A 91,078-nucleotide genomic window follows, 5' to 3' on the forward strand; every position below is an offset into this window, starting at 1 on the left:
TCAGACACCCGCACCGGAGCTGCGTCGCATCCGCTCCGGGTCAGACACCCGCACCGGAGCTGCGTCGCATCCGCTCCGGGTCAGACACCCGCACCGGAGCTGCGTCGCATCCGCTCCGGGTCAGACACCCGCACCGAGCACGGCACTGATCCGCTGCGGATCGCCACAGACGATCAGCAGGGCTCCGGCACGATGCTGCGCCGCCGTGAGGGCAGGTTCGGCGGTGTCGCCGTCGGCACCGTTGACCGCGACGATCACCACCGGCCGCGGCTTCAACCGGTCCAGCGCCGCGGCACCGGCGAAGAACACGTCCTCGCCCGCTTCCTGCTGGGCCCAGTAGGCGGCCTCGCCGAAGGAGAGCTCGTGCGTCGCCCACGGATGCTGCTCACCGGTGGTGAGCACCAGGATGTCGCCGGGTGCGCGACCGGAGTCGAGCAGCAGGTCCACCGCCTCGTCGGCGGCATCCAGCGCACCGTCGGCCGCGGCGGGGATCACCTGGAGCTGGGGTGCGGAACGATTCTCCGGACGGGCCGCCTGGGGCTGGCCGGAGGTGGAGTGCGGGCGCGGCGCCGGGGGCGCGGGCCTCGCGGGGCCGGGACCCGGGCGACCGGGGCGCGGCATGGCCGCGGAACGCGGACCGGGTACGGGACGAGGGGTCGACGCGGTACGGCCTGTGGCCGTGGTGGCGCGGGGACCCTGGACGCTCTCGTGAATCTGAGGCTCCTCGGGGATGAGAGGCATGGGTGGTTGTCTATCAAACGCCGGCGCACGAAGCATCGGCGGGTGGGTACATGTGCGCGATCAGAAGTCGAAGCCGAGCTGGCCCCCGCTTTCCAGTGCGGCCGCCTCGGCGGAGAAGCGGACCTTCTTGAGGTGCTGCCACCTGGGCAGCGCGTCGAGGTAGGACCACGAGAGGCGGTGATGGGCCGTGGGGCCCCGCTCCTCCAGCGCGGCCCTGTGCACAGGGGACGGGTAGCCGGCGTTGGCCTCGAAGGCGAAGTCCGCGTACTCATCGGATTCCGCGCCCAGTTCGGCCATCACGGCGTCCCTGCGGACCTTCGCGATCACCGAGGCCGCGGCAACCGCGATGCAGGACTGATCGCCCTTGATGACCGTGCGCACCTGCCAGGGCAGGCCCAGGTAGTCGTGTTTACCGTCCAGGATCACCGCGTCGGGCCGCACCGGCAGCGCTTCCAGGGCCCGCACGGCGGCGAGCCGGAGCGCTGCGGTCATTCCGAGCTCGTCGATCTCCTGAGGTGTGGCGTCGCCGAGGGCGTACGCCGTGACCCAGCGCTCCAGCAGCGGCGCGAGCTCCGCGCGGCGCTTCGGGCTGATCAGCTTGGAGTCGGTGAGTCCGGGAGGAGGCTTACGGAGGCCGGTGACCGCGGCACACACGGTGACCGGTCCCGCCCACGCTCCGCGTCCGACCTCGTCGACACCGGCGACGGTCTTGGCACCGGTGGTGGCGCGCAGTGAGCGCTCGACGGTGTGCGTGGGTGGTTCGTACGGCATGGCGCCAGCCAGCGTACGCCGCTGGGGGCGCCGAGAACACCCCGGGGCGTACCTGGACCACACATGGACCGGCTTCGTCCGGCGCCCGGCCATCGGACGGAGACGGAATCGGCTCTCACCGGCAGGCGCCGCGAGGCCCGGCCGGACAGGTACCGCGACGCTCGTCCGAGCAGGCGCCGTGAGGCCCGGCCGGAGAGGTACCGCGGGGCCCGCACCCCGGGCACCCGACGCAAGGCTCGGCACGAACGCTCAGCGAGGCCGGGACGCAGCCGCGCAACAGGGGCCGAGCACGGACGCTCAACGGTGCCGCACACGGACGCTCGGCGAGGCGCCGGGACGCAGCCGCTCAACAGGGCCTCAACGAGGCCGGGCACGGACGCTCGGCGAGGCCGGAACGCGGCCGTTCAACGGGGGCCGACGCTGAAGAACGGGACCGCGACCTGATCGATCAGGTCGGCGATGTCTCCGTCCGTCCATTCACTTCCGCACACCTTGCTGCGATACATCATCATCGCGGGAATCACGTCGAAGGCGAGCCCACGCAGCGCGTCGGCGCGCACCTCACCGCGGTCGACCCCCCTGCTCACGACTTCTCGGATGAGGGCGGTCGTCGGCCCGATCACGCCGCTCAGAATCACCGACTGGAACCGTTCCGCCGTATCCGCGTCACATTCGTGAAGGACAGCACGCAGCGCCGAGCCCGACTTGGAGAGCATGGCGTCACGGAGCTCGCAGCACAGTTGGTAGAGATCCTCGCGGATGTTCCCGTGGTCCGGCGCGTCACCGATCGCCGGAAGGGCGCTGCGCAGCGCTTCGGCGACCAGGTCCTCCTTGGAGGACCAGCGCCGGTAGATCGCGGCCTTGCCGGTCTGGGCGCAGGCCGCGACGCCCTCCATCGTCAGCCCGCTCCAGCCGACCGTGCCCAGCCGCTCCAGCGCGGCATCGAGGATCGCGCGTTCCAGCACGGGCCCACGGCGCCTCAGGGACACCACCGGCTGCCGGGCGGCGGCTGCCGATCGCGAAGTAGCCATCAGTTTCTCTCCATCGGAACAGGTCGGCACGCCCGCGCCGGCCGGCCGGTGCTCGGGACCGGACGGTCAGTGGCAGAGCGGGCGTCGCAACGGATCGGCGCGGAACTGAGCAGATCCCGGCCGGGACGGTGGATACGGACACGGCACACCAACGAAGGATTCAGTGAACGCTTGCGTTCACTGAAGGGGACTCACTAACGTTGACGCGACAGTGAACGGATCCGTTCACTAATTCACTTGTGGGGGACCCATAGTGACAACCTCTCAGTTAGAAGCACAGAACGCACCGGGCGCGGCGCGAAGGCAGGGCCGCCCGGGGATCGCCCTGGCCGTCATCGCCGCCTGTCAGTTGATGGTTGTGCTCGATTCCACGATCGTCAACATCGCCCTCCCGCACATCCAGGATGCGCTCAGCTTCTCGACCACCGATCTCTCCTGGGTCCTCAGCGCCTACACGCTCACCTTCGGCGGTCTGCTGCTGCTCGGTGGACGGGCCGGGGACATCCTCGGCCGCCGCCGCGTCTTCATGGCGGGCATCCTGGTCTTCACGCTGGCCTCGCTGCTGGGCGGATTCGCCCAGGAGCCCTGGCAGTTGCTCGCGGCGCGTGCGCTCCAGGGCATCGGTGGCGCCATCGCCTCACCGACCTCACTGGCCCTGATCACCACCACGTTCCCGGAAGGGCCGGAGCGCAACCGCGCGTTCGGCGTCTTCGCCGCGGTGTCCGCAGGAGGCGGGGCGATAGGCCTGCTGGCGGGCGGGCTGCTCACCGAATGGCTCGACTGGCGCTGGGTCTTCTTCGTCAACGTGCCGATCGGCGTACTGATCGCCGTCCTGGCGCCGCTGTACATCAACGAGTCCGAAAGGCATCCGGGCCGCTTCGACATCTCGGGGGCGCTGACCTCGACCCTCGGCATGGCCTCGCTCGTGTACGGATTCATCCGGGCTTCCGAGGAGGGCTGGCGGGATTCCCTGACCCTGGCTTCGTTCGGCGCCGCGGTGATCCTGCTCGCCTCGTTCGTCCTCATCGAGATGCGCGCGAAGGAACCGATCACTCCGCTGCGGATGTTCGCCGACCGCAACCGTTCCGGAACGTACGTCAGTCTGGCCGCGGCCATGTTCGGCATGTTCTTCTTCATCGTGCTGTTCGTGCAGAACGTGCTGGCGTACAGCCCTATCGAGTCGGGCCTGGCGTTCCTGCCCGTGACCGTCGCGATCATCGTGGGAGCGGGGCTCTCGCAACGGTTCCTTCCGGTGCTCGGGCCCAAACCGTTCATGGTCACGGGCTCGGCGCTCACCGGCGTGGGCCTGCTCTGGCTCACGTTCATCTCTCCTGACAGCAGCTACCTCTCCGGCGTCCTGGGCCCGATGCTCATCTTCGGCTTCGGCATGGGACTGAACTTCGTGACCCTCACGCTGACGGCGGTCTCCGGCGTCGCCCAGCACGAGGCCGGGGCCGCCTCCAGCCTGCTCAACGCGAGCCAGCAGGTGGGCGGTTCGCTGGGGCTCTCCATCCTGGTCACGGTCTTCGGTACGGCGAGCCGCAACGAAGCGGAAAAGCAGGTTCCGCAGTTCCTGGCGCAGGCGTCACCGGAGCAGAAGGCGGAGTTCGCCAAGACGCGGGAACTGCCCGGAAGCTGGGGTCACGCGGTGCTCTCCCAAGGCATATCGACCGCGTTCCTCGCTGCGGTGGCCATGGCAGGACTCGCCCTGCTGACCGCACTGGTGGTGATCCGGGTGCGGAAGAGCGATCTGGAGGCGCTGAGCGGAAAGGCGGCGGCAGGAGGACCGGCGGCCTGAGGGCTGTCCCGGCCGGCAGAGGCTCAGGTGTGCAGACGGCCGCCCGGGCAGGCTCAGATGTACGAACGGCCGCCCGGGCAGGCTCAGGTGTGCGGACGGCCGCCCGGGCAGGCTCGGATGTACGGACGAGGTCCGGCAGGCTCGGATGTACGGACGAGGTCCGGCGCGACCGGGAACGGCATCGTCGGAAGCCGTACGGACCACCGGAGACGGACCGCCCCGAGGGACGGCGGCCCGCTTCCGGTGCGTTGCGCTACGGCGATCAGTACGGGTCGTAGGGGTCGTACGGGTCGTCCCCGTCGCCGCGTTCGCTCCCGTTGTCCCCCGAGCCGAGACCGCTGCACTCCCCCGTGCGGTATCCGGGATCCCAGTCCCCGAGGATGTCCCGGGCCCTCGCCTCGCCCCAGCTCGTGGCGTACCAGGGTTCGTCCGAACTGCGCAGCGACCGCTGGATCTTCTCCAGCGCGCAGGAGCGCAGGGGCTCCGGGAGGGTGTCGAGCGCCGGCACGGCATCGGCCGAGAGACCGCGGAGGTACTCGATGTCGATCGAGTGATGGCGGTCGTAGCGCGCGACGTTCTGCTCCGCGATCAGGCCGTCGGGAGAGATGAGCCCGAACGCCAGGACGCCTACGGCCGCGCTCGCCGCGACGGCGCGCGGCAGCATCTTCGCGCCGAAGGCCCCGGCCGCCATGATCAGCACGAGGACCACACCGAGCCACAGCTCGACCGCCGCCACGGAGATCCGCAGCCTGGTCAGGCCGTAGGCGTCGACGTAGAGGTCCATGCGTCGCAGCGCGGAGGCGACCACGACGAGCGTGAGCAGGCACAGCGTGCCGAGCACTGCGCGTACGAGCGTACGGTCGCGTGCTCCGCCGCGCGGCGCCCAGCGCAGCGCGAGCGCGATGACCAGCAGGGTGAGGAGCGTGGCCCAGAGCAGCTGCCAGAAGCCTTCGCGTGCGTACTGGGAGTAGCTGAGATCGGTCTCGGCCATCACCTTGTCGTACCCGCCGAGCAGCACGGTGAGCTGGATGGCGAGGAAGGCGGCGAAGAGCAGGTTCAGAACGACGAGCGGCAGGGCCCACTCCAGCCGCCCGCGCGCCTTGCCCGGGCGCACCGTCAGACCGTCCCAGCGCACGGGTGCGGCCGCGGTGTACGCGGCCGCGAGCGCGCCGACGAGGCCGAGCAGGCCGAGGAAGAACCGCCACGGACTGTCACCGATGGACACATCGGGCATCAGGCTGCCGAGTACATCGGCGAACGCCGCGTCGGCGCTGGCGAAGAGCGCCCCGAACACGATCAGCAGGACGACCGCCACGACCGTGGACCGGAAGACCACGCCCCAGCGCCCCCGGGAGCCCGCCATCCGGTCGCGGACACCGCGGGCGCCCCAGCCCAGCGACTCGGCGACGGACGTGAGCAGCCCCAGCGAACCGAGGAACATCCCGAGCCAGCTCCGGCTGCCGTGCAGCGCGAGCGACCCGAGCGCGAACGCGGACACGAGGGCGAGGAAGCTCGGCCAGCCGGCGTCGCGGAGCGCCGGAACGACGAGCAGGGCCAGCCCGCCGATCGCCCATACGGCAGTCCAGGGGCGCAGCCGGCGGGCAGCCGCGCGGGCGGCGAAGTACGCCGCGAGCGCTGCGGGGACCGCCACGACGAGCAGGTTCAGGCCGATGCCCTCGCCGAGCAGCAGGGCGCTGAGCAGTCCGGTGGCGAGCACGGCCCAGAGCGTGGCGCCCGGTACGGCTCCCGGCTTGACCGGGCGGAGCTTCGAAAGCTCCGAGGGCTTCGGCCGGGGATGCCCCCACGGGTTGGGCTGCGGCGGCCGCGGGTGCTGCGCGTAGGCCGGGACCTTCGGAGGCTGCGGCCCGATGTCGCGCGGCTGCGGGACCGCGGGGACCTCGGGCTGCTGCGCGTGATGAGGCGGCTGCGGTGCTGTGGCGGGCCCACGTGCCGTACCTCCCGACACCGCCCCGGTGGCGTTCTCGGGCCGGGACGAAGCGGCCGGCTCGGCCGGCGTCCCCGCCGGACCGGCCTCCCCGGATGCCGGAGCCTCGGCAGGTATCGGCTCCGCCTCCGCTGCCTCCGGTGTCCGGGGCGCAGGCTCCGGCCGGGGTGATTCTGGCGTGTGATCTGACACGGGACCCCTCCCCACCGGGATCCGCTCGCGCGAGCCCTGGGCAGCGCGGCCCCCCGGCGTCTCATTCGGTGCGCACCCGTCGTGATGATCACCGCGGGCGGCGTGGCCGAAAGAGTAACCCCCCGTGACGGCTGTCAGCCGTACGGGGCAACGCTGTGGCAGTTCCGTGACAGTCGGACGCGCAAGACGGCACGCCGCGACACCCGGTAGGCGTGTGACGCTGCGGCACCCGGTGGGCATGTGGCGCGCCGCGACACCCGGCAGGCCGTGAAAGGCGGCCCGGCCTACCCGTCACCCGGCCGAGCTCGGAAACCGGCCTGCAACACCCGGCCACGGCCGGAACGCAGCCCGCATCTCACCCCGCCGAACCCGGCAAGCCGCTTACACCACCCGGCCCCGCCCGGAACGCACCCCACGCGTCATCCCGCCTGGCACGAAAGGCCCGCCCACCGCGTCACCCCGCCAGGCACGAAAGGCCGCCCACCGCGGCATCTCTCCAGGCACGCGAGGCCGCCTACCGCGGCATCCAGTCGGGCAGCTCCTCCGTCTGCGCCGTCCACTCCGCCGGCGGGGCACCCGCCGCGCCCGACGCGACCACTCCGCCGACGATCGCGCACGTCGTGTCGACGTCTCCGCCGGCCTGGGCGGTCACCCAGAAGGCCTGCTCGAAATCTCCGAGACTGCGTGCCGCGGACCAGAGGGCGAAGGGAACCGTGTCGTGCGCGCTCGTACGGCGTCCATTGCCGAGGACCGCGGCGACCGTGCCCGCGTCCTTGTAGTCCAGCATGTCGCGGGCCCTGCGCAGCCCGGCGCCGACCGCGCTGCGCGGCACGAGCGCGATCACGCCGTCCAGGAGATCCGCCGGCGTCGGCGGGCCGGTGGGCGCGGCGGCGAGCGAGGCGGCCGCCGCGACCGCCATGGCGCCGACGACGGCTTCCCGGTGCTGGTGCGTGGTGTACGAGGAGATCTCGGCCTGGTGCGTGGCCTGCTCGGGGTCGTCCGCGTACCAGGCGCCGAGCGGTGCGATGCGCATCGACGAGCCGTTGCCCCACGACCCCTGGCCCTGGAAGAGCGCGGAGGCCAGCTCGCGCCAGTCCCCGCCTTCCCGGACCAGCCTGAGCAGGCGGTTCACCGCGGGGCCGTACCCCCGGTCGAAGTCGTGGTGCACCGCGAAGGAGCGGGCGAGTGCGTCCTGGTCGATACGGCCGTGCTTCCGCAGCACGGCCAGCACCGAGGCGGCCATCTCGGTGTCGTCGGTCCACTGCCAGGGCCCGGGGGGCAGGGCGCGGTCCTTGAGGAGCGGATAGTTGGCGGGCACGAAGAACTGGGAGCCCAGCGCGTCCCCCACGGAGAGGCCACGCAGGCTGGCAAGGGCGCGTTCGAAGCGCTGGTCGGAAGCGGATTCGGTCATCGCTTCCACTCTATCCGGTGATGCCGTACGGCTCAGGAGTGCGCCAGCGCTCGAACGGCCTGTCCAGCGTGTAGCGGCCGTCCCTGCCGAGGACCAGCGTCCGGGATTCCCCGTTGTCGGGATTGGACAGCGATTCGAATTCGGCCACGGACCAGTGGAACCAGCGCATGCAGAACAGCCGCATGGTCAGTCCGTGCGTGACCAGCAGGACGTTCGGGGGGTGGTCGGGGTCCTCGAAGCTCCGGTAAAGGCTTTCCAGGAAGGAACCGACCCGGTCGTACACGTCCGCGCCCGATTCGCCCTGCGCGAAGCGGTAGAAGAAGTGCCCGTAGGCGTCCCGGTACGCCTTCTGGAGGCGCACGTCGTCCCGGTCCTGCCAGTTCCCCCAGTCCTGCTCACGCAGCCGGGGCTCCTCGCGCACCCGGACGCGCTCCGGATCCAGCTCCAGGGACCTGAACGTCTCGTGCGTCCGGCGATAGGGCGAGACGTACACGCTGACCCGCTCCCCGCCGAAGAGCTCGCGCAGCCGCACCCCGGTCTCGTGGGACTGCCGCAGTCCGGTCGGGGTAAGCCTCAGCGCGTGATCGGGCTCGCGCTCGTACACGGTGTCGTCGGCGTTGCCTTCGGACTCACCGTGCCTGACGAGGACAATGCGTTGCGGTCTTGCCATGTACCGACCCTAGATCGAGTCGCGGCCGTTCGAGCAATTGTCCGGAACTCGACGGTGCATGTCGCGCACGAACCCGTGGCCGCAGGCCGCCTCGGCCGGTCGCACGGTCCACGCCGGCCGGTCGCACGGTCCATGCCTCGGCCGGTCACACGGTCCATGCCGTTTCGAGCTGCACGACATCACCGGCGAGCGAGATGACGTCGTCCTCGGTCTGTGCCCGTTGCGAGAGCCGTTCGGCACTCGACGGCCGGTACTTGCCACGCTCCGCGCTCGACTGCCACATCGACAGGGTCAGGAACTCGTGCCCGGGCGCCTCCCCGAACACTCCGCGCAGCATCCCGGGCGATCCGGCCATCGCCGGATTCCACACCCGCTGCTGCATCAGCGCGAAGTGCTCGACACGGTCCTCGTGCACCCTGCTGTGCGCCACCCTGACCACGTCCGCGTCCGTGAAGTGCGGCTCGAAGCCGGTCTTCACGTCGAAGCGGTACTCGAACAGTTTGACCTGGATGTCGTTGCACGTACCGACCTGGGCCGCGGCCAGTGCGTCGTGCCCGCGCGCCATGAACGAGTCGTAGAACACCCTGTTCTCCCAGAACGCGAAGACATGGGCCACCTCCGGCCGGCTGCGGCTCCAGCCGCCGCCCTGCCCCCTGAACCCCGGCTCACCCAGCAGCCCCGCCCACTTCCGCTGCCCCCGCTCGAAACCGCGACGGTCTCCCACACTGCAGCGAATCCACTTGACCAGCACCGCATCATCGTACGGGTGATGGACGTGGCGTGGGTCACGCTCCGACGGAGTACATCAGAACCGGTCACCGGTGATCACACAATGATCTCCATGACCTCGCTGCACACCAACCCGCTGTTCGACCGCCTCGATGGGGCGGAGCGGATCCTCGTCGCCGGCGCGGGCGGCGGCTTCGACATCTACGCCGGTCTTCCCCTCGCGCTCTCCCTGATCCACCGGAACAAGCAGGTGCAGTTCGCCAATCTGTCCTTCAGCGCCCTCGAAGGCCTCCCCCTCGACTCCTGGCTCGCCCCCGACCTCGCCGTCATCACCCCCGAAACCTCCCTCCACCAGGCGTACTTCCCGGAACGGACCCTCGCGCAGTGGCTCACCCTGCACGGCTACCCGGGCCGCGTCCACGCCCTGTCCCGTACGGGCGTCCAGCCGCTGCGCGACGCCTACCGCGCGCTGATCGAGCGGTACGACATCGACGCCGTCGTTCTCGTCGACGGCGGTACGGACATCCTGATGCGGGGCGACGAATCCGGCCTGGGCACTCCGGAGGAGGACCTGACCAGCGTCGCGGCGCTCGCCGCTGTCGAGGGGCCGGACCGGCTGGTCGTCTCCATCGGGTTCGGCGTCGACGCCTACCACGGCGTGAGCCACGGTCTCGTCCTGGAGAACATCGCCGCACTCGACCGTGACGGCGCGTATCTGGGCGCGTTCTCCGTGCCCCGCACGACCCGCGAGGGCGCGCTGTTCGTCGACGCGGTCGCCCACGCCCAGGAACACACACCCGATCATCCGAGCATCGTCAACGGATCCATCGCCGCGGCGGTCAGGGGAGAGTTCGGAGATGTCCGGTTCACCTCACGCACCAGCAACAGCGAGCTCTTCATCAATCCTCTGATGTCGCTGTACTTCGCCTTCGAGCTGGAGGGAGTGGCCCGCAACTGCCTCTATCTCGACCGCATCGAGCACACCCACCTCATACGTCAGGTCAGCAGCGCGATCGAGGCCTTCCGCGACGAGGTGCGCACCCGTCCACCACGGCGGATCCCGCACTGAGACCCGTGGCCCCACCATGGCCCGATTGCACCCCTCACCCCCAAGCCGGTTGGTTCCGGGGGCCGTTGCGGACATGATCGGGTGATAGAACCGGAGCGACGGCCCCCAGCGACGGCCCCGCGTGAAGGAGCGAAGTCGGATGAGCACTCCCAACAAGGACATCGAGAAGGTCGAGGTCAGAGTCAAGTGGGATCCCAGCCCGCACGGCGAGCCCGCCAACGATCTCGACATCATCGCGGCGACCTATCCGGCCGAGGAGCCGTACGGCGACCCCGCGTACCTCGTGCACTTCGACAGCCGCGCGCCCGACGGCACCATCACGCTCAACCGTGACAGCAGGACCGGTCAGGGCCTGGGGTTCGACGAGGTCATGACGCTGGAGCTGGACCGGCTCTCGGAGGCGTACTCCCGGGTCGTCGTCGGCGTCGCCATACAGCAGCGCGACGGCCACAAGACGTTCGGGGCCATAGAGAACACCGGCGTGCAGATCCGTGAGGGGTACACCAGCCTCGCCGAGGACGACTTCTCGACGGTGCCCACGGCCACGGCGGCCGTCGTCGGCGAGTTCGTGCGGGACTCCTCGGGGGTCTGGCTGTTCCACGACACGGTACGGGGATTCGACGGGGACGCCGACTCGTTCGCCGCCGCCATGGGAACCCGTCCGTCCGGGACCTGACCCAGCGGTTCGGGCCGGGGCACAGCGAAGGGGCGGGCAGGAACTCCGCGATCGGAGTCCTGCCCGCCCCTTTCGGTGAAGCGGCGGCCCCTTCCGGGGCATCCGGTTCGGTCAGCTGCAGCCGCTGGTCGAGCCGCAGCCCTCGCAGATGTAGCAGGAACCGGCGCGCTGCATCTTCGTACCGCACGAGAAGCAGAGCGGGGCGTCGGCGCTGATGCCGAGCTGCATCTCGACGAGCTCCGCCGAGGTGTGCGCCGTCTTCGGGGCCGGCGTGCCGGCCTCCTCGACGGTGGTGACCACCTTCAGCGGCTCCGGCCGCTCGGCCGGAGCGGCCTGGACCAGGTTCTCGGCCTCCAGCTGCTCCTCCTCGAACGACGGCTCGTAGGAGCCGGTGTCCAGGTGACGCTGACGCTCCTCGGCGGAGTGGATGCCGAGGGCCGAGCGGGTCTCGAACGGCAGGAAGTCCAGCGCCAGGCGACGGAAGATGTAGTCGACGATCGACTGCGCCATCCGCACGTCCGGGTCGTCCGTCATGCCGGCCGGCTCGAAGCGCATGTTGGTGAACTTCGAGACGTACGTCTCCAGCGGAACGCCGTACTGCAGACCGACCGAGACGGCGATGGAGAAGGCGTCCATCATGCCCGCGAGGGTCGAACCCTGCTTGGACATCTTCAGGAAGACCTCGCCCAGACCGTCGTCCGGGTAGGAGTTGGCGGTCATGTAACCCTCGGCGCCACCCACCGTGAAGGAGGTGGTGATGCCGGGACGGCCCTTGGGCAGACGCTTGCGGACCGGGCGGTACTCGACGACCTTCTCGACCGCGGTACGGATGGTGTCCTCGGCCTTGGCGGTGACCGCCTCCTTCTCCTTCTCCTTGGTCTTCGCGGAGAGGGGCTGGCCGACCTTGCAGTTGTCGCGGTAGATCGCGAGCGCCTTGACGCCCAGCTTCCACGCCTCGAAGTAGACCTCTTCGACGTCCTCGACGGTGGCCGTCTCCGGCAGGTTCACCGTCTTGGAGAGCGCGCCGGAGATCCACGGCTGGATGGCCGCCATCATCCGGACGTGGCCCATCGCGGAGATGGAACGCTCGCCCATCGCGCAGTCGAAGACCTCGTAGTGCTCGGTCTTCAGGCCGGGGGCGTCGATCACGTTGCCGTGCTCGGCGATGTGGGCGACGACCGCCTCGATCTGCTCCTCCTGGTAACCCAGGCGGCGCAGGGCCTGCGGCACGGTGCCGTTGACGATCTGCATCGAGCCGCCGCCGACCAGCTTCTTGAACTTGACCAGGGCGAGGTCGGGCTCGAGACCGGTGGTGTCGCAGGACATCGCGAGACCGATGGTGCCGGTGGGAGCGATGACCGACGCCTGCGCGTTACGGAAACCGTTCTTGGCGCCGAGCCGGATGACGTCCTGCCAGGCCTCCGTCGCGGCGGCCCAGATCGGGTTGTCGAGATCGTCGGCGTGCACGGCCACGGCGTTGGCGTCGGCGTGCTGCTTCATGACGCGCTGGTGCGGCTCGGCGTTGCGGGCGTAGCCGTCGTACGGGCCGACGACCGCGGCCAGTTCCGCGGAGCGCTTGTACGAGGTGCCGGTCATCAGCGAGGTGATGGCGCCGGCGAGCGCGCGGCCGCCGTCGCTGTCGTACGCGTGGCCGGTCGCCATCAGCAGCGCGCCGAGGTTGGCGTAGCCGATGCCCAGCTGGCGGAAGGCGCGGGTGTTCTCACCGATCTTCTCGGTGGGGAAGTCCGCGAAGCAGATGGAGATGTCCATCGCGGTGATGACCAGCTCGACGACCTTGGCGAAGCGCTCGGACTCGAAGGACTGGCGGCCCAGGCCGTCGTCCTTGAGGAACTTCATCAGGTTCAGCGAGGCGAGGTTGCACGAGGTGTTGTCCAGGTGCATGTACTCGCTGCACGGGTTCGAGCCGTTGATCCGGCCGGACTCCGGGCAGGTGTGCCAGGCGTTGATGGTGTCGTCGTACTGGATGCCCGGGTCGGCGCAGGCCCAGGCGGCCTCGGCCATCTTGCGGAAGAGGGACTTGGCCTCGACCTCTTCGATGACGTCCCCGGTCATCCGGGCGCGCAGCCCGAACTTGCCGCCGGACTCGACGGCCTTCATGAACTCGTCGTTCACGCGGACCGAGTTGTTGGCGTTCTGGTACTGGACGGACGTGATGTCGTCGCCGCCCAGGTCCATGTCGAAGCCCGCGTCACGCAGGGCGCGGATCTTCTCCTCCTCCTTCACCTTGGTCTCGATGAAGTTCTCGATGTCGGGGTGGTCGACGTCGAGAATGACCATCTTGGCCGCACGACGGGTGGCGCCACCGGACTTGATCGTTCCGGCGGACGCGTCTGCGCCCCGCATGAAGGAGACCGGGCCGGAGGCGTTGCCGCCCGAGGAGAGGAGCTCCTTGGAGGAGCGGATACGGGAGAGGTTCAGGCCGGCGCCGGAGCCGCCCTTGAAGATCATTCCCTCTTCCTTGTACCAGTCGAGGATCGACTCCATGGAGTCGTCGACGGCCAGGATGAAGCAGGCGGAGACCTGCTGCGGCTGGGGCGTGCCGACGTTGAACCAGACCGGCGAGTTGAAGCTGAAGATCTGGTGCAGGAGGGCGTACGCCAGCTCGTGCTCGAAGATCTCGGCGTCCGCGGGAGAGGCGAAGTAGTTGTAGTCCTCGCCGGCCTTCCGGTACGTCTTCACGATCCGGTCGATCAGCTGCCGCAGACCGGTCTCGCGCTGAGGGGTGCCGACAGCTCCGCGGAAGTACTTGCTGGTGACGATGTTGACCGCGTTCACCGACCAGAAGTCGGGGAACTCGACGCCACGCTGCTCGAAGTTGATCGAGCCGTCGCGCCAGTTGGTCATGACGACGTCACGGCGCTCCCACGCCACCTCGTCGTACGGATGCACGCCGGGAGTGGTGTGGATGCGCTCGATACGCAGGCCCTGCTTGGTCGCAGTCGACTTGGCTCCCTTGGTGCGGGAACCTCGTGCCGGGCCGCTCGCCGTCTCTGTCATGCCGCCTCCCATATGTGGGCAAAAACGCCCTGAAGTGCCGAGAACTTCCCCGGGCACAGTGTGTGTCTGATGCTTCGGACGCCGCGCTCCTCGTGCGCCGCCCGGAACAGGTCCAGGTGCCGGGCCGCAGCCGATCCTCGGATCAGCGGCGCCGGCGGGTGCCGCTCAGTCGGCGGCGACGGCGGGTGCGGGGACCTCGATGGTCTCGCCGCTCCCGCATCCTTGTACGGGAGGCCGCCGCTCGCGGAGTTCCACGATGGCGGCCTCGAAGTCTTCGAGGCTGTCGAACGCCCGGTAGACGGACGCGAACCGCAGGTACGCGACGAGGTCGAGTTCCTGCAGGGGGCCGAGAATGGCCAGACCCACGTCGTGAGTGGTCAGCTCGGCGCTGCCGGTGGCGCGCACCGCCTCCTCGACCCGCTGGCCGAGCTTGGCGAGGGCGTCCTCGGTGACCGGCCGCCCCTGGCACGCCTTGCGCACGCCGGAGATGACCTTGGTGCGGCTGAAGGGCTCGGTGACACCGCTGCGCTTGACCACCATGAGCGAGCACGTCTCCACCGTCGTGAAACGGCGGGAGCAGTCGGGGCACTGGCGACGCCTGCGGATCGAGGTCCCGTCGTCGGTGGTGCGACTGTCGACGACCCGGCTGTCGGGGTGCCTGCAGAAGGGGCAGTGCATGGCTCCCAACCCTCCTTCACAGCACGACTGAATAGCCTCTTCAGGCCCGGTGAGGGGCCCTCGAAGCGGTCTCAAGCATAGGCGATGACCACACCCCCGACGGACGGGGACCACAACCTCTGGGTGGCTGCAGCAATCCAACCACTAGATCTTGGGTTTGGTCGCGCATTTGGCCCTGGCGCGTGTCGTGCGTCCGACATGGCCGGAAGGCAGCGTACGACCGACCACGAGGGTACGGGAAGCGCGCGGCACGACCGAGTGCGGGGCGACCCGTCCCGCGCCGTGCGGGCGAGGGTCCGGACACGCCCGCGCCCGCCGCGGGAGACCCGGACCGCGACCCCGCGCGCCGCCGCCGCGAGCACGGAGGGTAACGTCGTGTCCGAATTGCCGGAACGTCCGCGACCGCGGTTTCCCGCCCGGCACAAGGACGGGAGACCGTCCCTCCCTGCAGCGCAGCACCTCTCCCGGCTTCGCTCATACACCCGGAACTGAACACTCGGCAGACTTTTTTTCGTTTTTCACTCGAACGTGTGTTTGGCGCAACCTTTCGAAAGCTACTACCGTTGTCCAGCTAGGGAGACCATTCGAGAGGGGCCGACGTGACCACCACCGCAGACAGTGCCATCATCACTGCCCAGGACCGCTCCCAGAGCCGACTCGAGCCGGTGCATGCCATGAATGACTCAGTCACGAACACGGAGGGGCCGGAGCCCACGCGTCCAGCGCGCTCGCTGCCCGGACGACCTCCCGGAATCCGGGCAGACAGCTCGGGGCTCACGGACCGGCAGCGGCGAGTGATCGAAGTCATCCGGGACTCCGTGCAGCGGCGGGGTTACCCCCCGTCGATGCGGGAGATCGGTCAGGCGGTGGGCCTTTCCAGCACGTCCTCCGTCGCACATCAGCTGATGGCTCTGGAGCGCAAGGGCTTCCTGCGCCGCGACCCCCACCGCCCGCGGGCGTACGAGGTGCGCGGCTCCGACCAGCCGAGCACACAGCCCACGGACACCACCGGGAAGCCCGCCGCGTCGTACGTGCCGCTGGTCGGCCGGATCGCGGCCGGCGGGCCCATCCTCGCCGAGGAGTCGGTGGAGGACGTGTTCCCTCTCCCCCGCCAGCTCGTCGGGGACGGAGAGCTCTTCGTGCTGAAGGTCGTCGGTGACTCGATGATCGAAGCGGCGATCTGCGACGGGGACTGGGTCACCGTACGACGCCAGCCCGTGGCGGAGAACGGCGACATCGTGGCCGCCATGCTGGACGGCGAGGCCACGGTCAAGCGCTTCAAGCGCGAGGACGGCCATGTGTGGCTGCTCCCGCACAACTCCGCGTACCAGCCGATTCCCGGCGACGAGGCGACGATCCTCGGCAAGGTCGTGGCGGTGCTGCGGCGGGTGTGAAGCCCCGCCGCCACCCGTGAGGGCCCCTGGTATCCGCTGTACGGATCCCAGGGGCCCTGGCCATGTCCCCCGGCGCTGCGTGGGCTACTTCGCCTCGGCCTTGGCCGCCGCGTCGATCGCGGCGAGCGAGCGGCGTGCCTGGTTCGGGTCGGTCGTGTACCAGAAGTCGGGGAGCGAGGCGCGCAGATAGCTGCCGTACCTGGCATTGGCCAGGCGCGGGTCGAGCACGGCGACGACGCCCTTGTCCCCGGTGGCCCGGACCAGCCGGCCGGCACCCTGGGCCATCAGCAACGCCGCGTGCGTGGCGGCCACGGCCATGAAGCCGTTGCCCCCGGCCTCCTCGACGGCCTTCTGTCGCGCGCTCATCAGCGGATCGTCCGGCCGGGGGAACGGGATCCGGTCCATGACCACCAGCTGACAGCTCGCACCGGGGACGTCGACACCCTGCCAGAGCGAGAGCGTGCCGAAGAGACAGGTCTCGGGGTCGGCCGCGAAGTTCTTGATCAGCTCCCCCAGGGTCTCCTCGCCCTGGAGCAGGATCGGCTTCTCCAGTCGGCCCCGCAGCTCCTCGGCGGCGGCCTGGGCCGCCCGCATCGAGGAGAACAGCCCGAGCGTGCGCCCGCCCGCGGCTTCCACCAGCTCGGCGAGTTCATCCAGCATGTCGGTGCGGGATCCCTCCCGGCCGGGGGTCGCCAGATGCCGGGCGACGTACAGGATCCCCTGCTTCGGGTAGTCGAAGGGCGAGCCGACGTCGAGGCCCTTCCACTGCGGGATGTCGTCGCCCGCGGTGCCCTCCGGGGAGAGCCCGAGGGACGCGCCCACGCCGTTGAAGTCCCCGCCGAGCTTGAGGGTCGCCGAGGTGAGGACCACGGAGCGGTCGGCGAAGAGCTTCTCGCGCAGCAGACCGGAGACGGAGAGCGGGGCGACCCGCACGGACGCGCCGAAGCGGTCGTGACGCTCGAACCAGACGACGTCGTACTCGGAGCCCTGCGTGATGCGCTCGGCCACGCCATGGATGGTCTCCACCGAGGCGAGCGCCTGCTTGCGGACCGCGTCCTCGTCCGCGACGGACTTGTCGCGGGTGGAGCCGAGCGCGGTGATCACCGTGCGAGCGGCGTCCCGCAGCGCCATCAGCGCGTATCCGAGGTCCTCGGGCACTTCCTCCAGCCGGCCGGGCAGGGCCAGCTCCATGACCCGCTCGAACCCCTCCGAAGCCGTCTGCAGCGCGTCGGCGGCCTTCTCGTTGACCAGCTTCGCCGCCCGGCGCACCGCGCGGTTGACCTGGCCGGGCGTGAGCTCGCCGGTGGCCACTCCGGTGACCCGGGAGACCAGCTCATGGGCCTCGTCGACGATCAGTACCTCGTGGCTCGGAAGCACCGGCGCGCCCTCGATGGCGTCGATGGCCAGAAGCGCGTGGTTCGTCACCACCACGTCGGCGAGCTTGGCGCGCTCGCGAGCCTGCTCCGCGAAGCACTCGGCCCCGTACGCACACTTGGTGGCGCCCAGGCACTCCCGGGAGGAGACGGAGATCTGCGCCCAGGCCCGGTCCGAGACGCCGGGGGTGAGGTCGTCCCGGTCGCCCGTCTCCGTCTCGTCCGCCCAGTCCCGCATGCGCAGCAGGTCCTGGCCGAGCTTGCTCGACGGCGCGGCCGCCTCGAACTGGTCGAAGAGCCCTTCTTCCTCCTCCTGCGGCACGCCCTCGTGGAGGCGGTGCAGGCAGAGGTAGTTCGACCGGCCCTTGAGCATGGCGAACTGCGGGCGGCGGCGCAGCAGCGGATGCAGGGCGTCGACCGTACGCGGAAGGTCGCGCTCCACGAGCTGGCGCTGCAGGGCCAGCGTGGCCGTGGCCACCACGACGCGCTCGCCGTGCGCCAGGGCGGGCACCAGATAGCCGAGCGACTTGCCCGTGCCGGTGCCCGCCTGGACGAGCAGGTGGGATTGGTCGTCCACGGCCTCGGCGACGGCACCGGCCATGGCGGCCTGGCCGGGTCGCTCCGTACCGCCGACGGCGGTCACGGCGGCGTGCAGGAGCTCGGGGAGAGATGGCTTCGTCATAGCCCGGCCAGCCTACGGGGCGCCGCTGACAACGACGGTCACTCCCGGACTCACGCGGAGGGATGCAGCGGGTTGGGGACCGTGCCGTGGACCGCCGCGTGCGGGCGCTCGGGCCGGTCGCGGTAGCCGTCCAGGTGCAGGCGGTTGCGGTTCAGACAGAGGCGTTCGATGCGTGGCGTCAGCATGTCGAACATCTCGAACCTCTCCTTCAGCTCGGGGAAGCGGGCCTGGTGGCGCAGGATCTCCGCCCGGACGAGTGACCAGAACACGCTCTCCGGAACCCCGAGCTGTTCCTCGCAGAGCGGGGACAGGAAGCGGAAGACGCCGGTGAAGAGGCCGGAGTGGATGAACTGGGTGAGGAAGGCGGGTTCCTCGGTGAGCAGGACGCGGCGCACGTCGGGCGGCATCGTGTCGTGCTCGGGCAGCGGCCGGGCGCTGACGTTCACGTCGTCGACGAAGTCCTTGATCGCCAGGCGCACCGGGACGTCCTGGTCGTCGAAGACGACGATGGCGTTCTCGCCGTGCGGGGAGAAGACGGTGCCGTAGCGGTACAGGAAGTGCAGCAGGGGCGGAAGCAGCGCGGCGAAGAGCCGGGTCAGCCAGGCGGTGGGGGTCAGACCGGAGCGGGCGACCAGCTCGGCGGTGAAGGCGCGGCCCCGCGGGTCGGTGTGGAGGAGCGAGGCGAGGGTGCGGGCCCGCTCGCCGGGCGCGAGGCGCGGCAGGAGCGGTTCGCGCCAGATCGCACCGAGGATCTCCTTGAACTGGTACGGAGTCTCGGGGAGGTGGTCGTAGAGCGGATGCTCGACGGTGACCGAGGCGACCTCGCCGAGGAGGATGACACCGCAGGTGTCGCGGAGGAACGGGTCGTGGTCGCGCAGCCCCTGCACCCAGCCGGTGACGGCGGGCGCGGCGAGGGTGCGTTCGGTCGGCAGGCCGCGCCAGACGAGGGTGTTGAGGATGGACAGCGGGAGCTTGACCGTGTGCCGGTCGGGCCGGTCCAGGTTGGCGAAGGTGCGGATCGACTGCTGCGGCAGCCGCAGGTCCGGGTCGGCGTGCAGCGGGACGATGTCACCGGCGGCGATGGCGGGGGCGAACAGGGGCACGATCCACTCGTCCCACTGCCAGGGGTGGACGGGCAGACAGTGGTAGCCGTCCGGGTCGAGACCGCGGCCGCGCAGGACTGCGGAGAAGGACTCGCGGACGGCGGGGTCCAGCTCCTGCGCGTAGAGCCGCCCGGGGTCGGCGAGTTCGCCCACACCGCGGTAGGCGGCGATCCGGGAGGAGACCGCGACCCAGGGCAGGGTGACCGGGGTGCGGGCCTCGGGGGTGAAGCGGGCCGCGTCCGTGGCGGAGAAGCCGAGCCGCCCCTTGTTGGCGACGATCCAGGGGTGGCCCGTCTGGTGGCCTTCGAGCTCGGCGTAGCCGAGGTCGGCCAGCTCGGCGGCGCTGAGTGCGCCGTGATCGAGGCGGGCGTCGGCGGTGAGCGTGGCGGTGAGCTCGCGCACGAGGTGGCCGAGGGTGGCACCGTCCAGATCGAGGAGCCGGCGGGCGCGGGCGAGGAACAGCAGCGGATCGCGGAAAGGGACACTGCCCGCGACCCGGTCCCGGCCCGGCGCCCCGGCCCCTGCCCCGTCGCCCGCCCCGGCGGCGGCGTCGGCCTCCGTCGCCTCGCTGCCCGCCTCCCGGATCGAGTCGGGGGCGACGCGCCAGCTGCCGTAGACCCCCCGCCGGGCGGTGAAGCTCAGGCTGCCGCCGTCGTCGAGGACGAGGGTGTACGTATCGCCGCCGGCGGATCGTGGGACGGGCCGGACCACCTCCTCGTAGGCGAATTCGCCGAGCATCTTGGCGAGCAGGCGAGCGGCGGCCCGGTCCCAGACCGCGCGGTTCAGTTCCGGGGTGCTGAGCAGCGCGGGCGAACGGACTGTGTCACGGCTCGCGGGATATTTCTGCACGGGGACTCCTCGGGTGGGAACCGACGGGGTTCGAGCGGCGGGGACAGGGCAGCGGATCGTTCACAGCCGGGCACGGTGGGCTCGGTCACGGACCATCAGCGCGGCCCGCTTCTCCGGGAGTTCGACCTCGGCGGAGTAGCGGAATCCGGCACTCAGGAAGGCGGAGACGGACGGGGTGTTGCGGACGTCGGGCTCGGCGACGACGCGTGTGCACCGTGGACGGTTGTCGAGTACGAGGTCGGCGACGGCCCGCAGCAGGGTGCTCCCGGTCCCGTGGCCACGCCGGTCCACCTCGCCGATGAGGAGGTGGATCCCGGTGTCGTGCGGCCGGACCGGGCAGTACCTGGCCAGCGGGTCGAGGTCGGCCCGGTAGATCTCCCAGTAGCTCATGGGGACGCCCGAGAGCACGCCCAGACAGGGAACGCTGCGTCCGTCACCGTCGAGTTGGGGCATCAGATGTCCGGCGGTGACGGTCTCGGGTCCGGCGAGTTCCCAGAAGGCCGCGACGGCGGGATCGTTCATCCAGCGGCTGATCACCGCGAGGTCCCGTTCCAGCCGCACGGGGACGAGCTGGAACACGCCGGCCGGCGTCGTGACGGGCTTCCACTGCCCCGGGCGGTCCAGCAGACCGGAGCCCTCCGGTCCGGCTCCGTCCTCGGGGAGCTCATCCCCGAGGAACGCGAGCAGTTCGTCGGTGAAGTGCAGGTCCAGCGTGTCCTCGGCGCCCGGGCCGGCCTGGGGCCCGGTGGGCGCATCAGCGGGAGGCACGGTGACGCTCTCCTCTCTCGACGGTTGGCGTCCGTCTCTCGATGGTCGGCGTCCCGGCGGGGACGGGCCGGCTTCCTCAGCCGCACAGGGGGTTGGCGATGGTGACGTAGACGGACTGGGTGTCCACGGGTCCGACCAGTTCGTCGAGGCCCCGGAGGCGCGTGAGCATGTTGGCCTTGCAGCGCAGGCGGGGGGTTTCCAGCAGGTGCCGGGGCAGCGGGGATCCCAGTGCGGCGGCCGCTGCCAGGAACCGCCGGAAGGCGGCGAGGAGCACCTGTTCGTCGGCGAGCTGCTGGGCGCCGAACGCGCCGATCAGTCCGAACACGTTGTTGATGCCCAGGTAGTAGGCGAAGCGTTCGTCGGTGACGGCGTCGGAGACGAAGGTGTCGCTCACCGCTCCGATGCCGGGGAGCCTGCGGTCGAGCGCGGCGCGGTGGGACTCACGGAAGTAGTAGCCCTGATTGTCGCGGTAGCGGCCCCCGACCGGCCAGCCCTCGGCGTCGAGCAGGACGAGGGTGTTCTGCTGGTGTGCTTCGAGGGCGACTCCGGCGTTGCCGTCGAGCCAGAGGACCGGCTGCACCACGCGGTCCAGGTAGCGCAGGAACCATTCGGCGGCGACGGCGGTCGTGGCCCTGCCCGTGGCGGCGGCGAGGCGGCGGACGATGTCGGCGAGGCGGGAGCGCATCTCCGGCCGGTCCGGCCAGGGGCGCGGGGCGGTGAGCCCGGCGATGCACACGGCGTCGTCGTACCGGTCGAACGGGTTGTGGCGCAGCATGACGTCGAGGCCGGGGACGGGTTCGCCCCCAGGGGTGTCGGCTGCCAGCCAGGCGGGGTCGCGGACGATGTCGAAGCCCGGGTGGAGGCTGTGCCACTGCCGGGCGAGCCCGGTGCGCAGCAGCCGGTGGACCTCCACGCCGCGGTGGAGTTCCTTGCGGAGGTTCTCCCGGCGGGAGTTGGTGATGCGTACGCCGAGGGACAGCTTCAGCATGAGGTCGACGCCGGGCCGCCCGACGGTACGTACCGAGGAGGTGGGGTGCCATCGCTCGCCGTACGGGCCGAGGTCGTGCAGCAGGCCGGCGTCGGCGAGGGCGGCTGCTTCGGGCCGCATCGCCAGTTCGCGGGCCTGCCAGGGGTGGAGCGGGATCGGCGTGGTGTGTGCGGGGATGCGCAGGCCCTCGGCGTGGCGGGCCACGAGTTCCGCGGCCGGGACCGGTCGGCCCTGGTCGGTCCAGGCCGAGTCGGTGGCCAGGACGGAGCGGTCGACGGCCATCCAGTGGAGCGGGAAGGAGCCGTGCGCCTCGGGTGAGTAGAGGCGGGACTCGGAGTCGGAGAGGCCTTCCCGGCTCTTGGGCGAGGGGTGGAGCGGATGGCCGAGAAGGAGGGACTGCTCCGCGGTGAGGAAGAGGTCCGCTTCGGCGGGTGCCGTGGGGTGGCGCCGTTGTTCGTCGATGAATCCGGCGGTCCGCCGTACCGAGTCGGCCACCCTGGCCACCATGTCCGCGCCCTCGTTGTGGTCGGCCTCCCTGCCCAGGAGTGCGGCGACGGTGACGGCGTCGGCGGCGGGCGCGCCCTCGGGGGCCTGTTCCAGGAGGGGCGGGCCGAAGCGGTGCCAGCCGGTGGCGGACCAGTGGCGGACGGGGACGAGCAGCGCGGTGCCGCTGGCGGGAAGCGGGATGCGGAGGGTCTCCCCCTCGGGGCGGGGCAGGTCGCATTCACGGACCCAGCAGCGCAGGAGGTTCTCGATGCCCGCCGCGTCGGCGGCGCGCAGCGGGTCCGGGTGGTCCAGGGGGTCCGTCGACGGTGCGTTGCGGGCGGCCGTCGTCCGGTGGCTCTGCCACTGACCGTGCGGCACCTCCTTCTGGCGCGGCACGGTCGACGTCTCGAGGGCGAGGTGGCCGGAGGTCCCGGCCTCTTCCCGGTGGTGGCTGGAGGGAGGGCCGTCGGCCTCGGGCGTGGGGGTGGGGTTCACGGCGGTCTTTCCTGTGATGGTTTCCGGGGTCAGCGGATCGACGCGGTCGTGGTCCGTCGATACGGTGAGCGTTCGGCGGCTGCCAGGGCGTCGGCGAGGCGGTCGACGACCGCTGTCGCCTGTTCGTCGGTGAGCGTGAGGGGCGGGAGCAGGCGTACGACGGTGGAGTGACGGCCGCCGAGCTCGACGATGAGCCCGCGGCGCAGACACTCCTGCTGGACGGCCGTGGCGAGCACCGGGTCCGGTGGTGCCTGGCCGCCCGTGCGCACCGGCGCGGCTTCGGGGTCGACGAGTTCCACGCCGATCATCAGGCCCCGTCCGCGGACGTCGCCGATGCAGGGGTGGCGGGAGGCCAGGGTCCGCAGGCTCGCGAGCATCCGGGCGCCGAGTTCGGCGGCCCGCTCGGCGAGCCGGTTCTCCCGCACGTACGCGAGGGTGGCGGCGCCGGCGGCCATGGCGAGCTGGTTGCCGCGGAAGGTGCCGGCGTGCGCGCCCGGCTGCCAGGTGTCGAGTTCGGAGCGGTAGACGATGACGGCGAGCGGCAGGGAGCCTCCGATGGCCTTGGACAGCACCATCACGTCGGGCACGATGCCGCTGTGCTCGACGGCCCAGAAGGCCCCGGTCCGGCCGACGCCGGTCTGGACCTCGTCGGCGATCAGGGGGATGGACCGGGCCGCGGTGATCTCGCGCATCCGGCGCGTCCAGGCATCGGGGGCGGGGTTGACGCCGCCTTCGCCCTGGACGGGTTCGAGGATCATGCCGGCCGGTGCGGGTGTTCCGCTCTTGGGGTCGTCCAGCACGCTCTCGGTCCACCGCGCGGCGAGTTCCGCACCGTGTTCGCCTCCGGCGCCGAAGGGGCAGCGGTAGTCCTGCGGGAACGGAAGCCGGGTCACCCGTACGTCCTCGGCGCCACCGGATGCCGCGAGCGCTCCCGCCGTCATGCCGTGGTACGCACCGGTGAAGGCGAGCAGACCGCTGCGGCCGGTGGCGGCACGGACCAGGGTGAACGCGGCCTCGACCGCGTCGGTGCCGGCCGGTCCGCAGAACTGGATGCGGGCGTTGTCGGCGAACTCCCTCGGCAGCGTGGCGAAAAGCTCCGTGGTGAAGGCGTCCTTGACCGGCGTGGCCAGATCGAGCACGTGCAGCGGCGCACCGGAGTCGAGGACCTTCTTGATCGCCTCCAGGACGACCGGGTGGTTGTGCCCGAGGGCCAGGGTCCCCGCTCCGGACAGGCAGTCGAGGTAGCGTCGCCCGTCCGCGCCCTCGATGGTGAGTCCCCGTGCCCGTACCGGCACGATCGGGAGTGAGCGCGCGTAGGTACGGGCGGCCGATTCACGCAGCGACTGACGGCGCAGGATGCCCTCGTGCGGCGCGAGTGGTGGTGCCGGAGCTGGTTCGGTCACGGCCACGGCTGTTGATCCTCCCGCTGTAACAGTTGCGTTGCACGTCAGCACGATTCCGCAAGGACGGACTGCGGGGGTGAACGCTGTCTCCGTGTCCCCCGTACGTACCAACGACGCCGGGCGCGGCGGATCACGGGTAAATCCGAAGATCCTTGCGGACCTCAACCAGGGCCCTGCCGCACGCCGTCCACAACCGCACCGGCATAGTGGGGGACCGTGCCGTGACTCCGGGACGATCTCCCGGCTGCTGCGGCCTGCCCGGTCAGGCGCCCGGGCCGCAGTCCGGCGGGGCCCGCCCGCGCGGGGTCGAGCAGTACCGAAGTGCCGTACAGAAGTGTTGAGTTACGAAGTCCCAGGGGGATCACGAGATGCGACTCATTCGACCAGGATTCACCGCACGCCGTGGGGGAAGCGCTCGCCGCGCTCCTTCCGCCGTGCTCGCGACGGCGGCGGTCACCGCCGTTCTCGCCCTCACCGCGACGGCCTGCGGGCCGGGCGAGGACGACGCGAGCACCGAGCCGAGCAGCAGTTCCGCGGGCCAGACGTCGGACAACAAGATCACCGTTCCGGACGATCTGAAGGACCGGCTCAAGGAACACGGGATCGACCTCGACCAGTGGAAGGGCGGCGACTGGAAGAACTGGGACAAGGACAAGTGGCTGCGTGAGGCCAAGGACTACATCAATCCCATCATCGAGGGCCTCTGGGACCCGGACCGCATGCGGGACGCCGACAAGGCCCCCGAGCAGCCGGTCGAGAACGACATCTCCGGCGACGCGGGCGTGACGGACCCGACGCCCGCCCCGGTCCGCGCCGTTGGTGCGCAGACGCCGTACCACGACAGCGCCGCCGAGTCCGGGAAGCTGTTCTTCGACGGCCCCGAGGGTTCGATGGTCTGCTCGGCGACCGTGGTGAAGGACCCCGCGCACCCGGGGAAGTCCAACATGGTGTGGACGGCGGGCCACTGTGTGCACGCGGGCAAGAAGGGCGGCTGGTACCGCAACATCGCCTTCGTGCCGTCGTACAACGACAGCGGGCTGTCGACCGATGAGCTCCGGAACAAGCCGCCCAAGGAGAAGGTCGCCCCGTACGGCGTGTGGTGGGGCTCGTGGGCACAGACCTCCGAGCAGTGGATCGACCAGGGCGCTTCGGTCGGAGGCCTGGGCGCACCGTACGACTTCGCCGTGCTGCACGTGACGCCGGAGAAGGGTTCCACGGGCAAGTCCCTGGAGGAGACGGTCGGTTCGGCGCTGCCGGTCGAGTTCAACGCTCCGGCGGTGCCCAAGATCGCCGCCATGACGGCCACCGGCTTCCCGGCAGCTCCCCCGTACGACGGCCAGAAGCTCTACCAGTGCCAGGACAAGCCGGGCCGGCTGTCGCTCACCGAGAACGACCCGACGATGTACCGCATCGGCTGCACGATGACCGGCGGTTCCTCCGGCGGCGGCTGGGTCGCGGCCGGCCAGGACGGCAAGCCTGCCCTGGTCTCCAACACCTCCATCGGCCCGGTGACGGCCGGCTGGCTCGCAGGTCCGCGCCTCGGCAAGGAAGCCAAGGGCGTCTACGACTCGGTCAGCAAGAAGTACGCGGGCCAGTAGGCGGATCGGAGCGCCGTCCGCCCGCGTGCGGATGACGCCCCGGCAGGGGCCTTCGGCGGGACATCTCGCACCGAAGGCCCCTGATCCGCCTCACGGCGCCACCCGGGGCCGGAGGCCGTGCGGCCCCGCAGCGGCAAGAGCCGCCTGCAGGGCCGTCATAGGGTGGTCCCCGCACATCACCGACAGCCGGTCAGTCCGGCGTGCAGCATGACACGCTCATGCCATTTTCGAAGTTTTCAGGGGGAATTTTCCATGCGATTCATACGTCCGCTGCTGAGCGCGACCGGCCTCGTCGCCGCCCTCGCGCTGACGGCGACGGCCTGCGGTCCGAGCGAGGACGCCGCCGCCGACAAGCCCGCGGCCACCACGTCCGCCGAAGGCCAGGACTCCGGCGGCATATCCGCCGATCTGGCCGACACCCTGAAGAAGCACGGGGTCGACCTGGACAAGTGGAAGGGCGGCGACTGGAAGAACTGGGACAAGGACAAGTGGCTGCACGAGGCCAAGGACTTCGTCAACCCGGTCATCGACGGGCTGTGGAAGCCCGACCGGATGAAGGCGGCGAAGGACCCGGCCAAGACGATGTCCGCGGGGGACCTCTCGGGTGACCAGGGTGTCAGCGACCCGGAGCCGAGGCCGGTCACGGCCGAGCGCGAGAAGACGCCGTACCACAACTACGCGGCTCCGGTCGGCAAGGTGTTCTTCGACTCCCCCGAGGGCTCCATGGTCTGCTCGGGCACCGTCGTCAAGGACCCGAAGAACCCGGGCAGGTCCAACCTGGTGTGGACGGCGGGCCACTGCGTCCACGCCGGCGCGAAGGGCGGCTGGTACCGCAACATCGTCTTCGTGCCCGCCTACAACGACAAGGGCAAGGACCCCGCTTCGCTGAAGAACGCGCAGCCGCAGGAGATCGCACCGTACGGCGCCTACTGGGCGGACTGGGCCAGCACCTCCGGCGAGTGGCTGGCCGACGGCGGGCCCACCGGCGGCGAGGGCGCCCCGTACGACTACGCGGTCCTGCACGTGAAGCCCGAGCAGGGCACCAAGTCCCTGGAGGAGACCGTGGGCAACGCGCTGCCGGTCGACTTCGACGCACCGGAGGTCGCCCAGATCAGCGCGATGGGAGCGTGGGGCTATCCCGCGGCCCCGCCGTACGACGGTCTGATCATGCACAAGTGCGTCGACCGTCCCGGCCGGCTCTCCATCAGCCCCGCCACCCCCACGATGTACCGCATCGGCTGCACGATGACCGGCGGTTCGTCCGGCGGCGGCTGGTTCCGCGAGACCTCCGACGGCAAACTCGCCCTGGTCTCCAACACGTCCATCGGACCGGTGACCGCCGGCTGGCTCGCCGGGCCTCACCTCGGTGAGGGCGCCCAGCAGATCTTCACGATGATGAGCGACAAGTTCGGAGCCCGGTAGCAACCCGCCCGGAAACGGACGGAGGGCCCGTACCCCATGGGGTACGGGCCCTCCGTCGTGCTTCCCGCGGTCAGTGCGCCGCGGGTACGAACGCTGCCAGGTCCGAAGCGAGCTCCGCGTGCACCCGTGCCTTGAGCAGGGTGCCCTCCGACGTGTGCTCCTCGGAGACCACCTCACCCTCGGCGTGCACCCGGGAGACGAGTCCGCCCTGGGTGTACGGCACGAGTGCCTCGATCTCGACCGAGGGCCTCGGCAGCTCGCTGTCGACGAGGGCGAGCAGCTCGTCGATACCGGCACCGGTCCGTGCCGACACGGCGATCGCATGCTTCTCGTTGCGCAGCAGCCGCTGGAGGACCAGCGGGTCGGCCGCATCCGCCTTGTTGACCACCACGATCTCCGGCACGTCGACCGCGCCCACTTCGCGGATCACCTCGCGCACCGCGGCGAGCTGCTCCTCCGGCACCGGGTGCGAGCCGTCCACCACGTGCAGGATGAGATCGGACTCGCCGACCTCCTCCATGGTGGAGCGGAACGCCTCGACCAGGTGGTGCGGCAGGTGCCGTACGAACCCGACGGTGTCGGCGAGGGTGTAGATCCGCCCGCTCGGTGTCTCGGCCCGGCGCACGGTGGGGTCGAGGGTGGCGAACAGTGCGTTCTCCACCAGCACACCCGCACCGGTCAGCCGGTTGAGCAGCGAGGACTTGCCCGCGTTGGTGTAGCCCGCGATGGCGACCGAGGGCACCTTGTTGCGCTTGCGTTCCTGGCGCTTGATCTCGCGGCCGGTCTTCATCTCCGCGATCTCCCGGCGCATCTTCGCCATCTTCTCGCGGATCCGTCGCCGGTCCGTCTCGATCTTGGTCTCACCGGGGCCACGGGTGGCCATACCGCCACCGCCGCTGGAACCGCCGCCGCCCATCTGACGGGAGAGCGACTGACCCCAGCCGCGCAGGCGCGGCAGCATGTACTGCATCTGTGCCAGCGAGACCTGCGCCTTGCCCTCACGGGACTTGGCGTGCTGGGCGAAGATGTCGAGGATCAGAGCGGTCCGGTCGACCACCTTGACCTTGACGACGTCTTCCAGGTGGATGAGCTGGCCGGGGCTGAGCTCACCGTCGCAGACGACGGTGTCGGCCCCGGTTTCGAGAACGATGTCGCGCAGTTCGAGCGCCTTGCCGGAACCGATGTAGGTGGCCGGGTCGGGCTTGTCGCGCCGCTGGAAGACCGCGTCGAGCACCTGGGCTCCGGCCGTCTCGGCCAGGGCCGCCAGCTCGGCGAGCGAGATCTCCGCATCGTGCACCGTGCCCGAGGTCCAGACGCCGACAAGCACCACGCGCTCCAGGCGCAGCTGCCGGTACTCGACCTCGGTGACGTCCTCGAGCTCGGTGGAGAGGCCCGCCACGCGCCGCAGGGCGGCGCGGTCGGAACGGTCCAGCTGGTCGCCGTCCCGTGCTCCGTCGATCTCGTGGCTCCAGGCGACGTCCTCTTCCATCAGGGCGTCGGCCCGAAGGCTTTCGGTGAGGCTCTCGGTGACGTTCTCCGTGGCACTCTGCGCGTCCTGCGCGTCCTGGGGAAGGGAAGAAGAGGAGGTCATTGGATCCTTACGTCGAGAGAGGAGTGGGATACATCAGTCACAACGCGTGACCTCCCGGGATGATTCCCGCTGGGGGATTTCTCCGGTGCGGCCGCTGCGGCGACTCGTCGATAGTGGCACGGCGGGCCCGGCTCGTCACGCGGGTTTACCGCTCCTCGCGGGTGTCGCGCTCGTCCAGTCCGGGTGCCCCGGCATGGGCGGGGTCTTCCTCCCGTACAGCCAGCCGTCGAAGAACGCGGTCAGGTCGCGTCCGGCCACCCGGGACGCCAGGGCGGTGAAGTCGTCCGTGGCGGCGTTGGAGTCGCGGTGCTTGCGCACCCAGAGCCGCTCCAGCCGGTCGAAGGCACCCTCACCGATCTCCTGGCGGAGCGCGTACAGCACCAGGGCGCTTCCGTCGTACACCACCGGCCGGAACAGGCTGATCTTCTCACCGGGTGCCGGCGGGGCGGGGCGGGCCGGTGGGCCGCCCGCGGCACGCCAGCCGTCCGAGCGGGTGTAGGCCTCGCGCATCCGGCGCTCCAGCGGCCTGTCGGCGTGCTCCTCGGCGTAGCGCGCCTCGTACCAGCTGGCATGTCCCTCGTTGAGCCACAGGTCGGACCAGGTCCGCGGGGAGACGCTGTCGCCGAACCACTGGTGGGCCAGCTCGTGGACCATGACCGAGTCGACGTACCACTCGGGGTAGCCGCCGTCGGTGAACAGACGGCGCTCGAAGAGGGAGAGGGTCTGGGTCTCCAGCTCGAAGCCGGTCTCGGTGTCGGCGACCAGCACGCCGTAGTTCTCGAACGGGTAGCGGCCGACCTGCTTTTCCATCCACTCCAGCTGGCCGGGCGTCTTCCTCAGCCAGGGCTCCAGCTTCTCCCGGTCGGCCGCAGGCACGACATCACGCACGGGCAGCCCGTGCGGGCCGGTGCGTTCGACGACGGCGGACCGGCCGATGCTGACCTGGGCCAGTTCGGTGGCCATGGGGTGACCGGTGCGGTAGGTCCAGGTGGTGCGGCCGCCGTGCCGGACCTGCCCGGTCCGCTCCCCGTTGGCCACCACGGTGAGCTCCTTGGGGGCGGTGACGCGGAAGGTGAAGTACGCCTTGTCCGCGGGGTGGTCGTTGCCCGGGAAGACCCGGTGTCCGGCGTCGGCCTGGTTGGCCATCGCGAGCCCGTCGGCGGTCCGCACCCAGCCGCCGCTGTCCCGGTCGCCCGAGGGATCACTGGTGTGACGGACGGTGATGCGCAGCGGGACTCCGGCCGGGAGGCGGCCGGGCGCCTCGATGACCAGGTCCTCGTCCACGGTCGCGAAGTCCGCGCGCAGCCCGTTGATGTCGACGGAGCGTACGGTTCCGCGGGTGAAGTCGAGGTTGATGCGGTCCAGCGGCTCGGTCGTCCGCGCGTCGATCGTGGTGACGGCGTCGAGGGGTTCGCTGTTGCGCCCCCGGTAGCTGAGGCCGATGTCGTAGGCGAGTACGTCGTATCCGGGGTTGCCGAGATGCGGGAAGAGCGGGTCCCCGATGCCGAGGGGCAACGGTGCGGGCAGGGTGGCGGCGACGAGGGTGGCCGATGCGGTGGCCAGCAGGGCGGCCCGCAGACGGCGGGAGAGGAACGGCATGGACTACGGCTACCAGCGCCGCACCCGCCATACAGGGACGGCGCGCACCGCGCCACCCGAACGAGATGCGCCATGGCGGAGGTGGGCGGGCGGGCCGGGCGGCCGGTCAGACCGCGGCGGCCGGGTGCTGGGCGCGGCTCACGTCGTACACCCCCGGCACGTCACGCATGGCGCGCATCAGCGCGGGCAGTCCCGCGGCGTCGGGGAGCTGCAGGGTGTAGGTGTGGCGTACGCGCTGTTCGCTGGGGGGTTCGACGGTGGCCGAGACGACCGCCGCGTCCGCCCCGGCGATCGCCTCCGTGAGGTCGGCCAGGAGCCGGGGCCGTCCGAAGGACTCCGCGACCAGGGTCACCCGGCATTCGGCCGCGTCGCCCCAGTTCACGACGACGGGCACCCGGCCGACGGCCTCCATCCTGGTCACGACCGGACACTCCAGCCGGTGCACCGTGACGGCGCCGCCGCGCACCGTGAAGCCGGTGACCTCGTCGGGAGGCACGGGGGTGCAGCAGCCCGCGAGACGCACGGTGGTGTCGGGCCGCTCGACCACGGCGCTCACGGTGCGGCCCGCCGTTCCGGTGGATCCGGACCACGCGGACCGGGCGGCCCGGTCCGGCTGCGGCCCCGGCCCGGTGGCGTCGGCCGGACTGCCGGCGACGGTCTCCGCGTCCTGGGGGTGGGTGTCGAGCCAGCCAGTGATGGCGATGCGGGCGACGGGCGTCCGGACGTGGTCCAGCCAGTCGGGCGAGGGCCCGGACGCGGCGTCCTCGGCGAGGAGCGGCTGGACCGTGTCCCCGTCGCCGAGCACGGTGCTGAGGGTGGCCAGCCGGCCGTTCACCCGGGCTCCGATGCAGCTGTGGGCGGCGTCGCCGTACTGCGCGTAGGCGGCGTCCACGCAGCTGGCGCCCGCGGGCAGCCCGAGCGTGCCGCCGTCGGTGCGGAAGACGGTGATCTCACGGTCCTGGGCGAGGTCGGCACGCAGGGTGGTCCAGAACGTGTCGGGATCGGGCGCGGACTGCTGCCACTGGAGCAGCCGGGAGAGCCAGCCGGGACGGGTCGGGTCGGCCCGTTCGCCGTCGGCGGGTTCGGCGGCGTGTGCCGTGCCGTCCGCGGGTTCGGCGCTCGTTGCCGTGCCGTCCGCGGCGTACGGATTGCCGAGCGCGATGACGCCGGCCTCGGCGACCTTGTGCATGCGGTGGGTGCGGATGAGGACTTCGGCGACCTCGCCCTCGGGGCCCACCACCGCGGTGTGGAGCGACTGGTACAGGTTGAACTTGGGTGAGGCGATGAAGTCCTTGAACTCGGAGATCACCGGGGTGAAACAGGTGTGGAGCTCACCGAGGACGGCGTAGCAGTCGGCGTCCTCGCCGACGAGCACCAGCAGGCGCCCGAAGTCGCTGCCGCGCAGTTCACCGCGTTTGATCCGGACGCGGTGCACGGAGACGAAGTGGCGTGGCCTGACGGCTACTTCGGCGGTGATGCCGGCCTCCCGCAGCACCGAGGCCACGTTGTCCGCGAGGGCGGTGAGCGGGTCGGCCGTGGCCGTCGCGGCGGTCGCGGCGGAGATCACGGCATGGGTGTGCGCGTACTCCTCGGGATGGAGAATGGCGAAGACGAGGTCCTCCAGCTCGGTCTTGAGCGCCTGGACACCGAGTCGTTCCGCGAGAGGGATCAGGACGTCACGGGTGACGTGGGCGATCCTGGCCTGCTTCTCGGGGCGCATCACGCCGAGGGTGCGCATGTTGTGCAGCCGGTCGGCGAGCTTGATCGACATCACGCGGACGTCGTCGCCGGTGGCGACGAGCATCTTGCGGAAGGTCTCCGGCTCGGCGGCGGCACCGTAGTCGACCTTCTCCAGCTTGGTCACACCGTCGACGAGGTAGCAGACCTCCTCGCCGAACTGCTCCCGCACCTGGTCGAGGGTCACCTCGGTGTCCTCGACGGTGTCGTGGAGGAGCGAGGCGGTCAGGGTGGTGGTCTCGGCGCCGAGCTCGGCGAGGATGAGCGTGACCGCGAGCGGGTGCGTGATGTACGGCTCGCCGCTCTTGCGCATCTGTCCGCGGTGCGAGCTCTCCGCGAGGACGTAGGCGCGGTGCAGGACGGAGAGGTCGGCGTCGGGATGGTGGGCCCGGTGCGTCTCGGCGACATGGGCGAGGGCGTCCGGCAGCCGGTCCCGGGAGACCGGGCCGAGCAGGGCGACCCGGCCGAGCCTGCGGAGATCGATCCGGGGACGGCCCCGCCTGCGGATGGGAGCACCTGGGTTGGTGGCCTCTGCGCTCATGGGGCACCTCCGGCAACGTCGACCGGCGGTGGGGAGGCGCGGTCGCGCCTCCGGGCCGGTGCTTGATGCTACCGACCCCACCACGCGGCGGAGTCCGGCTCTCGCCCAGCGTGAAACGGATCACCCATTCGAGCGAAGCTCTGTCCGCTCAGCGTTTCGATCTTTGCCGGCTCAGCGCCTCACACGATGTGGGTGCGACGTTTCGCTCCTTGCCGGCTCGGTGCTTCGCGCCCGGTGGGTTCATCGCTTCCGCGCGCTCTCCGTCCACCGCGTCGAGCGCCCGGTGCGTTCAACGCTTCGCGCGCTCTCCGTCCACCGTGTCGAGCCAGGCCGGATCGATGACGCCCTCGGCGACGATCACGGCGGCTCCGGTCATCTCGATCTCACCGTCCGGGTGCTCGGTGATCACCAGGGTGCCGCCGGGCAGATCGACGGTGTACGTGACCGGGACGCCGGTCTCCGCCGGGTCCGCCGCGTCCCGGCGGGCCGCGGCGACGGCCACGGCGCAGGCGCCGGTGCCGCAGGAGCGGGTCTCCCCCGAGCCTCGCTCGTGGACCCGCATCGCTACGTGCCGGGGCCCGCGGTCCACCACGAATTCGATGTTGACCCCGTCGGGATAGACGGCGGCGGGCGCGAAGGACGGCTCGCGGAACAGGTCGCCGGCGTGCGCCAGGTCGTCGACGAACGCGATGGCGTGCGGGTTGCCCATGTTCACGTTGCGGGTGCCCCAGCTGCGGCCGTCGACGGTGACGGTGACGCCGTCGCCGGGAAGCAGGGCGCGGCCCATCGAGACGGTGACGTCGCCGTTCTTGGCGAGGTGCACCTTCTTCACTCCGCCGCGGGTGGCCACCGCGAGGTCGCCCTCCACCACCGCGCCGACGTGCTGCAGGTAGCGGGCGAAGACCCGCACGCCGTTGCCGCACATCTCCGCGACCGAGCCGTCCGCGTTGCGGTAGTCCATGAACCACTCGGCCTCGTCCGCCATGGCCTGCGCCTCGGGGTGGGCGGCGGACCGCACGACGTGCAGCAGGCCGTCGCCGCCGATACCGGCGCGCCGGTCGCAGAGCACGGCGACGAGGGACGCGGGCAGGTCGATGGCGTTGTCGGGGTCGGGAACGATCACGAAGTCGTTCTCGGTGCCGTGGCCCTTGAGGAAGGCGATCTGCGAGATGGTCACAGGACAACTGTACGAGTCCGCACCGACAGCGCGGCGAACCGGCCCGCCGGGCGGCAGAGGCGCCGAGCCGCTCTCTCAGCCCCGCAGCCGGGCGACGCGCCAGACGGCCAGCGCGACCAGGACGGCGCACACCGCCACGTACAGCGCGATCACCCGCCAGTCGGCCCGCTCCCCGGAACCCCGGGACGGCAGGCCCGGCCAGGTGTGCCCGACGCGGCGGGCGGCCATCATGCCCCAGCCCGCGGCGCAGCAGCTGATCAGCAGCCCCAGCATGGCGACCACCGGCCCGCCGTCGCCCACCTCGAACGCGAGCGGGAAGGCGAACATCAGCGATCCCAGCGCGGCCAGCATGACGATCGGCGCGAGCTGCCAGATGCGCATCCGGCGGGCCGGACGCAGCTCCACCTCGACCTCGGGGGTCACGGCGAGCTCATCGGGCCCGTCGGGGCTCAGACGTCCTGCTTCGTGCCGCGTGTCCGGTGCGTCCTGCTCGGTGTCGCGAGGGCCGGCCTCCATCGCCACGCGCCCTCCCAACTCGGACTCCACTGATCGATCGATGCTCGATGATGGCACGCCGCAGGTCGCCGAAATGACGGGCAGGGCTTCCCGATGCCATCACGTGATCAGGCTGTTATAGCCCCGCTTTGGGGTTTATGCAGGTCAGGCGCCTGCTGCTGGCCGGCGAGTCAGCAAGGGCTCAGCAATAGCCCCAGGTCAGCGCCCGATTGACGGGTTGCGGCCGCCCCGAAGAAGAATCGTCTGAATCGCGTCGAACAAGCTTGCGCGGGGTGTGGGGAGCCCTTTCAGAACCTGCGAATGCCGGCCGCCATCGGGCTGCCCCGCGCCGCCGCGCGATCCGGTTCCGCAACACCCGTGACAAGCAGGCCGAGGAGTCCGGCTTCCCCACCCAGGACGCCGCCCCATCGGCGGTCTCACCGAGCTCCGCACGGCCCGCAACGCCATCCCCAGAAGCCTCGCCGAACAGCGGACGACCCTCGGCACGGAACGCCTGACGGAAACGAGGCATGCGGCCCACCTCGCAACCGCCGCCGCCCACGAAGGCGCCCGGCACATTCCCCACCGTGACTGCGACCGCTCGTGGCTGTGGTGGTGATCCGCTCCGCCGACGCCTTCGGGCGCCTGAGGGAATGCGGTGGTCCTGACTTCTCAGCGGAAGCAGCCGGCTCGGGCACGGCCGCAGCAAGGAGCCTTCGGCCGGGACAGCGCGGAACCGTCGGCAACTGGCTTGCGGGTCCCTGCCCCGGGCAGGCTGTCCGCCGCGACCCGGACAGCCCCGAAGCGACCTGGGCACGCCCGGTGTCAGAGGCGGGCAGCTGACAGCGGGCAGCGGACACGTAATCGCTGAAGGCGGTCGGGCAGGAGTCGCGCTGAGCTTGCCCTGTGACGCCCCGCCGTCGAACGGGTGGTGTCAGTGCCCCGCCGTAAGGTGCGGGCATGAACGAGGTCTTCGACATGCACACCCGGCTGTCCGCAGCACTGCACGACCGTGCGGAGGCCTGGCGATTCGTCGCCGACTTCGCGGCCTACTGGCAGCAGCCGCTGCGGCCGGGGGACGGTTGGAGCGTGGCGGAGGTGGAGGCGGCCGAGCGGAGGCTGGGCCTGGTCCTGCCCGCGGCACTTCGCGAGGCATACCTGCTGCTCGGGCGGCGGACCGACCTCATCAGCAATCACGACACCCTGCTCGGGCCCGACGAGTTGCACGTGGTCGACGGTGCGCTGGTGTACCGGGTGGAGAATCAGGGTGCCGCCACCTGGGGTGTCCTGCTGGAGGACCTGGACCATGACGATCCCGGCACCGTGATGCGCTCGGATCTCGCCGACAAGTCCCAGGAGCGATGGGAAGCCTGGGAGTCGAGTCTGACGGTGGCCTGCATCGATATGGTCATGTCCGAAGCGGTGCTGTTCGGGGCCGGGTTCACCGACTTCCTGGAGGGTGACGCCGAGGAGGCCGGTTTGGTGGGGCGGTTTCGCGAGCTGCCGACCGTGGGACGCGACGTCCGGTGGTTCGCCGACGCCGATGTCCTGATACGTGAGCTGGACGGCTTCTGCCTGAACGTGCGGGCCCGGACGGGCAAGGCCCTCGACCAGCTGCGCAACTCGGTGCCCGGAGACTGGCTGGAAGGCTGATCACTCGGACAGCATCGGGGATGGGTGGCCTGCGTAGCCCGCGCGGGGTCTCGGGGCACGAGTCGGCCTTCGCGTGAAGACGTGACTCGCTTCCTTCGATCAGTCGGCGGGCCAAGGCGGGTCGCTCTTCCTTGAGCCACAGCAATGAGGTCGTGCCCCGCCGTGCCCCGTTGTACCCGGGGGGCGACGACGCGGCGTCCTTGGCACTTTTGACCGCGCACGGCCATGTGATCGCGATCCCTGGCCGTGCTCTTCAGGGGCAATTGGCTGCATGGAGGACGTCGCGCGGTTCGGGCAGGGTCTCACGGCGGACATCTGGCAGGTGCTCGGTGAGTGCGTGGCGCGGGGCGTCGCGTCGCGGCCCGGAGTTGACGGAGTGTGTCCGGCCGCCGGGTTCGATGCTCGTTCAGGAGGACTGCTGTGACGAGCTGTTCGACGACGGGGGTACCGAGGCCTGCGGGGCGACGGACGCGTTCCAGGAGAGCGGGCGGCGCGCGGATCCGTTCGGGCCGCTGCGGGACAGTCGTCGGTCGGCCGCCCAGACGGCCAGTGCACAGGCGGCGAACCCGGCGCCCAGGAGGCTGGAACCCGTCCAGCCATGAGCGGCGTAGACGGCGGTGGTAGTGGCCGCGCCGAGGGCGGAGCCGAGTGAGTAGAACACCATGTACGCGCCGATGACGCTGCTGATGCGGTCCGGGTGAGCCGTCGTGAGCAGGTGCTGATTGCTCACGTGAACCGCCTGGACCGCGAAGTCGAGCAGCACGATTCCGACGATGGGCATCCACAGCGACCACGGCAGTTGAGCAATGGCCGCCCACGCGAGGATGAGCAGGGCGAGTGCGAGGCCGGTGACCGGCGCAGCCCGCCCCGCGTCCGCCCATCGGCCGGCCCGCGCCGCGCCGAGTGCGCCGGCGAGGCCGACGAAGCCGAACAGGCCGATCTGGCTCTCACCCAGTTGCCAGGGTGCGTCCGTCAGCGGCAGGGACAGCCCGCTCCACAGGGTCCCGAACGACGCGAACAGGAAGAAGGCGATGAGCCCGCGGCTCAGGAACAGGCGCTGCCCGAACAGTCCGCCGAGCGAGGAGACGGCCCGCCCGTTTCCCGTGGGCCTGCTGCGGCGCTCTTCCGGCGGCAGTACGAGCAGGACGAGAGCCGCGAGCGCGAGCGACAGTACGGCGAGCACGGCGTAGACGCTGCGCCAGCCCCATGCCTCGGCAAGGGCGCCCGAGACGGCCCGCGCACCCAGGATGCCGACCACGACGCCCGCGGTCACCACGCCGATGTTGCGTCCGCGTTCGGCGGGCACGGAGACGGACGCGGCGTAGGCGACCGCGGTCTGCACCACGACCGCGAACATTCCGGCCGCCGCGATGCCGGAGAACGCCACCCAGGAGGCTGACGCCGACGCCGTCAGGGTCATGCCCGCCGCTGTCATCACGAGGTGCGCGGCGATGAGCCGGCGCCGGTCGACCACATCGCCGAGGGGCACCAGGAGAACCAGCCCCGCCAGATAGCCGAACTGGCCGGCCGCGACGATCCAGCCGGTGAGTCCCGGCGGTACTCCGAGATCGTGGCCCATCGGTTCCAGGACCGGCTGCGCGGCATAGATGCTCGCCACAGCGACCCCACACACCATCGCGAGCACCAAACGCCGCCATGCGGTCATCAGAGCAGATCCAATCAGTAGCAAAATGCAACTGATTTGAAGGTACGGCAAGATGGTTTCAATTCGCAACTCCTTGGGAGGCGTCATGCCACGGACCACCACGCGTTCGCCGAACCCCGAGTGGACCGACCCCACCTGTCCCGTCGCCCGCACCCTCGACCTCGTCGGCGACAAATGGAGCCTGCTCGTCATCCGCGACGCAATGGACGGGGCACGCTCGTTCACCGAGTTCCAGCGGCGCACCGACATCGCCCGCAACATCCTCAGCGACCGGCTCCGCAAGCTCGTCGCCCACGGGCTCCTCGTCCAGCGCACCGCTGCGTCGGGCCGCCGCCAGGAGTACGTCCTCACCGACGTCGGCCGCGACCTCTTCCCCGCCATCCTCACGCTCAGGCAATGGGGAGAACGGAACGCGTTCGCTCCCGACGAGACCCACTCCACCCTGGTCGATCAGCACGGCGCACAGATTCCGGAGATCATGCCGACCGGAGCGGACGGCGCCCTCGTCGACGCCGACAGCTCCCACGTCCGCAGAACCCCATAGGCCCCCACAAGGGACACGAGCGCCGCCACCGCCCTCGGGGGTCACGGTCACCGGCGGCCGGACGGCGCCGCCGACCGGGCCGCTCATGGCACCGGCCTGCCCGGGCCGCCGTGACTGGTCCGGCGCCGGACCCACTGCGGCGTCGTCGCCGCTTCCAGCCTTCACCGCCGGGTTCCGACCCGCGTCGTGGCTCAACCACGGAACCGGCCGGCACCCCCGGCCGGGACGAACCCGCGATCAGGCGGTAACCGCTCGTTCGACCAACGCCAGCGCCTCGCCCGGGAGTTCCCTGCGGTGTTCCACGGCACCGTTCAGCCACTGGACGCGCGGGTCGCGGCGGAACCAGGAGTCCTGGCGGCGCGCGAAGCGTTTGGTGGCGCGCACGGTCTCGGTCCGCGCCTCGTCCTCCGTGCAGTCGCCGGCCAGGGCGGTGAGCACCTGTTGGTAGCCGAGCGCACGGGAGGCGGTGCGGCCCTCGCGCAGCCCGCGCGCCTCCAGGTCGCGCACCTCGTCCACGAGCCCGGCCTCCCACATCCTGTCGACGCGCACGGCGATGCGCTCGTCGAGTTCGGGGCGCGCCACGTCGACCCCGATCTGGACGGCGTCGTACACCGCGTCGTCGCCGGGAAGGTTGGCGGTGAACGGCTTGCCGGTGATCTCGATGACCTCCAGGGCCCGCACGATGCGCCGGCCGTTGCTCGGCAGGATGGCGCGGCCCGCCTCCGGGTCGGCAGCGGCCAGCCGCGCATGCAGGGCTCCCGAGCCACGCTCGGCCAGCTCCGCCTCCAGGGCGGCGCGGACGGCGGGGTCCGTACCGGGGAACTCCAGGGCGTCGATCGCGCCCTTCACGTACAGGCCCGAACCGCCGACCAGGACGGGTGTGCGGCCCTCGGCGAGCAGCCGGTCGATCTCCGCGCGGGCCAGTCGCTGGTACTCCGCGACGCTGGCGGTCTCGGTGACGTCCCAGATGTCCAGCAGCCGGTGGGGCACGGAGCCGCGCTCGGCGGGGGTCAGCTTGGCGGTGCCGATGTCCATCCCCCGGTAGAGCTGCATGGAGTCGGCATTGACCACTTCGCCCCCGAGCTGCTGAGCGAGGAACACCCCCAGGTCGGACTTTCCGGCTGCGGTGGGACCGACGACGGCGATGACCCGCGGTGCGGGAGCTGAACTTCTCACCGCCACAGTCTCGCAAACCTCGGGGCCGTTCCCGAATGGGCGAGGAAGAGACCGCGGGGTGTGCGCGTCGTCACGCACCGCCGAGTAAAATGGTGTCTCCATATGGGTGGTTTCTCATGGTTCCGCCGTTTGTCTTCCCAGCGCCGCCGATACCGCGGCCGGGAGAGTACGGGGCGGCGCGGCGGGTATCGGGACCGGAGAGAGCACGCGCACGCAGGCCCCCGAGCAGAGAAGGTGTCCGATGGGCTTCATGGACAATTTGAAGGCGAAGCTGAGCCCGGCGAAGGACAAGGTGAGCGACCTCGCGCAGCAGCACGGGGACAAGATCGACCAGGGGCTCGACAAGGCCGCGCGCACGGTGGACGCGAAGACCAAGGGCAAGTACAGCGACAAGATCGTGTCCGGTACGCAGAAGGCCAAGGGAGCGGTCGACAAGCTGGCCCAGAAGGACGGGGGCGGAACGCCGCCCGCTCCGGGCAGCACCCCGCCGCCTCCGGCTTCCTGACACCGGACCGGCAGGACCGCACGACGACGGCCGTGGAGCGGTACCGCTCCACGGCCGTCGCGCTGTCCGGTTCCCGGCAAGGGTCGCTGTCCCGGCTCCGGGAGAAGGTCAGGCCCAGGCCGCGACCATGTAGCCCACGCCGTACGGCGCGTCGTCGTAGAGCAGCCGCCCGTCCAGCCCGGCCCCTTCGGCAGCGCCCGCGAGCACCTGCCAGGGCGCGCGGCCCGCGGCCTTGAGCTCGTACGCCAGCGCCTCGTCCAGGGCGATGAGCGCGCCCGTGTCCGCCGCCCCCAGCGCCCGCGAGGCCTCCGCGTCGAACCCTGCCGCTCGCTCGTCCAGGTAGCCGGGCGACTTCAGGGTGCGGCAGGCACTGCCGTCACCCATCACCAGCAGCGCGACCCGGTCCGCGCGGGAGGCCAGGGAGCGCCCCGTCTCCGTGCAGCGGGCGGTCTCCAGCCCCTCACCGACACCGAGCGCCTCGACCGGGGTGCCCGCCCATCCGGCACGGGACAGCAGCCACGCGCCGACCGCGAGCGACGGCGCGAGCGGGCGCTCGGCGACCGTGGCGGTCCCCACGTCCCGCCCCAGCCGTACGCCGAGGTCCACACCGAACTCCTGGAAGCCCCCGGTGGCGCCCTCGGGGTGCGTACCGCGGCCCGCAGGACCGGCCGGGCCGATCACGATCAGCAGATCGGGCCGGGAGGCCGCGAGGACCCCGAGGGCATCGGTGCACGCGGTCCTCGCTCCGTCGAGCTCGGGCGCGGCACCGGCGGCGACCTCGGGGACCAGCAGCGGCGGGCAGGGGCAGACTGCGGCGGCGACAAGCATGAGGGGCAGCGTACTGGCCCGCCGCGGGCACACCGCGCGCGGACCTTACAGCGCCGTCAGTCTCAGCCCGGAGCCGAGCAGGAGCCCCGGAGCACGGCCCACCGCAGGCACACCACGCGCGGCCCCTACAGCGCCGTCGGCCGCAGCCGCAGCCCGGAGCCGAGCAGTAGCCCCGGAGCACAGCCCGCCACGGGCACACCACGCGCGGACCTTACAGCGCCGCCAGTCTCAGCCCGGAGCCGAGCAGCAGCACCGGAGCACGGCCCACCGCAGGCACACCACGCGCGGCCCCTACAACGCCGTCAGTCGCAGCCGCAGCCCGGAGCCGAGGTGGCGGGCAGCGGCGCCGGGGCGCCGATTCCGGGCAGGCCGAGCATGACGCCCGCCGGCTTGGCGGCCGCGGCCGCGGTGCGCTTCTCCCAGGCGTCCCCCGAACGGGTCCGCCGGACCCCGAGGGGCGCGCCCTCGGCCAGCAGGTGGTGCGGGGCGGCGTAGCTGATCTCGACGGTCACCACGTCGCCGGGCCGGACGTCCTGGTCCGGCTTGGTGAAGTGGACCAGGCGGTTGTCGGGAGCGCGGCCGGACAGGCGGTGGGTCGCGCCGTCCTTGCGGCCCTCGCCCTCCGCGACCATGACGTCCAGCGTGCGGCCGACCTGCTTCTTGTTCTCGTCCCAGGAGATCTGCTCCTGGAGGGCGGACAGGCGCATGTAGCGCTCCTGGACGACCTCCTTGGGGATCTGCCCGTCCATGTCGGCGGCGGGGGTACCGGGGCGCTTGGAGTACTGGAAGGTGAAGGCGTTGGCGAAGCGCGCCTCACGGACCGCGTGCATGGTCTGCTCGAAGTCCTCCTCGGTCTCCCCGGGGAAGCCGACGATGATGTCGGTGGAGATCGCGGCGTCCGGCATCGCGGCCCGCACCTTGTCGATGATGCCGAGGAAGCGTTCCTGCCGGTACGAGCGCCGCATCGCCTTCAGGACCGTGTCCGATCCGGACTGCATCGGCATGTGGAGCTGCGGCATCACGTTCGGCGTCTCGGCCATGGCCGCGATGACGTCGTCGGTGAAGTCGCGCGGGTGCGGCGAGGTGAAGCGGACGCGCTCCAGTCCCTCGATCCGCCCGCAGGCGCGCAGCAGCTTGGAGAAGGCCTCGCGGTCGCCGATGTCGGAGCCGTACGCGTTCACGTTCTGGCCGAGGAGGGTGATCTCGGAGACGCCCTCGGCGACCAGGGCCTCGATCTCGGCCAGGATGTCGCCGGTCCGGCGGTCCTTCTCCTTGCCGCGCAGCGCCGGGACGATGCAGAAGGTGCAGGTGTTGTTGCAGCCGACGGAGATGGAGACCCAGGCGGCGTACGCGGACTCGCGGCGGGTGGGGAGCGTCGAGGGGAACGCCTCCAGGGACTCGGCGATCTCGATCTGCGCCTCCTCCTGGATCCGGGCGCGCTCCAGCAGCACGGGCAGCTTGCCGATGTTGTGCGTACCGAAGACGACGTCGACCCAGGGGGCCCGCTGGACGATGGTGTCGCGGTCCTTCTGCGCGAGGCAGCCGCCGACCGCGATCTGCATCCCGGGGCGCTTCGTCTTCATCGGGGCGAGCCGGCCGAGGTTGCCGTAGAGCTTGTTGTCGGCGTTCTCCCGCACCGCGCAGGTGTTGAAGACGACGACGTCGGCGTCGCCGTCGGATCCTTCGGGCGCCCGTACGTAGCCGGCGTCCTCCAGGAGTCCCGACAGCCGCTCGGAGTCGTGGACGTTCATCTGGCACCCGTAGGTGCGCACCTCATAGCTTTTTCTGACGTCCACTGCTTCGCTCCGGTTGCCGCTGCTCATGGGACAAGGGTAGGTGCTGCGCGGACACCTCCCGCCGCGGGCGGCTTGCGGACCGCGCACCGGCCGCCGCGGCGGACTGTGAGATCCGACGGCGCCCCTGGCCAGGGCCGGGAACCACCTGGCAGGATCGCCGCCATGCTCCCGGCTCTGTCCCGTATCGGCCGGCGTCGCTCGCTGCGGGCGGGCGCCGCCCTCGTCGTCGTGCTCGGACTGCTGCTCTGGTGGCTGCTCCCGCTCGGGGACCCGGCGCCGAACGGGACGCTGACGTTCAGCACCGGGGTGCGCAGCGGCGTCTACCAGCGCTACGGCGAGCGGCTCGAGGGCGCGCTCGCGAAGGATCTTCCCGAGGTGTCGATACGGCTCCAGACCAGCGAGGGCTCGCAGCAGAACATCGCCCGGGTGGCGACGGGCAAGGCCGACTTCACCATCGCCACCACCGACGCCGTCGCCACGTACCTCCGGGACCGCAAGCCGGGCGCCGACCGGCTGCGCGGCTGTGTCCGCCTGTACGACGACTACATACAGCTGGTCGTGGAGCGCGGCTCGGACATCCGCAAGGTCGCGGACCTGCGGGGCAAGACCGTCGCGGTCGGACAGCCGGGGTCGGGGGTACGGCTGGTGGCCGACCGGCTGATGACGGCTGCGGGCCTGGACCCCGTCGCCGATGTGACGGCCGTGCCCGCGGGCATCGACACGATGCCGAAGCTGCTGGAGGACGGCCGGCTCGACGCGTTCTTCTGGTCCGGCGGACTGCCGACCACAGCGGTCGCGGATCTCTCGGCCCGGTTCTCGATCCGGCTGGTTCCGCTGGAGGATCCGCTCATCAGGCAGCTCCAGGCAGCCGGAGGATCCACCCGGTTCTACCGCTCGGCCGTGATGCCGGCCGACGCCTACCGCAACGCCCAGCAGGGACAGGCCGTTCCCACGGTGGCGGTCGCCAATGTGCTGGTGACCACGGACCGCACCAGCGCCGCGATGACGGAGGCGTTCACGCGTACCGTGATCGACAGCAGGGACCGGATCGGCCGCGAGGTGCACGCCGCACAGCTGGTGGACCTGCGGACGGCAATCTACACGGATCCGCTGCCGCTGCACGAAGGGGCCAAGCGGTACTACCGCTCGGTCAAGCCCTGAGGCGCCGCCACCGCCCGGTCAGGCCCTGAGAAGTAGCCACCCCACTCGGTCAAGCCCTAAGGGGCAGCCACCGACCGGTCAGGCCCGGGGACCGGACCCCGGCGGCCCCGGCTCCTCGACCCTCCTCGACCCTCCTCAGCCCTGCGGCCCGTTGCGCGGGACCGAGACCGTCACGCGCAGCCCGTGCGGTTCGTTCCGTGTGCAGGACAGCGAGCCGTCGCTCGCGGCGAGGAGCGCCTTGGAGATGGAAAGGCCGAGCCCCGACCCCCGTACGTTCTGATGCTGGGAGCTGCGCCAGAACCGGTCGCCCACGCGCTCCATCTCCTGCTCGGTGAGTCCCGGTCCGCCGTCCGCGACGACGACGGTGACGCACGCGCTGTCGGAGGCGACCGTGACCCGGACCTCCTCGTCGCGCGGGGTGAACTTGAGGGCGTTGTCGATGATCGCGTCGAGTGCGCTGGACAGGGCGATGGGGTCCGCCCAGGCGGTGACGGCCCCCATACCGTCCGCCCGCAGCCGTACGCCCCTCTCCTCGGCCACCGGCCGCCAGGACGCGACCCGTTCGGCACTCAGGGCGCCGATGTCCGTGAGCTGCAGATCGGCGTCGGCGTGCTCGGCCAGGGCCAGGTCGAGCAGGTCGTCGAGAACCTGCCCGAGGCGTTTGCCCTCCGTACGCACGGAGGCGATCTCCTCGTTGCCCTCGGGGAGTTCGAGAGCGAGGAGCTCGATCCGCAGCAGCAGGGCGGCCAAGGGATTGCGCAACTGATGGGAGGCGTCGGCCACGAAGGCGCGCTGCTGCTCCAGCACGTCCTCGACGTTGTCGGCCATCTCGTTGAACGACCGGGCCAGACGCCTGAGTTCCGGGGGACCGCCGGAGGCCGCCACCCTGGACCGCATGCGCCCGACGGCGATGTCGTGGGCGGCGGCGTCGAGTGTCCGCACGGGCAGCAGCACCCAGCCGGTGAGCCGGTTCGCGGCACCGACGGCCACCAGCATCGCGATCACCTCCCCCGCGGCGATCACCAGCCAGCCGCGGAGCGTGGCCGCACGCATCTGGTCGGTGGGCGAGTCGATGACGACGACGGCGATCACGTCGCCGTCCCGCACGACGGGCGAGGCGACGACCACCCGGCCGTCCTGCCAGGGCCAGACCTGGGGCGGGTCGTGGCTGCGACGGCCGAGCAGCGCCTCCTTGAACGCCTCGCGGCCCTCGCCCTCGTCGGGCAGCCGCCAGGACGCGGGCGCCTTGGCCATGGCGGTGTCATCGCGGTAGAAGACGCCGGCCCTGATGCCGTACACGGCGTCGTACGTCTCCAACTCGCCCTGGAGCGTGCGGCGCCGTTCGTCGTAGCCGCTGGTGCGTTCGGTGATGAACTGGGCGAGGGCGGCGAAGCGTGCCGTGTCGTCGATCCGGTCGATCACGACGCCCTGTTGCCGGGCCGCGGCCACGCTGACGGCCAGCGGGAAGCCGAGGGCGAGCAGGACGCCCGCCATGAGGACGATGAGCAGCGGGAGCAGCCGGGTGCGCAACGGGAACGTACGCCTCTACGCGGACGGCGCGACGAGTCGGTAGCCGACCCCGCGCACGGTCTCGATCAGGGCGGGCAGCCGCAGCTTGGAGCGCAGGGAGGCGACATGGACCTCCAGGGTGCGCCCTGTCCCCTCCCAACTCGTACGCCACACCTCGCTGATGATCTGTTCCCGGCGGAACACCACACCGGGTCGCTGGGCGAGCAGCGCGAGGAGGTCGAACTCCTTGCGGGTGAGCTGGACCTCGCTCCCGTCGACGCTGACCCGGCGGGTCGGCAGCTCGATGTGCACGTGGCCCAGGCGCAGGGCGGCGGCGGGCGTGGGCGCGGTGTCCTCGGGCCCCGCCTTGCGCCGGCTGACGGCGTGGATACGGGCGAGCAGCTCACCGGTGTCGTACGGCTTGGTCACGTAGTCGTCGGCGCCGAGGTTGAGCCCGTGGATCCGTGAGCGGACGTCGGCCCGGGCGGTCACCATGATCACAGGTACGGAGCTGCGCTTGCGGATCTTCCCGCAGACCTCGTAGCCGTCCTGGTCGGGCAGGCCGAGGTCGAGGAGTACGACACCGAAGGGCTCGGTCTCGGTGGGAAGGAGCGCCTGGAGGGCCTCCTCGCCGCTGCGGGCGTGGACCACCTGGAAGCCGTGCCGGGCGAGGATCGCGGACAGGGCGGCGGCGACGTGGTTGTCGTCCTCGACGAGCAGGAGTCTCATGGGCCCCCTCTTCCTCCTCGTGCGGGCTGTCTGTACGGTCGCGTACGCCTCCCGTTACTTCCCCGTACCGGGGCGTTTCACGTCAGGGTGTACCAGAGCATCCACCCCGATGACGGGGGGCCAGTCAAGTGCGCGCCTGTTGCATCCAGGTTTCCGTTATGCACCCGGTACGCCCCGGGGCACTGAAAGGCGCCCCGTTCACACGGAGTGTCCGGTTGCAGCCGGATCGTTATGCTCAATTTCCGCTCAGATGTAATGACGCTGGTCGCACTGCGTCACTAAGGTCCTTCCCAACCGAGGAGGACGGAGCATTAAGCCGATGAGCGGAGTTTCAGTGACCAAGGGCGCCGAGGACGCTGCACCCGCGGCCGGCGACGACCTGGTCGTGCTGAGCAACGTCAACAAGCACTTCGGCGCGCTGCATGTGCTCCAGGACATCGACCTGACGATCGCCCGCGGCGAGGTCGTGGTCGTCATCGGGCCCTCCGGGTCCGGTAAGTCCACGCTGTGCCGCACGATCAACCGCTTGGAGACGATCGACTCGGGCGCGATCTCGATCGACGGGAAGCCGTTGCCCGCGGAGGGCAAGGAGCTGGCGAGGCTGCGTGCCGATGTCGGCATGGTCTTCCAGTCGTTCAATCTCTTCGCCCACAAGACGGTGCTCGAGAACGTGACGCTCGGCCAGCTCAAGGTCCGCAAGACGGACAAGAAGGCTGCCGAGGACAAGGCGCGTTCACTGCTCGACCGGGTGGGCGTCGGGACCCAGGCCGACAAGTACCCCTCCCAGCTCTCCGGCGGCCAGCAGCAACGTGTGGCGATCGCGCGGGCGCTGGCGATGGACCCGAAGGTCATGCTCTTCGACGAGCCGACCTCCGCGCTCGACCCGGAGATGATCAACGAGGTGCTGGAGGTCATGCAGCAGCTCGCCCGCGACGGCATGACCATGGTCGTCGTCACCCACGAGATGGGCTTCGCCCGCTCCGCGGCCAACCGCGTCGTCTTCATGGCGGACGGGAAGATCGTCGAAGAGGCCACGCCCGACCAGTTCTTCAGCAACCCGCGCAGTGACCGGGCCAAGGACTTCCTGTCGAAGATCCTTCACCACTGATGGAGCCTTCGGCGCCGGTCTCCGGACCGGCCGATCACTCACATCGCGTCAACTCTAGGGAAATTCACCATGCAGCTTCGTAAGGTCACCGCCGCCTCGGCCGCCGTGCTCGCCCTCGCCCTGACCGCCACCGCCTGTGGTTCCGACGACAAGGACGACGCGTCCGGTTCGGGCGGCGGCAAGAAGATCACGATCGGCATCAAGATCGACCAGCCGGGTATCGGCCTGAAGACCCCGGACGGCAAGTACACCGGCTTCGACGTCGATGTCGCCACGTACGTCGCCAAGGAACTGGGCTACGACGCCGCGGACATCGAGTTCAAGGAGACCAAGAGCGCCGACCGTGAGACGGCGATCTCGCGCGGTGACGTGAAGTTCATCGCCGCCTCCTACTCGATCAACGACGAGCGTCTGGCGAAGGTCGACTTCGCGGGCCCGTACCTGCTCGCCCACCAGGACATCCTGGTCCGCGCGGACGACACCTCGATCAAGTCGCCCGAGGACCTGAACAACAAGAAGCTCTGCTCGGTCACCGGCTCGACCTCGGCGAAGAACGTCAAGGACAAGCTGGCCCCGAAGGCCCAGCTCCAGGAGTACGGCGGCTACTCGGAGTGCCTGACCGGCCTGGAGAACAAGGTCATCGACGCGCTGACCACGGATGACAGCATCCTGGCCGGCTATGCCTCGCAGGACGCCAACAAGGGCAAGTTCAAGCTGGCCGGCTTCAAGATGACCAACGAGAACTACGGCATCGGCCTGAAGAAGGGCGACGCCGACCTCAAGAAGAAGATCAACGACGCGCTGACCAAGATGGTCTCGGACGGTTCGTGGAAGAAGGCCGTGGACGCCAACTTCGGTCCGGCGGGCTACAAGAACGAAGAGGCGCCGAAGATCGGCGACGTCGTCAAGTGAAGCAGGGCTGACCGGGCGCGCCGCCACTGACGGCGGCGCGCCGTGCCCTCCTACACGCGGAAGCGCGGGAGATCGTGTTCGACTTTCTTGAAGGTTACGACCTGCTTGGGGCGTTCTGGGTGACGGTGCAGCTCACCGTCTACTCCGCCCTCGGCTCCCTCATATGGGGAACGCTGCTGGCCGGCATGAAGGTCAGCCCGGTCCCCCTGATGCGCGGCTTCGCCACGGGCTACGTGAACGTGGTCAGGAACATTCCGCTGACCGTGATCATCATGTTCTCCTCGCTCGGCCTGTACTCGACGCTGGCCATCAGCCTCGGTGCGAGCGACATCAAGGACATCAACTTCCGGCTCGCGGTCCTTTCCCTCGTTGCCTATACCGCCGCGTTCGTGTGCGAGGCCCTGCGATCCGGCATCAACACGGTGCCGGTAGGCCAGGCAGAGGCGGCGCGGGCCCTCGGCCTGAGCTTTGGCCAGGTGCTGCGGCTGATCATTCTTCCGCAGGCATTCCGGTCGGTGGTCAATCCACTGTCCAACGTCCTCATCGCACTGACGAAGAACACCACTGTCGCTTCCGCGATCGGGGTCGCGGAAGCCTCGTACCTGATGAAGGGCATGATCGAGGCCGAGGCCCAGCTGATTCTGATCTCTGCGATCTTCGCCTTCGGCTTCATCGTCCTGACCCTCCCGACCGGCCTCCTCCTCGGCTGGGTGAGCAAGAAGGTGGCGGTGAAGCGATGAGCTCCGTCCTCTACGACGCCCAGGGGCCGCGCGCCAAGCGGCGCAACATCCTTTACACGGTGCTGTTCGTGCTGGGCGCCGCAGCCGTGGTCTGGTGGGTGTACGACGGCCTCGCTGCCAAGAACCAGCTCGACTGGATCAAGTGGAAGCCGTTCTTCACCAGCTCCCAGCCTTGGGAGACGTACATCTGGCCGGGTTTCCAGAACACGATCAAGGCAGCGTTCTTCGCTCTGATCATCGCTCTGCCGCTGGGCGCCCTCTTCGGGATCGGCCGGCTCTCCGACCACCGGTGGATGCGGATTCCGTCCGGGGTGGTCGTGGAGTTCTTCCGCGCCATTCCGGTGCTGCTTCTGATGGTCATCGCGAACCAGGCGTACTCCGAGTACACCGAACTCGCCCCGGACACCCGCCTGCTGTATGCCGTGGTGACGGGCCTGGTGCTGTACAACGCCTCAGTGCTCGCGGAGATCGTGCGCGCCGGCATCCTCACTCTCCCTTCGGGGCAGACGGACGCCGCCAAGGCGATCGGTATGCGCAAAGGCCAGACCATGGTCTTCGTGCTGCTGCCGCAGGCGGTGACCGCCATGCTTCCCGCGATCGTCAGTCAGCTCGTGGTGATCGTCAAGGACACCGCGCTCGGTGGCGCGGTGCTCAGCTTCCCGGAGCTCTTGGCAGCGGTCCGGCCGATGGCCGCGAACTACGGTGCCAACACCATCGCGTGTTTCACCATCATCGCCGTGATCTACCTCGCGCTGAACTTCGCGCTCACCTCGCTCGCCGGCTGGCTCGAGCGACGGCTGCGGCGCGCGAAGAAGAGCACGGGCGCGGTTGTCACCACCGGCCCCGGGGGCGACATGGAGACGATCGATGCGCCGTCGCAAAACTGATGACTGACGCGCCGTCTGACAGCTCGTCGATCTGACGTCCGCGAGGGGCGGGGGCGCATGCGCCCCCGCCCCTCGCCGCGTCCCGGTGTCACTTGACGCGCGCACCCCCAGTAGGTTGCATACGTTCTGTGATCGCGCCCCGAGCCTCCGCCGCCGCATCTCCTTCGACGCCGCCCTCCGCCTCAAGGGCCGCCCCGGCCTCCTCGCTCCTCCCCCGCGCCTGCGCGCGGCCGGCCACAGGTGTTGCGGGGGCCGCGCCGTGGACCCGGTGATCGTCGTCGGTGCCGGGCCTGTGGGCCTGGTGCTGTCGCTCGCCCTCGCGGCGCAGGGCGTGCCCTCCGTGCTCCTCGACGAGGACCCGGGCAAGGACGAGAAGCGTCCGGCCCGGACGGTCGTCCTGCGCGAGGACACCGCCGACCTGGTCGAACGGCTCGGTTGCAAGACGCTCCACGACGAAGGTCTCCGCTGGTCCGGCTGGCGGTCGATGCGGCGCAGGCAGCTCGTCCGGGAACTGCCGCTCGGCGAGGGCTCCGCTGCCGGCGGTCCGCCGGCAGCCCCCGTCCACATCCCGCAGCACGCGCTGGTGCGAGGGCTGCGGGACGCCGTGGCCGCGCAGGAACTCGTGCAGACGGGCCGGCTCAGCCGCATCGACACCCTGGAGCAGGACGCCGACGGGGTCACCGTCCACACGCGCGAGCCCGGTGCGACCTGGTGGCGCGGGAGTTACCTGGTCGGCTGCGACGGGGCGAGGTCCACGGTCCGCAAGCTCCTCGACATCCGGTTCCCCGGGCGTACCGCGGTTGAGCGGCATGCCGTCGCAGCTCTGCGCACCGAACTGCCCTGGCCCGGCGAAGCCGTACTGCACCGCCTCCCGCCATGGCGCACCGGCGGCGCCGAGGTCACCGCGCGGCCGCTGCCGGACGGGGTCTGGCGGCTGGACTGGCTGCTGCCGCCGCGCGGTGAGCTGGTCACCCCGGACGCCCTGGTCACGCGGGTCCGGGACACCCTGGAAGGCTGGTGCGGCCAGACACCCCCGTACGAACTGCTGGACACCGGCGTCTACACGCTCCATCACCGGCTCGCCCGGCGCTGGCGGGTGAAGCGGGCGTTCCTGGCCGGAGACGCCGCCCATCTGCTCGGCGCCCTCGGTACCCAGGGGGTCGACGAGGGACTGCGGGACGCCGAGAACCTGGCGTGGAAGCTGGCGCTGGCCTGGCACCACGGCGCGTCCGAGGTCCTCCTCGACAGCTACCAGGCCGAACGCCGGGCCGCCGTCGCGTCCCGGCTGCGCGCCGCCGACCAGTCGCTGCCGATACTGCGGGGCGGCGGCGGCCTGCGGACGCTGGTCCCGGGGAGCGCACGGGGGCACGATTCATTGCTGGCCGACGGACATCTGGGCCGCGGCCCCCTCGGTGCGCCCCCGTCCTACTCCCACTCTCCCCTTGCGCCCCCACGCGCCGAGGCGCACACAACGGTGGGTACGCCCCCCGGTGCGCCGGTCGCCGATGTGCGGGTCACCGCGCCGGACGGAACGCCCGTCCGGCTGCGGGAGCGGCTGGGGCAGGGGCATCTGCTGGTGGTACTGGTCGCTCCGGGTACCGGGGTCTGGGACCGACGGCACTGGATGCGGGCCGGGGTCATGCCGCGGCTCGTCGAGACGGTCGACGGCCTCCCGGTGAAGGCCGAGCTGCTGGTCGCCGAGAGTTACCCGGGTGCGTCCGCGCACACGGTGCTGCTGGTCAGGCCGGACGGCCATCTCGTGGAGTCGTTCGGCGGGGTCCGGCCGGCGGAGCTCCGTGCGGCGGCAGACGCGGCGGCCGGCGGCGCGGCCCTCGCCTCCGTACGCTCCGACCGGACCGCAGACGTCAATTGACCGCCGCGGGCGCACATGGTCTACTCCGGAACATGACCGACACCGATGTGCGCCTGTGGCGGAGGGTCCATATGGACCTGGTCCGTTATGCGGGCTGCGTGTGTCGCCCGTCCTGCTGAATCGCCTTCTCCTGCTCCGCCGCGCGCTGTGACGCACGGCAGGGGCATCCACGCGAACTCCCAGGACGGTCCCCGTGTCTGCTTCCTCCTCCCCTGCCCCACCCGTACGCACGTCCTCCGGCCCGACCGCTGCGGAACTGCTCGACTTCGTCCGCCGTACCGCCGCCGACACCGCCCTCGTCGCCTCGCTCCCCCTCGATCCTGAGGGCCGTACCTGGATCCGGCTCGACGGGCCCGGTGGCAGCGAGGCCTGGCTGATCGGCTGGCCGCCCGGCACCGGCACCGGGTGGCACGACCACGCCGACTCGATCGGTGCCTTCCTCGCCGCGGCCGGCACGCTGAAGGAGCACTCGCTCGCGGCGAGGCTGCCCACCGACGGCTGGAAGACCCTGGAGCTGGCCGAGGGCATCGACAGGTCGCGGGAGTTGACTGCGGGTCAGGGCAAGGCGTTCGGCCGGCATCACGTCCACGAGGTGCTGAACGAGTCCGCCACGGAGCACGCCGTCTCCGTCCACGCGTACTACCCGCCGCTGCCGCAGATCCGGCGCTACAGCCGCACCGGCGCGGTGCTCCGTCTTGAGCAGACCGAACGTCCGGAGGACTGGCAGTGAGCGGCGTGCAGCACGAGGACGGCGACCACCCGATCGGGATCGACGGGCTCCTGGAGCGCGTCCGGGCCGGGTACGAGCGGCTCGGACCGCAGGAGGCGAAGGCGGCGGCCGAGGACGGCGCGCTGCTCGTGGACATCCGCTACGCGGAGCTGCGGGCGCGGGACGGGCTGATCCCCGGCGCGCTGGTCGTCGAGCGCAACGAGCTGGAATGGCGGCTGGATCCGCAGGGCAGCCATCGTGCGGCGGAGGCCGTGAGCCACGGACTCCGCGTGGTGGTGATCTGCAACGAGGGGTACGCGTCGAGCCTCGCGGCCGAGTCGCTGCACCGGCTCGGGCTGTACCGGGCTACGGACCTGGTCGGCGGTTTCCAGGCCTGGCGCGCGGCGGGGCTCCCGGTCGACGTGTGACCTGATGCGCGGGCCGGCTCCCGGTCGAGAACTGACCTGATGCACGCAGCGGGGCTACCGGTCGAGGTGTGACCGGGAGCCCCGCCGCACGCGCTGTGGTCGCTCACCGGCTCGTGACGGCCTCCACCGGGCGGGCCCTCAGAGCCATCCTGCCCGGCAGCGCCGTGGCGATCAGCGCGAGCACGGCCGCGGCGCCCACCACCATCGCGTACACCAGCGGCACCACGGTGGGCTCCGCACCGCCCGTCATGCCGATGCTGAAGGCGGTCAGCACGGCGAGCGCGATACCGGTGCCGAGGGCCGTGGCGACGGCCAGGACAGACAGGGCCTCGATGCGGAGCATCCGCAGCACCTGACGGCGGGTCGCTCCCGCCAGCCTCAGCAGCGCGAACTCCCTGAGCCGCTCGGAGACCGACATGGCAAGCGTGTTGACGACCGCGATGGCAGTGAAGGCCAGCACCAGGCCCATGGCCAGCAGGTTGATCTCGGCGTTCTCCTGCTGACGGTCCGCCCGGAGCCGGTCGGCGGTCGCGGGGGCGACGACGGCGACACCCGGGAACCTTCGCAGAGCGGCCGTCAGTTCGCTGCGGCTCGCGTCCCCGGCGACCAGGACGGTCGCGGCCAGGGGATTGTCCATGTGCCGGGCGAGCAGGTCGTGCGGCAGCGTCAGGTCGCCGAAGCCCAGACCGCGCCGGTAGACGGCGGCGACCGTGAGGGTGGCGGGAGTGCCGTCGCCCAGGTGCAGCTTCAGCTCGCTGCCGGGGCGCAGGCCGAGCTGTCCGGCGGCCAGTTCACTGATGGCGGCGGAGCGGGAGCCCGCACTGAACGCGGCGATGGAACCGCGCGTCACGTCGGGGTCCCAGGTGCGGGCGAGACCGGCCGCGGTGACTCCCTGGGCCTGGTACTTGGCGAGCCCGACCCGGACGGTGGTGCGGACCACTTCCGTGGCGGCGGTGACTCCGGGCGTCGTCCGCACGGCCGCCGCGGCTTCCGACGGCACGCCGGGCCCCTGCGCGCCCAGCACCCAGGCGGCTCGGGTGCCTTCGCGGGCCTGGGCGAGGGCGGCGTCGCCGAGGGTGGGCTGGACGAAGAGAACGGTGCAGGCCATGCCGATGAGCAGGGTGAGCGGGGTGACGACGGAGGCCATCCGGGTGGAGTTCCCCCGGATGTTCGCCGTGGCCAGGATGCCGACGTGTCCGGCTGCCCGGTTCACGCCCGCCAGGAGGAACGCGGCGGCCCGGACCAGGAGCGGGCCGAGCAGCGACACCGCCGTGGCCAGCACCACCACGGCCAGGAAGGTGACCGGGGTCGAGGCGGCCTCGGTGCGCAGGATGCTCAGTACCGCGACGAGCACCCCGCCGCCGATGAGCAGGACCAGACCGGCGGCGATCCTGCCCCGGGCCGGGCGGCGGCGCTCGACCGCGGACTCGGCCATGGCCTCGGCCGGGCGGAGGCGGGCGATACGACGGCCGGAGATGCGGGCGGCGGCCCAGGCACCGAGGAGGGTGACGGCGATCGCGGCACAGGCGGGAAGGATGCCGGCCGTCCGCTCCAGCGTCGCCGGAACCACACCCATGTCGATGAATCGACTGTGCAGCCATGCGGCCAGCGGCAGCCCGGCCAGGGCGCCCAGCACCCCGGCGACGGCGCCCACGAGCAGGGCCTCCCGGCCGAGCAGACGGCGGATCTGCCGCGAGGTGGCGGCGATCGTGCGCAACAGCGCGAGTTCGCGGTGGCGCTGCTGGATGGAGAGCGCGAAGGTTCCGACCACCACGAGAACCGCGACCAGCAGCGAGGTCCCGCCCATGGCACCGCCCATGGAGACCAGCTTGACCCTGGCGCCCGCTCCATCCAGGAACTCGACCGGACCGCGTTCGTCCCCCGTCGAGACCTGGGCGGTGGTGCCGTCGAGGGCGCGCACGACCTGCTGCTTCAACTGGTCGATGTCCGTACCGGTGGCGGGAAGCACGCCCAGGGCGGAGACCTGGCCGGGGCGGGCGGCAAGGCGTTCGGCCTCCGCCCCGGAAAAGAACAGCGAGGTCTGCTGCCGCAGTTCGCCGTGTCCGCGCGGGGCGGCGATCCCGCTGACACGGTACGTGCGAGGGGCCTGCGTGGACTGCACGGTCAGCCGGTCCCCGGGAGCCAGGCCGCTTCGTTCGGCGAGACCCCGGTCGATCACCACGTCGCCGGACGAGGCGGGGGCGCGGCCGGCGGTGAGGGCGAACGGGGTGAGCGGGGCGGACTCCCAGGAGTGTCCGTACGAGGGCGTGTCGCCGCTTCCCGCAGGTGCGGGCCGGGCGGACGCCTGGCCGCTCCCACGGTCGCCGCCGCCGCTGCCGCTGCCGCTGCCGCTGCCGCTGCCAGCATGCTCGGGCCGGATCCACAACGGCTCTGCGAGGAAGGTCAGTTCGGGGACGACCGCTCGGACACCCTCCAAGGTGCGGAGCCGATCGGCCAGGGCGACGGGCAGCCAGGCACGCTCGGCGACGGGCTTGGCCTTGTGCTTGACCTTCGTCTTCCCGTTGCCCTTGTGCTTGACGGTGGTCCGGTGGACGTTCTGGTCCGCGGAGACGACGACCGGGGTCGCGGCGTAGCGCTCGGTGGCGATCCGTCCGCGCAGGCCGGTCTCCAGAAGAGTGCCGCATGCGGTGACGAGGGCGGCGGCGCACATGAGGGCCAGCAGCGCGCCGAGGAATCCTCCCTTGCGATCGCGGACCGTGCGCAGGGCGTAGCGCAGCATCATGACGCGTCCGTCTCTCTTTCGTTGTCATCCGTGCGGGCGGCACAGGGGTCATGGACGTCTTCGCCCGGTCCCGGGAAGGCCAGCAGCCGGGTGTGGACCGTGCGGGCGCCCGGTGGCGTCTCGGACTCGGGGCGCTTGTAGCGGTTCATGAGGGCGATGTACGCCTCGAAGAACTCCTGGAGCTCGGGGAGAGTGAGCCGAAGCGAGCCACGCGAGTACGCATGCGCGTCGGCCCACTCGTCGGGCCCCGCGCCGTCTCCGGCAGCCCCGCGCTCGCGCTGGAGCCGCTCGAAGAGTGCGAGGTCGGCGGCGTACGCGTGACGGTTCAGCTCGTCCATGACGAGCCGCATCCCGGGTGTCCGGCGGGACGGAGGCGGAAACCTGCGGTCACCGGGCACGGCCCGCCACCATCGTGCGCGGCCCCCGCCCGGCGCCTGCGGCACGGTGTCGGCGACGAATCCGTACCGGGCCAGTTCGCGCAGGTGGTAGCTGGTGGCCCCGGTGTTCAGGCCCAGGGCACGGGCGAGGATCGCCGATGTCGCGGGGCCGTGCAGGGTGAGGTGCTGAAGGATCTGCTGGCGTCGCGGCTGGGCGAGGGCCTTGAGGGCGGCCAGCTCGGTGATCTCGGTACCGCCGGGCTTCTCTGGCATGCGTCACACACTGCTCTGTGCACAGATGCCTGTGCACTGGAGCGTTCCGGCGTCTTCGTAGGGGGGTTTTCCCCCGAGCCGGGCGTTGCCGGGCCGGGGTCTTCCCCGAGCCGGGCGTTGCCGGGCGTCCCCCTTGCCGGCCTGCCCGTTGCTAACTCCCCGTTCAGAACCTTCCCCCTTGCCGGCGTACCCGTTGCCGACTCCCCGTTCAGAACCTTCCCGTTCCGGACTTTGCCCTCCACCATGCCCGGGCACGCACATCCCCGGCCCGGGCACGCGCCTCCCCCGGACCGCGCTATCCCCGGAATGCGTGGCGACACACCCGTATGGCCTCGCTCCGGTGGAGCGAACCGCGGACCGGACGGACATTCGCCTCAACGGCGAGGACCGCCACGGCATCTCCATCGCGCCGCTACGGCATCGCTTCGCCACCGCTACGACGGGGAGCCCGCACCCATGCCGACCACCGCCACCGCCCTCACGCCCGACGAGCTCGACGCCCAGGCCGCGCGCCTCCATGACACGGAGGCATGGCAGCAGATCGTCACAGGCTGGGACCTGACCGTTCCCGAACCTCCGGGGCCCGTCTCACCCGGCGGCGAGCAGAACCGTCCCGCGCCGTCGGACGACTGGCGCGATCTGCTGTCCGTACCGGTGGATCAGCTCATCGCCGACACGGTGCGCGCACTTCCCACGGCCCCGCCACGCGAGCGCCCCCTCCCCGGGCGCCTCGGTGCGGTACTGCCCGACCGGCTGCATGCCTGGCGGCGCATCGGACAGCCGGAGGTGCGGCCCTCCGTCCATCTCGCCCATGCCCGTCAGATCCTGACCGAATGGGGCTGGCAGAACACCCCGTACCGGCTCCGCAACGCCCGGGGGGCCCGCTGCATCTGCGGTGCCATGCTCACGGCGCACCGACTGGGCTACGGATCGGCGCACACCGTCGACCGGGCCGGGGCCTGGCTCATCGCTGAGCTCCGCTCCCAAGGATGGACCGGGCTGATCGGGCCGTGGAACCGCTACCCCGGGCGCACCGCCGCGGACGCCCTCGCCCTGATCGACGCCACCATCAGCCGTGCGGCCCGCGCCGGGCAGTAACAGCGCAGGCGGGCGACGGCGGACAGGCCCAAAGGGTGCCGCTGCGCTCGCGGCGTGTGCTGCTGTCGCCGCCGACGCCACAGCCGTTGTCCCTGACGCCGGCGTTGCCGTTGCCGTTGCCGTTACTCATACCGATACCGCTGCTCATGCCGATCAGAAGGGTTCGTCCAGCCCTTCCGTGTCCTCGCCCTCTTCCTCCAGGGCCCGGCGCACCACACGCAGGGCCATGCCCTCCCCGTACCCCTTGCGGGCGAGCATGCCCGCAAGGCGGCGAAGCCGCTTGTCGCGCTCCAGGCCCCGGGTGGACCGGAGCTTGCGCGCGACGAGCTCGCGCGCCGTCTCCTCCTCCTGCTCGGAGTCGAGCTGCCCCACTGCCTCGTCGATGACGGCGGACTCCACCCCCTTGGTGCGCAGCTCACGGACGAGCGCGCGGCGGGCCAGACCGCGTCCGTGATGCCGGGATTCCACCCAGGCGTCGGCGAACGCGGCGTCATCGATCAGCCCTACGTCCTCGAAGCGCGACAGCACCTCTTCGGCCGCCTCGTCCGGGATCTCCCGCTTGCGCAGGGCGTCCGCGAGCTGCTTGCGAGTGCGTGGGGTCCCGGTGAGAAGCCGCAGGCAGATGTTGCGCGCCTGCTCGACCGGGTCTCGCGGTTCCCCCTTCTCGGCCCTCGACGAGGAGGGGGAACCGCTGTCCCTGGAACGGGAGCGGGAACGACGCCCCGCCCCCTCACCGAATCCGGCGCCCGAGGCCGCGCTTCTCCCACGGCCGGCCCTGACGGCCGGCCCGTGGGAGACGTCGGACTCATGGTCGGATCCGGCCGTTTGCCCGGCGGCGAATTCGGGACCGGGGCCCACGCCGGAATCGGCAGCGCTGCCCGGCCACTCCGTACGGCGCGTCACGGTCTAGCTCTTGGCCGCCGCCGTCTTGGCCGGCTTGGTCTTGCCGGCCGGAGCGGACACCGGCTTCGCCGCGCCGTCGGCCGGAGCCGCCGCGCCTGCCGCGTCCACGCCGGATTCGGCAGCGGGCTCGGCGTCGGGCCGGACTCCGACGCCCAGCTTCTCCAGGATCTTCTTCTCGATCTCGTTGGCGAGATCGGGGTTGTCCTTGAGGAAGTTCCGGGCGTTCTCCTTGCCCTGACCGAGCTGGTCGCCCTCGTACGTGTACCAGGCGCCGGCCTTGCGGACGAAGCCGTGCTCCACGCCCATGTCGATCAGGCCGCCCTCGCGGCTGATGCCCTGGCCGTAGAGGATGTCGAACTCGGCCTGCTTGAACGGCGGCGCGACCTTGTTCTTGACGACCTTGACGCGGGTGCGGTTGCCGACCGCGTCGGTGCCATCCTTCAGCGTCTCGATGCGGCGGATGTCCAGACGCACCGAGGCGTAGAACTTGAGCGCGCGGCCACCGGTGGTGGTCTCCGGCGAGCCGAACATCACGCCGATCTTCTCGCGGAGCTGGTTGATGAAGATCGCGGTGGTCTTGGACTGGTTCAGCGCGCTGGTGATCTTCCGCAGCGCCTGGCTCATGAGACGCGCCTGCAGACCCACGTGCGAGTCACCCATCTCGCCCTCGATCTCCGCGCGCGGCACGAGCGCCGCGACGGAGTCGATGACGATCAGGTCGAGCGCGCCCGAGCGGACCAGCATGTCCACGATCTCGAGAGCCTGCTCACCGTTGTCCGGCTGGGACAGGATGAGGCTGTCGATGTCGACGCCGAGCTTCTTCGCGTACTCCGGATCGAGCGCGTGCTCCGCGTCGATGAAGGCCACCTGGCCGCCGAGCTTCTGCGCGTTCGCCACGGCGTGCAGCGTCAGCGTCGTCTTGCCGGAGGACTCCGGCCCGTACACCTCGACCACGCGGCCGCGCGGCAGACCGCCGACGCCGAGCGCCACGTCGAGCGCCGTGGACCCGGTGGGAATCACCTCGATGGGCTCGTTCGGCCGCTCGCCGAGGCGCATCACCGCGCCCTTGCCGAATTGCCGTTCAATCTGTGCGAGTGCGGCGTCCAGCGCCTTCTCGCGGTCGGTTCCTGCCATGGGTTCCACCCGATTTGCTTGAGTCGATCGCTTCACGTCAAAGACGCTAACCCCTGCCACTGACAATGGGCCTCGACGTCCTCCCGGCCTGTGGACAACTCCACGGTCGAGCCCGGGAAAACCCGGCCGGAATCCCATGAGAATGGATGTTCGATTTTGGTGTCAAGCGCACCACGCCGCACCGGCTCGCCCTCAGGATAGCGCCCCGGAGTCGGGCATTCAGGTGAGAAGATCGCATATGCGACAGCGCACTGAAAGTGAGAGAAGAAAGACCAAAACGGACCGACGGAACGCCGTGGCTCAGGGACGCGGCCGCGGGTCCTGCGGCCCGTCTCCCTCCCCCTGGCCGCCCTCTCCACGGCCGCCTTCCCTCCGGTCGCCTTCCCCCTGGCCGCCCTCGGAGTCGGCCTCGGGGGCTCGCCAGATCCTGCGCAGCCGCACGGACATCGGTTCGCCGCGCCGCCACTGATGGCGTCCGTGCACCCGGGGGTCGTCCGTGACGTCGTAGCGCTTCACGTAGGCGCCGAGGAAGGCCTGCAGCGTGGCCACGGCCGGGATGGCGATCAGCGCACCGACGGCGCCCATCAGAGCCGTGCCGGCGATGACCGAACCGAAGGCGACCGCCGGGTGGATGTCCACGGTCTTGGAGGTCAGCTTGGGCTGCAGCACGTAGTTCTCGAACTGCTGGTACACCACGACGAAGCCGAGGACCCACAGCGCGTACCAGGGGTCGACGGTGAACGCGATCAGCATCGGCAGGGCGCCCGCCAGATACGTACCGATCGTGGGGATGAACTGCGAGACAAGCCCCACCCACACCGCGAGCGCCGGTGCGTACGGCACTCCGAGTGCCAGCAGCAGGACGTAGTGCGCGACTCCGGAGATGAGCGCCATCAGCCCGCGCGAGTAGAGATACCCGCCCGTCTTGGCGACCGCGATCTCCCAGGCCCGGAGCACCTCGGCCTGGCGGGAGGGAGGAAGCACGGAGCACAGCGCGCGGCGCAGCCGGGGGCCGTCGGCCGCGAAGTAGAACGAGAACAGGAAGATCGTCAGCAGCCGGAACAGGCCGCCGAGGACCGTGGTGGACACGTCGAGTACACCCGTCGCACTGTTCTGGACGTACCTCTGGAGCCAGTCGGAGTGCAGCAGGCTGTCCTGCACCTCGACGCGGGAGAGCTCTGTGCGGAAGGTCTGGTTGACCCAGTTGATCACCGAGTCGAGGTACTTCGGGAAGTCCTCCACCATGTCGACGATCTGGCCCGCGAGCATCGAGCTGAGCAGCACGACGAAGCCGGCGCCGGCGATCAGCACGCCGAGAAAGACCAGGAAGGTGGCGAAGCCCCGGCGCATGCCGCGGGCCGACATCCGGCTCACCGCGGGTTCGATCGCGAGCGCCAGGAAGAAGGCGATCAGCACATTGATCAACAGACCGATGAGCTGGTCGAAGGCCCAGCTGCCGAGCCGGAAGCAGGCGTAGAGCCCCAGTGCCAGCACCATGGCCCGCGGCAGCCAGCCGGGCATGCGGGCGCTCCCGCCGCCGGACGGCGGGTGCGGTGGCGCGGCCGGCGGGACGGGCGGGTCGAGGGGCGGCTGGGTCTGAGCGGTCTCGTCTGTCGGTGCCACGGAGCAAGTCTCGCCTACTCCACGGACACGAGGTCGCGCACCCCGGCCACAGCCTGCCCGCCGTACCGTCCGGAATCGCGCTTCAGCGCTTGTCCGCGGGGACGTCCACGGCCGCGCACACCCCGCGCCAGACGTCCTTGGCCTCCCACCCCGCGTCCAGTGCCTGCCGCACGGTGCGCCCGCCGAGCTCGGCCATCACATGGTCGCGCGCGAAGGAGTCGGCGTACCCCGCGCCGAAGTGGTCCGCCATCCGTTCCCAGAAAATCGTCAACCGCATGCCACCAGTATCCCGCTCCTGAGAGTGCAGCCTGGCCGCCCGGCCTCACCGAGAGCGCTTGCCGTCCTACGGTCGGTGCATGGCTGGAACCGGAACAAGTCCCCTCAACCGTGCCGAGCAGTTCATCTGGCTCACGGCCCGCGTCCTGGAACAGCGGCGGTTCGCCCATGACTTCCTGAAAGGAAGTGCGGACGCCGTGGAAACAGCACTCGCCGCCTTCCTCAATGAGGACGGCGGATACGGTCACGCGCTCGAACCCGATCTGCGAGGCCCCGTCAGTCAGCCGCTCCACACAGCACACGCGCTGAGCGTCCTCGACTCCATCGATCGCTGCGGCGGGCTCCGCGTGGAGCGGATCTGCCGATTCCTGACCGCCGTGTCCACCAAGGAGGGCGCCTTACCCGCCCTGCTCCCCTCACAACGCGGCTACCCGGCCGCGCCGTTCATCCCGGTGGTCGACGACCCGCCGGCCGAACTCCTGGTGACCGGGCCCGTCGTCGGGCTGCTCCACCGCAACTCGGTCTGGCACGCCTGGCTGTTCCGGGCCACGGACTTCTGCTGGGACGCCGTCAACGCCCTGGAGGCGTCGCATCCCTACGAGATCGAGGCCGCGGTCGCCTTCCTCGACGGTGCGCCGGACCGGCCGCGGGCCGAGGCTGCGGCCGACCGGCTCGGACGTCTGGTGCGCGACCAGCGGCTCGTCGCCCTGGACCCGGAGCGGCGCGCGGAGTACCCCGTGGCGCCCGGGTACGCGCCGGGCGAGCAGCACTTTCCGTACGACTACGCCCGCGCGCCCGAATCGCTCGCCCGGCGCTGGTTCACCGACGCGGAGATGGATCGCGCGCTGGACCATCTCGCGGCCGGACAGCAGGCGGACGGCGGCTGGCCCGTGACCTGGCGGCAGTGGGCCCCGGGAACCGCCCTGGAGGGACGCCCCCTGGTCACGCTCAGGGCCCTGCAGACGCTTCGGGCGTACGGGCGCGGTCTGGACTGACACCACCGGGTTCCGGCACCCGCGTCCGCCGGCCACCTGAAGCTCGCACACACTGTCCCGCCGCAGAGGGCAACGGGTAAGGGGCTCGGTCCAGGGACCGAGCCCCTTACCCGTCCCGGGCTGTCGGACACGCGGTCACCCCAGGACGGTCCCCCAAAGGACGCGTGGTCGACCCAGGACGCACGGTCACCCGAGGGCGCGCGCTCCGGCGGTGACGACCACGGCCACTCCCACGACAACGAGGAAGGGCGCACGCAGCACCAGGGCAAGGGCTGCGGCGGCGAGCCCGGCGCCCCTGGCGTCGAGCACCAGGTGCTGGCCGTTGCCGAAGGTCTGCTGCGCGGTCAGGGCAGCCAGCAGGGCCACCGGAAGCAGAGCCGCCAGCCTCTGCACGACGGGACGCTCCAGGGCGCCGGCCGGCACAAGAAGCCCCAGGAGCTTGGCGAGGTAACAGCCGACGGCGGTCAGCGCGATGGCGATCCAGACGTTCATCGGCCGTCCTCCTGCGTGCTGGTGCGCGGCGCCCCGGGCGTCGCGGTCTTCTCCGCTTCCTGCCCTTGCCGGGCCTCCCCCGCCGATTCGTCCGGGGCGCTGTCCTTGCCGCGCCCCATCGGCCCGGCCTTGCCGCGCCCCATCAGGAAGAGGACCGCCGGCGCCGCGAGCGCGGCCAGCAGTACAGGCACCCCCGCGGGTAGGACGGGCAGCAGGCCGAGCGCGAGCACGACGGCGAGCGCGGCGGTGACCCGCTCCGTCGTGCTCTTCAGCATCGGTGCCAGCAGGGCGAGGAAGACGGCAGGCCCCGCCGCGTCCAGCCCCCAGGCCGCCGTGTCGCCGAGCGCCTCGGCGCCGAGCGCGCCGACCAGCGTGGTGAGGTTCCACAGCACGTAGAGCGTGAGCCCGGTGACGGTGAAGCCGATCCGGGCGGCGCGCCGGGTGGGCTGGGGCAGCGTCACGGCGGTCGTCTCGTCGATGACCCACTGGGCGGCGAGGGGGCGCACGGCACGCGGCAGCGCGAGCAGCTGCGACAGCCGCAGGCCGTAGAAGGAATTGCGTACACCGAGGAAGAAGGCACCGGCGGCCGCCGTGTACGGGTTGCCGCCGGCGGCAAGGGCGCCCACCAGGGCGAACTGGGAGGCGCCGGTGAAGACGAGGAGGCTGAGCGCGCAGGTCTGCAGCAGGCTCAGTCCGGAGCCGGCGGAGGTGACGCCGAACGCGAAACCGGAGAGGCCGACGGCTATGCCGACGCCGAGTGCGTCACGTACGACCGCCGCGTCCGGCTTGGCCTCGGCCGCGATCGCACTGCCGCCGGGCGGGCCGGGGAGGTTCTGAAGGGGTGTTGTCTGTTCTGCCACACCCGGGACGCTACCCGGGCAGTCCGGGACCGGTCTTGTACGTTCTTGCGCGTTCCCGCTGGTAGGCGCCGGGTGGCACCCCCACGATCCGGGTGAAATGACGGTTGAGATGCGGCTGGTCGGTGAAGCCGACCGCGGCGGCAGCCGCGGCGGGAGCGGTACCCGCGTCGAGCATCCGTCGCGCACGCCGGACGCGCGCGTCCGTGAGCCAGGTGTGCGGCGGCATCCCGTACTGCTTCTTGAAGGCCCGGAGCAGGGCGAAAGGGCTTGTGCCGAGTTCGGTGGCCAGTGCCTCCAGGGTCGGCGGCTGCGACATCCTGCTCTCCAGTACGGCACGGGCCCGCGCCGCGTCCCGCGCGCCGGCCGCCCGGGCCGCCGGGGCGGGCAGGACGCTGCCGTGCCGGGTGAGCAGGCGCGTGACCAGGACCCGCAGCACGCTGTCCGCCGCCAGAGCGTTGCCCTCCTCCGCGGCCTGGTGGACCTCGCCGATGAGCCGCGCCGCGTAGGGGTCGGCCACGCTGGTCTCGGTGAAGCAGACGGTCCCGCGGAGGTTCGTCGTATCGGCCGCGATGTCGTTGACCGCCTGGGCGGACGGGTAGAGCGTGGCGTACACCCAGCCCTCGGGAACACCGGCCTTCGCGGTGTGCGGCACCTCAGGATTGATCATGACGACGGAGCCGGGGCCGGCGTGGACGGTGCCGCCGGGCAGCTCGACGTCCTCGACACCCTGGGTGACGGCGCCGAACACGAAGCCCTCGTGACTGTGACGCGGGAAGGTGTGGCGAATGTAGCGGGCCCGCAGCAGGTCGAGGTCGGGCAGCTCCGCGTACTGCCAGTGCCTCGCCCACTCCGCCGGTCCCGTCGCTCCTGCCATGCTCGAATTCTCGCAGCTCGCGGGCTGCGGGCGCCTCGGCGCGGTCGCCGGCCGAGCCGTCGCGGCATCACCCGCGGACGGGCCACGGAGCCTGGCCGGGGCCGCTTCCGGGGCCGTTGTCAGTGGCGGGGTGCACGATGGGGGACATGACCGGCTCCGCACTCGATGCGTTCTCCCCCGCGACCCGCAGCTGGTTCACGGGGGCCTTCAGCGCGCCGACGGCGGCGCAGGAAGGCGCCTGGCGGGCGATCGGTGAGGGGTCGGACGTCCTGGTCGTCGCGCCGACGGGGTCGGGGAAGACCCTGGCGGCCTTCCTCGCCGCCCTGGACCAGCTGACCGCGGTCCCGCCGCCCGCCGAGGCGAAGAAGCGCTGCCGTGTGCTGTACGTATCGCCGCTCAAGGCGCTCGCCGTCGACGTGGAGCGCAATCTGCGCTCGCCGCTGACCGGCATCCGCCAGGAGTCGGCGCGCCTGGGGCTTCCCGAGCCCGAGGTGCGCGTGGGCATCCGTTCCGGCGACACCCCGCCCGCCGAGCGCCGCTCGATGGCGACGAGGCCGCCGGACATCCTGATCACCACACCCGAGTCCCTGTTCCTGATGCTGACGTCCTCGGCACGGGAGGCGCTGGCCGGAATCGAAACGGTGATCCTCGACGAGGTGCACGCGGTCGCGGGCACGAAGCGGGGAGCCCATCTCGCCGTGTCGCTGGAGCGGCTCGACGAGCTGCTGCCCCGCCCGGCCCGGCGCATCGGCCTGTCGGCCACCGTCCGCCCGGTCGACGAGGTCGCGCGCTTCCTCTCTCCCCGGCGGAAGGTGGAGATCGTCCAGCCGCCGTCCACCAAGCGGTTCGATCTGTCGGTGGTCGTGCCGGTGGAGGATCTGGCTGAGCTCGGCGGCTCGCCCGCCACCGATCCGGACTCCGGGCAGACGGACAAGCCGTCGATCTGGCCCCATGTGGAGGAGCGGATCGCCGATCTAGTCCAGGCCCACCGGTCCACGATCGTCTTCGCCAATTCCCGCCGTCTGGCCGAGCGGCTCTGCAACCGGCTCAACGAGATCGCCTACGAACGGGCCACCGGCGAGACGATGCCCGAGGCCCACTCCCCCGCCGAAGTCATGGCGGAGTCCGGTGCGGCGAAGGGCGCGCCCCCGCTCCTCGCCCGGGCCCATCACGGCTCGGTGTCCAAGGAGCAGCGTGCACAGGTGGAGGAGGACCTCAAGGCGGGCCGGCTGCCCGCGGTGGTCGCCACCTCCAGCCTGGAGCTGGGAATCGACATGGGAGCGGTCGACCTGGTCATCCAGGTCGAGTCGCCGCCGTCGGTCGCTTCCGGGCTCCAGCGGGTCGGCCGTGCCGGGCATCAGGTGGGCGCGGTCTCCACCGGGGTTGTCTTCCCGAAATACCGGGGCGACCTGGTGCAGGCGGCCGTGGTCACCGAACGGATGCGTGAAGGATCCATCGAGGCCCTGCGGGTCCCTTCCAATCCGCTGGACGTGCTGGCCCAGCAGCTGGTCGCGATGGTCGCCCTGGACAGCTGGCAGGTGGACGACCTGCTGGCGGTGACCCGCCGGGCCGCCCCCTTCGCCTCGCTCCCCGAGTCGGCGTTCACCGCCGTCCTCGACATGCTCGCCGGCCGCTATCCGTCCGACGCCTTCGCCGAGCTGCGTCCCCGTGTCGTCTGGGACCGGGTCGCCGGTACGGTCACGGGCCGGCCCGGCGCCCAGCGGCTCGCCGTCACCTCCGGTGGCACCATCCCCGATCGCGGCCTCTTCGGGGTCTTCCTCGCCGGTTCCGACCCCAAGAAGGGCGGCGGCCGGGTCGGTGAGCTGGACGAGGAGATGGTGTACGAGTCCCGGGTCGGTGACGTCTTCACCCTGGGCACCACGTCGTGGCGGATCGAGGACATCACGCGCGACCGGGTCCTGGTCTCGCCCGCTCCGGGTGTGCCGGGACGGCTGCCGTTCTGGAAGGGCGACCAACTGGGCCGTCCGCTGGAGCTGGGGCGTGCCCTGGGCGCCTTTCTCCGCGAGCTCGGCGGGCTGTCACCGGACGACGCCCGGCAGCGGCTGCTGGCCGCCGGTCTGGACACGTGGGCCGTGGACAATGTGCTGTCCTACATCGACGAGCAGCGCCGGGCCTGCGGCCATGTGCCGGACGACCGGACCATCCTGGTCGAGCGTTTCCGGGACGAGCTGGGCGACTGGCGCGTCGTCGTGCACTCCCCGTTCGGCGCCCAGGTGCACGCCCCCTGGGCGCTCGCCCTCAGCGCGCGGCTCGCCGAGCGGTACGGCATGGACGCCCAGGTCATGCATGCCGACGACGGCATCGTGCTGAGGCTCCCGGACGCGGACATGATGGGGCTGGACCTCCTCGACTTCGACCCCGTCCAGGACCCGCCCCGGACTCCCGCCCCGGCACCGCCCCCTCCCGCCGGCATCGCCCTGGACGGCGACCAGCCCCCGGTCGGCGCCGCCGATGTCGCCTTCGACCAGGGCGAGATCGCGCAGATCGTCACGGACCAGGTCGGCGGATCCGCTCTGTTCGCCTCGCGGTTCCGCGAGTGCGCGGCCCGCGCGCTGCTGCTTCCGCGGCGCAGCCCCGGCAAGCGCACACCGCTGTGGCAGCAGCGCCAACGGGCCGCCCAGCTCCTCCAGGTGGCCTCCGAGTTCGGCTCGTTCCCCATCGTTCTCGAAGCGGTCCGCGAATGCCTCCAGGACGTCTTCGACGTACCCGGGCTCACCGAGGTGATGGGTGATCTGGAGGCCCGGCGGATCCGGCTGGTCGAGGTGACCACGCCGGAGCCTTCACCGTTCGCCCGCTCGCTCCTGTTCGGGTACGTCGCACAGTTCCTGTACGAGGGCGACTCACCGCTCGCCGAGCGCCGGGCCGCTGCCCTCTCGCTCGACTCCCACCTCCTGGCCGAACTGCTGGGCCGCGCGGAGCTGCGCGAACTTCTCGACGCCGAGGTCCTGACCGAACTGGAGCGGGAGCTCCAGTGGCTGGCCGAGGACCGCCGGATCAAGGACGTCGAAGGGGTCGCCGACCTGCTGCGGGTCCTCGGTCCGCTCACCGGTCAGGAGCTGGCCGAGCGCGGGGCCGAACCTCCATGGGCGCAGGAGCTGGCGTCGGCCCGCCGCGCGATCCGGGTCCGGATCGGCGGCGACGACCACTGGGCGGCCATCGAGGACGCGGGCCGGCTGCGCGACGCCCTGGGCACGGCGCTCCCGGTCGGTGTCCCCGAGGCCTTCACCGAGCCGGTCAAGGACCCGCTGGGCGATCTCCTCGCCCGTTACGCCCGTACGCACGGCCCGTTCACCTCCACCGCGGCAGCGGCCCGCTTCGGACTCGGCACCGCCGTCACCGAGGGCGCACTGCAGCGGCTCGCCGCCTCCGGCCGGATCGTCCAGGGCGAGTTCCATCCCGCCGGTATCGGTCAGGAGTGGTGCGACGCCACGGTCCTGCGGCGGCTGCGACGCCGGTCGCTCGCCGCGCTCCGCCACGAGCTGGAGCCGGTACCTCCCGCCGCGCTCGCCGGGTTCCTGCCCCAGTGGCAGCATCTCGGCGACAACAGTCTGCGCGGCATCGACGGACTGGCGCGCGCCATCGAGCAGTTGCAGGGCGCGCCCGTTCCCGCGTCCGCGTTGGAGAAACTCATCCTGCCCAGCCGGGTCAGCGGCTACTCCCCCGCGCTCCTGGACGAACTCACCACCACCGGCGAGGTCGTGTGGGCCGGCGCGGGGGCTCTGCCGGGCAAGGACGGGTGGCTCGCCCTCTATCCGGCCGACAGCGCGCCCCTGCTCCTGCCTCCCCCGCGCCCGCTCGAACTCAGCGCGCTGCACGAATCCGTACTGACCGCGCTCAGCGGGGGTTACGGGCTCTTCTTCCGCCAGATCGCCGATCAGGTCCGCGCCACCACGCACCCGGATTCCACCGATCCCCAACTCGCGGACGCCCTCTGGGATCTGGCCTGGTCGGGCCGCCTCACCAACGACACACTCGCCCCGCTGCGTGCGCTCCTCGGCTCGGGGCGCACAGCCGGAGCGACCGCGCACCGCGCCAAACGCAACGTTCCGCGCGGCCGTTACGGCTCCCTCACCGCCTCGGCCCGCCCCGTCTCGCGTACCGGTCCGCCCACGGTCTCGGGCCGCTGGTCCCTGCTGCCGTCCACCGAACCCGAACCCACGCACCGGGCCCACGCCCTGGCCCGCACCCTTCTGGACCGGCACGGTGTCGTGACGCGTGGCGCGGTCCAGGCCGAGGGTGTCGAGGGCGGCTTCTCCGCCGCGTACCGCGTGCTGTCCGCCTTCGAGGACAACGGGCAGGCGCGCCGCGGCTATGTCGTGGAGGGGCTGGGAGCCGCGCAGTTCGCCATGGACGGCGCGGTCGACCGGCTCCGCGCGGCCTCCACCGCCCGCGACCGTACGGAGCCGGGCGCTGACCCCCGCGCGCTGGTCCTCGCCGCGGCCGACCCCGCCAACGCCTACGGGGCGGCACTGCCGTGGCCCGAGCCACCGGCCGGGGCCGGCCACAAGCCCGGCCGGAAGGCCGGCTCCCTCGTCGTCCTGGTGGACGGTGAGCTGACGCTGTACATGGAGCGCGGCGGCAAGACGCTGCTCGCCTGGCCGACCGACCCGGACGACCCCGCGCTCCGGGCCGCCGCGGCGGCCCTCGCGGCCGCGGCCCGGGCCGGAGCCCTCGGCACCGTCACGGTGGAGCGCACCAACGGCGCCTCGTCGCTGACCTCACCGCTCGGCCGCACCCTGGAATCGGCCGGCTTCCTCGCCACCCCGAGAGGCCTGCGCCTGCGCGCCTGAACCCGAGGTGCGCCCCGACCCCCACCAGCCAAACCCAGACACCCGTACCCGTACCCACGTCCACGTCCACACCCACACCCACACCCACACCCACACCCACACCCACACCCACACCCACACCCACAAAGCGTGGGCTCACCCGCCCTCACCCGCCAACCCGCGCATCATGGACGTATGCCCGAAGGAGACACCGTCCTGCAGACCGCGAAGAGGCTGCACAGCGCGCTGGCCGGCCAGGTCCTCACCCGGTCCGATCTGCGCGTCCCACGGTTCGCGACCGCCGACCTCACCGGCCGCACCATTCTCGATGTCTCGGCACGCGGCAAGCATCTGCTGACCCGCGTGGAGGGCGGCCTCACCCTCCACAGCCATCTGGGGATGGACGGCGCCTGGCGCGTCTACGCCCCCGACGAACGGCGGCGGGGCGGTCCCTCCCACCAGATCCGCGCCATCCTGGCCAACGCCACGCGCACCGCGGTCGGCTACCGCCTCCCCGTCCTCGAACTCCTGCGTACGAAGGACGAGGAGCAGGCCGTCGGTCACCTCGGCCCGGACCTGCTGGGCCCGGGCTGGAACGCCGACACCGCGCTGCGCAATCTGCTCGCCGACCCCGCCCGCCCCCTCGGTGAAGCCCTGCTGGACCAGCGCAACCTGGCCGGCATCGGCAACATCTACAAGTGCGAGCTCTGCTTCCTGGCCCGGGCCACCCCCTGGCTCCCCGTCGGCCGGCTGCCCGAACCCACCGCAGTCCTGCTGGTCTCCACGGCCAAGCAGCTCCTGGAAGCCAACCGCGACCGTCCGGTCCGCACCACCACGGTCGGCGCCCGCCCCCGGCCCACCGCCGCTCCGGCGCCCCGCGACAGCCGCACCCGCCAGAACCTATGGGTCTACGGCCGCAGACACCGCCCCTGCCTGCGCTGTGGGACAGCAATCCGCGCGGCGGAGCAGGACACCCGCCCCACCTACTGGTGCCCCCACTGCCAGTCGGGCCCCACTCCCTGAGGAGTAATCCGCCACCGCACGACAGTTGACGATCCGTCAGATACCGCCGTACGGTCCGGTCATGCCTCTCGCCGCGTACGACCTCACCGGCCGCTCCGCGTTCGTCACCGGCGCCGCCGGGGGTATCGGCCGCGCCTCGGCCGCCCTGCTGGCGGAGGCGGGTGCCACCGTGCACTGCGCCGACCTCGACAAGAAAGGCCTCGACGAGACCGTCGGCCTGATCGCCTCCGCAGGTGGCGAAGCACACACCCATCAGCTCGATGTCACCGACCGCAACCAGGTCCGGGCAGCCGTCTCGGCCGCGGGCGACCTGGACATCCTGGCCGCCGTCGCCGGAATCATGCAGACGAGCAGCGTGCTGGAGACGACGGACGAGGACCTCGACCGTGTCCTCTCGGTCAACTTCAAAGGAGTTCTGTACGCCTGCCAGGAAGTGGCCCGCACGATGGTCACGCGCGGCTCCCCCGGCTCCTTGATCACGATGGCCTCGGGCGCGGTCGACTCCGCGAGCCCGGGCCTGCTCTGCTACAGCGCCGCGAAGGCCGCCGTGGTCCAGCTGACCAAGACACTGGCCACCGAGCTGGGTCCGCACGGCATCCGGGTCAACGCGGTCGCCCCCGGATGGATCCGCACCCCCATGACCGCCCGCCACGACGCGGAGCAGCAGCAACGGGCCGAGGCCACGATGGCCCGCATCTCCCCGCTGGGCAGGGTCGGCGAGCCCGCCGAAGTCGCCCACACGGTCCTGCATCTGGCCTCGGACGCGTCGGCCTTCATGACCGGCCAGATCCTCCGCCCGAACGGCGGCGTCGCCATGCCCTGGTAGCGCGCCACGCCCTGCCGACGGTCCAGGGCCTGTGGCCCGTGCGCCGGCACAGTTCCTTCGCCCGCCCGGACAGGGCGGAAGTCCATCGGGACCAGGCGGAGGTCCGCCCGGACCGAACAGAAGAATGCCGGAACGGATCGGCACCACGCCACGCCGGGCCCGACAGCGAGCCCGGCACCGACGAGCCCGGCACCGACGAGCCGGATATCAGCGACTGCCAGTTCCGGACCGTACCCCGCGCACCTTCGGTACACCGCCTCAGCAGACCGGAGCCCGCGTCGAATATCCCCATCGGCCGGATGGTCTCGGTCACGTGTACGGGCAGGAGGCTGAGCCCCCATCCCCCCGCCGCCACCGCTGCCTCGACCGGCCCCGCATGCGCCGGCTCCAGCACCAGCCGCAGCACGGCCCACCACCACACACCGCCGAGCACCAGCGCCGGCACCCATCGCCGCACCATGGCTGCCTCCTTCGGCCGAACCCGGGGCCTGTCGTTCGGAACCTGCCGGGCTCGCGACGCCTGTCCCGATCCGAACGGAAGACGCTAGCCCTGCCCGGTCATCCGGCGGGAGGGCGCACCGGCACCCAACAGGCGCGCATCACGTCTCCGCACGCCTCCTGGTCTCGGCGGCCGCATCCCGCCGGCCATCTGCCCTCGCCTGCCCTCGCCTGCCCTCCCGCTGCCCGCGCCCGCCCCATCAGCCGGCCGGCCGCAGGTCCCGCCGCGGGGATCCTTCCTCCAGCGGGGAGCCCCCACCGCTTCGGTGGGGGCCCCGATCGCTTCCGCTCAGTTCACTTCTTGTCGTCGCGGGACAGGGAGTCCTTGACGCCCTCAGCGCGATCCTTGGCCTCGCCCATGGCGCCCTTGGCCTTGCCCTTCGCCTGGTCCGCCTTGCCCTCGGACTCCATGCGCTTGTTGCCCGTCATCTTGCCCATGGCTTCCTTGGCCTTGCCGGCCATCTTGTCCTTGGCGCTCTCGTCAGTCATCACAACTCCTCGCGTCGTACGATCCGGCCTCCGCCCGATACCGGGCAGGCCGGCTGAGATGGTGCCCGACCGGCCCGGAACCGGCCGGACGGGTCACAGAACCCGGTCAGGCACTCTCCGCCTGGAACATCCAGGCATGCTTCTCGAGGTCCGCGGTCAGCGCGATGAGGATGTCCTGGCTGACCGGGTCGGGGTCGCCCGTCACCTCGATCCGCTCGCGCATCCGGCCGATCACGACGCCCAGGGCGTCCACCAGCGTCCGCACGGCGTCGACGTCCTTGACCCAGCCCTCGGGCACGGAGTCGATGGCCGTGGTCCTGGCGATCGTCCCCGACCGGCCGTCCGGATTGACGCCCACCGCGGAGGCCCGCTCGGCCACCGTGTCGGAGTGCTGGCGGGCGGTGTCGACGACCTCGTCGAGCTGGAGGTGAACCGACCTGAAGCGCGGCCCGACCACGTTCCAGTGGACCTGCTTGGCCACCAGAGAAAGGTCGACGAGGTCCACCAGGGCTCCCTGGAGAGCCTCACCCACGGACTTGAGGTCGGTCTCGGACAGTGGACTCTTCACCACAGACATGCACGTCTCCGATCTGATATCCGTTCCGTTCAGCACCAACCACGATGGCACAAACGAAGCAAAACGGTCATCCGGGGAAATGTTCGAAGCGTTCATTCCCCGCTCTCTTTGATGCGCCTGCCCGGAAGAAGCACGTCGACACCCCAGACCGGACAGTCGCCCGGACCGGCCGGGACCGGCCGAAGGCCACTGGGCCGTCCCGGTCACACCCGCCCACACGGCCCGCGAACGCGCAGAAGCCCCGGTCCGCCCCCTGAGGGGAGAACCGGGGCTCCGGCTTCACACCGAACCGAGCGGGTCAAGCGGCGACGACATCCACCGCTTCCGCAGGCGCCTTGATGGTCACCCGCCCCGTCGGCACACCCGTCACCGACGAAACGGAGACGGAATTGAGCATGGGGCGCACCGGTACAGGTACCGGATCGCTGGCCGCTGCCGACTCGGCCAGTTCGGCCAGGGACAGCTCATCGCTCACTTCACGCATGAGCTCGGACATCCGTACATCAAGCGCGTCGCAAATGGCGGAGAGCAGTTCGGAGGATGCCTCCTTCTGCCCCCGCTCCACCTCGGAGAGATAGCCGAGCGAAACTCGGGCGGACGAGGAGACTTCGCGCAGAGTACGGCCTTGGCGCTGGCGCTGCCGACGCAGCACGTCACCAAGCAGGCGACGGAGCAGAATCATCGGTGGCTCCCTCCTCGGACCGCGTAGCCGCATCCTTCACGCCCCACCGTACCGCCTAGCGCTGCGGCCGTGCGGGGAGCGATGTCGTGTTCACTCAGGGCTGCAAACATCAATTCCCCCCGTTGTGTTCCGTATCCTGTGCGCCCGCGTACCCGCCGAGTTCGCCGGAGAGCAGTTCGAGCACGCTCCGTACACTCTCTTTACGGATGTCCGCCCGTCCGCCGTTCAACCGCAACGCGGTCACTTTCCCGGCGTCAGAGGGCCCGCAGACTGCGACGAAGACCGTTCCGACCGGATGACCGTCCTGCGTATCCGGGCCGGCGACGCCGGTCGTCGCCGCTCCCCAGTCTGCACCGAGCGCCCGGCGTACGCCTGTCGCCATCTGGCGCGCGACCTCGGCGTCCACTGCGCCTCGGGTCTCCAGAAGCTCCGCTTCCACGCCCAGGACTTCACTCTTGAGGGGGGTCGCGTAAGCCGTCACGGACCCGCGGAAGGCCCGCGAGGCACCGGGTACGGACGTCAGCTCCGCCGCGACCAGGCCGCCGGTCAGCGACTCGGCGACCGCGAGGGTCTCCCCCCGCTCCACGAGCAGCCGCAGCACCAGGGCCGCGGATGTCACCGCTCGGCCTCCGCCGCGCCGCGGTTCCCGGAGACTCGGTCCGCGTCGCCGGGCCCCGCAGACGCGGTCCCGGCCGTCTCGCCGCCGGAGCTACCGTGTGACACCCCGCGCGAGCCACCGCCGACAGCCCGTCCCTCGTCCTTGGCGCTCTCCAGAGCCGCCTCGGCGTGCTCAGCGGCCCCGTGGGCCGCAGCGGCCTTCTCCGCCCTGAGCCCCTGGCGGCGCAGCACGACGGCCTGGCGCACGTAGTCCAGGCCGGTGACCACCGTCAGCACGACGGCCACGGCCATCACCCAGAAGCGCAGCGTGGCCAGCGGACCGGTCAGCGCCAGGACGTACATCCCGACGGCGGTGCCCTGGGCCAGCGTCTTCATCTTTCCGCCGCGGCTGGCGGGAATCACACCGTGCCGGATGACCCAGAACCGCATCAGCGTGATGCCGAGCTCCCGGAAGAGGATCACCCCCGTGACCCACCAGGGCAGGTCCCCGAGATAGGACAGGCAGATCAGGGCAGCGCCCATGATCGCCTTGTCCGCGATCGGGTCGGCGATCTTCCCGAAGTCGGTGACCAGGTTGTACTTACGCGCCAGATGCCCGTCGAACACATCGGTGATCATCGCGATGGCGAACGCGGCCCATGCGATGGAACGCCAGGCCGGGTCGTATCCGCCGTCGTGCAGCAGCAGCACGACGAACCCGGGAACCAGGACCAGCCGAGCCATGGTGAGGATATTGGCGATGTTCCACAGGCTGGCCTGATTGACGGCCGCAGCACCCAGTTTTCCGCCGCGGGCCGGCGTCGCGCCGGAACCACCTGCCGCGGATGCCGGGACTCCGGTCATCTGGCTACCTCCGCAAGTTCACAGCTCTCCGCCACCAGGTCCACGCCTTCGGTGCCCACTACCTTCGCCTCGACCATACGGCCCGGGACAAGTCCTTCGCGTGCGGTGAAGAGCACCTGCCCGTCCGTTTCGGGCGCCTGGTGGGCGGCTCTGCCCACGGCGCGCGACTCGTCCTCGGTGGGCTCGACCGACTCGACCAGCACCTGGAGCGACTCGCCGAGGCGCTCCTCGGCCCGCTGCGAGGTCAGTTCCTCGGCCAGCTGCGAGATGTGCGCCAGACGCTCGGCGATCGTGTCGGCGTCCAGCTTGTTCTCGTAGCCGACCGCCTCCGTGCCGTCCTCGTCGGAGTAACCGAAGACGCCGATGGCGTCGAGGCGGGCGCCGGTGAGGAACCGTTCCAGCTCCGCCAGGTCCGCCTCGGTCTCGCCGGGGAAGCCCACGATGAAGTTGGAGCGGGCGCCGGCCTGCGGTGCCTTGCTCCGGATGGTGTGCAGGAGCTCCAGGAAGCTGTCGGTGTCGCCGAAGCGCCGCATGGCGCGCAGCACGCCGGGGGCCGAGTGCTGGAAGGACAGGTCGAAGTAGGGCGCGACCTTCGGCGTCGACGTCAGTACGTCGATCAGACCGGGCCGCATTTCGGCGGGCTGCAGATAGCTGACCCGGATGCGCTCGATCCCCTCGACGTCCGCGAGCTCCGGAAGCAGTGTCTCCAGGAGGCGGATGTCGCCGAGGTCCTTGCCGTACGAGGTGTTGTTCTCGGAGACCAGCATGACCTCCTTCACACCCTGCTCCGCCAGCCAGCGCGTCTCGCCCAGGACGTCCGAGGGCCGCCGCGAGATGAAGGAGCCGCGGAAGGACGGGATGGCGCAGAAGGAGCAGCGGCGGTCGCAGCCCGAGGCCAGCTTCACGGAGGCGACGGGGCTGGTGCCCAGGCGTCGGCGCAGGGGTGCCCGGGGGCCGGAGACCGGTGCGACTCCGGCCGGGAGGTCGGCGGGGGCCGGTGTGGCCTCCTGGGCGTGACCGGGCAGGGCCACGGCCGCGTCCTGGCGCTCGGCCGGGCTGATGGGCAGCAGCTTGCGGCGGTCGCGCGGGGTGTGGGAGGCGTGGATACCACCGTTGAGGATGGTCTGGAGGCGGTCGGAGATGTCTGCGTAGTCGTCGAATCCGAGGACGCCGTCCGCCTCGGGCAGGGCCTCGGCGAGGTCCTTGCCGTAGCGCTCGGCCATGCAGCCGACGGCGACGACGGCCTGGGTACGGCCGTGGTCCTTCAGATCATTGGCTTCGAGCAGGGCATCGACGGAGTCCTTCTTGGCGGCCTCGACGAATCCACAGGTGTTGACCACGGCGACATCGGCATCGGAGGCATCCTCGACGAGCTCCCAGCCGTCCGCTGCCAAGCGGCCTGCGAGCTCCTCCGAGTCCACCTCGTTACGGGCGCAGCCAAGAGTGACAAGGGCGACGGTACGGCGTTCGGGCATGGGCTCAAGACTACTTTGTCCCGGCACTGACCCCGCCGTGCAGGGTTCGCCCGTTACGGGGAGTGACAAAAGCGGCGAGCGCCCGGCGCGATGGCCGGGCGCTCGCCGCCCTGTGAACTGCCTGGTCCGGGGTCAGCCGACCTCGGGGTCGCCCTTGGTGTAGGAGAGCCGCTCGACCTGTCCTGGCTGGAACTGGTCCTCGACCTTCTTGCCGTTGACGAAGAGTTCGATCGAGCCGGCGTTGCCGAGGACGAGGTCGACCCGCTCCTTGTCCTGGAAGGTCTTCGTCTCGCCCTGCTGGAGGGTTCCGTCGAAGAGGGACCGGCCGTTGTGATCCTTGGCGGAGATCCAGCTCTTGCCCTGGCTCGCACTGAGCCTGACCGTCACCTTGTCCTGGGGCGCTGCCGCGATGGCACTGTCCGAGGGGGCCGGCTTCGGGTCGACGGGCTTGCTGGACGCCGGTTTGGGGGTGATCTTGTCGGATGTCGGGCCTTCGGCGACCTGGCCGGCGGTCGAGGGCTCGTCACCGCCCTTGAAGAAGGTGAACCCGACGAACCCGACGACGGCCACGATGGCCGCGACCATGGCCGCGGTCCAGTTGGGCCGCCGGGGCTCGGAACGGATCCGCTCGGCGTCGAACAGCGGGGCCGCGGGCGTGGGCGCGGGACGGCCGCCGTGCTCGGCGTCGTACTGCGAAACCAGCGGTTCCGGATCGGTGCCTACGGCACGTGCGAGCGTTCGGATATGGCCGCGGGCGTACACGTCGCCGCCGCAGCGGGAGAAGTCGTCCTCCTCGATCGCGTGCACGATGGGGATGCGCACCCGGGTGGACGTGCTGACCTCTTCGACCGTGAGACCTGCGGCGATGCGAGCCTGCTGAAGCACTCGACCGATCGAAGGCCGGTCGTCTTCGGGGGAGTTGCCGATGGACACGGGGGCGCCTTTCGAGCGTGAGCCACCTGCTGGGTGTTCAGTCTAGGGGGGGTACGAAAGGGTGGGGCAACCGGGAGGGAGGACTTTGTACGCCATCAGATTCGAACAGAGTCGGATTCGCCGGACAGTCCCGGGAGGAAACATTCTGCTGTCCCTCCCTTCAACTTGACGTACGGCCCGGCGAAACGGTTGCCCGCAAAACCCTTACGAACCCGTTTCCCCTCGGATCAGCGCCAACACCCCGTCGAGTTCGTCCGGTTTCACCATGACATCGCGCGCCTTGGAGCCTTCGCTCGGGCCGACGATGTTCCGGGACTCCATCAGGTCCATCAGCCGTCCGGCCTTCGCGAACCCCACGCGCAGCTTGCGCTGGAGCATCGAGGTGGACCCGAACTGGGTGGAGACGACCAGCTCGGCGGCCTGGCAGAGCAGATCCAGGTCGTCGCCGATGTCCTCGTCGATCTCCTTCTTCTGCTTCGTCCCGACCACCACGTCGTCGCGGAAGACGGGGGCCATCTGATCCTTGCAGTGCTGGACGACGGCCGCGACCTCGTCCTCGGTGACGAAGGCACCCTGCATACGGGTCGGCTTGTTCGCCCCCATCGGGAGGAACAGCCCGTCACCCTTCCCGATGAGCTTTTCGGCTCCGGGCTGGTCGAGGATGACGCGGCTGTCGGCCAGCGACGAGGTGGCGAAGGCGAGCCGGGAGGGCACGTTCGCCTTGATCAGACCGGTGACCACGTCGACCGAGGGGCGCTGGGTGGCGAGCACCAGATGGATTCCGGCCGCGCGGGCCAGCTGGGTGATGCGGACGATCGAGTCCTCGACGTCCCGGGGGGCCACCATCATGAGGTCGGCCAGCTCGTCGACGATCACCAGCAGGTACGGATACGGCGACAGCTCCCGCTCGCTGCCCTCCGGCGTCTTGAGCTTGCCGGTGCGCACCGCGTGGTTGAAGTCGTCGATGTGCCGGTAGCCGAAGGCGGCGAGGTCGTCGTAGCGCAGGTCCATCTCGCGCACGACCCACTGGAGCGCCTCGGCCGCCTTCTTCGGGTTGGTGATGATCGGCGTGATCAGGTGCGGGATGCCCTCGTACGCGGTCAGCTCGACGCGCTTGGGGTCGACCAGCACCATGCGGACGTCCTCCGGCGTCGCCCGCACCATCACCGAGGTGATCAGGCAGTTGATGCAGGAGGACTTTCCGGAGCCGGTGGCACCGGCCACCAGGACGTGCGGCATCTTCGCCAGATTGGCCATCTCGTAGCCGCCCTCGACGTTCTTGCCGAGCGCGACCAGCATCGGGTGGTCGTCCTCCGCCGCGTCGGCGAGCCGCAGCACGTCACCGAGGTTGACCATCTCCCGGTCCGAGTTGGGGATCTCGATGCCGACGGCCGACTTGCCCGGGATCGGGGAGATGATCCGGACATCGGGGCTGGCGACGGCGTACGCGATGTTCTTGGCGAGCGCCGTGATCCGCTCCACCTTCACGGCGGGGCCGAGCTCCACCTCGTACCGCGTCACCGTGGGACCGCGGGTGAACCCGGTGACTGCGGCGTCCACCTTGAACTCGGTGAAGACGTTGGTCAGGGACGCGACGATCGCGTCGTTGGCGGCGCTGCGGGTCTTGCCCGGGCCGCCGCGCTCGAGCAGGTCGAGGGAGGGCAGGGAGTAGGTGATGTCGCCGGAGAGCTGGAGCTGCTCCGCGCGCGGCGGCAGCGGCTGCGAATCCGAGCGGTCGGGGACCGGCTTCGTCAGGTCGGGCACGCCCCCGGCGGGCGAGGAAGCCCTCTCTCCCGGCCTCCGGCCCGGTTCCGCCTCCCGGGCACCGGGCACCGGCGTGCCGGCGCGCTCACGGTCCACCGAGACGCCCTGGGTGAGGTCGGCGACGACCGGCGACGGCGGCATGCCGTTGAGCACCGCCCCGTCGAGCGCGGCGGCCGCGGCGGCGGCGACGTCCACGGCGTCCATGGTGCGGTTCATCGCCGGCTGCACGGAGGGCCTGCGCGGGCCGCGGCGCTTGGAGAGCGCGTCGGTCTCCGCCCGGTCGGGGTCGTACTCCTCGGGCGCCTCGGAGCGGCGGGCCGATGAGCGTCGCGAACGGGCCGGGAGCGACTCGCGCCACTGCTCGTCGTACCGCTCGTCGTCGTCCTCGTCCAGCGCCTCGGGGTCGTACACCGGGTCGATGATGCCCAGCCTGGAGCCGAGCAGCCGCAGCCGCTGCGGAATGGCGTTCACCGGGGTGGCCGTCACGACCAGCAGCCCGAAGACGGTCAGGAGCAGGAGCAGCGGTACGGCGAGCACCTCGCCCATGGTGAAGATCAGCGGCTTGGACGCGGCCCAGCCGATGAGACCCCCCGCGTCCTGCATGGCCTCGGTACCGTCCTCGCGTCCCGGCGATCCGCACGCGATGTGGACCTGCCCGAGCACCCCGATGACGAGCGCGGAGAGCCCGATGACGATCCGGCCGTTGGCCTCGGGCTTCTCCGGATACAGGATCAGCCGTACGGCGACGGCGCCCAGCAGTATCGGCACGAGCAGGTCGAGCCGGCCGAAGGCTCCGGTGACGAGCATCTCGACGAGGTCGCCGACCGGGCCACGCAGGTTCGACCACGTGCCCGCGGCCACGATCAGCGCGAGGCCGAGCAGCAGCAGCGCCACGCCGTCCTTGCGGTGAGCGGGGTCCAGGCCCTTGGCGCCACGCCCTATGCCGCGGAACATCGCGCCGACGGCGTGGGCCGCTCCGAGCCAGACGGCGCGCACCAGGCGGTAGACACCGCCGGTGGGCGACGGCGCCGGTTTGGGCGGCGCGGCCTTCTTGGCCACCGCCTTCTTCGCGGGTGCCTTCTTGGCCGGTGCGGTCTTCTTCGCGGCGGTCTTCTTGGCGGGCGCGGCTTTCTTCGCGGGGCCCGGGGCACGGCCGGCGCGCTTCGCGGTGCCCGCGGTGCCCTGGGAACCCTTGCCGGACGTACGTGAGGCCATGGGGCCGAGGTTACCGGTGTCTGCGGCAGTGAACACGTGCGCGTGCCGGTTCACCCGACCGTGTCGCCTTACGGCGGCCGCAAACTGACGCGCACTCACCGGCCCGGGCAAGGGATCACCGGCACCGGGCCAGGCGGCACCGAGCCGGGACTCCACCGCCGAACGGCCTGACAGGCACGGGCCAGTTGACACCTCGCCGACCCGAAGGAAGCCGGTGGAGTCGGGCGGTTCGGCCGGCGGTCGTTACGTGGGCAGGCCGGCCGGTCCGCCGGCCGTGCCGGGCTCCAGCGCGTCCAACGCCCGGCGCAGCCCGGTCAGCTTCCGTTCGAGGTGAGCGGCGGTGGCCACGGCTCCGGCGTCCGCCGACTCGTCGTCGAGCTGCTTGGAGAGCGCCTCGGCCTGCTCCTCGACTGCCGCGAGCCGTGCGGAAAGCTCGGCCAGCAGTCCGGCGGGCTCCTTCTCGCGGTGCGCGCCCGCCTGCCCGCCGCCCTCCAGCTGGAGCCGCAGCAGCGCCGCCTGCTCACGCAGCTGGCAGTTCTTCATGTACAGCTCGACGAAGACCGAGACCTTGGCGCGCAGCACCCAGGGGTCGAACGGCTTCGAGATGTAGTCCACCGCACCCGCCGCATAGCCCCGGAAGGTGTGATGCGGACCGTGGTTGATCGCGGTGAGAAAGATGATCGGAATGTCCCGGGTCCGCTCCCGCCGCTTGATGTGCGCCGCGGTTTCGAAACCGTCCATGCCCGGCATCTGGACGTCCAGCAGAATCACCGCGAAGTCGTCCGTGAGCAGCGCTTTGAGCGCTTCCTCCCCTGACGATGCCCGCACCAGTGTCTGATCGAGCGCAGAGAGGATGGCCTCCAGCGCCAGCAGATTCTCCGGCCGGTCATCGACCAGGAGGATCTTGGCCTTCTGCACCATGGCCCGTCCTCCTCGCCCCGGAATTGCACCGGGCGCCGCCCCAGGGGACGGCTCCCTTACGCCGTCCGTCCTTGTGCCGGTCATGGTAGCCGCACCCCGGCCGCCACCACACCCTGTCACCGCGATGTCACTGTGCACACAGGGAAAACGCGGCGGGAGACCAGAAGGTTCCCCGGAATCCGCGCTCCCACACTTCTTCCGACATGGCGAGTCAACACATCACGATCGATTCGCTCAATTGACGATCACTCTCCGCGCATCCACTGCTCCATAACCGACAGGAGATGATCGGAATCGACCGGCTTGGTGACGTAATCGGATGCGCCGGAGTCGATGGCCTTCTCCCGGTCGCCCTTCATCGCCTTCGCGGTCAGCGCGATGATCGGCAGACCGGCGAACTGCGGCATCCTGCGGATCGCCGAGGTCGTCGCGTAGCCGTCCATCTCCGGCATCATGATGTCCATCAGCACGACCGTCACATCGTCGTGCTGCTCCAGGACTTCGATTCCCTCGCGCCCGTTCTCCGCGTACAGCACCGAAAGACCGTGCTGCTCCAGCACGCTGGTGAGCGCGAAGACGTTACGGATGTCGTCGTCGACGATCAGTACCTTCTCGCCGCCGAACCGGAACGTCCTGCGGACCTCGGGCTCTTCCTGACCGCCGAGCGTCCACGGCTCCTGCGGCGCCGGCCGCTCCACGGAGGGCGCGGCCCGGGGCGGCAGCGCGGGCTGCTGCTGCGCACCGCCCAGCGCCTTGCGACGATGCCTCGACAGCCCTGCCGCGCCGCCCTGGTCGTGCGCGTTGCCAGGAGCCCCGGAGGCCTCCCCGAAGGTCTGGAAGCCGGGCCCGTGACGCTGCCCCGCCTCGAGGAGCCGGCCGCTCTCGGCCACCGCACCGTGCACCTCGATGGGCCCGGGGCCGATCTGCGGGTAGCCCTGCGGCGGGAGTTCGCTCGGGTGCAGCGGCAGGTACAGCGTGAACGTCGAACCGCGGCCGGGCTCGCTCGCCGCATGGATCTCGCCGCCCAGCAGGCGCGCGATCTCGCGGCTGATGGAGAGACCGAGGCCGGTGCCGCCGTACTTGCGACTGGTCGTCCCGTCCGCCTGCTTGAACGCCTCGAAGATCACCAGCATCTTGCTGGACGCGATCCCGATACCGGTGTCGGTCACCGAGAAGGCGATCAGGTCGGCGTCGGCGTCCCGCAGCGAACCGGCTTCCAGCAACTGCTCCCGGATGGCGTTCGGCACCTCGGCACCCGCGTGCCGGATGACCAGTTCGACGGCGCCGCTGTCGGTGAACTTCACCGCGTTGGAGAGCAGATTGCGCAGCACCTGCAGCAGCCGCTGTTCGTCCGTGTGCAGCGTGGCCGGGAGTTCCGGCGACACCCGTACGGAGAAATCAAGCCCCTTCTCCGCGGTGAGCGGCCGGAACGTCGCCTCCACGTAATCGACCAGCTGAACCAGCGCGATCCGGGTCGGGCTGACATCCATCTTGCCCGCCTCGACCTTCGACAGATCGAGGATGTCGTTGATCAGCTGCAGCAGATCGGAACCCGCCCCGTGGATCGTCTCGGCGAATTCCACCTGCTTCGGCGACAGATTGCCCTCGGCGTTGTCCGCCAGGAGTTTGGCCAGAATGAGCAGCGAGTTGAGCGGTGTCCGCAGCTCGTGGGACATGTTCGCCAGGAACTCCGACTTGTACCGCATGGAGACGGCGAGCTGTTCGGCGCGTTCCTCCAGGACCTGGCGCGCCTCCTCGATCTCGGTGTTCTTGACCTCGATGTCCCGGTTCTGCTGGGCCAGCAGCTCGGCCTTCTCCTCCAGTTCGGCGTTGGACGCCTGGAGGGCCTTCTGCCGGTTCTCCAACTCCTGCGACCGGTCACGCAATTGCTCGGTGAGCTCCTGCGACTGCTCCAGCAGCTTCTCGGTCGTGGTGTTGACGCTGATCGTGTTGACGCTCGTCGCGATCATCTCGGCGAGCTGGTTGAGGAAGTCCCGCTGGATATGCGTGAACGGCTGGAACGAGGCCAGTTCGATCACCCCGAGGACCTTGCCCTCGAAGAGCACCGGCAGCACGATCACATGCGCGGGCGGTGCCTCGCCGAGACCGGACGAGATCTTCAGGTACCCCGGCGGCACGTTGTCCACCTGGATCGTCCGCTTCTCCTCAGCCGCTGTGCCGATGAGGGTCTCCCCGGGCCGGAAGGACGTCGGCATGGACCCCGCGGAGTACCCGTAGCTGCCGCGCATACGGAGCTCGTACGCGCCCTCCCTGTCGCCCTCCGCGCCCAGCGCGTCGGTGTCCCCGGTCGCCGTCGCGAGGAAGAAGGCACCGTGCTGCGCGGAGACGACCGGAGTCAGCTCGCTCATGATCAGCGAGGCCACGTCGTCCAGATCGCGCCGCCCCTGCATCAGACCGGAGATCCGGGCGAGGTTGCCCTTGAGCCAGTCCTGCTCCTTGTTGGTGGCGGTGGTGTCGCGCAGGTTGGCGATCATCGTGTTGATGTTGTCCTGGAGGGACTGGATCTCCCCGGCGGCGTCCACATCGATCTTGAGATTGAGATCGCCGCGGGTCACCGCGGTAGCGACGGCCGCGATGGCGCGCACCTGACGGGTCAGGTTTCCGGCCATCTCGTTCACCGACTCGGTGAGGTCGCGCCAGGTGCCGTCCACGTCCCGCACCCGCGCCTGGCCGCCCAGCTGGCCCTCGGTACCCACCTCGCGGGCCACGCGCGTCACCTGCTCGGCGAACGAGGAAAGCCGGTCGACCATCGTGTTGATGGTGTTCTTCAGCTCCTGGATCTCGCCACGCGCGTCGATGTCGATCTTCTTGGTGAGGTCACCCTCGGCGATGGCCGTGGTGACGGTGGCGATCTGGCGCACCTGCCCGGTCAGATTGGACGCCATCGAGTTCACGGACTCGGTGAGGTCCTTCCACGTACCGGCAACGCCCGGGACGCGTGCCTGGCCGCCCAGCTCGCCCTCCGTGCCCACCTCGCGGGCGACCCGCGTCACCTCGTCGGCGAACGACGACAGGGTCGTCACCATCGTGTTGACGGTGTCGGCGAGCTCGGCGACCTCGCCGCGCGCCTCGACGGTGACCTTCTTGGTCAGGTCCCCGTTGGCGACCGCGGACGAGACCCGGGAGATGTTCCGCACCTGACTGGTCAGGTTGTTGGCCATCAGGTTGACGTTCTCGCTGAGGTCCTTCCAGATGCCCGTCGCACCGCGCACCCGGGCCTGGCCTCCGAGGATGCCCTCGGTGCCCACCTCCCGGGCGACCCTCGTGACCTCGTCCGCGAAGTTGAGCAGCTGGTCGACCATCGTGTTGACCGTCGTCACCAGTTCGAGGATCTCGCCCTTGGCGTCGACGGTGATCTTCTTGGAGAGATCACCGTTGGCGACCGCGGTGGTGACCTCGGCGATGTTGCGGACCTGGAGGGTCAGGTTGTTCGCCATGCCGTTGACGGACTGGGTGAGGTCCTTCCACGTGCCGGACACCCCCTGCACCTCGGCCTGACCGCCGAGAATGCCCTCCGTGCCCACCTCACGGGCGACCCGGGTCACCTGCTCCGCGAAGTTCGAGAGCTGGTCGACCATCGTGTTGAGGGTGTTCTTCAGCTCCAGGATCTCGCCGCGCGCGTCCACGTCGATCTTCTGCGACAGATCACCCCGCGCCACCGCCGTGGCGACCTGGGCGATGTTACGGACCTGAGCGGTGAGGTTCCCCGCCATTCCGTTCACCGAGTCCGTCAGATCGCGCCACACACCGGCCACGCCGGGAACCTGGGCCTGGCCGCCGAGACGCCCGTCCGTGCCCACCTCACGGGCGACCCGGGTCACCTGCTCGGCGAAGGCGGACAGCTGGTCGACCATCGTGTTGATGGTGTTCTTCAGCTCCAGGATCTCGCCGCGCGCGTCCACGTCGATCTTCTGCGACAGATCACCCCGCGCCACCGCCGTGGTCACCTGGGCGATCTGGCGCACCTGGGAGGTCAGGTTCCCCGCCATGAAGTTGACGGAGTCGGTGAGCTCCTTCCACGTACCGGAGACACCGTCGACCCGTGCCTGACCGCCGAGGCGGCCCTCCGTACCCACGTCACGCGCCATGCGCGTCACCTGGTCGGCGAAGGAGGACAGCTGCGCCACCATCGTGTTGACGGTGTTCTTCAGCTCCAGCATCTCGCCGGCCACATCGACGGTGACCTTCTGCGACAGGTCGCCGTTGGCCACCGCCGTGGTCACCTGGGCGATGTCACGCACCTGACCCGTCAGGTTCCGGAACGCCGTGTTGACCGAGTCCGTGAGGTCCTTCCAGGTACCCGCCGCGCCCGGCACCTCGGCCTGGCCGCCCAGCCGGCCCTCGACGCCGACCTCCCGCGCCACCCGGGTCACTTCCGAACCGAAGGACTGAAGCTGGTCGACCATCGTGTTGACGGTGTTCTTCAGCTCCAGCATCTCGCCGGCCACATCGACGGTGACCTTCTGCGTCATGTCTCCGCTGGCCACCGCCGTGGTCACCTGGGCGATGTCGCGCACCTGGGTCGTCAGATTGCGGAAGACCGTGTTCACCGAGTCGGTGAGGTCCTTCCAGGTTCCCGCGGCACCCGGCACCTGCGCCTGACCGCCGAGCACGCCCTCGCCGCCGACCTCGCTGGCCACGCGGGTGACCTCGTCCGCGAAGGTCCGCAGCGTCTCGGTCATCTGGTTGATGGTCTCGGCGAGCTGCGCGACCTCGCCACGCGCACTCACCCGGACCTTCTGCGACAGGTCGCCGTTGGCGACCGCCGTCGTCACCTCGGCGATACCGCGCACCTGGGAGGTGAGGTTGCCGGCCATCGTGTTGACGGAGTCCGTGAGGTCCTTCCACACCCCGGCCACGCCCGGCACCGTCGCCTGCCCGCCCAGTTCGCCCTCGGTACCCACCTCGCGCGCGACGCGGGTCACCTCGGAGGAGAACGAGGACAGCTGGTCGACCATCGTGTTCACGGTGTTCTTCAGCTGAGCCATCTCGCCGGCCACGTGAACGGTGACCTTCCGCGACAGGTCGCCCTTGGCCACCGCCGTCGTCACCAGGGCGATGTCGCGCACCTGCGCGGTCAGGCGGAACGCCATGGTGTTCACGGAGTCCGTGAGGTCCTTCCAGGACCCGGACATCCCGCGCACCTGGGCCTGGCCGCCCAGCTTGCCCTCGGTGCCCACCTCGACCGCGACCCGCGTCACCTGCTCGGTGAACGCCGACAGCTGGTCGACGAGGTTGTTGACCGTACGCGCGACCTTCAGGAACTCGCCGCGCAGCGGCCGTACCGTCTCGTCCGCCGTGTGCGAGCGCAGTTCCATGCGCTGCTCCAGGTCACCGTCGGCCACCGCCGACAGCACCCGCCCGACCTCCGAGACGGGACGCGCGAGATCATCGACCAGTTCGTTGGACGCGTCGATCGCGGCGGCCCAGGACCCCTCGCAGGCCCCCGTCTCCAGCCGCTCGGTGAGCTTGCCCTCCCGGCCGACCACACGCCGTACCCGCGCGAGCTCACCCGTGAGATGCACATTGCGGTCGGCGACCTCGTTGAAGACCGCCGCGAGCTCGGCCATGACACCGTCGCCCGACACGGTCACCCGTCGGCGGAAGTTCCCGTCGCGCATGGCCACCAGACCGGAGAGCAGTCTGTTGAGGGCCGCGGCGTCGACCTCGACGGTTCCATTGCGCTGCTTCTTCACGGACTGTCCGCCTTTACTGCGCGTACCTGTTCCCCGCGCCGCCACGTCAGACTCCACCGTGTCCCTCCCGCAGGGGTTGACCGAATCGCTCGGGCCTTGTCCGAGAGCTTGCCCAGATCCTCTGGATCTCACCGCCACGGCCCACCGTCGACGGGTGACCATGCGGACGTCAAATCGTTGAAACGTACCAGGCCGGAACCGGTCGGGGTGGAACCTCCCATGGTTGTCACACATCCCTCCAAGGGGAAGCCCACACTTGTCCGGTCACCGACCTGTCCTGCCCGTCCTTGCCCGAACCCGGCCCTCGTGTATCCGGCACCTGCACGGAGCGTCTAGCCTGGCAGGCGAATCGAAGCGGCGAGAAACGGGCACAGGACTCGGGGAAGCGACGAGACACCATATGGGGAGTGCTGTGATCACGGCGCGCGCGGCTGCCACCTTCGACCCGGTCGGGCGTTCCGTCGCGACGGCCCGTGCCTTTGTCCGGGACACGCTCCAGGGGTGGGGGTACACCGATGTCGTCGACGACGCGGTCGTCCTCACCAGCGAGCTCGTCACGAACGCGGTGGTCCATGCGGGCACCACCGCGGACGTGCTGTGCCTGCGCACGGAGGAAGGTGTCCGGGTCGAGGTCTCCGACCACTATCCGGAACGCGAGATCCCGCTCCAGCCCAGCGGTCTGGACTTCGGCAGCCCCGACCGGGAGGGCGGCCGTGGCCTCCTCCTGTGCGCCGCGCTCGCCTCCCGCTGGGGAGTCGAGTACTCCCCCACGCACAAGCACGTCTGGTTCCAGCTCGATCTCCCCGACCGCCCGGTGGGCATCCGCTCCGCGGGTCCGCTGCTGCCCGTCGGCCTGCTCCCCGTCACCGACGAACGCGTCAGGGTCGCCGTCGTCCAGATCGCCAGCACGGGCTCCATCGCGGCGTGGAACGACGACGCCTCCTTCTTGTTCGGACACACGGCGGAACAGGTCACCGGCAAGCAGTTCACCGACTTCACCGCCTGGCCGCAGACCCCGGGCACCAACACCGGCATCGCCGACGCGCTGCGCCTCTCACGCTGGGAGGGCAGCTACGGCATCCGGGCCGCCGACGGCCGCACGATCCAGGTCTACGGCTCCCATCTGCGCGTACGGGACACCGAGGGCGAACCCTCGACGGTATGCCTGCTGGTGCGCGACTACGAGCGGGCCGTGCTCCAGTCACCGGTACGCACTCCGGCCTCCGACACGAACACGGAAAGCCGCACGACGGACCCCTTCGAGGTCTTCATCGGCTCCCCCGCCCCCGATGACCTCGACGGACTGCTCCAGCGCACCGTCGAACGCGCCCGCGACATGCTCGACGCCGACGCTGCCTTCCTCCTGCTGGCCACGGACGACGAGACCGAACTGGAGGTACGGGCCACGACCGGCCTGCCCTCCGCCCGCCAGCGCTTCGCCCGCGTTCCCGTCGAGGCGGGTACGGGACGGTACGGCTCCGCCCGGATGCCCGCCGTCCACGAGGATCTCGACGCGGTACCCGGCGCCGTCCCGCTTCTCGGCGACACGGGCATGCGCTCCGTGGTCACGGTCCCCCTGAAGGTCGAGGGCCGGCTCACGGGCTCCCTGGGCGTCGCGGCCGAAGCCGCCGGACGGTACTCGAACGAGGAGGCGCTGCGCCTCCAGTTCGCCGCCGACCGCATCGCCCTGGCCGTCGAGTCCGCCCGCCTGGGAGAGCTGGAACGGCTGCGCCGCGGCTCGCTCTCCTTCCTCGTCGAGGCGTCCGACCTGCTGGCCGGCACGCTCGACCGGGACCAGACGCTGGCCCTGATGGCACAGATGACCGTCCCCACCCTGGCCACCTGGTGCGCCGTCTACACGATCGCCGACCAGTCCTCGGACCCGTACCTCTCGTACGTACTGCACGAGGACGAGGAACTCATCGACGGCCTCAAGGCCCTGCTCTCCAGGATCTCCCCGCCCGACCCGGTACCGACCCCGGGCGCCCGTGTCTGGTCCGCACCGTCCGAGGCCGCCCATGAGGCGGCCCTGCGCACCTCGATGCGCAGCATCGGCCTCGGTGACCCCGGCGCCCTCGGCGCGGGCATCCGTACGACACTCGCCACCGCGGCCGCGGTGGGCGGGGAGACCGTGGTCCTGCCTCTCGTCGCCCGCAACCGAGTCATCGGCATGCTCACGCTCGGCAAGCCGTCCGACGACCACTTCCGCCAGGAGATCCTGGAACTGGCCGAGGACCTCTCGCGCCGGGCGGCCCTCGCCCTGGACAATGCCCGCCTCTACTCGGAGCGCATGGCGATCAGCCAGTCCCTGCAGCGCAGCCTGCTGCCGCCGGGCCTGCCCGACGTCCCCAATGTCGAGATCGAGGTCATCTACCGGGCAGCCGGCGAGGGCAACGAGGTGGGCGGCGACTTCTACGACGTCTTCCCGATCCGTGACGGTGCCTACGGCTTCGCCATCGGCGACGTCTGCGGTACGGGCCCGGAGGCCGCGGCCGTGACAGGCCTGGCCCGACACGCCCTTCGCCTGCTCGCCCGCGAGGGCTTCGGCGGCCCCGCCGTCCTGGAGCGGCTCAACGCCGCCATCCTCGACGAGGGCGCGCGCAGCCGCTTCCTGACCCTGCTGTACGGGGAGCTGTGGCCCCAGGAGGACGGCAGCGCCCTTCTGAAGGTGGTCTGTGCCGGCCATCCGCTGCCGCTGCGCCTGCGCCAGGACGGCTCGGTCGAAGCAGCGGCGGAACCACAGCCGCTGCTGGGCGTCATCGAGGACCTGGAGCTGTACGAGCAGACGGTGACGCTGGACCCGGGCGACGTCCTGCTGTGTGTGACCGACGGCGTCACCGAACGCCGAGAGGGCACCCGCATGCTCGGCGACGACGGCCTGGCGGACGTGCTGGCCAACTGCACGGGGCTGACGGCGGGGGCGGTGGCGGCCCGCATTCTGCGGGCGGTCGAGCGCTTCGCCGCCGAACCGGCCTCCGACGACATGGCCATCCTCGCGATGCGCGTCCCGGAGCCGCAGCCCGCTTCCTGAGCGTTGTCCCGTGACGCCTGGTCCCGGAGCGGGAGATGCTCCGATGTGTCACGGCGTCAGAGCCGTCCTGCCCAGCCCCGGTCAACGGGCTGGGCGCGCGCTCACTGCCTTTGGAGGACAGGGTGCTCGCGGCCTGCCGACGCCCACGACCTCGACAGCGCGCCGGCTCGCTCCGCCGGTCGGCATCTCAGATCTTCCGTCGGCAGCGTGATTCCCAGCCCAGGCCGCTGCTAAGGGCTGTCCGCCCACGCAGCGGTTCCCCAGGGACACCGTGCTCACGGTCGACGGCACTCCGGTGCCGGCGCGCGACCACAACATCGACGAGCAGCCCAGGATCGTCTGCGGGCGCAGAACCGGAGTTGGCATGATGTCGGCCATGCCTTCCCTGGTCACTCCAGTCATGGTCCCCGGCAACCTCAACGCCTCTGCCCAACCGACGCTGCCGATCGACAAGGACGTGCTGCTGCGGCCCTGGCTACCCTCCGACGCAGCCGCCCTCGCCCGAGCGTTCCAGGACCCGGCGATCCAGCGCTGGCACCTGCGCACGGCAGACTCCGAAGACGAAGCCGAAGGGTGGATCAGCCAGTGGCGACGGGGCTGGGAAACGGAGACCGCCTGCCACTGGGCCGTGGTCGATGCCGTCGGCAGCACGCTTCTCGGACGGGTTTCCCTCCAGTCCGTCATCCTGGCCGGAGGCCAAGCAGAGATCTCGTACTGGACGACCCCACAGGCCCGTGGACAAGGGATCTGTTCCCGCGCAGTGGCCCAAGTGGCGAACTGGGCGCTCGGAGAAGCCGGCTTCAACCGACTCGAACTCGGTCACTCAACGGTGAACGTCGCATCCTGTCGCATCGCAGAGAAGACGGGCTTCGCTCTGGAGGGCGTACGACGCCAGGCGCTGCTCCATGCCGACGGCTGGCACGACATGCATCTGCACTCCCGAGTCCGCCTGGCCTGACAGGACATCTGTCTCGTCAGAAGGCGACCAACGCGAAAGGCCCCCGCCGAGTGGCGGGGGCCTTTCGTCTGTACGAGCCCCAATGCGGAATCGAACCGCAGACCTTCTCCTTACCATGGAGACGCTCTACCGACTGAGCTATTGGGGCCTTGCTGCCCTGCGGCAACGAGCTAAAGCATACCCCGAACCAGAGGCTCTGCAAAACCGCCTGTCGCACCGTCACGGACCCGCTCACCAGGGGCGTTCCGATGCCCTCACCCCCGTGACGACCGACCCGCTCCACCGCACCGCGACGGACGGCGAGCCGGCGAACGGGGCCCGGAACGCAGAAAAGCCCCGTGCCACAAGGGCACGGGGCTTAACTATCAAAAGGAGTTCGGCGGCGTCCTACTCTCCCACAGGGTCCCCCCTGCAGT

Annotated in this window: 69 protein-coding genes and 1 tRNA gene; 25 read left to right on the forward strand and 45 right to left on the reverse strand. The window is 70.7% G+C overall.

Annotated elements, in window-relative coordinates; all coding sequences use genetic code 11:
• Positions 1-120 precede the first annotated feature (120 nt).
• From ACIQMX_RS32435 to ACIQMX_RS32445, 3 genes are all read right to left on the reverse strand, one after another.
• Entirely contained in the window at positions 121-741 is a 621-nt protein-coding gene (locus ACIQMX_RS32435; RefSeq protein WP_363075754.1) for a hypothetical protein, read from the reverse strand.
• Between the two features lie 60 nt (positions 742-801).
• Positions 802-1,512 (reverse strand): ribonuclease HII, encoded by a 711-nt coding sequence (locus ACIQMX_RS32440; RefSeq protein WP_363075756.1) that lies wholly within the window; start codon positions 1,510-1,512, stop codon positions 802-804.
• A 404-nt stretch (positions 1,513-1,916) separates the two neighbouring features.
• The gene (locus tag ACIQMX_RS32445) at positions 1,917-2,543 is read right to left on the reverse strand and encodes a TetR/AcrR family transcriptional regulator (protein WP_402483495.1); all 627 of its coding nucleotides are present in this window, start codon (positions 2,541-2,543) and stop codon (positions 1,917-1,919) included.
• A 253-nt stretch (positions 2,544-2,796) separates the two neighbouring features.
• Here ACIQMX_RS32445 and ACIQMX_RS32450 point away from each other — a divergent pair, with 253 nt between their 5' ends.
• The gene (locus ACIQMX_RS32450) at positions 2,797-4,341 is read left to right on the forward strand and encodes an MFS transporter (RefSeq protein ID WP_402483498.1); all 1,545 of its coding nucleotides are present in this window, start codon (positions 2,797-2,799) and stop codon (positions 4,339-4,341) included.
• Between the two features lie 262 nt (positions 4,342-4,603).
• Here the strand turns inward: ACIQMX_RS32450 and ACIQMX_RS32455 are convergent, their stop codons facing one another.
• The 4 genes from ACIQMX_RS32455 to ACIQMX_RS32470 all read right to left on the reverse strand — a co-directional run bounded on the left by ACIQMX_RS32455 (position 4,604) and on the right by ACIQMX_RS32470 (position 9,310).
• Positions 4,604-6,478, reverse strand: coding sequence for a DUF4153 domain-containing protein (locus ACIQMX_RS32455; RefSeq protein WP_402483501.1), 1,875 nt, complete (start codon positions 6,476-6,478; stop codon positions 4,604-4,606).
• Between the two features lie 514 nt (positions 6,479-6,992).
• Positions 6,993-7,889, reverse strand: a complete 897-nt coding sequence (locus tag ACIQMX_RS32460) for an ADP-ribosylglycohydrolase family protein (RefSeq protein ID WP_363075764.1) — start codon at positions 7,887-7,889, stop codon at positions 6,993-6,995.
• A 10-nt stretch (positions 7,890-7,899) separates the two neighbouring features.
• Positions 7,900-8,559, reverse strand: coding sequence for a histidine phosphatase family protein (locus ACIQMX_RS32465; protein WP_363075766.1), 660 nt, complete (start codon positions 8,557-8,559; stop codon positions 7,900-7,902).
• A gap of 145 nt (positions 8,560-8,704) precedes the next feature.
• On the reverse strand, positions 8,705-9,310 hold the full coding sequence (locus ACIQMX_RS32470) for a YdbC family protein (protein ID WP_363075768.1): 606 nt from the start codon (positions 9,308-9,310) through the stop codon (positions 8,705-8,707).
• A 90-nt stretch (positions 9,311-9,400) separates the two neighbouring features.
• On the opposite strand from ACIQMX_RS32470, the gene ACIQMX_RS32475 reads away from it, so the two are divergent.
• Entirely contained in the window at positions 9,401-10,357 is a 957-nt protein-coding gene (locus ACIQMX_RS32475; protein ID WP_363075770.1) for a DUF1152 domain-containing protein, read from the forward strand.
• A 139-nt stretch (positions 10,358-10,496) separates the two neighbouring features.
• Positions 10,497-11,033, forward strand: coding sequence for a TerD family protein (locus ACIQMX_RS32480; RefSeq protein WP_363075772.1), 537 nt, complete (start codon positions 10,497-10,499; stop codon positions 11,031-11,033).
• Positions 11,034-11,144: 111 nt separating this feature from the next.
• On the opposite strand, the gene ACIQMX_RS32485 is transcribed toward ACIQMX_RS32480, so the two are convergent.
• The gene (locus tag ACIQMX_RS32485) at positions 11,145-14,051 is read right to left on the reverse strand and encodes a vitamin B12-dependent ribonucleotide reductase (protein ID WP_363075774.1); all 2,907 of its coding nucleotides are present in this window, start codon (positions 14,049-14,051) and stop codon (positions 11,145-11,147) included.
• A 165-nt stretch (positions 14,052-14,216) separates the two neighbouring features.
• Positions 14,217-14,729 (reverse strand): transcriptional regulator NrdR, encoded by a 513-nt coding sequence (gene nrdR / locus ACIQMX_RS32490; RefSeq protein ID WP_363075776.1) that lies wholly within the window; start codon positions 14,727-14,729, stop codon positions 14,217-14,219.
• Between the two features lie 599 nt (positions 14,730-15,328).
• On the opposite strand from nrdR, the gene lexA reads away from it, so the two are divergent.
• A complete protein-coding gene (lexA, locus tag ACIQMX_RS32495) occupies positions 15,329-16,123 on the forward strand; it encodes a transcriptional repressor LexA (protein WP_363075778.1) in 795 nt (264 codons plus the stop codon).
• Between the two features lie 84 nt (positions 16,124-16,207).
• On the opposite strand, the gene ACIQMX_RS32500 is transcribed toward lexA, so the two are convergent.
• From ACIQMX_RS32500 to ACIQMX_RS32520, 5 genes are all read right to left on the reverse strand, one after another.
• Positions 16,208-18,178, reverse strand: coding sequence for an ATP-dependent DNA helicase (locus ACIQMX_RS32500; protein WP_363075780.1), 1,971 nt, complete (start codon positions 18,176-18,178; stop codon positions 16,208-16,210).
• Positions 18,179-18,228: 50 nt separating this feature from the next.
• Positions 18,229-20,130: an IucA/IucC family protein gene (locus tag ACIQMX_RS32505; RefSeq protein ID WP_402483510.1), complete on the reverse strand. Its 1,902-nt coding sequence runs from the start codon at positions 20,128-20,130 to the stop codon at positions 18,229-18,231.
• 60 nt (positions 20,131-20,190) lie between these two features.
• Positions 20,191-20,898 carry a GNAT family N-acetyltransferase gene (locus ACIQMX_RS32510; RefSeq protein WP_402483513.1) on the reverse strand — a complete coding sequence of 236 codons (708 nt, stop codon included), beginning with the start codon at positions 20,896-20,898 and terminating at the stop codon, positions 20,191-20,193.
• Positions 20,899-20,974: 76 nt separating this feature from the next.
• Positions 20,975-22,867 carry an IucA/IucC family protein gene (locus tag ACIQMX_RS32515; protein ID WP_402483516.1) on the reverse strand — a complete coding sequence of 631 codons (1,893 nt, stop codon included), beginning with the start codon at positions 22,865-22,867 and terminating at the stop codon, positions 20,975-20,977.
• 29 nt (positions 22,868-22,896) lie between these two features.
• Complete coding sequence (locus ACIQMX_RS32520) at positions 22,897-24,276, reverse strand: diaminobutyrate--2-oxoglutarate transaminase family protein (RefSeq protein WP_363075788.1); 1,380 nt, start codon at positions 24,274-24,276, stop codon at positions 22,897-22,899.
• A gap of 362 nt (positions 24,277-24,638) precedes the next feature.
• On the opposite strand from ACIQMX_RS32520, the gene ACIQMX_RS32525 reads away from it, so the two are divergent.
• Positions 24,639-25,868: a hypothetical protein gene (locus tag ACIQMX_RS32525; protein ID WP_363075790.1), complete on the forward strand. Its 1,230-nt coding sequence runs from the start codon at positions 24,639-24,641 to the stop codon at positions 25,866-25,868.
• 252 nt (positions 25,869-26,120) lie between these two features.
• Positions 26,121-27,290 (forward strand): hypothetical protein, encoded by a 1,170-nt coding sequence (locus tag ACIQMX_RS32530; RefSeq protein ID WP_363075792.1) that lies wholly within the window; start codon positions 26,121-26,123, stop codon positions 27,288-27,290.
• A gap of 70 nt (positions 27,291-27,360) precedes the next feature.
• Here ACIQMX_RS32530 and hflX read toward each other — a convergent pair whose 3' ends face one another.
• From hflX to ACIQMX_RS32555, 5 genes are all read right to left on the reverse strand, one after another.
• A complete protein-coding gene (hflX, locus tag ACIQMX_RS32535) occupies positions 27,361-28,881 on the reverse strand; it encodes a GTPase HflX (RefSeq protein WP_363075794.1) in 1,521 nt (506 codons plus the stop codon).
• A 135-nt stretch (positions 28,882-29,016) separates the two neighbouring features.
• Positions 29,017-30,480, reverse strand: a complete 1,464-nt coding sequence (locus tag ACIQMX_RS32540; protein ID WP_402483521.1) for a M1 family metallopeptidase — start codon at positions 30,478-30,480, stop codon at positions 29,017-29,019.
• A 106-nt stretch (positions 30,481-30,586) separates the two neighbouring features.
• Entirely contained in the window at positions 30,587-32,758 is a 2,172-nt protein-coding gene (locus ACIQMX_RS32545) for a RelA/SpoT family protein (RefSeq protein ID WP_402483523.1), read from the reverse strand.
• A 289-nt stretch (positions 32,759-33,047) separates the two neighbouring features.
• On the reverse strand, positions 33,048-33,935 hold the full coding sequence (dapF, locus tag ACIQMX_RS32550) for a diaminopimelate epimerase (RefSeq protein ID WP_402483525.1): 888 nt from the start codon (positions 33,933-33,935) through the stop codon (positions 33,048-33,050).
• A gap of 75 nt (positions 33,936-34,010) precedes the next feature.
• The gene (locus tag ACIQMX_RS32555; protein WP_363075879.1) at positions 34,011-34,451 is read right to left on the reverse strand and encodes a hypothetical protein; all 441 of its coding nucleotides are present in this window, start codon (positions 34,449-34,451) and stop codon (positions 34,011-34,013) included.
• Positions 34,452-35,390: 939 nt separating this feature from the next.
• On the opposite strand from ACIQMX_RS32555, the gene ACIQMX_RS32560 reads away from it, so the two are divergent.
• Positions 35,391-36,083: an SMI1/KNR4 family protein gene (locus tag ACIQMX_RS32560; RefSeq protein ID WP_402483528.1), complete on the forward strand. Its 693-nt coding sequence runs from the start codon at positions 35,391-35,393 to the stop codon at positions 36,081-36,083.
• A 406-nt stretch (positions 36,084-36,489) separates the two neighbouring features.
• On the opposite strand, the gene ACIQMX_RS32565 is transcribed toward ACIQMX_RS32560, so the two are convergent.
• Positions 36,490-37,749, reverse strand: coding sequence for an MFS transporter (locus tag ACIQMX_RS32565; protein ID WP_402483531.1), 1,260 nt, complete (start codon positions 37,747-37,749; stop codon positions 36,490-36,492).
• Positions 37,750-37,834: 85 nt separating this feature from the next.
• Between ACIQMX_RS32565 and ACIQMX_RS32570 the strand changes: the two genes are divergently transcribed.
• A complete protein-coding gene (locus ACIQMX_RS32570; protein WP_363075806.1) occupies positions 37,835-38,293 on the forward strand; it encodes a helix-turn-helix domain-containing protein in 459 nt (152 codons plus the stop codon).
• 237 nt (positions 38,294-38,530) lie between these two features.
• On the opposite strand, the gene miaA is transcribed toward ACIQMX_RS32570, so the two are convergent.
• Positions 38,531-39,469 (reverse strand): tRNA (adenosine(37)-N6)-dimethylallyltransferase MiaA, encoded by a 939-nt coding sequence (gene miaA, locus ACIQMX_RS32575; RefSeq protein ID WP_402483535.1) that lies wholly within the window; start codon positions 39,467-39,469, stop codon positions 38,531-38,533.
• A gap of 241 nt (positions 39,470-39,710) precedes the next feature.
• Between miaA and ACIQMX_RS32580 the strand changes: the two genes are divergently transcribed.
• Complete coding sequence (locus ACIQMX_RS32580) at positions 39,711-39,974, forward strand: antitoxin (protein WP_363075810.1); 264 nt, start codon at positions 39,711-39,713, stop codon at positions 39,972-39,974.
• A 108-nt stretch (positions 39,975-40,082) separates the two neighbouring features.
• Here the strand turns inward: ACIQMX_RS32580 and ACIQMX_RS32585 are convergent, their stop codons facing one another.
• Complete coding sequence (locus ACIQMX_RS32585; RefSeq protein WP_363075812.1) at positions 40,083-40,802, reverse strand: class III extradiol dioxygenase subunit B-like domain-containing protein; 720 nt, start codon at positions 40,800-40,802, stop codon at positions 40,083-40,085.
• Positions 40,803-41,104: 302 nt separating this feature from the next.
• On the reverse strand, positions 41,105-42,625 hold the full coding sequence (miaB, locus tag ACIQMX_RS32590; RefSeq protein ID WP_363075814.1) for a tRNA (N6-isopentenyl adenosine(37)-C2)-methylthiotransferase MiaB: 1,521 nt from the start codon (positions 42,623-42,625) through the stop codon (positions 41,105-41,107).
• A 135-nt stretch (positions 42,626-42,760) separates the two neighbouring features.
• Here miaB and ACIQMX_RS32595 point away from each other — a divergent pair, with 135 nt between their 5' ends.
• Positions 42,761-43,759 (forward strand): TAXI family TRAP transporter solute-binding subunit, encoded by a 999-nt coding sequence (locus ACIQMX_RS32595; protein ID WP_363075816.1) that lies wholly within the window; start codon positions 42,761-42,763, stop codon positions 43,757-43,759.
• 135 nt (positions 43,760-43,894) lie between these two features.
• On the opposite strand, the gene ACIQMX_RS32600 is transcribed toward ACIQMX_RS32595, so the two are convergent.
• Positions 43,895-45,289: a HAMP domain-containing sensor histidine kinase gene (locus ACIQMX_RS32600; protein WP_363075818.1), complete on the reverse strand. Its 1,395-nt coding sequence runs from the start codon at positions 45,287-45,289 to the stop codon at positions 43,895-43,897.
• Between the two features lie 15 nt (positions 45,290-45,304).
• Positions 45,305-45,997, reverse strand: a complete 693-nt coding sequence (locus ACIQMX_RS32605; protein ID WP_363075820.1) for a response regulator transcription factor — start codon at positions 45,995-45,997, stop codon at positions 45,305-45,307.
• 319 nt (positions 45,998-46,316) lie between these two features.
• On the opposite strand from ACIQMX_RS32605, the gene ACIQMX_RS32610 reads away from it, so the two are divergent.
• The 8 genes from ACIQMX_RS32610 (at position 46,317) to ACIQMX_RS32645 (ending at position 52,654) form a co-directional block, all read left to right on the forward strand.
• Entirely contained in the window at positions 46,317-47,105 is a 789-nt protein-coding gene (locus ACIQMX_RS32610; RefSeq protein WP_219571647.1) for an amino acid ABC transporter ATP-binding protein, read from the forward strand.
• Positions 47,106-47,174: 69 nt separating this feature from the next.
• Positions 47,175-48,017, forward strand: a complete 843-nt coding sequence (locus ACIQMX_RS32615; protein ID WP_402483542.1) for a glutamate ABC transporter substrate-binding protein — start codon at positions 47,175-47,177, stop codon at positions 48,015-48,017.
• Positions 48,018-48,091: 74 nt separating this feature from the next.
• Complete coding sequence (locus ACIQMX_RS32620; protein ID WP_402483545.1) at positions 48,092-48,757, forward strand: amino acid ABC transporter permease; 666 nt, start codon at positions 48,092-48,094, stop codon at positions 48,755-48,757.
• Positions 48,754-49,644 carry an amino acid ABC transporter permease gene (locus tag ACIQMX_RS32625; protein WP_402483548.1) on the forward strand — a complete coding sequence of 297 codons (891 nt, stop codon included), beginning with the start codon at positions 48,754-48,756 and terminating at the stop codon, positions 49,642-49,644. The genes ACIQMX_RS32620 and ACIQMX_RS32625 overlap by 4 nt, the downstream gene beginning before the upstream one ends.
• Before the next feature lie 259 nt (positions 49,645-49,903).
• The gene (locus ACIQMX_RS32630; protein ID WP_402483551.1) at positions 49,904-51,517 is read left to right on the forward strand and encodes an FAD-dependent monooxygenase; all 1,614 of its coding nucleotides are present in this window, start codon (positions 49,904-49,906) and stop codon (positions 51,515-51,517) included.
• Positions 51,518-51,549: 32 nt separating this feature from the next.
• Entirely contained in the window at positions 51,550-51,636 is an 87-nt protein-coding gene (locus tag ACIQMX_RS32635) for a putative leader peptide (RefSeq protein ID WP_311605579.1), read from the forward strand.
• A gap of 74 nt (positions 51,637-51,710) precedes the next feature.
• A complete protein-coding gene (locus ACIQMX_RS32640) occupies positions 51,711-52,247 on the forward strand; it encodes a cysteine dioxygenase (RefSeq protein WP_363075830.1) in 537 nt (178 codons plus the stop codon).
• Complete coding sequence (locus tag ACIQMX_RS32645) at positions 52,244-52,654, forward strand: rhodanese-like domain-containing protein (RefSeq protein ID WP_363075832.1); 411 nt, start codon at positions 52,244-52,246, stop codon at positions 52,652-52,654. The genes ACIQMX_RS32640 and ACIQMX_RS32645 overlap by 4 nt, the downstream gene beginning before the upstream one ends.
• A gap of 103 nt (positions 52,655-52,757) precedes the next feature.
• On the opposite strand, the gene ACIQMX_RS32650 is transcribed toward ACIQMX_RS32645, so the two are convergent.
• Positions 52,758-55,397 carry an FtsX-like permease family protein gene (locus tag ACIQMX_RS32650; protein ID WP_402483555.1) on the reverse strand — a complete coding sequence of 880 codons (2,640 nt, stop codon included), beginning with the start codon at positions 55,395-55,397 and terminating at the stop codon, positions 52,758-52,760.
• Positions 55,394-56,047: an ArsR/SmtB family transcription factor gene (locus tag ACIQMX_RS32655; protein WP_402483557.1), complete on the reverse strand. Its 654-nt coding sequence runs from the start codon at positions 56,045-56,047 to the stop codon at positions 55,394-55,396. Before ACIQMX_RS32655 ends, ACIQMX_RS32650 begins: the two co-directional genes overlap by 4 nt.
• 456 nt (positions 56,048-56,503) lie before the next feature.
• On the opposite strand from ACIQMX_RS32655, the gene ACIQMX_RS32660 reads away from it, so the two are divergent.
• Entirely contained in the window at positions 56,504-57,145 is a 642-nt protein-coding gene (locus ACIQMX_RS32660; protein WP_363075838.1) for a hypothetical protein, read from the forward strand.
• Between the two features lie 153 nt (positions 57,146-57,298).
• Here the strand turns inward: ACIQMX_RS32660 and recX are convergent, their stop codons facing one another.
• The 4 genes from recX to ACIQMX_RS32680 form a co-directional block, all read right to left on the reverse strand.
• On the reverse strand, positions 57,299-58,048 hold the full coding sequence (gene recX, locus ACIQMX_RS32665; RefSeq protein ID WP_363075840.1) for a recombination regulator RecX: 750 nt from the start codon (positions 58,046-58,048) through the stop codon (positions 57,299-57,301).
• Positions 58,049-58,051: 3 nt separating this feature from the next.
• Positions 58,052-59,182, reverse strand: a complete 1,131-nt coding sequence (gene recA / locus ACIQMX_RS32670) for a recombinase RecA (RefSeq protein WP_402483561.1) — start codon at positions 59,180-59,182, stop codon at positions 58,052-58,054.
• A gap of 300 nt (positions 59,183-59,482) precedes the next feature.
• On the reverse strand, positions 59,483-60,703 hold the full coding sequence (locus tag ACIQMX_RS32675) for an AI-2E family transporter (protein ID WP_402483615.1): 1,221 nt from the start codon (positions 60,701-60,703) through the stop codon (positions 59,483-59,485).
• Between the two features lie 184 nt (positions 60,704-60,887).
• A complete protein-coding gene (locus ACIQMX_RS32680; protein WP_363075844.1) occupies positions 60,888-61,082 on the reverse strand; it encodes a DUF3046 domain-containing protein in 195 nt (64 codons plus the stop codon).
• A 79-nt stretch (positions 61,083-61,161) separates the two neighbouring features.
• On the opposite strand from ACIQMX_RS32680, the gene ACIQMX_RS32685 reads away from it, so the two are divergent.
• Positions 61,162-62,076: a hypothetical protein gene (locus ACIQMX_RS32685; protein WP_363075846.1), complete on the forward strand. Its 915-nt coding sequence runs from the start codon at positions 61,162-61,164 to the stop codon at positions 62,074-62,076.
• Positions 62,077-62,262: 186 nt separating this feature from the next.
• Here the strand turns inward: ACIQMX_RS32685 and ACIQMX_RS32690 are convergent, their stop codons facing one another.
• From ACIQMX_RS32690 to ACIQMX_RS32700, 3 genes are read right to left on the reverse strand one after another with little or no spacing between them, the layout of a single operon-like run.
• Positions 62,263-62,568, reverse strand: coding sequence for an AzlD domain-containing protein (locus ACIQMX_RS32690; RefSeq protein WP_402483565.1), 306 nt, complete (start codon positions 62,566-62,568; stop codon positions 62,263-62,265).
• Complete coding sequence (locus ACIQMX_RS32695; RefSeq protein ID WP_402483568.1) at positions 62,565-63,428, reverse strand: AzlC family ABC transporter permease; 864 nt, start codon at positions 63,426-63,428, stop codon at positions 62,565-62,567. Before ACIQMX_RS32695 ends, ACIQMX_RS32690 begins: the two co-directional genes overlap by 4 nt.
• 10 nt (positions 63,429-63,438) lie before the next feature.
• Positions 63,439-64,302 (reverse strand): AraC family transcriptional regulator, encoded by an 864-nt coding sequence (locus ACIQMX_RS32700; RefSeq protein WP_363075850.1) that lies wholly within the window; start codon positions 64,300-64,302, stop codon positions 63,439-63,441.
• A gap of 146 nt (positions 64,303-64,448) precedes the next feature.
• Here ACIQMX_RS32700 and ACIQMX_RS32705 point away from each other — a divergent pair, with 146 nt between their 5' ends.
• From ACIQMX_RS32705 to ACIQMX_RS32715, 3 genes are all read left to right on the forward strand, one after another.
• A complete protein-coding gene (locus tag ACIQMX_RS32705; protein WP_402483571.1) occupies positions 64,449-69,113 on the forward strand; it encodes a DEAD/DEAH box helicase in 4,665 nt (1,554 codons plus the stop codon).
• 174 nt (positions 69,114-69,287) lie between these two features.
• Positions 69,288-70,115 carry a DNA-formamidopyrimidine glycosylase family protein gene (locus tag ACIQMX_RS32710; RefSeq protein ID WP_402483574.1) on the forward strand — a complete coding sequence of 276 codons (828 nt, stop codon included), beginning with the start codon at positions 69,288-69,290 and terminating at the stop codon, positions 70,113-70,115.
• Positions 70,116-70,176: 61 nt separating this feature from the next.
• A complete protein-coding gene (locus ACIQMX_RS32715) occupies positions 70,177-70,941 on the forward strand; it encodes an SDR family NAD(P)-dependent oxidoreductase (protein WP_402483578.1) in 765 nt (254 codons plus the stop codon).
• Between the two features lie 792 nt (positions 70,942-71,733).
• Here the strand turns inward: ACIQMX_RS32715 and ACIQMX_RS32720 are convergent.
• The 10 genes from ACIQMX_RS32720 to ACIQMX_RS32765 all read right to left on the reverse strand — a co-directional run bounded on the left by ACIQMX_RS32720 (position 71,734) and on the right by ACIQMX_RS32765 (position 86,673).
• A complete protein-coding gene (locus ACIQMX_RS32720) occupies positions 71,734-71,928 on the reverse strand; it encodes a CsbD family protein (RefSeq protein ID WP_363075858.1) in 195 nt (64 codons plus the stop codon).
• Positions 71,929-72,034: 106 nt separating this feature from the next.
• Positions 72,035-72,505, reverse strand: coding sequence for a DNA starvation/stationary phase protection protein (locus tag ACIQMX_RS32725; protein WP_363075860.1), 471 nt, complete (start codon positions 72,503-72,505; stop codon positions 72,035-72,037).
• A gap of 298 nt (positions 72,506-72,803) precedes the next feature.
• Complete coding sequence (locus ACIQMX_RS32730; protein ID WP_148021270.1) at positions 72,804-73,187, reverse strand: helix-turn-helix domain-containing protein; 384 nt, start codon at positions 73,185-73,187, stop codon at positions 72,804-72,806.
• 109 nt (positions 73,188-73,296) lie between these two features.
• Positions 73,297-73,806 (reverse strand): CinA family protein, encoded by a 510-nt coding sequence (locus tag ACIQMX_RS32735; RefSeq protein ID WP_402483582.1) that lies wholly within the window; start codon positions 73,804-73,806, stop codon positions 73,297-73,299.
• Entirely contained in the window at positions 73,803-74,648 is an 846-nt protein-coding gene (gene pgsA, locus ACIQMX_RS32740; RefSeq protein WP_402483584.1) for a CDP-diacylglycerol--glycerol-3-phosphate 3-phosphatidyltransferase, read from the reverse strand. Before pgsA ends, ACIQMX_RS32735 begins: the two co-directional genes overlap by 4 nt.
• Positions 74,645-76,123 carry a 30S ribosomal protein S12 methylthiotransferase RimO gene (gene rimO, locus ACIQMX_RS32745; protein WP_363075866.1) on the reverse strand — a complete coding sequence of 493 codons (1,479 nt, stop codon included), beginning with the start codon at positions 76,121-76,123 and terminating at the stop codon, positions 74,645-74,647. The genes pgsA and rimO overlap by 4 nt, the downstream gene beginning before the upstream one ends.
• A 132-nt stretch (positions 76,124-76,255) precedes the next feature.
• Complete coding sequence (locus ACIQMX_RS32750; RefSeq protein WP_363075868.1) at positions 76,256-77,056, reverse strand: RodZ domain-containing protein; 801 nt, start codon at positions 77,054-77,056, stop codon at positions 76,256-76,258.
• A 204-nt stretch (positions 77,057-77,260) separates the two neighbouring features.
• Positions 77,261-80,035: a DNA translocase FtsK gene (locus ACIQMX_RS32755; protein WP_363075870.1), complete on the reverse strand. Its 2,775-nt coding sequence runs from the start codon at positions 80,033-80,035 to the stop codon at positions 77,261-77,263.
• 243 nt (positions 80,036-80,278) lie between these two features.
• Positions 80,279-80,956 (reverse strand): two-component system response regulator, encoded by a 678-nt coding sequence (locus ACIQMX_RS32760; protein WP_402483589.1) that lies wholly within the window; start codon positions 80,954-80,956, stop codon positions 80,279-80,281.
• A 245-nt stretch (positions 80,957-81,201) separates the two neighbouring features.
• Positions 81,202-86,673, reverse strand: a complete 5,472-nt coding sequence (locus tag ACIQMX_RS32765) for a HAMP domain-containing protein (protein ID WP_402483592.1) — start codon at positions 86,671-86,673, stop codon at positions 81,202-81,204.
• Between the two features lie 400 nt (positions 86,674-87,073).
• Here ACIQMX_RS32765 and ACIQMX_RS32770 point away from each other — a divergent pair, with 400 nt between their 5' ends.
• Together ACIQMX_RS32770 and ACIQMX_RS32775 are read left to right on the forward strand one after the other, a co-directional pair.
• Positions 87,074-89,704: a SpoIIE family protein phosphatase gene (locus tag ACIQMX_RS32770; protein ID WP_402483595.1), complete on the forward strand. Its 2,631-nt coding sequence runs from the start codon at positions 87,074-87,076 to the stop codon at positions 89,702-89,704.
• A 271-nt stretch (positions 89,705-89,975) separates the two neighbouring features.
• The gene (locus ACIQMX_RS32775) at positions 89,976-90,662 is read left to right on the forward strand and encodes a GNAT family N-acetyltransferase (RefSeq protein WP_402483598.1); all 687 of its coding nucleotides are present in this window, start codon (positions 89,976-89,978) and stop codon (positions 90,660-90,662) included.
• Between the two features lie 75 nt (positions 90,663-90,737).
• Here the strand turns inward: ACIQMX_RS32775 and ACIQMX_RS32780 are convergent.
• Positions 90,738-90,810, reverse strand: a tRNA-Thr gene (locus ACIQMX_RS32780).
• Between the last annotated feature and the right edge of the window lie 268 nt (positions 90,811-91,078).

This window comes from Streptomyces sp. NPDC091416, from assembly GCF_044756845.1.
Taxonomy (GTDB): domain Bacteria; phylum Actinomycetota; class Actinomycetes; order Streptomycetales; family Streptomycetaceae; genus Streptomyces.

What these genes read in the sequence shown, in the direction of transcription:
- ACIQMX_RS32650 (WP_402483555.1), bottom strand. Translation starts at nt 55,397, where the DNA reads ATGATGCTGCGCTACGCCCTGCGCACGGTCCGCGATCGCAAGGGAGGA.
- nrdR (WP_363075776.1), bottom strand. Translation starts at nt 14,729, where the DNA reads ATGCACTGCCCCTTCTGCAGGCACCCCGACAGCCGGGTCGTCGACAGT.
- ACIQMX_RS32480 (WP_363075772.1), top strand. Translation starts at nt 10,497, where the DNA reads ATGAGCACTCCCAACAAGGACATCGAGAAGGTCGAGGTCAGAGTCAAG.
- ACIQMX_RS32540 (WP_402483521.1), bottom strand. Translation starts at nt 30,480, where the DNA reads ATGCCGTTCCTCTCCCGCCGTCTGCGGGCCGCCCTGCTGGCCACCGCA.
- ACIQMX_RS32615 (WP_402483542.1), top strand. Translation starts at nt 47,175, where the DNA reads ATGCAGCTTCGTAAGGTCACCGCCGCCTCGGCCGCCGTGCTCGCCCTC.
- ACIQMX_RS32655 (WP_402483557.1), bottom strand. Translation starts at nt 56,047, where the DNA reads ATGCCAGAGAAGCCCGGCGGTACCGAGATCACCGAGCTGGCCGCCCTC.
- rimO (WP_363075866.1), bottom strand. Translation starts at nt 76,123, where the DNA reads ATGCCCGAACGCCGTACCGTCGCCCTTGTCACTCTTGGCTGCGCCCGT.
- ACIQMX_RS32700 (WP_363075850.1), bottom strand. Translation starts at nt 64,302, where the DNA reads ATGGCAGGAGCGACGGGACCGGCGGAGTGGGCGAGGCACTGGCAGTAC.
- hflX (WP_363075794.1), bottom strand. Translation starts at nt 28,881, where the DNA reads ATGACCTCCTCTTCTTCCCTTCCCCAGGACGCGCAGGACGCGCAGAGT.
- ACIQMX_RS32465 (WP_363075766.1), bottom strand. Translation starts at nt 8,559, where the DNA reads ATGGCAAGACCGCAACGCATTGTCCTCGTCAGGCACGGTGAGTCCGAA.
- ACIQMX_RS32570 (WP_363075806.1), top strand. Translation starts at nt 37,835, where the DNA reads ATGCCACGGACCACCACGCGTTCGCCGAACCCCGAGTGGACCGACCCC.
- ACIQMX_RS32730 (WP_148021270.1), bottom strand. Translation starts at nt 73,187, where the DNA reads ATGATTCTGCTCCGTCGCCTGCTTGGTGACGTGCTGCGTCGGCAGCGC.
- ACIQMX_RS32685 (WP_363075846.1), top strand. Translation starts at nt 61,162, where the DNA reads ATGGCTGGAACCGGAACAAGTCCCCTCAACCGTGCCGAGCAGTTCATC.
- ACIQMX_RS32525 (WP_363075790.1), top strand. Translation starts at nt 24,639, where the DNA reads ATGCGACTCATTCGACCAGGATTCACCGCACGCCGTGGGGGAAGCGCT.
- ACIQMX_RS32705 (WP_402483571.1), top strand. Translation starts at nt 64,449, where the DNA reads ATGACCGGCTCCGCACTCGATGCGTTCTCCCCCGCGACCCGCAGCTGG.
- ACIQMX_RS32625 (WP_402483548.1), top strand. Translation starts at nt 48,754, where the DNA reads ATGAGCTCCGTCCTCTACGACGCCCAGGGGCCGCGCGCCAAGCGGCGC.
- ACIQMX_RS32500 (WP_363075780.1), bottom strand. Translation starts at nt 18,178, where the DNA reads ATGACGAAGCCATCTCTCCCCGAGCTCCTGCACGCCGCCGTGACCGCC.
- ACIQMX_RS32585 (WP_363075812.1), bottom strand. Translation starts at nt 40,802, where the DNA reads ATGCTTGTCGCCGCCGCAGTCTGCCCCTGCCCGCCGCTGCTGGTCCCC.
- ACIQMX_RS32755 (WP_363075870.1), bottom strand. Translation starts at nt 80,035, where the DNA reads ATGGCCTCACGTACGTCCGGCAAGGGTTCCCAGGGCACCGCGGGCACC.
- ACIQMX_RS32565 (WP_402483531.1), bottom strand. Translation starts at nt 37,749, where the DNA reads ATGACCGCATGGCGGCGTTTGGTGCTCGCGATGGTGTGTGGGGTCGCT.
- ACIQMX_RS32760 (WP_402483589.1), bottom strand. Translation starts at nt 80,956, where the DNA reads ATGGTGCAGAAGGCCAAGATCCTCCTGGTCGATGACCGGCCGGAGAAT.
- pgsA (WP_402483584.1), bottom strand. Translation starts at nt 74,648, where the DNA reads ATGACCGGAGTCCCGGCATCCGCGGCAGGTGGTTCCGGCGCGACGCCG.
- ACIQMX_RS32475 (WP_363075770.1), top strand. Translation starts at nt 9,401, where the DNA reads ATGACCTCGCTGCACACCAACCCGCTGTTCGACCGCCTCGATGGGGCG.
- ACIQMX_RS32715 (WP_402483578.1), top strand. Translation starts at nt 70,177, where the DNA reads ATGCCTCTCGCCGCGTACGACCTCACCGGCCGCTCCGCGTTCGTCACC.
- ACIQMX_RS32720 (WP_363075858.1), bottom strand. Translation starts at nt 71,928, where the DNA reads ATGACTGACGAGAGCGCCAAGGACAAGATGGCCGGCAAGGCCAAGGAA.
- recA (WP_402483561.1), bottom strand. Translation starts at nt 59,182, where the DNA reads ATGGCAGGAACCGACCGCGAGAAGGCGCTGGACGCCGCACTCGCACAG.
- ACIQMX_RS32675 (WP_402483615.1), bottom strand. Translation starts at nt 60,703, where the DNA reads ATGCCCGGCTGGCTGCCGCGGGCCATGGTGCTGGCACTGGGGCTCTAC.
- ACIQMX_RS32680 (WP_363075844.1), bottom strand. Translation starts at nt 61,082, where the DNA reads ATGCGGTTGACGATTTTCTGGGAACGGATGGCGGACCACTTCGGCGCG.
- ACIQMX_RS32460 (WP_363075764.1), bottom strand. Translation starts at nt 7,889, where the DNA reads ATGACCGAATCCGCTTCCGACCAGCGCTTCGAACGCGCCCTTGCCAGC.
- ACIQMX_RS32605 (WP_363075820.1), bottom strand. Translation starts at nt 45,997, where the DNA reads ATGAGACTCCTGCTCGTCGAGGACGACAACCACGTCGCCGCCGCCCTG.
- ACIQMX_RS32435 (WP_363075754.1), bottom strand. Translation starts at nt 741, where the DNA reads ATGCCTCTCATCCCCGAGGAGCCTCAGATTCACGAGAGCGTCCAGGGT.
- ACIQMX_RS32690 (WP_402483565.1), bottom strand. Translation starts at nt 62,568, where the DNA reads ATGAACGTCTGGATCGCCATCGCGCTGACCGCCGTCGGCTGTTACCTC.
- ACIQMX_RS32725 (WP_363075860.1), bottom strand. Translation starts at nt 72,505, where the DNA reads ATGTCTGTGGTGAAGAGTCCACTGTCCGAGACCGACCTCAAGTCCGTG.
- ACIQMX_RS32545 (WP_402483523.1), bottom strand. Translation starts at nt 32,758, where the DNA reads ATGAGCGCAGAGGCCACCAACCCAGGTGCTCCCATCCGCAGGCGGGGC.
- ACIQMX_RS32770 (WP_402483595.1), top strand. Translation starts at nt 87,074, where the DNA reads ATGGGGAGTGCTGTGATCACGGCGCGCGCGGCTGCCACCTTCGACCCG.
- ACIQMX_RS32595 (WP_363075816.1), top strand. Translation starts at nt 42,761, where the DNA reads ATGCTCCCGGCTCTGTCCCGTATCGGCCGGCGTCGCTCGCTGCGGGCG.
- ACIQMX_RS32710 (WP_402483574.1), top strand. Translation starts at nt 69,288, where the DNA reads ATGCCCGAAGGAGACACCGTCCTGCAGACCGCGAAGAGGCTGCACAGC.
- ACIQMX_RS32560 (WP_402483528.1), top strand. Translation starts at nt 35,391, where the DNA reads ATGAACGAGGTCTTCGACATGCACACCCGGCTGTCCGCAGCACTGCAC.
- ACIQMX_RS32610 (WP_219571647.1), top strand. Translation starts at nt 46,317, where the DNA reads ATGAGCGGAGTTTCAGTGACCAAGGGCGCCGAGGACGCTGCACCCGCG.
- miaB (WP_363075814.1), bottom strand. Translation starts at nt 42,625, where the DNA reads ATGAGCAGCGGCAACCGGAGCGAAGCAGTGGACGTCAGAAAAAGCTAT.
- ACIQMX_RS32445 (WP_402483495.1), bottom strand. Translation starts at nt 2,543, where the DNA reads ATGGCTACTTCGCGATCGGCAGCCGCCGCCCGGCAGCCGGTGGTGTCC.
- ACIQMX_RS32635 (WP_311605579.1), top strand. Translation starts at nt 51,550, where the DNA reads ATGACCGACACCGATGTGCGCCTGTGGCGGAGGGTCCATATGGACCTG.
- ACIQMX_RS32555 (WP_363075879.1), bottom strand. Translation starts at nt 34,451, where the DNA reads ATGGAGGCCGGCCCTCGCGACACCGAGCAGGACGCACCGGACACGCGG.
- ACIQMX_RS32530 (WP_363075792.1), top strand. Translation starts at nt 26,121, where the DNA reads ATGCGATTCATACGTCCGCTGCTGAGCGCGACCGGCCTCGTCGCCGCC.
- ACIQMX_RS32485 (WP_363075774.1), bottom strand. Translation starts at nt 14,051, where the DNA reads ATGACAGAGACGGCGAGCGGCCCGGCACGAGGTTCCCGCACCAAGGGA.
- ACIQMX_RS32440 (WP_363075756.1), bottom strand. Translation starts at nt 1,512, where the DNA reads ATGCCGTACGAACCACCCACGCACACCGTCGAGCGCTCACTGCGCGCC.
- ACIQMX_RS32660 (WP_363075838.1), top strand. Translation starts at nt 56,504, where the DNA reads ATGCCGACCACCGCCACCGCCCTCACGCCCGACGAGCTCGACGCCCAG.
- ACIQMX_RS32580 (WP_363075810.1), top strand. Translation starts at nt 39,711, where the DNA reads ATGGGCTTCATGGACAATTTGAAGGCGAAGCTGAGCCCGGCGAAGGAC.